The organism is Pelagibacterium sp., from assembly GCF_048264985.1.
Lineage (GTDB): Bacteria > Pseudomonadota > Alphaproteobacteria > Rhizobiales > Devosiaceae > Pelagibacterium.
In genome coordinates this window covers 1-109,898 of sequence record NZ_JBLXCL010000004.1, presented here as the reverse complement: position 1 = coordinate 109,898, position 109,898 = coordinate 1, and the positions used below count along the sequence as shown (strand labels likewise).

The following is a 109,898-nucleotide window of genomic DNA, read 5'->3' as shown; positions in this document are numbered from 1 at the left end:
CCGGACAAGGATGTTTCGTTTCCCGACTCCGTGATCGGGTTCTTCGCGGGCGATCTGGGCCAACCTACGGGCGGATTTCCAGCGGCATTGCAAGCCAAGGTCCTTAAGGGCAAACCGACAATGACCGAACGCCCCGGCAAAGGGCTTGCCCCGGCTGATCTTGAAGCTGAGCGCAAGAATGCCGAGGAAGCGTCGGGCATGGATATCGACGATTTCCGCTTGGCTTCATACCTTATGTATCCAAAGGTCTTCACCGAGTTTGCCAAAGCGCAGGACCTTTACGGGCCAACCGAAGTGCTGCCTACCCCTGTCTATTTCTATGGTCTGGATCCAGCCGACGAGATTCTCGTCGATCTGGAAAAGGGCAAGACGATGGTAGTTCAGTTTCTCGGCCAGTCGGAAACCAATGAAAAAGGCATGGTCAGGGTGTTCTTCGATCTAAATGGCCAGCCGCGTGCGGTTGCCGTACCCGATCGTCTCAAGGCCGGCGACATCGTCGCGCGCCCCAAGGCCGCCGCCGGCGATGCCAAACAAGTTGGCGCGCCGATGCCGGGTGTGATTTCGTCACTTGCGGTCAAGGTTGGCCAGTCGGTTGAAGCTGGCGATGTGTTGCTCTCGATCGAGGCAATGAAGATGGAAACCGCTTTGCATGCTGAAACCAGCGGCGCCGTGGCTGAAGTGCTGGTCAAGCCCGGCGATCAGATCGATGCCAAGGACCTGCTGATCCGGATCGAATGAGCCGGTCGGGGCTAACGAAGGCCCCCAAAAAAAGGCGGCGCGGAGAACCCGGGCCGCCCAGAAAGCATGGGAAGGAGATCAATCATAGAAGTTCGGGAAAGTCCCGAAAGACGCGACCCGCACCGGAAAGGATGCGCGGGCCGCCGCTAAAAATCTAGATCGTACCCATCAACATCAAGATGAGGATGACGACAAGAATGACACCGAGAATACCAGTGGGGCCGTAACCCCAGGCGCGAGAATAACCCCAGGTGGGCAGTGCGCCGATCAGAAGCAAAACCAAAATTATAATCAGGATTGTCGAAAGGCCCATTTTTCAAATTCCCTCACAGTGACCATTATGGCCTATAGAACTTTCGTGAGGGGCAAATGGTTCCCGCAGTCGGGTCGTTTCAGATTCGGCGCGCTGTTCCGTCAATTGTCGGCCCGTCGCGGCGAGCCCGGGCTGGAACAGGCACGGGCAGTCGCGAAACTATCCAGCTCACAAGCAACGGCACCAAGATGATATCGTCGACCCAGCCCAGGATCGGGATAAAATCGGTAATCAGATCGACTGGCCAAACAAGGTAGGCCGCGGCCGCAACGGTCGCGAACTTGAGATAAAGCGGCGTGCCCGGCGACCAGAAGGCCTTCCAGAGCAACAGGGCTTCCTTGCGAAACCGCAGGAAGCGAGGCAGCATGAGGGAAGCGAGGTTCTTTATCATCAATTTTAGATAGGGAGGGTTGCTGGCCATTCAAGGCCGCTTCGTCGCACTGACGTAACATTGCGCTGATCTGTGCGAAGGCTTATGTGTGCGACGACAACAAAGAGTACGGGTCATGTCAGGTCCAGCACAGCGCAAAAACACAGTCGGTGTCGATGTCGGCGGCGTCACGGTCGGCGGGGGAAACCCCATCGTCGTCCAGTCGATGACCAATACCGATACCGCCGATATCGATTCCACGGTCCGCCAGGTTGCGGCGCTGGCCCGCGCCGGCTCTGAGATTGTACGTATTACTGTCGACCGTGACGAAGCAGCTGCCGCTGTCCCCCATATTCGCGATCGGTTGATGGTGCGCGGCATTGACGTGCCGCTGGTGGGTGATTTCCACTATATCGGGCACACGCTTCTGGCCGATCATCCTGCCTGCGCCGAGGCCCTGGCCAAATACCGCATCAATCCGGGCAATGTGGGCTTTAAGGATAAGCGCGACAGGCAGTTTTCCCAGATGATCGAGATTGCCAACCGCTATGAGAAGCCTGTGCGGATCGGAGTCAATTGGGGCTCGCTGGACCAGGACTTGCTGACGGTGCTCATGGATGAGAACGCTGCCCGCGTCGAACCCTGGAGCGCCGCACATGTCCAGCGTGAAGCCATTATCCGCTCAGCGATCCTTTCCGCCGAACGGGCTGAAGAGCTTGGCATGGGGCGCGACAAGATCATCCTGTCGACCAAGGTGTCTGACGTCCAGCAGTTGATTTCAGTATATCAGGAGCTCGCAACACGCTGCGACTACGCGCTTCATCTGGGCCTGACCGAGGCGGGAATGGGCTCAAAGGGTATCGTCGCGTCGTCGGCAGCTCTGGGTATACTGCTCCAGCAGGGTATCGGTGACACGATCCGCATATCGCTAACACCCGAACCGGGGGGCGATAGGACGCTAGAGGTCAAGGTCGCGCAGGAATTGCTGCAAACCATGGGGTTTAGACAGTTTGTTCCTGTTGTCGCGGCATGCCCAGGTTGCGGGCGGACCACGTCGACGACCTTCCAAACGCTGGCCAAGGACATCCAGGACCATTTGTCGACTTCGATGCCCGAGTGGCGCGAAAAATATCCAGGCGTTGAGGCTATGAGCGTGGCGGTGATGGGCTGCATCGTCAACGGGCCAGGGGAATCCAAACACGCCGACATCGGCATTTCGCTGCCCGGCACCGGGGAAACGCCTTCGGCGCCGGTCTTCATTGAGGGCCAGAAGGTGACGACCCTTAAAGGGGCCGACGTTGCCGATCAGTTCAAGCGCATGGTTGCCGACTACATCGAGAGCCGATTCGGGACGGGACGGGCCAAACCGGCCGCGGAGTGAACAAGGGCGAGACGGGCGTCATACCTAAAGCCGGGTAGGGCAATCTGCTGGCCGGGCCAAGCGCCCGCCCTAGGCCATTTCCATGGCAACCAGCCTCTAGCGCTTTTCCCGGCCGGCCTGTCGCACGTAGACCGGTGTGTCGCCGCCCATATACTGAGCGGTATGGCTGAATGTGAAGCCTAGCTTTTCGCCGACACGGATTGATCCCAAATTGTCGGGATGGAATATGCAAAACGTCCCTGTAGACCCGAAATGTTTGTCGCCCCAGCCAAGAACCGCACGGGCAGCTTCGGTAGCATAGCCCTTGCCGTGGTGGCGTGTGGCAAGCACCCAGCCGATTTCAGGCTCGCCCGAAACTGGGGGTGTCATATCGCGTTTGAGCGCGCCAAACCCCACATCGCCTACGCTATCGCCTGTGTGTTTTTCCTCCACATGCCAATACCCGAAACCATAGGCGGCCCAGTGGCCGATATAGCGCAGCAGGCGCACCTGGCTTTCCAACTGGGTAGATGGCTTTCCGGTGATGAATTCAACAACCTGCGGATCGCTCCACAAGGCGTGGACGTCAGCGAAATCGGAGGCGGTATGACCACGCAACACCAGGCGTTCGGTGTGCAGGACGGGAACGGGGGGTAGATTTGTGGGCAGATTAGGTATCAATTCTTGCGCTCCGCAAAATGACGAATGAGGGCGCGCATAGGGTCCGCTTTCGGTCCGAAAATAGCGAGCGCATTGACGCCGTCCTCGACAGTTTCTGAAAGCATTGTGCGGGCCGCATCCAGACCGCGCCGGGCGATGATTGTGGACTTGTTCTGAGCGATGTCCTTGCCTGCGGTTTTGCCCAGGGCATCCGAAGTCGCCGTGACATCGAGAATGTCATCTGCCAATTGAAAGGCCAGCCCCGCCTGCGCACCGTAATGCGCCAATCCAGCGCGTTGCTCATCGCTGGCGCTGCCCAGGATCGCACCAAATTCGACACTCGCTCGGATCAATGCGCCTGTCTTCATCGACTGCATCGTTAAAATCCCAGCCTCATCGAGCGGCGTGGTTTCGCCTTCGATGTCGACCACCTGACCGCCGACCATCCCAATCGGACCTGCAGCACGCGCTAGGGCTAACACAAGTTCGGCCCTTACCGCAGGGTCATGATGTGTTTGGGGCGATGCCAGAAGTGCAAGGGCCTCTGTCAGAAGTGCATCGCCAGCGAGGATGGCCATTGCGGGATCAAACGCCTTCCAAACCGTGGGTTTGCCGCGGCGAAGCTCGTCATTGTCCATATCGGGCAGATCGTCATGGACAAGGGAGTAGCAGTGGACCATTTCGAGAGCTGCGCCGGCCGCCATGCTCCTATCGTGCGGAACGTCAAAAAGCGCCGCCGAAAGGCGAACAAGGAAGGGCCGTAAGCGCTTGCCTCCGTTGAGGGCACCATGGTTCATCGCCGCGACAAGGCGTTGGGGCGCCGCGAGCGCCCCAAGGTGGGCGGCCAGGAACGCTTCGGTATCCCGGGCGCTGTCGGCAAGCTGAGAATCGAATTGGTCATCGCTCATGGCAAGATTTGCTAAAGCCTCCATGTCCATTCTACAAGCGCGCTCGTTGCCGATTGAACCAAGGGATTGAAGTTGGCCGGACGACGGAAAAAGCGGGGCTGGAAATTCTGGATAGTTCTGCCGCTGTTGCTGGTGGCTGCGCTTGTGGCCATTCCTTTGGTGCTTGTGCCGATCTACTGGGTGGTGCCGCCGGTTTCAACGCTGATGATCGGGCGTTTCGTCGCGGGGCAGCCGGTCACACGCATCTGGCGCGATCTCGATGAGATTTCCGACAGGCTCAAGACAAGCGTTGTTTTGTCCGAGGACGGGCAATTCTGCACGCATCATGGCATAGATGCCAGTGCGCTAAGGGCGGAGATCGACAATTTTCTGGCCGGCCGCGAGGCTCGAGGTGCGTCCACGATCACCATGCAGGTGGCGCGGAACCTGTTCCTCAACAACTCGCGATCTGTTGTGCGCAAGGGCCTGGAAGTGCCTCTGGCCATCTATATCGATCTGGTCTTGCCCAAGCGCAGGATCATGGAAATTTACCTCAACATCGCCGAATGGGGACCAAATGGAGAGTTTGGCATTGAGGCCGGAGCGCAGGCGGCGTTCGGCACGAGCGCTGAAAGTTTCTCATGGCAGCGGGCGGCGCTCATGACAGTAACGCTTCCCAATCCCCATGTTCGCCGCCCGGGAAATCCCACAACCGGACTGATACGTGTCGCCGGAATCGTAGAGGGGCGAGCGCAGCGATTTTCATCCCATGCCAATTGCCTTTTCGATGGCGCGCCCGCACTCTAGAATGAGCTCATTGATCGGTTGGGCTTTCAAGGGCCGGCTGGCGAATGCGTTTTACGCTCAAAGCCCAGTTTCCCCTGGGCTTGCGCTGCAAAAGTCTTCAACTTTTCATTGCCGCACTCTAGCCAAGCCCCTAGCGATCCTGTATAGAGCGCCACGATCCCGATAGGGTATGACGGTTTTAGCGTGACCGGCGCGGCAGGATTATATTGTCTCCGCAGGTTGCGCAGCATGAAAATGGAGTAGTCAAATGGCAGTCCCCAAAAGGAAGACGACGCCGATGAAGCGCGGGTTCCGCCGTTCGGCAGATGCGCTCAAAGGCGCAGCGTATGTTGAAGACAAAGACAGCGGCGAGCTTCGTCGCCCGCATCATGTGGACCTCAAGTCCGGCATGTATCGCGGTCGTCAGATCATGGAGCCCAAGGGCAACTGATCCTAGGTTCTGGTCGTGCTTCCGGCGGAAACCGGTCATGGTTTTCTTGTAAGCATGCCAAGCTACGGCGCTTTAGACCAAAGCGCCATTGACGGGCACTCCCGTCCAGATTACGGCCAGTCCTTGAAAAAGGGCTGGTCTTTTTATTGGCCAACTTCACTATGTGTCGCGTTTCCGGACGGCAAAGGTGGTAAGCGCTTTTGCTGGAAACGCTCCAGCCAGACCGGAGGATATTGATGAGCACGCGGACCGAAACCGACTCGATGGGCCCGATCGAGGTCGACAGTGAGAAGTACTACGGAGCACAAACCGCGCGTTCGTTGATGAATTTCGATATCGGGGGCGAAAAGATGCCGCTCGAAATCGTCCATGCTTTCGGTATCCTCAAGAAAGCCGCAGCGGTTACAAACACCCAGCTCGGTCTTATGGACAGCGCGACGTGCGAGCTTGTCGTTGCTGCTGCAGATGAGGTGATCGCGGGCAAGCTCGATAATCATTTCCCGCTCGTTGTCTGGCAGACCGGGTCGGGCACCCAGTCGAACATGAATGTCAACGAGGTCATATCCAACCGCGCCATTGAAATGGCCGGAGGTGATATGGGGAGCAAGAAGCCCGTCCATCCCAATGACCACGTCAATATGAGCCAGTCCTCCAACGACACCTATCCAACCGCCATGCATATCGCGGCGGTTACGATCGTCGAGGACAGTCTGTTTGCCAAGGTCAAGCTGCTGCGCGATACACTGGCGAAAAAGTCCCAAGCGTTCATGGATGTGGTCAAGATCGGCCGCACACATCTCCAGGACGCGACACCACTGACGTTGGGTCAGGAAATCTCCGGATGGGTGGCCCAGATCGATCTGGCACTGCAGGCCGTCGAGGCGACGCTGCCGCAATTGCGTGAACTGGCGCTTGGCGGAACGGCAGTGGGAACCGGACTCAATACGCACCCCGACTATGCGCGTATGGTGGCCGAAGAAATTTCGTCGCTTTCAGGTCATGAGTTCGTCACCGCGCCAAACAAGTTTGCGGTGCTTGCTGGTCACGATGCCTTCGTTGGGGCGTCTGGCGCGCTCAAGCAACTTGCCGCAGCACTGATGAAGATCGCCAACGACGTTCGCTGGCTGTCTTCGGGACCGCGCTCGGGGCTGGGCGAGATCACAATACCCGAGAATGAACCGGGGTCCTCGATCATGCCGGGCAAGGTCAATCCCACACAGTCCGAAGCGATGACCATGGTCGTAGCGCAGGTTATGGGCAATGATGCGACAATCGGATTTGCAGCCAGCCAAGGCAATTTTGAGCTCAACGTCTACAAGCCCGTGATCGCGTATAATTTCATCCAGTCGGTGCGGTTGCTTGCCGATGCAGCCAAGTCGTTTAACGACAATTGTGCAGTCGGCATCGAGCCGGACCGCAAGAAGATCAACGAGCATCTCAACAACTCGCTGATGCTGGTCACTGCTCTGAACCGCAAGATTGGCTATGACAATGCGGCCAAGATTGCCAAGACTGCGCACAAGAACGGCACGACATTGCGTGAGGAAGCCATTGCTCTGGGGCTTCTGACAGGTGAGGAATTCGATGCCGAGGTGCGACCCGAACAAATGGTCGGACCGCTTCCGGTCAAGGCGTAGGCAGAAGGCCGGTCAATGACCGGCCTTTTTTCTGGCCATATGGGGGGAATTGGGGCAGTGTCGCTGCCATGAGACCACCTGTTCGACGGAACCCAACGATGTTCGTGCCGCCGCTCCTGGCCCTGCCTTTGATCGTTTACAATGTCATGGCGCTGTTCGGATTTGGTGACAGCGTTGCATGGATGGCGCCGTTGGCGACCATTTCGATGGTGTCTGGCGGAGTTTGGACATTGAGCGTTGGCGACGTGTTTGTGCTCGTCTCGCTCGTGCTACTGTTTGGTGAAATTCTCAAGTCGACGCGGTTTGGCAATGCTTCGGTTGTCGATCATATGCTTTCGACAGCTGTTTTTGTTATCTGCCTCGTTGAATTCCTGCTGGTCGGCTATGCAGCCACATCGGTATTCTTCATTCTAATGGTCATGGCGCTGATTGATGTCATCGCCGGGTTTACTGTTTCGATCCGCGCGGCAGCGCGTGATGTGCAATTTGGCGGGACTGAGTAGGGTCAGGCCGATACAGATTTGCGATAGCCGGTCGGGACGCGCTTGAGATCGCTTGTTTCGGTCGTGCGATAATACTGACTTGCACGGTTTTCGCGTGATGCTGATGCCGAAGTGCCGGCGCGGGCCGATTCGATAAGTTGAGCAAGGAATGCAGCAGGCGGGGCGCCGCGGCTCTGCGATGCGCGCGGCACGGCGAGGTTCATGGGCAAACGCTGTCCCGAAATCGTCCGCTTTTCCTGCCTGTTCGTGTCCACTTGCGCGGTTCCGTTTCAAAATGGGATAGATGTCCCGTTTTGGCACATATCTCGTGCCCATCTTATCGTCAGGTCGCAATCGCCGTGCCAGTTGGCAACGATTTGTTAACGATTGCCATACGCAATGACGTATATGGTTAATGCTGTACAGGGGCTTTGGTTCGCTCAGATGGCCTCAGTTAACGAATCGGTAAGAGATACGCCGCAATTTTGCGGCTTTGTTGCGTGCATAAAGCGGGCCCCGGTCCGACAAAACCGAACCGGGGGACGGTCCTTGATGTGCAGCGCGATCCAAGCCGATCGCCAACCTGGGGCTCATAGACATTTTGTGGACGAGATCTAAGAGGCCGAACCGATGATTGTTGCGCTATCCCCCGCCCGGCTGAGCGCCGCTGCGCTTGCTCTTCTTTGCTTGGGTGGGCTTGCAGCCTGCTCTGGCGCGCCCTCGAGCGGCGGCGGCGGGCTTGCACCGGGGCTGGTCGCGCAGATCAATGCACCGGGTGCACAGATGGACCGGCAGGCGGCTTTGGGGATCATCAACCAGTACCGTGCGACCCGTGGCGCCGCGCCTCTTGCTGCAGATCCTACGCTTGATGCTCAAGCGCAAACTGTCGCTGCGCAATATGCTGGATCTGGAAACCCGCCGTCGCGTCCTGCTGGTGTGACCAATATGCGGCTTTCGGCAGGCTACACAAATTTCGCCGAGACGTTTTCAGGCTGGCGCAACAGTCCCGCTGATGCCGATGTGTTGGCGCAGGCTAATGCCCGACGCGCAGGGTTTGCTGCAGTTTATGATCCAAATTCGGCCTATGGCACTCATTGGGTCATGCTTTTGGGGCAATAGGAACTAGACGTCTTCGAGCAACCGCTTGCGCAGGTCCAGTCGTGGACAAATAAGCTTGTGCTCAAGGGCGTCGAAATCAACGCGGGTCAGAAACTCGATAGCAAAGCCAGGGTCGAGTACGCGAACGACGCGACCGACCACCGTGCCCAGGGCCATGGCCATGCCGATTTTCACTTCGATATCGGCGGACACGGCGGCGCCCGTCATGCTGATGTCGATCACAAAGCAATCGAGCATGGTGCCGTCGCCAAGAATGATCGTGGACTGAGGGTCTTTAGGCGTGACGCGTCGATAGCGACGGTGTTCCGAAACTTCGAAATTCTTGTGCTGCTCGAGCCATTGCACGTGAGAGGCCAGACGTTCGCGTTCCTCGTCAGGCATCGCCAGAGACATGGTGAAGCCAAATCCCATCGGCCGCGTGATTTGCCCGCGCAAAACGCCGAACTCGTCGAAATGGGCGCTGACCCAATCGCCGACATCGCCACCTATCGGGGCTGCCAATGACATGGTGACGGGAGAAATCCGTTGCACGCGGCACGCAAAATAGGATGTCTTGTCTTTGGTGGTGGGCCATTTTTCAAGGTGATAACGCCCCGGCATATTGGTCATCAATCGCAACCGGTCGTCTAATCGGGCCGGTTCAGCACGGCCCTTAGATCGATTTGCCTTTGTCATGGTGTTCTCCCCCAAGAGGAGAACACCTTACAGTATTAGTTCTTAATAAAATTTGATCCAATAAATTGACCTTGTGATGATCATGGCGCCTGTGTTCCAAATCCAAGCCGATGCGTGAGTAAACTGATGAGTGATACTGTTATCGATGCTCGCGGCCTTAAATGTCCGCTTCCGGTTCTAAAGCTGGAGAAAGTACTTGCCGGCACCTCGGCTGGTGAATCGATTGCCGTGCTGGCCAATGATCCTGTCGCACGCATCGACATTCCCCTCTACTGTCAGCTGCAGGGGCATGGTTTGGAAATGCACGACGAAAAGACGTTTATCCGCTTTGTTGTGACCAAGGTGCCAGATCCAGAATCTGCCGGGTAAGGCGAGATTGGCAGGCGCCAAGTCTCAAAGAGCAGGCGCGGGCTGAACCCCATTGGGGGTGAGCGAAATAATCGAGGCATCGCCAAACCCACTCGAAAAGGTCTGATCGACCATGCCTGTGCCAACAATCGGTGTAGCACTGGGCCGTGGACGAGGCAGGGGCACATTTGCCAGCCGTCCAAGAGTCGCAATTGTGTGTGTTGGCGGCACGATTGTATCGTTCAGATAAGAAATCTGGCCGTCGAGCCCGGCGGAAAAGACGGCGGCCCGCTGTTCGGAATAATCGGGAGCGCCTGCGCCGCAGATATTGGGTCGCATATCTGTGGGCTGCAAACCGGCTTGATTGGCAATGGCGTTTACGGTGCGCCCGGTGCCGCGATATCCGCCTGCGAAGCCCGAAAACAGCATTTGGGCAGTCATTTCACCGCGTTCGCGCGATGAATTGGCACCGAAGGTTACGGCCATCAATTGTCTTCCGCCGCGCGTAACTGTCGCAACGATGTTCAAGCCAGAGGCGCAGATATAGCCTGTTTTCATGCCATCGGTGCCGGCAAAAGCAGTCAAGAGCTCATTGTTGGCGTGGGAGCGCGTATCGCCGAAAGCGAGCGTGCGCGTCGAAAACAGTGCGTCATACTGTGGAAAGCGCGCTTTGATCGTCAGTGCGATCATGGCGATGTCTCGGGCCGTGGTCACCTGGGCGGGATCGTGCAAGCCGTGAGGGTTAACGAAATGTGTGCCCGTCAGGCCCATGATCGCCGCGCGCGCATTCATCATTTCGACAAACGCCGGTTCACTCCCAGCAATAGTTTCACCTACCGCCACGGCAATGTCGTTGGCCGATTTGACAATGAGGACATAGAGCGCGTCTTCAAGCGTAATGGCCGTTCCTTGCGGCAGTCCAAGCTTTGACGGGGCAGCCGAAAGCGCATTGGCCGAAGTGATGACCGGGGTCGAGAGCGAGGCTTGGCCCGTTTCGATTGCCTCAAATGCGATGAGTGCAGTCATGAGCTTGGTCAGCGACGCTGGATGCCACGGGATCCCGGCCTCGTTCTCATAAAGCACCTCGTTGGTGCGCATATCGATCAGCAGTTGAGGTAGCGCAAACGCCTGGGCAAGGGAGACAGCAAGTGAGCCGAGAACCAGCACGCAAATGGATAGCAATCGCCGGATAGACAGCACCGTGCTCACTCCGTTTTCGTTCATTAAAAGATCTTATGCATGCATAACAGGGCAATTTTGGCAGAACAATGCCCGGACATCTTTCCCAGTTCGAGCGGCAATGGCCGTGGTGTATTGGCTCAAGGGTTCCCTTTGGTAACCAGGGGTATTATATATACTCAGTCTAACATGAAGGGTTTCGGCCATGACCAGTATCGCGCCGGATAAGACGTCAGTATGTACGGCGATGGGGGATATCCTTAACCGCATTGGCGACAAATGGAGCGTGATGGTGGTGGAGCGGCTTAAAGGCGGCACCATGCGGTTCTCCGAACTGCGCCGTGCCATCGATGGTGTTTCCCAGCGCATGTTGACCCTGACGCTGCGCAATCTCGAGCGCGATGGTCTTGTGACACGAACCGTGTATGCGGAAATTCCGCCGCGTGTTGAATACACGCTGACGGAGATGGGGTGCACACTGACCGGGCCCATCGGGGCGCTCTGGGATTGGGCGGCCGAGCACCAGCACGACGTTGCGCGTGCGCGTGCCAATTTTGATCGCGCCCTGGCCGATGCAGACCAGCCCGAAAGCAAGCGCGCCCGATCGCCTAACGTATAATGCACCCCCCGGCAGGCTACAGTATGTCGTTATCGGCCCTGCAACATTTCCCCTGAGGGCTTGACGTTTCGACTTTTTCTGGCGCAGTCGCGTCCCGAATTGCCAGCAAAAGCGTTCAATGATCGGGACTGACCGTCCACAAACTTCGGACTTTGCGATGGGCAAGGAAATCGAACTCAAATTACAACTCGATCCACGGGCGGCGGGACAGGCGATCCAGTGGGGAGAGGCGCAGGGCGATATGACCCAGCGCGTTTTGCGCTCGGTCTATTTCGATACGCCCGCGCGCTCATTGGCCATGGCGGGGCTATCCTTGCGCACTCGGTACGATGGCGCCGGCTACATCCAGACAGTCAAGGCCACACCGGCAGCGGCCGCAGGACTGTTCTCACGCAGGGAATGGGAAAAGGATATCGGCTCAGAACAGCCCGAGCTGGGGTTGGACACACCGCTGGCCGGCTTGCCTCCCCAAACGCTGGATGCCCTGACGCCACTTTTTTCGCTGTCTGTCGAACGCCAGAGCGTTGCAATAACGATCGATGGAAGTCTAATCGAGATGGCGATCGATACTGGAACGGTCGCTGCGGACGATCGGCGGGCGGATTTCTGCGAGATCGAGTTTGAGCTTAAATCCGGTAATGCCGGTGTTCTTTTTGCTCTGGCTCGCGAGCTTGATACTCTTGTCAGCCTGCGGTTGGGGGTTGTGACCAAATCGGAACGCGGCTATCGCCTGCGCGATGCACTCGCACAAAGTGCCAAGGCCGATCGTATTCGGCTGTCGCCCGACTTGAGCACTGCAGATAGCTTTGCGGCAATCGCAAGCGCCTGTATGCGGCAATATCGGCTCAATGAGGATATCGTGCGTCGTCGGCGTTCGCCCGAAGCCCTGCACCAGGCCAGAGTGGGGCTGCGGCGCCTGCGATCTGCGATGACGCTGTTTAAGCCGGTATTTGCCGACGACAGCTGTTCCCATTTCAATGATGAACTCAAGTGGTTGGCTGGGACGTTGGGCGCGGTGCGCGATCTCGATGTGCTCTACGATAGGGCGCGATCCGATGAATTGCGGTTGGCTATTTCACGGTTGCGCGATGACGCCTATGGCGCGCTGGCAGACACGCTTGATTCGGCACGTGCGCGTGCCCTGATGATCGATCTTGCCGAGTGGGTTGCGATTGGCGCGTGGCGCGGCCATGAGGGCGATAACCCAGTGGGCGCGTTTGCAGTGGAAAGGCTCGACAAGCTGTTTCGGAAATTCAAGAAACATAGTCATGGGCTCGCCGCGCTAAACGATGAAAGTCGTCATTACGTTCGCAAGCTGGCCAAGAAATTGCGGTATGGCAGTGAATTTTTTGTGGCGCTCTATACCGACAAGAAGCCCGCAAAGCGCCATCGGCGTTTCATCGAGAGACTCCAAATTGTGCAGGATCAGCTTGGCACACTCAACGACCTTGCTGCAGCACCGCATCTTTTGGCCAAGAACGGACTGAACGACACTGAAGGTGCCCAGAGCGTGATCTCTGGCTCAGGCGCAACCGATATGCTGGAAAAGGCAGAACTCGCGCGAGACACCCTAGTCGAACTCAGACCGTACTGGGTCTGAGCACCAGGGTCATTTCGCATTTCGAGAAATGGTGCGGGTGGCCGGAATCGAACCGGCACTCCTTTCGGAACTGGATTTTGAATCCAGCGCGTCTACCAATTCCACCACACCCGCAGCAGATTTGTCGCGGCGGACTATAGGCAAACATTGCGCCGCGTCAATCGGTCAATTGTACGGCTTTGCGCTTTGTATACGTTTGCCGGATAGAGCATTGTTTCTCCGCGCTTGCGCGTCTGCGATCTGACGGCCATTTTTTCGGCGCTCTTTTTTGTGGGCATGCAAAGCGAAATGCGCCCTCAACCCGGCGTGATCGCGATTGAAAATTGTTTGCGGATGGCGCAAGGCTTGCCCGCCCGCCAGTTGGGGACGACCTATATATGCTTCGCCGCCTTTATGATTGGGCCATGAAAATGGCCGCCAGCCGTCAGGCTCCCTATGCCTTGGCCGGGGTGAGTTTTGCCGAAAGCTCGTTCTTTCCGCTCCCACCGGACGTAATGTTGATTCCCATGGTTGTGGCTGAGCGCAGAACGGCCTGGTGGAATGCCACGATCTGCACATTAGCTTCGGTCCTGGGCGGCATCTTCGGATATCTGATCGGCGCATTCCTGTTCGAACCATTGGCGCGGCCAATCATCGACTTCTATCACTATGGGCCAGCTTTCGAGCAGCTTCAGCAATGGTTTGCAGATTATGGCCTGCTGATCGTTTTCGTTGCCGGGTTCACACCCGTTCCCTACAAAGTTTTCACGATCGCCTCGGGTTTCGCAGGGCTGTCTCTTCCGATTTTTGTACTTGGATCAGTCATCTCGAGGGGCGCGAGATTTTTTCTGGTGGCCACGCTGCTTTATTTCTTCGGGCCACCGATCCGCGATTTCATCGAAAAGCGGCTTGGTCTTGTCACTATCGTTTTTACCGTGCTCCTGATCGGCGGCTTCGTCGCTATTGGCTACTTGCGCTAGGAATTCAAACTCATGTTGCAGACCTCACGTTCTTCGTCCTCAACCGACAAACGCCTGGCCAGCGGCGCGTTTGCTCTCGGGCTCGCCGCCATTCTCGGCGCGCTCGCATTCCAGTTCATCGGCGGGCTCTATCCATGTGAGCTCTGCCTGACCCAGCGCTGGCCCTACTATATTGGCCTGCCCCTACTGGCGTTGGCGTTGATCGCCTGGAGAAAGCTGACGACGGCGATTCGGGTGGGTCTGATGGGCATCGTTGCCGCATTGTTCGCTTGGGGGGGCGGGGTTGGCGTTTATCACGCAGGCGTTGAATGGGGCTGGTGGCCCGGGCCTCAAAGCTGCACCGGGGTTGGTGATGAAGCTGTCAGTCTCGACATGCTTTCGGACATGAGCGATGTGCGTATTGTGCCGTGCGATGCCATTCAGTGGGAATTCTTTGGAATCTCGCTGGCGGGTTTTAACGTCCTCATTTCGGCAGCCATCGTGGTGATGCTGGTCCTTGCAATCATTGGGCAGTTGCGCGGCAAAGCCTGATTTGATCAGGGCTCGAGTTCGATATCCCAATAGAGATAGTCGAGCCAGCTATCGTGAAGATAGTTGGGCGGAAAGGCCCGACCGTTATTGTGCAGGTCATGCACAGTCGGCTGGAACGGCTTTTGTCGCGGGATCATGCCGATTTCGCGCGGCGTTCGATTGGCCTTGCGCAGATTGCAGGGCGAGCAGGCAGCCACGATATTCTCCCAAGTGGTACGGCCGCCCTTCGAGCGGGGCAAAACGTGGTCGAACGTCAAATCATGGCGCGAACCGCAATACTGGCATTGGAACCGGTCACGTAAAAAAACATTGAAGCGGGTAAAGGCAGGATACTTGGCGGGCTGGACGTAGTCTTTGAGCGAAATAACGCTCGGCAGTCGCATCTCGAAACTCGGACTTCGCACGACTTTGTCGTATTCGGAGACAATGTGGACACGATCCAGGCACACCGCCTTGATGGCGTCCTGCCAGTTCCAAAGAGACAATGGATAGTAACTGAGCGGCCTGAAGTCGGCGTTCAGAACAAGGGCGGGACAGGCCTGAGGTGACACGTGAATTGTCACAAAATCCTCCGGGGCATGGACTTAACCTCCCCGTCACGCTTCCAAACCTGAATGCGCTCTGACCGCTGCCGGAAGCGCTCCGGCGATTCCATCGCTATACTCTACGCCTCTTGTGACAGGGCTGTGAAGAACTTTGTTGCAAACATCGGTCCTGCCAAACGCTAGATGGCCTTGCGCAGAAATGCGGTTGCAGCGTCGAGGCCATCCTGGGCGATCGTATGGCCCGAGCCTTGCGAAATGTGCAGTCCGGCATCAACGCCGAGGTCGATCAGTTTTGGCAGCGCAGCTTCGCTGCCCATCACCGGCACGACATCGTCCATGTCCCCATGGATCAGCAGTACCGGCGGCTTTGAGGCAATTTCGGCCCCGAGTTTTTCGGGCGCAACGATAAGGCCGGAAAATGCAACGATGCCCTTGAGGGGTTCTGCTAGGCGCAAGCCGGTATAGAGCGCCATCATGGCGCCTTGGGAAAAACCGACGAGGATGGTGTCAGCAGGGCCCAGGCCCGTTTGTGCCCAGAGGTCGGCGAGGAACCCATCAATGATCGGGTGAGCGGTCTCAGCGCCGGTGAGGCGCGAAAGTGTCCTGTCGCGTTCGAGATCGAGCGGGAACCACTCGTAGCCAAAAGGGTTGCCGCCGCAGACATGGGGAGCATTGGGGGCAACGAACATGGTGTCGGGGAAGCTGTCGCGCCAGAACTGCCCGAGCGCTATCAAATCGCGGCCGTCAGAGCCGTATCCGTGCAAGAGAACGACAAGGGATTTTTCTGGCCCCGATGTCGGGGTGAGCATGGGGCCGGAAAGCTTGACGAGGTCGGTCATAGATAGTCCTTGAGAATCAAAAAGATCAGAGCGCATCCCAGGCGTTCGAGCCCTTCATAGCCGAGAAATAGCGCCAGAACATCAGGGCCGCGGCGCCCCGATGGGGCGACCATTGGGCGGCCAGCGGTATCAACTCCTTGGGGAGGGGGCGAGCGGGAAGATCAAAGGCGTGTTCGACGGCCTTTTGAAGTGCAAGATCTCCGGCCGGGAAGATGTCGGGGTGGCCAGCGCAGAAGAGGAGATAAATTTCTGCGGTCCAGGGTCCTATACCCTTGAGTTTGGTGAGGGTCTCGATGGCGACGTCGGGCGCGAGTTGATCGATGCTGGAAAAGTCCAGACCCTGCTCTGTAATGGCAATGGCCAGGCCGCGAATTGTCTCGAACTTTCCGCGCGAAAGCCCGGTTTTCCTCAGTGTTTCTTCGTTGTACCCGAGATAGGCGTCGGGCGTGATGGCGCCGAGGGACTGGACACGCCCCCAGATGGCGCGAGCCGAAGCAACCGAGAGCTGCTGGCCGCAGACGATGCGCGCCATACCCTCAAACCCAGATGGTGAGGTGCGTAGGGTGATGTCGCCGGCGCGCTCGATTGCCGCTGCAAGTCGTTGATCGCGCTGGCCTAATCCCTTGAGGTGAACGGCCAGGGAGGCGGCACTGTCGAGCCGGGCTGGAGTGGCACGGGCGCGCGTGGTAGGGGCATTCAAAGAGGATTTGCTGTTGGTCATGTCAGTTCCATCTCAACGTATTTTCCGCTTCGCGCCAAGCCCGAACGGGCTTTTGCATCTGGGGCATGCCTATTCGGCGCTTTACACACAGCGTTGGGCAAAAGCCTTGGAGGGCGCGTTCGTGCTCAGGATCGAAGACATCGATACCGCGCGGTGTCGACCCGAATTTGTCGCTGCGGTCTTTGAGGATTTACAATGGCTTGGGCTTGATTGGCCGGAGCCTGTGCGTATCCAGTCGCACCATTTCGATGACTACCGCGCCGCTGCAGATCGCTTGAAAAGCAAGGGTTTGCTCTATCCGTGCTTTTGTTCACGGGCGGAAGTCCGGGCGGCCGGCGATGGGCGGACCGACCCGGACGGAGCGCCGGTCTATCCGGGCACTTGCAGGCATTTATCTGCTGCCGGAAGACAAGAGAAACTGCGGGCAGGCGTGCCGGTTCAGTGGCGGCTGGATATGGCGCAAGTTCTTGAAGAAGAAAAGGAATTTTTGATTCAGGAAGCAATGCCGGACCCGTCGAATACTGCGGTGGCGCGCCGTGCAGAGCCGGAGCGTTGGGGGGATGTGGTGATCATGCGCAAGGACACCCCGACCAGCTACCACCTTTCGGTGGTTGTCGATGACGCTATTCAGGGGATTACACATGTAACGCGGGGCATGGATCTCTACGATGCGACAGATATTCATGTTGTTTTACAGCATCTTATGGGCCTGCCAGCGCCGATTTACAGTCACCATCATTTGCTTGTCGGGTCCGATGCCGAGAAATTGTCGAAGTCCAAGGGCTCGGAAAGTCTGGCAAGCCTGCGGGCGCTGGGGATCACGCCAGCGGACATAAGGTCACAGCTCGAGATATGAAAATTGCGGCCAACATTGGCTCTAAAAAGTGTGGACTTGTGCGTTCGGGGTTACGACATTCAGCCAAGATTGCGCAATCGTGGAAACGGGCTGTCTGCGGCCTCTGGTGCAGGGCGACAAAATGGGGCATGACCCAATGGTGATGCCGTATCGTAAATATCGGCATCAAGACATTTATTGGAAAGCGATCCCATGGAAACCTCCCTCAATATCCTGATCGTCGTTGCCGTGGCCGCAGTGGCGATCATTCTCGCCATGGGGCTGTACAACATGTTCAAGGGCGGGTCGGGCAATACCAGCCAAAAGCTGATGCGAGCACGGGTCATCATGCAGGCGATTGCCGTCGCGTTGCTGATGGCGGCGCTCTTCTTTTTCGGCCCTCAACGCTGAGCGGATGGGGAAGACGCAAACAGCAGGCCGGTCAGCGCGCAGCGCGCAGAGATCACCACGAGCGGTCGTGCCGACAGTGCGCTCCATTCCGGTCTTGCTCAACTACCGCAGGTAATCATGGTCAAGCTCAACAAGATTTATACAAAGACCGGCGATGACGGGACGACGGGGCTGGTCGATGGGCCGCGGCGGCAGAAGGACGACCTGCGGGTCGAGGCCTATGGCACTGTCGACGAGGCCAATGCGGCCATCGGGCTGGCGCGCATATCCACCAAGGACATGGCACGGGTCGACCACGCGCTTGGGCGCGTCCAGAACGATCTTTTCGATGTAGGGTCCGACCTTGCGACCCCCGGACCCGATGATGGCCGGCCCTACAAGGCACTGCGGGTAACTGCGCGGCAGGTCGATTGGCTCGAGGGCCAGATCGACGCGTTCAATGCGGCGCTGACCCCGCTTACATCGTTTGTCCTGCCTGGCGGCACGCAGCTTTCGGCGGCGCTGCACCTGGCGCGCACCATCACGCGGCGGGCCGAGCGGGTTTGCGTTTCCGCCAAACGCGACGAGGCTGACCTCAATCCCGAAGTCATCCGGTATCTCAACCGCCTCTCGGACCTGTTGTTCGTTCTTGGCCGGGTTGCCAACGGCAACGGCACCAAGGATGTGTTGTGGGAACCGGGGCGCAACACGGGTAGTGAAAAGTCCTGAAGGCCGCCGCAGCGTCGAGTGGGCTGGATGCAGCCATGTTCTTGCCCTATAGAGTTCGGAAAAATCGAGTGAGCGAACCAGCAGCGGACTCCCGACATTGAAATTTTATTCCCTTATGGCGTCGCTGAAATGGCCTGGAAGCTTCCAGGGAAAGATCTTCCTTGTCTGTTTTGTCGCCACCCACATTCCACTGCTTGGCTTGATGGGCTTTCTTGCTGCGCGATCGGAACTGGCCGATAGCGTCGGTGTGCTCGTGGTTGCGACCCTGGCGACACTTTTGGGCACGGGCCTGGCCTTCGCCGCCATGGCAGCGATGATGGAACCGATCCGCCGCTCATCGGTGGCGCTTTCCGACTATCTGGCGCAGGGCGATTTCCCCGACCTGCCCATGGGGCACCCCGACGAGGCCGGTCAGTTGATGTCCAATGTACAGCGCGCCATCGCCACCATCGACAGGCAGGTCGGCCGGCTTGCCGATGTGGCCTTGTCCGACGACATGACCGGAGCGCGCAATCGGCGCTGGCTCAACGAGTATGGCATCCCCATGTTCGAGGACTATAAAAAGGCAGGCAAGAGCTTTGGCCTGCTGGTCATCGATCTCGACGAGTTCAAGACTGTAAACGACACCTATGGGCATGCGGTCGGCGATCAGGTGATCCTGACTACCGCCGACATCATCAGCGAGAACGTCCGCGCCACCGACCATCTCGTGCGCACGGGCGGCGATGAATTCTGCGTGCTTATGCCCTCGGCCAGCCGCGGCGAAGTCGCTCTGGTGGCTGAACGGCTGCGGCTGGTAACAGCGGAAAATGGGAGTGGGTTCGGCCTGGATCAACCGGTCACGGTGAGTATCGGCGCTGCCAACCTGCGGCGTCAGGACAAGGGTTTTCTCGATACCTACAGACGTGCCGATGCCTATCTCTACAAAGCCAAGCAAGGCGGCCGCAACGCTGCAGCCATCGCCTGACAGCGATACAGCGCCCATTGCCCGGCTTCATATCGCTTCCTGGCGGCGGCGATTTTTTGGCATTTCAGGCTCGCCCCCAAGGGGTGAAAAATGCCCAAGATCTTAGGCATTTTTCCAGTTTGGCATTGTCTTTCCGGTCATTGACATTGGTCTGCGGACGCCCGGCGTCCATAACCTAATCGGTGCGGACGCCATCGCCCAGCCGCCCGATATGCGCGCAACAAAGCGATGCCGGGGCGCTGACCGAACTGGGAGGACGACAATGGTTCAAGCGTCGACCCGAGTTGAGCGAGCTGACACCTTCCCCTATTTATTGCCGCGCGCGCCGAGGGCAGAAATGGTATCGGACTGCTCTACGCCGAGAATTTTGCGAGCGCCATGACAGGGGACCGGGCCGATGTTTCTGCCACTCTATGACAGCAACAAGATCGCCCATATCGAGCGACCCTTCGTCAATTATGGATTGATCGTGGTCAATCTCGCCGTGTTTGCGCTGCAATGGGCAGGCGGGCAGGAGGGATTGTTTTATGGCCACATCACCTATGGGATGATTCCTGCCGTGGTGAATGGGGCGGTCGAGGGGCCGGCGCCGTGGCTCCCAGACCAGGTGAGCATCTTTACCTACATGTTTCTGCATGCCGACTGGCTGCATCTCTTGTCAAACATGGTGTTCCTGTGGGTGTTCGGCGACAATGTAGAAGACGCCATGGGGCACGTAAAATATCTTGTCTTTTATGTTGCGTGCGGGATCCTGAGCGGGCTTGCCCATCTTGTGCTATTTCCCGATTCTCTGGGTCCGCTGGTCGGCGCTTCGGGAGCGGTGGCAGGGATTATCGGCGCTTATCTCATTCTCTACCCCAAAGTGCGGGTCTTCGTTCTCAACAGGCTGATCGTCACCTTTCCTCTTGCCCTGCCGGCATGGATGGTCTTGGGACTCTGGGTAGCCACCCAATTGTTCTACGTGTTCATCTGGGGTGACGACGGGGTTGCATGGTGGGTGCATCTGGGCGGGGTTGCTGCAGGAGCACTGCTGGTGGTGGTGTTCAAGCGGCGAGAGGTCGGCCTGTGGGGCCGGTAGGGTCCTGGGCAATGGTTAATCGGGGGTAAGGGTTTCTTAGGCGTGGGGCGCTAGACTTGGCACTCAACGCAGAAGCGACGAGGACGGGCCAGAATGAGCGATATTGCTGCCACGGCGGTGGCCATGAAGCAGGCACAGACAGTTCAGACCGCCCAAATGCTGATGGTCAAACAGCAGCACGAAATGGAAATGAGCCTTGTGTCCATGCTGACCGAAGCTGTCGAGAGCGCGCCTGCGCCCGCGCCCGCAGGCATGGGCGCGATGGTCGACAAACGCGCTTAAGGCATGGGGTGAGTGGAGCTGGCCGCATGCTGATCCAACATTCCGCCGACATTTTATTGCACCGAATGGCCCGGATCGAGGCGGGGAGCCTTGAGGCGACAACGGCACTGATCGCCAGGGAACGTGGCGCCGTGGCGATTGAAAAGGCCATAGCGCGGCGCGATGCGCCAAAATCGGACGTACAGGCGACATCGCACATCGACAAATCCGCTTAGTGCGGTGATCAGCTAAAGCCAACGGCGCGGCGCAGCGCGCGGACCAGCGCGGGCTCGATTTTGCCGGCAGCACCCATGTCATCGAGAATTGTCAGGGCCTGCGAGGGCGACATTGCCGGCTTGTAGGACCGGCTTTCGCTCAGCGCGCCATAGATGTCGCAGATGGTGACGATCCGTGTCAGATCGTTAATCCGGGTTGCCTCGAGGCCATCGGGATAGCCGCTGCCGTCGAGATATTCGTGATGGCCCCGCACTGCGGAAAGGATATCGTCGCCAAAATCGCCATGAGCCTTGAGATAGTCATAGCCGTCGGCGGGATGTCGGGAGATCCGGGAAAATTCTTCGGGAGTCAGTTTTCCCGGCTTTTCGAGGATGGCGATCGGAATTGTGGCCTTGCCGATGTCATGGAGCAGCCCAGCGGTGGTGAGCTTTGCAATGTCGGCGCGGCTCATGCCCACAGTTTGGGCAAAATTGGTGAGCACGCCAGTGACGAGCAGGCAATGCTGGTAGGTACCCCGGTGGTGAGTGCGTACGGTGTCGAGCCATTGGCCGAGCCCGACATCGCTTATGTTGTCAACGATAGCATCGCTGGCTTTTGCCATGCCCGATGAATCGAAAGTGGCCCCGTCCCGCAGTGTCTCAAAGGCGCTGCCGAGCGCTTTCGAGGCCGCTTCAGCCGTGGCGGCAGTCGATGCTTTTTCGGCCCGGTTGGCGATTGAAAGCCTGAGGGTGGGCGCATCTGGCTGGCCGGCAAGCAGGCGCTTGAGGCCCTCGGCGTTCAGCGGCCGGGGTTCGGTGGCATGGGCGCCAAGGACATTGGCCTGGACCAGTTCGACGCGACGGCCTTCGGTGACCATGAAGAAACGCGGGAAGGCGCGCTCCAGAGCCTGCAGGCCGCGTTTGAGCCTGTCGACTGTCGTTGCGCGCGACAGGTCTGCATCGACCAGAATTGCCGAATAGTTAGAAAAATCGATGTTGTCGAGTTCTCCGAGCGGCGCGACGCGGACGATCTGGGGCAAGCGCGCAGCAAGTTCTGGCGCTGCCTGCGGCGCGTCGGTGATCATCAAAACGGCGACGCTCGAACCTGTCAAGCTGGTGATCCGCTGTTTTGTCGCCGCGGTTGGCGACTCCTCGGACCATATTTTGCCCGCGATCCCTCAATATTTAGTAAGCGTAATTACTTATCATATTTCGAGAAGCGCTTCGATGACCTTGTGTCCGTCGGGGCTGTCCCAATGGGCCGGGCCCTGGAGTACGCCAAGCTCGCACCCGTCCTCATCGACGAGAATTGTGGCCGGCAGGCCCAAGGTCACGGCTTCATTGCGCAGGCGCTCGAACAGCTTGTAGCTTGGGTCGGCAAACAGTTTCAGGTTTTCAGCGCCGATCTCTTCGAGAAACAGCCCGGCGGCGGCGGGGCCGTCAGAGCCCATGTCGAGGCTGATGGCGACCACCTCGAATTCCTCACCGCCATAGCGATCCTCAAGGGCATCGAGGAATGGCATCTCCTCGCGACAGGGTGCACACCAGGTTGCCCAGAAATTGATGAGCAGCTTTTTGCCCGCGAAATCGGCGAGCGTCATCGGATTGCCCTGGCCGTCCTGGAATTCCATATCGGCGTAATTGCGCCATTGCGAAGACGGCATGAGGGCGGCGAGCTCGCCTGTTGCTGCATCGTCGATGGCCTTGGCGGCTTCGGCGCGCACGGGGCAGGTTGCCGCTGTCGCGGTGCCATTGCTAACCCAGACGGCCACAGCTATACCTACCGCCGCTGCGAAAAGGCCCGTGCCAACAATGATGGGGCGGGATGATTTTCGCTTTTCGTCCTGATCCATAAAACCTTCACTCGCAAATTTTCAAAATAAAGAGGCGCCGATGAGCAATCGCATGTGGGGAGGCCGATTTTCGTCAGGCCCCGACGCCATCATGGAAGAGATCAACGCTTCTATCGGCTTCGACAAGCGCCTTTACAAGCATGACATCGCCGGATCGATAGCGCATGCGAGCATGCTGGAAGTAGCCGGCATTCTGACGCGCGACGATAAGGACGCGATCATCTCGGGTCTAAACACCGTTCAGGCGGAAATCGAGGCGGGATCGTTCACCTTCTCGCGAGCGCTTGAGGACATCCACATGAACGTGGAAAGCCGATTGAAGGATCTGATCGGCGAGCCTGCGGGACGGCTGCATACTGCGCGTTCGCGGAACGATCAGGTGGCGACCGATTTCAAGCTCTATGTCCGCGACGGGCTGGATATGCTGGCGGCGCAGGTGGGCAGTCTGCAAAAAGTTCTCATCGACAAGGCCGAGACTGAAGCCGGCACCGTGATGCCAGGGTTCACCCATCTGCAAAGCGCCCAACCCGTGACTTTCGGGCACCATATGCTGGCCTATGTGGAAATGCTTGAGCGCGACAAGGGCCGGCTGCTCGACGCGCGAAAGCGGCTCAATGAAAGCCCGTTGGGCGCAGCGGCGCTGGCAGGGACATCGTTTCCCATCGATCGGGAGATGACGGCGGAAGCGCTGGGGTTCGACCGGCCGATGGCCAATTCGCTCGACGCGGTATCTGACCGCGATTTCATTCTCGAAGCGCTGTCAGCGGCCTCGATCTGTGCGATGCATCTGTCCCGGCTTTCCGAAGAGCTGGTGATCTGGTCATCGGCGCAATTTGCGTTCGTCAGGCTCTCGGACAAGTTTTCGACGGGCTCTTCGATCATGCCGCAAAAGCGCAATCCTGACGCTGCGGAACTGATCCGGGCCAAGGTTGGGCGGATCTTTGCGGCGTTCACTTCGCTGTTGATGGTGATGAAGGGGCTGCCGCTGGCTTATTCGAAAGACATGCAGGAAGACAAGGAAATCGCTTTCGACGCGCTGGACAATTTCTCGCTGGCGCTGGCGGCGATGACCGGCATGATGAGCGATCTCAGCGTCAATCGCGAAAGAATGGCAGCAGCTGCAGGGGCCGGGTTTTCAACCGCAACCGATCTTGCAGACTGGCTCGTGCGCGCGGCCAATGTGCCGTTTCGTGACGCACACCACATCACCGGGCGGGCCGTGGCTGCAGCCGAGGACAAGGGCTGCGGGCTGGAAGGCTTGACCATCGAGGACTTCAAGGCAATCGACGAACGCATCACCTCTCAGGTGTTCAAGGTGCTGGGCGTTGAAAACTCAGTCAAGTCACGCACGAGTTTCGGCGGGACATCGCCCGCCAATGTGAAGGCGCAGGTCGAGGGCTGGCGCGCGCGGCTGGAGGCCTGATCGGTGCATCACTTTGCTTATCGCGGCGGCTGGATGTTTGCCGAGGACGTTGATCTGACGGCGGTTGCCGAAGAGATCGGCACGCCGTTCTATTGCTATTCGCAGGCGACGTTCACGCGCCATATCGCCGTGATGATGGATGCCTTTGCGGGCACCGATACGCTTGTCGCCTACGCAATGAAGGCCAATTCCAACCAGGCCATGCTGAGCCTCGCCGCCCAGCAGGGAATCGGGGCCGACGTTGTGTCGCTGGGGGAGTTGGAACGGGCGCTGCGGGCCGGGATACCGGCCGACAAGATCATCTTTTCAGGGGTCGCCAAGAGCCGGGCCGAAATGCGGCGCGGGCTCGAAGTCGGGATCTTGTGTTTCAACGTCGAATCCGAGCCCGAACTCGAACGACTCAACGCGGTCGCCGCGGAGATGGATACGATCGCGTCGGTGTCGGTGCGGGTCAATCCGGACGTCGACGCGAAGACCCACGCCAAGATTTCGACGGGGAAGTCCGAGAACAAGTTCGGTATTCCGTTCGCCCGGGCCGAAGCGGTTTATGCCCGCATCGCCGCGTGCAAGAATTTGAAGGCCGTGGGTGTCGATATGCATATCGGCAGCCAGATCACCGATCTTGAACCGTTCGACAATGCATTTGCGCTGCTGGCCGGGCTCGTCGAGCAATTGCGGGCAGCAGGGCACCCCATTGAGCATATCGATGTGGGCGGCGGGTTGGGCATTCCCTATCAAAAGGACAACACCCCGCCACCCGATCCGGTGGAATATGCCAAGCTGGTGCGGCGCCATACCGACCCGCTGGGCTGCAAGGTCATTTTAGAACCCGGACGGCTGATCGCCGGCAATGCGGGGGTGCTGGTGACGCGGGTCGAATATGTAAAGCGGACCGAGAAAAAGAGTTTTGTCATCGTCGATGCCGGCATGAACGATCTGATTCGCCCTACGCTTTACGAAGCCCATCACGACATCTTTCCGGTTCAGGAGGCTGGGGAGACGTCCAAGACCATCCGCGCCGACATTGTGGGGCCGGTGTGCGAGACCGGCGATTATCTCGGCCTCGACCGGGATATGGCCGACGTGACCGAGGGCGATCTGCTGGTGGTGATGAGCGCAGGCGCTTATGGCGCTGTGATGAGTTCGACCTACAACACCCGCCCGCTGATCGCTGAAGTGCTCGTCGATGGCGGCAAATGGCACACAATCAGGCCCCGGCAGACGCTTGACGATCTGATCGGGCAGGATTCCGTTCCCGAATGGGTGACGGACGCGGCCGGAGCGGCCTAGATCGGGGCGTTGCAGGGAACCGGGCCGCTGTCGGGTTTTGCCTTGTAGTGGTTGGTGCTCCGCCCGTGAGAATGTGGCCGAGATAATGCGTCTGCGTTCAAGAAAACACGTTGTCGGCGGTCAGGGGCAAGACCGCAGCAGCGCCATATCTAAACGTTAAGCTAGTGTGCTTACCATGCCGGCTCCTGCCAGAAACTCGGAGCCTCTGATGAAACATATCCTCGCCGCCGCAACCGCTGCACTTCTTGTCTCATCACCAGCATTGGCCAATGATCCGCTGCTCGATGAGATGGTAGGGTTCACCGGCCAGATATTTCATCTCGACACCGGCGTGCCCGGCATGGTGATTGCCGCCGTTCGGAACGGCGAGAGCACTGTCTTCGGATTCGGCGAGGTGAGAACCGGCAGCGGCATCGAGCCCGATGGTGAAACCCAGATCGGCATCGGATCAATCACGAAAAGCTTTACGGGCCTAGCGCTCGCTCGCCTTGCCGTCCGCGGCGATGTCGCGTTGACCGAACCCGCAGGGCCATTTCTTAGCGTTGTCGACACGCTCCCCGGATATGACGGCAAGGAAATCCGGTTGATCGACATGGCCACGCACCGCAGCGGGCTGGCGCGCGAACTTGAACCGCGCGACGGCATTGAGAGGTATAGCGACGCCTCCTTCGCCGCCAATCTCGCCGATAGTCCGCTGCTCTTTGCGCCGGGCGAAGGCATGTTGTATTCGAATGTCGCCTACGACCTTCTTGCGATGGCGCTCGCAGGGGCCTCCGGGATGGACTACGCCGATCTGGTCCAGGAAAAACTCCTCGACCCGATGGGAATGACGTCCACCGGCTATCTTCGACCCCAGGGCGACAACGTCATGACCGGGTATGACTGGAATGGCGTTGAGATGGATCCGGGCGAACCGGTCCCTAACCGGTTTGGCGCCTCTTCGCTCTATGCGACGGCCAATGACATGGTGAAATATCTTCACTGGAACCTCGATCGTTTCGATCAGATCGATGCGGAGACCCGCGCCATAAGCCACGCCGCCTGGGCCATACGCGACGGTCTGAACCCGGTGGCGGGAATGGATGAGTCCGGACACATGGATGCCATGGGGCTCGGCTGGGTGATCATGATGCCCGAAGGCGACCGACCGCTCATTATCCAAAAGGCCGGCGGCACTGACGGTGTTTTCAGCTACCTCGCGTTTGCGCCGTCGCGCGGCGTTGGTGTCTTCATCTCCATCAACCAGTTCGACTTTTCCGCCGCGACGGCAATGGCCAATGTCGCCAACCAGTTGATTGCCAGACTCGCGCCGCGTTGAGCCGTCCAAAGCAGTATTTGCCGCCTTCCCGTTGACCAGGAAGGCGGTAAGAGCAGATGCCGAAATCAGCGGGCAAGTCCTTTGCGTGACGCGCGGACCAGTTCGGGAAACCGTTGGGCGATGTCCGGCGCAATGGCGTGTGGGCCATGGTGGCGGACCAGGTGTGTGGCCAATCCCTTAATGACGTTGCGTTGGTGGGTGCGCCTTTGGAAGGGGCGGGCCGATATCCCGAACAGATAGACCGCCAGTTGGTCGACGGCGTCGCGCCTGTCGGATCTGGATATAGATCGTGCGGCGATCCCCTCGGCCATGCTGGACGAAAAAATCGCCGACCTTTGGGTGGACCCGACTTTTCTGACCTTACTTCAGTCGGTCGTTGGCGAGGAGCAGGTGAATCTGTTGTTCGATGCACTGAACAATGATCAGGGACGTCTCATTTCGGACATGCTCGATACCATCCAGATGCCTACGGGCACCGGTTCCTGAACAGCAAATCTGCCGTTATTGGATTGCTTACAGCGCCGAGCGAGCGAGCGGGATGATCTCGGCGGGTTTGCCCGAGAGGGCATCGTCAACTTTTTCGATCAGCTGGGCGAGCGAGAAGGGTTTGCCCAAAACGTCGTAGATCAGGGCGTCGAGGCCGTGGGCGCGTTCGCGCTGGTCGGCAAAGCCGGTCATGAGCAAAATTGTCATGTCGGGGAACTCGGCGCCAACGGCGAGGGCCAACCCGATGCCATCCATGACCGGCATTTTGATGTCGGACACCAGAAGGTCGAAATTTCCCTTCTCTTCGATGGCGATTTCGAGGGCCAGGCCGCCATCGGAGGCGTCGATGACCTCATGACCGCTCATCTGGAGCGCGCGCGTGACAAAGGCGCGGACATTTTCATCGTCTTCGGCCACCAGTATGCGTGCCATGGGGTTCTGCCCTTATCTCTTGCTCTTTCAGCGGCTGACCGATGACCCGTTCTGGCCATCGACAAAGCTCAGTCTAATATTTGTTACGCCGTCGGGCGGCCCGATAAGCTGCGCATCGATCGCCAGTGTGTCACCGGGTAGAATGTTGCGCGTTGCAGGCGTCACCGACCATTCATAGACAATACTGCCATCGTGATCGAGCAGGCTCACCAACACCGACGGCACGTAAGTTATGCGATTCGTGATGTTGGAAATCTTAGCGCTGACGATAATGGCGGGGTTTCCATCCTGCGTGGTTCGCAAAGTCTTAATTTCAGTAAAATCAAGTCCGACCACATTGGTTCCAAGTCCGACGAGGCGGTAGAGCCCGTCGAGCTGGGGAATGGCCGCCACGATCTCGGTGCGTAGCGTGAAGGCGGCGACCACGCTGGCAATCATCAGCGCGACAATGGTGATGCGGAACATGCGCCGGAAGCGGGCGATGGGATGGGCGGCAAGCATGCCGTTGCGTCGACGTGCCAGCGCCTCGATGCGCGCGCGGTTGACAGCGCTGTCGGCGGGCGGGCGCGGCGTTTGGGTCTGGCGCACGGGCGAATTGGGCTCATCGTTCTGGGGTTGAGGCTCCTGGCTGGGCTCCAGCTGTTGGACACGCAGGAAGGCAGCGTCGAGCATTTCTTCGTCGGCGGTGGAAAACAAAGTGTCGTCGTCGGCGCGGAAAATCAGTTCGTCGTCGGAGGGTTCGGGGTCCGGTCGCGGGGTGGCGGGCTTGGGAAAGCTTGGCGTCGCGTACCACAATTCCGAGCACGCAGCGCATTGAACCTGCCTGCCGACGGCGCTGAGCGTGTCGGAAGCGAGCTTGTAGCGCGTCTGGCAATTTGGACAGGTGATTATCACGCGCGAGATTGACCGCTGGCGGTTGACCGAAAATGTTGGGCCAACCCTATGCGGGACGGGTTAAAACTCTTGAAACGCTGCCTTGATGCGGCCATTGGGGGGTGATGGCTGATAGTATTCTCGCCAGACAGGTGATTCGCGGAGTACAGCGGTTTGATCGCGTTCGAAAATGTTGGCCTTCGATACGGACATGGGCCGGAAATTCTCAAAGACCTGACCTTTGCGATCTCGCCGGGCTCGTTCCACTTTCTCACAGGTCCCTCGGGGTCGGGAAAGACCTCGCTATTGCGGCTCTTGCTGCTGTCGCTCAAGCCGACGCGCGGGTCGGTCTCTATGTTCGGCGAGGACGTTTCGGCGCTCGAGCGCGACAGGCTGTTGCAGATGCGGCGCCATATCGGGATCGTATTTCAGGAATTCAGGCTTCTCGATCATCTCACCACATTTGAGAATGTGGCGCTGCCGCTGCGCGTGCGCGGGCAGGCCGAGGCGAGCTATCGCGGCAATGTCGAAGAACTGCTCGACTGGGTGGGGCTGGGCGACAGGATGGACGCGCACCCGGCCGTGCTTTCGGGCGGTGAAAAGCAGCGCGCGGCAATCGCGCGGGCGGTGATCGGCAACCCCGATATCCTGCTTGCCGATGAGCCGACAGGCAATGTGGACCCGGAACTGTCCGAGCGGCTCTTGCACCTGTTTGAACAGCTCAACCGCATGGGCACGACGATCATTCTGGCCACCCATGAAGTGGCGCTGCTCGACAAGTTCGATTATCCGCGCATGTTGCTCAATGACGGGGAGCTCACCATCCATGAGTGAGGGGCTAAAGCTCAATTTTTCCCGCCCGAACCCGATCGTTCCGGCGCAGTCGGTGGCCGGGCGTACGCTGATGCTGTTGATCGGCATCATGACGTTTCTCTCATGTGTGACGTTCGGCGGCGTGCTGCTTGTGCAAAAATCGGCGATGGGGTGGTCGTCCGAAGTCGGGCGTGAGCTGACAATCCAGATTCGTCCGCTCGACGGCGAAGTCATCGAATCCAATCTGCGGCTTGCCGTTTCGCTGTCCGAGGCAGTGGACGGGGTGGCAAGCGCGCGGGTCGTATCGATCGATGAAAGCGAAGATCTGCTGCAGCCCTGGCTTGGCGAAGGGCTGGATCTTTCGGACCTCGCCATTCCCAGGCTGGTGATCGTACAGCTTGCCGATTCCAATGCCGCCGACATATCGCGGCTTGAGAGCGAGATTTCAGCGATTCCAGGCGCGACGCTTGAAACCCATGCCGCCTGGCGGGTGCAGCTCAATACCATGGCCGGAACGATAGTCGTTTCCGGGATATTGGTGCTGGCGCTGATCCTTGTGGCCACGGCGCTTGCCATTGTCTTTGCGACACGCGGCACCATGTCCACCAACCGCGAGATCGTCGACGTGCTTCATTTCATCGGCGCGTCGAACAAGTTTATCGCCGGCGAGTTTCAGGGGCGGTTCCTGCTGCTCGGGCTCAAGGGCGGACTTGTTGGCGGATTGGCTGCAATCGTCTTTTTCATTGTGGCCGGTACGGCAATGAGCACTGTCGTGCCCGAACAATCGAGCGCGCAGTTGGGGGTCTTGTTCGGTCAGTTTGCTCTTGGGATCAGTGGCATACTGGGCATTGTCGGGGTCGTGCTGGTCATTGCCGGGCTGACGGCGATCACGTCGCGCTTGACTGTGCGGCGCTTTCTCTCCCAGATTTCCTGAGCGCGCGGCCCTGATACCGGCTTGAAACACTTTTGCGGAGAAAAGAGATGATCGTTCAGGCCATCCGCTCGGCGGTGTTCTATGTGTTCTTTTTCGTTCACACGTTCATTCTGGCGATCATCATCGGACTGATGTCGCGCCTGACGCCGAACCAGAAGTCTGCAGGCTGGCGGCTGGCGCAGTACTGGAATGGGTCGAATCTGTTTTTTCTGCGCTGGATCGTCGGGATACGGACACAGGTGAGCGGGACCGAGAACATCCCCGATGGCGGCTGTATCATCGGCTCCAAGCATCAGTCCGATTGGGACATTTTCGCCATGTTGCCCCATGTCGGGCATCCGGCATTCATCGCCAAGAAGGAGCTGCTCGACATTCCGCTGTTTGGCTGGGCGGCGCGGTGGATGGATACGATCTCGGTGGACCGCAAAAAGGGCAAGGATGCGCTGCCGGCAATGACCCGGGAGGCGCGTGGCGCGCTGGAGCGTGGGCGTCGGGTGATCATCTTTCCCGAGGGGACCCGTCGTGCGCCGCTCGATACGCCCGCCTACCGCTCAGGGATCGTGCGGATGTATCTGGCTATGAATGTGCCCGTCGTGCCCGTGGCGCTGACATCGGGCCTCTACTGGGGGCGCAACAGCCTTGTGCTTTGGCCCGGCACTGCGCGGGCCAAGTTTCTCGAACCGATCATGCCCGGACTTTCGGGCGAGGTGTTCTCGAAAACGCTGATCGCGCGGATCGAAGCCGAGACCAACGCCATGGTGCTCGAAGATGCCCGCCAAGGCCTTGCCCGCCCGATTTCGCCCGGCCTGCGCGCCCGGATCGACGCGCTTGAAGCGCAGGCAGGCAACCAAGCCTGACCGGCTCCAATATCGACCCTTCAATCACCAAAATGCGATAGATTGTGTTTTGCCCCAATCGGAACACAATATCTTGACATCGGTTGATGACGATGGGACGATCTGGGCAAGCATGGGATTGACGGCGCCTTCTGTTTGTTCTAACTTTGTTCTCATCGGGCCGGCCAGTTAATTTGACAGCCGACTGGCAGGAGAGTTTCCGCTTTTCGGGGCGGGTCAGCGCGGGGCCGTTTTCGAGGGTGGCCATGATCAGGTTTGACAGCATTGCGGAAGCGGGCGTCGGTGAGGCGGCCAATGTCTTATGGACCGGCCGCTCGGGCCGACGCTATCTGATGGAACGCGAGCGGGAGGCGAGTGTTTCGATGGCGCCCAGCCGCCTGTACGCGCTTGAGGATAATGGTGTGATCGGCTGGGCCGGGACTGCCGAAGATCTCATCGGGGATCATCGGGCGCGTGAAAAATTTCGCCGGCTGAGCGCCAATGGCGCGCGGATGCTTTCGCTATCGGCGCCGAACGACCCACTCGCGGTGATGACCCTTGTCTGGGATCTTGAAGGCAGTCGCCGCGTTTTGGGACGGGCAGCTTAAGCTTAGCCGCCGATATTTTCTGTCATTCGCGCTAATAGTGTTCAATGCATTTGCGGAGCAATGGAGTCGTTCGTCCCGCGGTTGGTCAGGTCGAAAGTCGCCAAGGCCCTGACGGTTGTCGTTCTGTGCCTTTAAAAGAGCGACCGTGCTCTTGTGGCAGTTTGCCCGGTTTCGCCCTGGCGTTTGCGAATTTATTCCGCGCCGGCCCCGTTTGGCGTGTTCGGCGCATTCCCAATTCCTGTCGCGGGCAGCAGGCATCGTGAAGCCTGGGCCAAAGCTCGTTCGACCTGCAGGGCAGGCCAGCGTCTACCGATTTGGAGCTGCGCCAGTGTCCAAGACCGCAGCGACCAAGACTGGATTGTCCGGGTTCGCCGGCTTCCCAGCGCATAGATCACGGCGTCGAATGTGTCGCTGCCCGCCCTTAGGCGGGCGTGATGATCGCAGGTCATGGTGAGCCGGCCCATAATGGCGATCGAGGGGGTGTTGGGCACATCGGCAATCGAGATCAAACGGCTTGGGCCAAGATGTCCGAATGTGTGGTCGCACGAGGCGCGTCTGGCTTCGGTGGCGCAACCCTGTCCCCAATGAGCGTTGCCCAGGCGCCGGCCCATCTCGAGATCGTTTGGAGATCAATCCTAGAGCGACAGTCGGCACATGGCAGGAAACGCGCCATCGGACCGGTCTTCGGTGCCAATCTTGCCGACCCGGTTCTCCTTGCAAGAATTGGTGGCAAAGCGCGTCTGTGCAAGCGTCTGCGCTTTCGTTACGGGACCACCAAGATAGCGAATGGCAAGTCAATCGGTATTGATTGCCGTATAGATATCGAGGTCGGCCATGATGAAAGACCGCAGCACAAGCCGCTCGGTGCCAAACAGTGCATCGGCTCCTTACGCCAGATTTTTCGGCTTTGCCTTTTTCAAATGCCCGAGACCATTTTTGTCGGGGACATCTCGATGCGCAAACCATGTTTCCTTTGCGGCTTCAATTTGCTAAGCGACAAGCCGTGGTCCCGTAGCTCAGCAGGATAGAGCATCAGATTCCTAATCTGAGGGTCAGTGGTTCGAATCCACTCGGGATCACCAATGCTGCGCTCCAGAAAACGCGCTGAACCAGCCTTCCAACATCATGACGATTCGTGCCGGGTGTTTATGAAATTGTGCGGCAGCGCGGGCCTATCGCAGCCAATCGCGCCCCGACGTTCAAGGGAGATCGCCATGCCAATTAAAAATTTCTATCTGCTGATGGCAGTAATTGGCACCATCGTGCCGTGGCTATTTTTCGGCACGTTTTTCGCAGCGAACGGGCCGGACCTTATTGCCTTTGGTCAAAGCCTCTTCGCCAATGGCGCTGCCGGGGGCTTTTCTGCTGATGTGTTGATCACCATCGGCGTATTCTGGGTCTGGTCGTTTCTCGATGCGCGCCAGCACGGGATACAGCAATGGTGGTATGTGTTGCCCGCCAGTTTTTTCGTCGGGTTGTCGCTCGCCCTGCCGCTCTATCTTTATATGCGGGCCGGCAAAGACGGCGCATAGGCTGGCGCGATTGGGCGTTTCTCCGAATCGCTGCAACCGCTATCGTGCGGCTCTTGCAAATCGGACAGATGGTTTGTCGTCCTGGATACAGGTGTCCGGGTGGCTTTCGTGCTTGGATGCCCTATCTGTTCTGTCGTTGGAGACGTACAATGTCCGCCCCGGCCCTGGCCAAACTCACCCGCGCCATCGAGGAACTCGAGCGGACGGTGGCGGTCAATCGCTACACCGATGCGCAGCGCATTGCGCTCAAATCCGAGCTTGAGACCCATATCCAGCGCATCGACGAGTTGCGGCAGAACCTGTAGGGATGCGCTCAGCTGTTTGGGCAGCTTCGACCTAGAACGGGTTGAGCGCCTCGGGCCAGCGGCGCGGATGCTCTGTCACCACAAGCAGGACGTCGGCGTCGGGCAGGGGGCCGCGCGCCTGTTCGATCATCCGCAGATTGAGTGCGTCGATCTCAGCCGCCGAAATCAGACGGTTGGGATTGTAATAAACTGTGATCAGCACCTCGCGGCCCAGCTTTGTGACCGACATGTCCTCAAGCGTGCCACCGTTTTCAGCAATCGTTGTGCGCAGAGCGCGTCTGGCCAGTGCCACATGTTCGGGGCTGGCGCTGGCGCCGGCCAATTCACCCAACCCGCCGCGAAACTCGCGCACATAGGTGCCGATGGCCAGCAGGCACAGGATCAAAACGATCAGGGAGTCGCCGACAGGGGCAATCGGAGCGAGCGGGCCGTCGCGGAAGACATAGATCGCGCCAAGGCCAATGCCAGCAGCTGCGGTGATCAGCCCGTCAAACATTGCAGCCTTGGCCTCGAGCCGTAGAATCGCGCTGCGCCTTCCAGTGCGACGCCAGGTGAAATAGTGAAACCCCCACAACAGGATGCAGGTTACCCCGATCACGGCGAAATAGACGAACATGGGGCCGAAAGTGAGTGGTTCGGGGGCGGTGCCGCCGATGTAATTGTAAATCGTCTTGACCGCACTGGTGATGGCGAACAGGACAAGTCCGAGCAGCGACAACGACCTGAAGGTCGAAAAGATCGCCTCGTCGGCAGCATAACCAAACGGGCGGGCATTGTCGGGACCGGCATCGATGCGCAGGCTGATCCTCCGCCCGAGCAGCGCAGCGCCAAACCCGATCAGTGAAAACAGCCCATCCATCAGGATGGCGTTGGAATTGGACAGAACACCGGCAAGCAGGCCCGCCGCTGCCATGAACAGGTTTCCCCACATGGCGATGCTGAATGCCCGGCTTTCAAGCCGTTTCCGTATCTCGGTTTCTTGCTCTGTCAATTTTTCACCGTCCGGGCGTCCTCAGACACCAGATTCAATAGACCCTGCCCGATCTGGTGCCAAGCGCTGCAGAAAACGGCGCGCTGGGATCAGGCGGCCGGGATCGCAGGAAACGACGTAAGATCGGCAGTCAGGGTGCCACGACTTCGAAGGCGAATGTCGTGTCCAGCCAATCTTCCGACGAAATGTCGATCGTGTGGGGGCCGAGAGGATCGCCATCGGCCAGGCACCAGCGTACACCGATTTGGCCATCGATGGGCGTCACCACTCTGTCGCTCTTTGCCGCAGTGCCGTCCGCGGCAATCGTCGAGCCCGGCGCGCGCCAGCTTCCCGCGGGCGCGGGAAGCTGCAAGGTCTCGCGCAGCGCTACGAAATCGGGAGCGTTTTCGATCAGGACGGACCAGCCGAAGCAGGCCCGGCCCGGCAGATAGGGCACAATTGTGGTGACGTGTTCGGTTTCGCTCCCGTCCTTTTGCGCCAGCCAGACAACGAACTTCGTATCGATGACGCGAGGGCGGTCGGCGGCGAGACCCGCCGTTGGCGCCGCAAGCACGAACAGGACGGCGAGGGCTTTTACAGAGCTCATAGTTGTTGTTCTTGTCAGTGCGCGGCGCCGGACCGCTATTGTGGGCATCGCCGATCAGAAATTGTCTTTTGCCTTGCGGATGGCGCCGAAGACCTGCCAGGCCGGAGCATCTTCAAGGCCCATGGATTTGGCGAGTTCGGGCGTGTCGGCGCGCAGGAACGGATTGATCGCGAAATCCTCGCCAAGATTGAACGGGATCGTGGGTTCGCCGGAATCGATCTGGCTCTGGGCCTGCTGGGCGCGGGCTTTGAGCGCTTCGTTTTCAGGATCGACCGAGAGGGCGAATTTGGCGTTCGCGAGGGTGTATTCGTGGCCGCAATAGACGGTGGTGTCGGCAGGCAACGCCTTGAGCCGCTCGAGACCGGCCCACATCGATTGCGCGTCGCCTTCGAACATGCGTCCAACGCCCATCGAGAACAGCGCATCGGCCGAAAACAGAACCTTGTCCTGGGGGGCAAAAAACGCGATGTGACCGAGGGTGTGCCCGGGAACGTCGATGACCTCGAACACGGTTTCGCCCAGCGTTACGCTATCGCCGCCGGAAACCAGGGCATCAAGGCCGGCAATTTTCGAGGCTTCGTCCTTGGGGCCGACCACGTTGCAGTCAAAGCGGCGCTTGAGCGGGGCGATGGCGTCGGTGTGGTCGGGGTGGTGATGGGTGATGAAGATGTCGGTGAGTGTCCAGCCGCGCTTTTCGAGTTCGGCCAGGATCGGAGCTTCGTCCGGGGCATCGATGGCGGCGACACGACCCGATGCGCTGTCGCGGACCAGATAGCCGAAATTGTCGCTCAGGGCTGGGAAAATGGCGATTTCGAGGGACACGAGCAGCACTCCTTTTTAATTTTGACGGCAAGGTAGGTCGGGTGTGTGCCACTTGCAAGGTTTGACCTTAAAGCCCAAAGCGACCACATAGGTATCTTGTTTGACTCTGGCGCGAGTGAACCCCGATCCATGACACCTGACGTCGACGGTCTTATCCGCTTTTACAAATCGCCCCTTGGCCGGTTAACCCGGCAGTCCATTCGCCAGCAGGTCAGTGAGCTTGCCGGTGATGTCAGCGGGTTGCGGCTGTTGGGGCTGGGGTTCGCCACGCCCTATCTGCGCGGGGCGCTGAAAGGGGCAGAGCGGGTTCTGGCCTTTATGCCAGCACGGCAGGGCGCTTCGAGCTGGCCGCGCGAAGGGCCTTCGCACACAGTGCTGTGCGATCCTTTGGAAATGCCGCTGACCGATTCGTCGATGGACATGGTGATCGTGATTCACGGGTTCGAGCACGTGGTGGACCCTGAGGACATGATGCGCGAGCTGTGGCGGATCTGCGCGCCCAACGCGCAAGTGATCATCGTGGTCCCCCGGCGGCGCGGGCTGTGGGCCGGGCTCGATACCAACCCCTTCGGCTATGGCCAGCCCTATTCGCGCGGGCAGATGGACAAGCTGTTGCGCGACCATTCTTTTACGCCCGAGGTCTGGCGCGACGGGTTGTTCTTCCCGCCGATCCACTCAGGACCAATCCTGCGTTCGGCGCGGATGATCGAAAAGGCTTCAAAGATGTTCGGGCCGACATTTGCCGGGGCGATGTGCGTCAGAGCGAAAAAGGAACAGTTTCCAGCAGTCGCGCGCCGCAAACGCGCGGAAAAGGCACTGGGCGCGCCAGAGCTGAGCCCGCAGACGGCACGGGTGGGATTCTAGGGCCTTCGCACCGCTCCGGGCTGGGCGGTCGCCGCCGGACGAGAGCAGGTCGGGCGTTCTGGGTGGAAAAGCAGCGCTTTTCTGCCTGTCGGCGCGACCTAGATGTCCTCTTTCTCGCGGAACCAGCCGCCCACGATATCGCGATAGGTGCCTGTGCGGGTCAGACGGATTGTCAGGGCATCAAGCTCCTGCTCGGTCCAGCCATCCGGTTCTGTGACTTCGATCCAGGCTCGCAAATAGTGCTGGGGTGCATAGACATGGCCGTAACCGACCGGCGAAGCCTGGGAAATCAGCAGATCGAAAGTAACCTGGAGGAAGGTCACCACCGGGTACCATGAGAGATCGGGGGACACGTCGGGCGCGCGCTCGCCTTCGAGCCATTCGGGGCTGCGATAGACCATGCCGGGGTCAAAGAACACGATCGGATCGCTGCCATACTGGAGATAGAACAGGCGCAAGGGCCCCCAGTGGCGCCCTTCGGCATCAAGGCCCTCATACTGATTTGCGTACCGCACGATCGAGCCGTCACCCACTTGGGGGAGCCATGCCGGGCTGTCGGGATTGCGAGCGCCCGTCACTTCTCGCCAGACCTGGCTGGCAAAGGGCGGCCCCGCCCATAGCGCGCCGGCAATGGGGTTCGATAGCAGATCGAACAGGTTCATCGACGCCTGGGAGGAATAGGCACCGAGGCTGAGGCCGTGCAGATAAAGCTCGGGCCGGTCCTCTGGCGGCAGATCGCTCCAATAGGCATAAACGATATCGAACAGGGCGCGGGCCGCTTCCACACCCACATTGGGTTCGGAAACCAGAGAAAGAGAGCTGGTGAGATAGGAATATTGCAGTGCAACGCTGGCAACATCCCCTGCGTGCAGGAACTCGAGCGTATCGATGGCGGGGGGCTGCACCCAGCCGGTGCCCACTGGCATGATGAGAACAAGGACGGAGCGATCGAAAGCGCCGACACGCAACATCTCGGCCAGTGCCAGGCGGGCGCGTTCCTCGACGGTATCGGCTGAGCGTAGCCCGACATAAACCCTGATCGGGTCGATTGCCGGTTTGCTGGTGATCGCTTCGATTTCGGCGGCTGACGGTCCTGACTGGACATAGATGCGGGCATCGAGCCCGATGGTGTTCCAGGGCACCAGCGAATCCGCGCTGCCCGAGCGCAGGGGATCGGACGGCTGTTCCTCGTAGGCGCCGGCCAGCGTATCGAGATTGGCGTAAAACCTGTCGGCGGCATTGAACGCCCAGCGGGCAAGCACACCATTGACGGTGATGTTGGTGATGATGGTGACGATGATGATTCCGCCCACCAGCGCAACGCGCGGCGGAATGATGTGCTGGAGCCAGCCTGAGACCATGCGGACGCCCGAAACGATCAACGTGCCGAGCAGGATCAGCAACAGGGCAGGCACTATGGCGATGGCGACGACGTAAACAGGCTGGTTGGTTTCAACGGCCGGCATGTCCATGACGGTGCGGATGGAATTCTGCCAGCCGGTGGATAGCCACAGGCACAGGAAGGCGAAGGCCAGACCGATCCCGATCATCGCCCATTGGGCGTAACGCACCCAGCGCCGGCGAGAGGGCTTGAGGCCCATGAAATTCCACAGCCACTCGAAAAAAATTCCGATGCCGTAGCCAGCGGCAAAAACGAAGCCCGACAAGACGCCCTGAATGACGAAATGGCGGGGAATGAGCGAGGGCGTGAGCGAGAGCGCGAAGAACACGAGTCCGAGAAAAACGCCACCGGCGGGCAGGCGCAGAATGAACCGGCGCATAGGGCGCATCGTTGCGATCATTGGACAGCTCCGACGGCGGCATTGGCCAGGTGCCAAACGCCCCAGATGGCTGCCGCGGCGACGGACAGCCCGAGCAACGCCACGATTATGCCAGCGATGATGACAAAGGCATCGCGGTTGATCCAGCCAAGGCACAGGATGCAGATGCCGGTGTTGGGAATGGCGTTGATGAGCGGGATTGGCAACATCATGGGCAGGCTGACGGCAATGATGAAGAGAGCCAGCACGGGCTGGAGGGCCCGAGCGGAAACGAAAGTGAAGCGGGGGCGCGAAAACCGGCCCATGGCCGCTGCCATGCGCGCAAACAGCTCTGCAACCCGCATGAGGGCCCTGGCGGGGAGCTTGCGGCGTCTGACCCAGCCGGGCAGGGTCAGCGGCGCGTTGAGCATCATGGCTATGGAAAAGCCGATAATGGCTATGGCGATGGTGCCGCCATAGCCCGGCGGGCCGGGCACCATGTTGAGAACCGAGAAAACCAGGATCACAACGATGTGGGAATGCACGCCAAGGGCAGCGATGAGGCTGGCGACCGTAAAGCGCGGATCTGGCCGTTCCTGGGACGCCTTGAGGGCTTCGAGCAGGCCACCGATCTGAACCTCCACGGGTGTGAGGTCGCGTTCGGTGGATGTCATGGGCTTGCCTTGCAAAACGAAAATACCTCTGGCACGCGCAATCATGGCGTCATGATGTGTTCGGATCAACAGGCAATAAGGGCGCAAGTGGGGCGCTTCCATTTGGCGGTGAACGGCACTATGGTCCGCGCGGCCCCGTAACAGGGGGTACACCAGAGCCAATTGTGTGAAGTGAAATGAGCGACAAACCCGTTCCGCAACCGGGAATATTGAGCATTGCGCCTTATGTGCCGGGGCGCTCGAGCGCGCCGGGCAAAAAGGCCGGTGAGGGCATAAAGCTCTCGGCCAATGAATCCCCGCTTGGCGCCAGCCCCAGGGCGATCGAGGCCGTGCAGGCCGCAGCCGAAACACTCGAAATCTATCCCGAGGGGTCTTCGCGCGCGTTGCGGTCGGCGTTGGGCGAGGTGCACGGCATAGACCCCGAGCGGATCGTCGTGGGCGCAGGCTCGGACGAAGTGCTCCATCTTCTCGCCCAGACCTATATCGGTGAGGGGGACGAAGCGGTGATGAGCCAGTACGGGTTCATGGTCTATCCCATCATCACACAAGCTGCGGGCGGCGTGCCGGTTGTTGCGCCGGAAACCGAATACTGTGCCGATGTGGACGCCATACTCGCTGCTGTGACCGCCAAGACCAAAATTGTTTTTCTGGCCAACCCCAACAATCCCACAGGCACCTATCTGAGCGCCGAATCGCTTGACCGGCTGCATGCGGGCCTGCCAGCCAACGTGTTGCTGGTCATCGATTCCGCCTATGCCGAATATGTGACGGCACCCGATTACGGCGTTGGCATTTCGCTTGTCGAGCGGAGTGAGAACGTGGTGATGGTTCGGACTTTCTCCAAGATGGGACTGGCGGCAGCGCGGGTTGGCTGGCTCTATGGCCCGGCCCATCTGGTCGATGCCGTCAACAGGATACGCGGCCCGTTCAATGTCTCTATGCTGGGGCAGGTTGCTGCCGAAGCGGCAACGCGGGACGTGACATTCACCCGCACACTGCGCGAGCACAACGCGACCTGGCGCCACTGGTTGAGCGAGGCCGTCGGCTCGAACAGGCTTCGGGTTCTGCCCAGCCAGGGCAATTTCATCCTCGTTTTGTTCGACGACGCTCAAACGGCAAGCAATGCCAATGCGGCGCTGCTCGACAAGGGACTGATCGTGCGTGAAATGGGCGGCTACGGCATCGCCAACGGATTGCGCATCTCGATCGGCAGCGAAACGGCGATGAAGGCTGTCGCCGTCACGCTTAAAGACTTCATGGATATGAAATGATCGAAAAACTCGCCCTAATCGGTATCGGGCTCATAGGCTCTTCGATCGCGCTGGGTGCGCGGCGGGCCGGTTTGGCCAAGACCATAGCCATTTCGACGCGGCGTCAGGAAACGCTCGATGAAGCCCAGGCGCTCGGGCTGGGCGATGTCTATTCGACAGACGCTGCCGCGGCGGTCGAGGACGCAGATCTTGTGATCCTGTGTTCACCGGTGGGCACCTATGAAGCAATTGCCAGGCAGATCGCGCCGCATCTCAAGCCCGGCGCGATCCTGTCAGATGTCGGGTCGGTGAAGGGTCATGTGGTTGATGTGGTCGGCCCGCACGTGCCCCAGGGTGTCCATTTCGTGCCCGGTCACCCGCTGGCGGGGACCGAGCATTCAGGGCCGTCAGCCGGTTTTGCCGATCTGTTTGCAAGCCGCTGGTGCGTTCTCACCCCGCCCGAGGGCACTGACCCCGCGGCCGTGGAAACGCTCGGGGCGTTCTGGAAGGGGTTAGGCTCGGATGTGGAATCGATGAGCCCGGCTCATCACGACATGGTTCTGGCGATCACCAGCCATGTGCCGCACCTTGTCGCCTACAATATCGTGGGCACTGTTGATGACCTCGAACAGGATACCAAATCGGAAGTCATCAAGTTCTCGGCATCGGGCTTCCGTGATTTCACCCGTATCGCGGCGTCCGATCCGGTGATGTGGCGCGACGTGTTCTTGACCAATCGCGACGCTGTTCTGGAAATGCTGGGACGATTTTTGGAAGATCTTTCTGTGCTGCAGCGCGCAGTGCGGGTTGGCGATGGCGAAGCGCTTGAAACCCTGTTTACGCGCACGCGGACCGTGCGGCGCTCGATCATTGCTGCCGGTCAGGAAACCGCGGCACCCGATTTCGGGCGTCCGCATGGCGATAAAAAACCCTCAGAATAGCGGGGGAATCGCGGCGACCGGGATGATGCCGACGACAATCGTACCGTTGTTGATGGTCAGGGTCTGGCGCGAAATACCATCGTCTCCAGGGCTTCCCAGAACGATCTGAGCAACCGAGGGGTCGCCCACAAGTGCCGCGACACGCTCGGCGACGCCCTGAGAGGCGATCTCGAGATTGCCGGCAATGGTACCCGTGTCGGTCAGGCTCGCAGCGCCCTGGGCGTTCAGGGAAAGCCCTGCGGCGCTGAGGTCGAAATTGCGCAAGGTCAGCTCGCCATCGAGTGCCTGCCAGAAGGCGAGCAATTGTGGGTCGCCCCAAAGTGCCGGGTCGGGCAGGCCGGACAGCCGCGCATCGAATACCATTTTGCCGTTGACGATTTCATTGTCCGGGCTGGTGACCTCGTCGAGCGTGACATAGGCATCGAAAATGCCGCCCGTGCCAGGCTGGGCGTCTTCGGGCGTTGCGTCGAGCAGGTGAAACTCGCCATAGCGCGCCGTGCCGATCACGGTTTCACCGATCAGCATGTCCGCGTAGACAAGATCATCGGCGATGGCTGAAAAACGTTCGACCATGCCGTCGGCGAGGCGCAGGCTGGCGCGCAGGCCCGACCAGCGTACCTCCTGGGTGGCACCGGAAAAGGCATCGGTGACGCGCGCCGGTCCGGTGGCAAAAATCTGGATATGGGTAGGGGTGTAAAACAGCGCTGTGCCGCTCAACTCCGCAAGGTCGACAGTGATATCGCCCGAGGTGATCTGAGCATTGGTGCAATGGGGCGAGAATGAAAACGGCGCGCCGGCCACATCGAGGCTGTCGCAGACCAGCCTTGGCTGGGTGACGCCATCGGCAAGCGCGAGATGCGCGATCTCGGCGCGGATCTGGCCGGCAATATAGAACCAGCCACCCATCCACAAAACTGAGACGGCGATGACGGCGACGATCATTATGACAAAGCGCTTCATGGATGCTTCTTAGCGTGTTCGCGCGTGGCCGTCATGGGGCAAACTTACGCAAGCGATGTTGATGGCGTGCGGGCGCGGGCGGGCGGTAATCGCGACCGGCCACTCAGGGCTGGGCCGTGGCAGCGATCAAAGCTTGATTTGTCCTGTGTGCAGATTGAATAAGGGGAGCTGAGACTTTCTGAATGGGCGGCCCGTGGGACGCCGGAGGATGCATGGAAGACATCTTGCTCATCGCTGTTTTGGTTCTGGCCGTTATGGCGTTTATCGCGCATCGGGACATCAAGGACCTGAAAAAGCGGCTTGCCGTGTTCGAGGGTGATGAGGGGGCGGCTGACACTCCCCGTGCAGCACCAGCGTCAGCGTCCACGCCCAAAGTTCAGCCAGAATCGGCCGCCACGCGCGCGCCGGTTGCGCAGACGGAAACCGAAAACGATGGGGCCGCCTGGGCGTCTAACGTGGCGCAGGGGCCCTGGATGCGCGCTCAGGCCAGCGCCGCCGCCAATGAGCCGGTGACGCGCGCCAAAGTCAATTGGGAGCACATGCTGGGTGTGCGCCTGCCCGTGTGGGGCGGGGCTGCGCTGCTGCTGTTCGCTGCGTTTCTGTTTGCCAATTATGCCATGGAGCAAGGCGTCTTTACGCCAGCGGTGCGGGTCTGGGCGTGCGGGCTTGGGGCTGGGGCCTTTCTGGCTGTGGCGCTACTGGTGCGCCAGCGCCGGATTGCCAATTTCGAACGGATATCGGGCGCTCTGGCTTCGGTCGCCATCGGTTTGGGCTATGCCACCTGCTATCTGGCGACTGCTGTATTCCAGTTCTGGCCGCCTGTCTTTGGTGCCATGGGGAGTTGGCTGGTCGGACTTACGGCCATCGCCATTGCCGTGATTTTTGGGCGGCTCGTTCTGGTTCTGGGCCTGCTTGGGGGCTACCTGGCGCCGTTCTTTTTGGGCGACATGCCTGATGGCTGGACGCTGGTTGGCTATCTCTGCATGGTGCTTGTGGCTTCTCATGCCGTTGCCGCATCGCGAGGGTGGTGGACGAGCGCGTTGTTTTCGAGCGGGTTGGCCCTGCTATGGGGACTGGGCTGGGCCTATCTCTCATTTGAGGGCGCACAGGGGGGCGATGGCCTGCCGCTGACATTTTGGGTGTTGGCGATTGCCATCGTGCCCGTGGCGGCCGAGCGCATTGCGCCTCAGGATGAGGGCACGCTCATCATGCGCCGCGATGGACCGGTCGCCGCGGCTGTCGGCTCGGCACTGGCATTGGTCCTGATGGGGATCGAAATGCAGAGCGGGAACCCGTTCTGGCCCGGCTTTGTGGCCTGGATCGCCTTTCTCGCTGCGGCGTCGGTGTTTTGGCCCCAGCGAATGAACCTTGGCTGGCTGGCCCTGGGGGGACTGGCTGGTGCGTTGCTTGTCTGGCGCGATCCCGAGCCGGGGGTGCGTGTCGGCGTTTTGATCGCTGCGCTGCCTATTGTGCTGGGTGTGGCCTGGGTGCATATCGCGGCTGGCAGGCGGCAACGGATCTGGGCCAGTGCCGCCATGGCAATAGCAATGCTGGCCGTGCTTACCTCGCTGGTGGACCTCGATGGATGGGCCGGAGCGCGCGATGTGCCCCAGATGTGGGCAGCGATAGCGGTGGGGCTGGCGATTGGGCTGGCGGGGCTTCTTTTTGCCCTACGTGGGACAAAAACATCAACGCAGATCGCGCCGCCGCTGGCTGCCGCGGCAAGCGGATTGATATCGGTGGCGATCGGGCTAATCGTCGAGCCGGGGTATTTTGCACTTTCGGCAAGTCTGCAAGTGGCGGGACTGGGGCTGGTTTTCTGGCGCTACAGGGCAGTAACCCTTCTCTATCTTGCCCTGATCTATGTCGTTGCCTATCTCGCGCTTGTCGCGTTTGGACATGGCGCTGCGATAGGGCTTATGCCCGCGCTGTCGCAATGGCCCTATGGTCAGTTCATTCCCGTCGTTGCGCTTGAAGACGCACCATGGCTGGCGCTGATCGTGCCGGGGCTGGCGTTGTTGGTGGGCGCGAGCCTTTTCGCGCTGGCCGTACGGGACCGATTGATCGCGGTTATCGATCTCGTCGGTGTGCTGGTCGTGGCACTTGGCGTGCATGTGCTGATTGCGCCCGCCTTTGACGCGGATCCCATACGGATGGTCTTTGTGTTCGGCCCTGCGTGGTTCGGGCTGGAGTTTGCCATTGGCGCGGCCGCAGTGTGGGGCGCCGCCCGGTTCGAGCGGGCCGGGTTGTTGTGGAGCGGCGTGGTTGTTGCGGGTCTTGCGGGGATGGCGTTGATCCGGCTGGCGCTGGTCCCGGTCGCAGAGTTCTGGCCCGCGATGGACGTGCCGGGCATTGCCGTTTTTAATCTCGCGACCCTTACTCTGGGGCTGTCGAGTGCCTTGCTGGTCGTTATCGGCAGGCTTTTGGCCATGCGCAATGACCAGGGGTGGCATTGGGCCGGACTTGGATTTTATGCGCTGGGCGGGGTATCAGTCTTTGTGGCGATGCTGCTCGCCATCCGGCACGGTTTTCACCCCGATCTGTTGCAGGGCGAGACGTTGCGGATCGAACGATACGCCTATACCGGAGGCATGCTGGCTTTTGCGTTTGCTCTGTTGTGGCTGGGCACTGCGCGCAATGCCCAAGCAATCCGATTTGCTTCGCTGGGCGTGGCGCTTGCTACAGTGGGCAAGCTGTTTATCTTCGATATGGGCGGGCTTGAGGGGCTGTGGCGGATCGGCTCGTTCCTCGGGTTAGGGCTGGCATTGCTCGGGGTGAGCTGGTTCTACGCCCGCTTCGTGTTCGGGCTGGGGTCGGGCGTCAACAAGGACGGTGGCATGCAGCAGGAAGCGACGCCGGCCGGGGCGTAAGGGTCACCTTGCGTGCCAGTTCCCGGCATGCCAAACCTTTGGATATGTCCATGCCTTATGAACCATCTTCGCCCTGGGTCTTCGGTTACGGATCGCTCATCTGGCGGCCCGGGTTTGTGTTCGAGCGCGCCGAGCGGGCGTTGTTGCACGGGGTGCATCGGCGATTGTGCATCTATTCGCACCGGCACCGGGGCACAGAGGCGCGGCCGGGACTCGTTTTTGGGCTGGAACGGGGCGGTTCATGCGCCGGGATGGCGTTCAAGGTGGCCGCCAAGGACTGGCCAGAGGTGCGCGAATATCTGCGTGAGCGCGAACAGGTAACTGGGGTTTACCTCGAAACCCACCGGCCGGCCAAACTCGCCAATGGCGAAATCGTCGACACGCTAACCTTCGTTGCCGATCCCAAACATGCCCAATATGCGGGCCGGCTGTCGCTGGACGCGCAGTTTGCGCTGGTCGACGGCGCCGTTGGGGAAGCGGGGCCCAATGTCGAATACGTGGTCAACACGGCCCGGCATCTCAAAGAGATGGGGATTGCCGATCGGCAGGTTCAGGCGCTGGCGGCGATGATTGGCAAGAGCCGGAAACACGCCGAAGCGGGGTGACAGCGACCCGCAAAAGCCCAATGCGGACAATAGTGATGATTTTTGCCGCAATTGAGTGCACAGTGGGGCCACAATCGAATCCGAGGCATGATGGGGGATGCCAAGGATCAGTCCAACAAGATTGCCGCCGGCTGGCGGCGCGGTTCAGAGGCCGACTTTGCTCAGACGTTTGCTCGTGTCGACACTTCTTATGGCTGTTCCGGGCGCTGCGCCTGCCCTTTCCCAAACCTGCGATGCGCTGCAAGCCGGGCCCTCCGGTCGGGTGGTGGCTATTTCGGATGGCGATACCGTCGATCTCGATACCGGCCTGACCGTGCGGCTGGTGGGCATTCAGGCGCCCAAACTGCCCCTGGGGCGCGATGGGTTCGAGGCCTGGCCGTTGGGCGATGAGGCCAAAGCAGCCATCGAAGACCTTGTTATGGGCCGGGACGTCACCCTTTATTATGGCGGGGAGAACCGCGACCGGCACGGGCGGGCGCTGGCCCATGTTGTCGTTGAGCGGAACGGGACGGAAATCTGGGTGCAGGCGGAAATGCTGCGTCTGGGGCTGGCGCGTGTCTATTCCTTTCCCGACAACCGATCATGTCTGGATGTGCTTTACGCCGCCGAAGCTCAGGGCCGTGCCGATCGGCTGGGAATCTGGCGCGACCCCTATTACGCGATCCGCGATGGCGGCGATCATCAGGCGCTGCTCGAACGCGAGGGTGGCTATGAGCTGGTCGAAGGGCGCGTGCTGAACGCCGAGCGGGTGGGCAGCAGGGTCTATCTCAATTTCGGGCGCGTGTGGCGCGAAGATTTTACCGCTGTGATTGAGAGCGCGGGATTGCGGGTCTTCGAGCAAGCGGGTATCGATCCGCTTGGATTCGACAATGCAGTGATCCGGGTTCGCGGCTGGATTGAAAGCGCTGACGGGCCGCGTATCGATATTACCCATCCCGAACAGATCGAGGTTCTGGCAAGGCCATGAGCGAGAGGACACTGACACGTCGCGCCTTTCTGTCGGGCACGAGCCTTGTGCTTGTGGGTTCGGTCGCAGGGTGTTCGGGGCTGATCGGCGGATCGGATATCGCCACGCGCCAGACCGGTGGCTCGGCCCCGGCCGTGCCCGCAGGCACCGACCCTGAAGATGCAGTGATCGGGCTGCGCGAGCATCCACGCATCATTGCCTCATATGGCGGGGTGTATGAGCACCGGGCCACTGAGCTGATGCTGGCGCGCATGGTCTCAAAGCTGCTTGCCGCGGCCGGCCAGCCGGCCACCCAGTTCACGATCACAATCCTCGATTCATCCGAGGTCAATGCTTTCGCCCTGCCCGGCGGTTTCATCTATGTGACGCGCGGCATTCTGGCGCTGGCCAACGACATGAGCGAACTGGCGGCGGTCATCGCCCACGAAATTGCCCACGTGACGCTGCGCCATGCGCGCGCCCGCTCGGCGCGGGTGCGGACGACGGAAATCGTCGATCGTGTGATAACCGGTGTTTTGGGCGGAGTGCTCGATCCCAATGCGACGGCTGAACGCTCGGCGCAGAACCTTGCCGCCTTTTCCCAGAACCAGGAGCTCGAGGCCGATCGCGAAGGCATCAAAATTTCCGCTCGGGCCGGATACGATCCGCATGCGGCAGCCCGGTTCCTCACGGCCATGGGCCGGTTTGCACAGTTCGTCAGCGCTTCGAACGGCGGTGAGGATTTCCTGTCCTCGCACCCCTCGACCCCCGACCGGATCCAGCGTGCGATCAATGAAGCGCGCAATTATGGCGAGCCGGGCGTCGGAATTACCGACCGGCAGGGCTATCTTTCGGCAGTGGACGGGATCACGTTTGGCGATTCCAGCAAGCAGGGCGCCATTGTCGGCCAGCGCTATATCTCGCCGCAATACCGACTGACCTTCACCGTGCCGTCCGACTATGCGCTGCAGATGTCGAACCAGGCCGTTGTGGCGGTGGCCGGCGATGGCGCTGCGCTGCGTTTTGACAGCGCGCAGGTGCCCTCCTCGACATCGCTTGCCGACTATCTGCGTTCGGGCTGGATCGCCGGCTTGCAGCCTGAAACCGTGACCACGCGCTCTATCAACGGCATCGAGACGGCGACGGGGCGGGCAAGGACCGATGAATGGTTCTTCGATGTGACTGTGGCGCGTGTCGACAATGCAGTGTTCCGGTTCATTTTTGCCGGACGCGAGGACAGCGCAGGGTTCCGCAACGCCGCGCAGCAGACAATCGAAAGCCTGCGCCGGACCCAGCAGAGCGATCTCGCAGCCATCCGCAGCATCAAGCTCGGCCTGGTGCGGGCGGCCGGTAGCGATAATGCCGATACGCTGGCCCAGCGCATGCCCCAACTCAATCGCGGACGCGAGCTGTTCTTGGTGCTCAACAATCTGCTGCCTGGCGATCCGGTCGAATCGGGTGGATCGTACAAGATCGTGCGGGTCGACTAAGGGTTTTGAGATTTCAAGCAAGCGTCCGAAGGGTCTTGCCTGGCGCAAAGGGTCAGCTTGATGGATACGCACAAAAAAGGCCGGTCGATGGGACCGGCCTTTTTTTTGACTAGAGGCGCTGCCAATTAGGCTGCGGCTTCCTCGGCGTCGGCTGCGTCGGACTTGCCGCGACGCGGGCTTTTAGCCAGATTCTTGGTGATGAGCTTGACCGCTTCGGTGAGAGTGATCTTGTTCACCGATGCAATTTCGCGGCTCATGCGGTCCATGGCCTGCTCGAAGAGCTGGCGTTCGGAATAGGACTGCTCGGGCTGTTCTTCCGAACGGTACAGGTCGCGGACCACTTCGGAGATCGCAATGAGATCGCCGGAGTTGATCTTTGCCTCATATTCCTGAGCGCGGCGGCTCCACATGGTGCGCTTGACGCGGGCGCGACCGGTGACGGTATCGAGCGCCTTGGTAACTTCTTCGGGTTCGGCCAATTTGCGCATGCCCACAGAATTGATTTTGGCAACGGGTACGCGCAGCGTCAGCTTGTCCTGTTCAAAGCCGATGACAAACAGCTCCAGCGTAAGTCCTGCGACTTCCTGTTCCTCGATGGAATGGATGAGGCCAACACCGTGAGCGGGATAAACGACATACTCGCCGGTCTTGAAGCCCGCGCGCTGCGTGGTCTTTTTAGTTGCCATATTGGCTACTCCTGTTGACGCCGTGATGGACGCGCTCATTGCGGCAGACGCGTCTCAATCTCTACTTTGCGTGATCCCTTGAGGATCATTTTTCAGTCGCACAACTCTCCCGGCCGGTTCCGCTGATTTCCGGTCAGTTCGTTTGGAGATCGTGGCTTGTTTCATAAAAAAGTGCCCTAGTGGGCACGGGTTAGCGTGAGGGCTGTTGCAACTGGTTGTGGACACAATACCACAGTTGAGTGACAAAATCAAAAGTTACGAATCAACCACTTGGCGGCGCCTATTCCGATGGCGCTCCGCTTGCAACGTCATATGGTAAGTGAGGCTGTCTTTTTCAAGCCAGCCGGCTGTTGACGGCCCGAAACGGGCCACAGCTGATTTGTTGCGGGCGGTCTATGGCCAAGGATAATCGGCTGTCTCGATCCCCAGCGCCTCGAGCAGAGCAGCAACTTCGCGGCGGTTTTCGACGACGTCGGGAATGTCGATGGCGCGGCGTTCGCCAACCTCGGATGCGGTAAAGGGCACGTAAGGGTCGGGCAGGGACGAGCCGGCCCAGGTTTCCATGACGTAATTCATCACAGCGGCGATTTCGCTGTCCGAAAGGCCCGAGCCAACGACGCCGGGCACGTGCATGAGATAGGTCCGACCTTCGTCGATACCGGTGAACGCGCCCACCATGCCATTGAAATCGGCAATGCCGGCGGCGGGGGCACCCGATCCGTTCATGCCGTGGCAGCCAGCGCAGCGCAGGACATAGTTGGTGTGCGGTGTGTGCTCCTGTGCCCGTGCGAAATCGTTCAGGCCGAGAACGCAAACAAGGGAAAAGACCAGAGCGCGCTTCACTCGCTGCCCTCACGCATGGCCCGCAAATTGGCATGGGACGGCGGCGCCTCGCGCACCGATGCGACAGTGGCTGCGTCCAGCGCCAAATCGGTGTCGTTGACAGTTGTCAGCAAGTAGGTGCCAAGCGCTGCGATTTCAGCGTCACCGAGATGAGCGTGGGGTGGCATGACCAGTCCCGCATAGGTTTGGCCCCTGACGTTGATGGTGCCGGCGAGGCCGGAAACAATGACCCCGGCAAGATAGGTGGGCGCGGCGTCGCCGAGCGTTTCATATAATGCGGGGTCGTTGATTGGCGGGGCTAGGCCGGGGACGCCGGAGCCGTCGGGCATATGACAGGCGCCACAGATGGCACCGAACCGGCCAGCGGTGTCGTCCTGGGCAAATCCCGGCACTGCAAGAAGCAGCGCCGGGACCAGGGTCAGGATGGCCAGCCGCATCACTCGGCAAGCCCCACGACGATGGCGACAGTGCAGTGGTAGCCCTTGGAAGCGTTGGCCATGCACCAATTGATGTCGTTGTACAGGCCCATGCGATAACCGGGCCGTTCGCCTTCGGAGGTGAAGCAGAACGAGCCTGAACACGATGCCTTGCCGCAGCAATCATTGTAGGAAACCAGGTAATCCCTGCCGTCATTGGGGTTGGCGCAGGTGCCGACCCAGGCGACAGAAGAGGCTTCCGAACCCGGCGGGCACTGGTCGATGGCGCCGCCGCAATCGTTGCAAAGATTGCCGTCAAGCGCACAATAGCGCCAGTATTCGCAATCTGTCTGGTCCCCGTCGGGCGAGGCGCCTTCCTGACCGAAGGCCATGCCAAAATTGCGGTCATAGGGCAGCATCGGCAGCATCGTGCCGCCGACGACACCGCCTACGACGGCAGCGCCCGCCTTGGAGAGAAAATTACGCCTGCCAGTCTGCTGTGCGACCTGGCGAGCTGAGTTTTCGGCCCGTTTGTCCATCCAGGCCAGAAGAGAGTCGATCAAACCATTCATATCTATTGCTCCCTGAAGCGCTTTCAGTTGGTGGCCGGAATTGGGGCGTCGAGGTAGTTCTGGATCGAGCCGACGCCCATTTCGGAGGCGTTGAACAGGCTCTCGAGCTGCTCGCGATTGTTGATCAGGCCCTTGGATTTGATCGTCCCGTTCTCATCGAACAGCACTGCGAAGGGCAGACGCGAAACGCGGTAGGCCAAGCCCAGCTCTGTGGAGACGACATAGGGGAAGTCGTTGAGCTTGGCGGTGTCGATAAACCGCTTTTGCTTGTCCAGATCGCCATCGCTGGCCAGGACAACATCGAGCCAGCCGCTTTCGTCGGTTTTCACCGAACGCAGGATGGGCAGCAGCTTCTTGCAAACCGGGCATGTTGGCGAGAGGAAAAAGACAAGTGTCGAACGGCTTGGCTTGGGGCCGATGGTGACGGCCCCACCATTGAGATTGGGCAGTGTGTAGACCGGGGTGGTGTCGCCGATCTTGGGTCCGGAATCATTGACCAGAGCGCCCATCGGGGACACGCGCTCGAACAGCACGCCAATCTGGCGGGCCAGGGCAAAGACGACGACGATCAGGGCGAGGACGATCACCCAGAGGACGCCTACGGCAAATATCAGTGCATTCATGTCATCCATCCAAAAATGTTGGCGCAATCAGCGCTTGAGCGAAAAGCGCGCGGCATTGGCCAGAAGCTGTTCGACGGCGATAAACCCAATCCAGAGCGTGAACCCGGCTCCGATCGCGGCAATTGCCCCTTCGAGATTGAGCGTGATGGGTGCAAAAAGCGCGCTGGCCACAAGTGCGGCAATCGCGATGTTGCGTCCGATCAGCGACCAGGACAGCGGTTGGGCTGCGCCACCGCAGCCACATTCGATCCGGTCGCGGCCTCTTTGGAGATTGATGGCCATGCCGCCCGCGTAACCAAGCAGCAGTGCCATGGCGATAACGGCCCCGAAAGGCGCTCCGCCGGGCAGTAGAAAGGCCAGTACGACTGCGGTTTCCGCAGCGACGATTGCCGCGGATACCGGCCGAACCAGAGGCTCGGGCACCAATTGGTAATCGGCGACAAAGCCGGTGAACTCGGTGAAATCGGCCAATTTGTGCCAGGCGGCGCGGGCAAAAAGCAACGCTGTAAACGCGCCAGCCGTGCCCGCGAGCAGGGTCATGAAATCAGCGCCGTTCATTGAGCCACCGAGACCACTGTTGCCCAGCCGCGCGAATCTGTGGAGGTCTCGTGCTTGAGAACGAATTTGGCGTCGGGGTCGGACGAGAAGATTTCAAGAGTGCCTTCGTGCTCATTGACTGCGTAGAGCTTGGGGGCCTCTTCATCGGTGGCCGAGAGGGATATCACGCCTTCGACATGAGTGCGGTAGAGCACGGTGTCTTCAGACACATCGTAAGCCCAGATTTCCTCAGACGCGTTCTTGTGCGAGCCGTCATAGGGGTCTGCATGCATCGCCACGAACAGGATGTCTGCCGTCGGGCTGTAGGCAAAAAGATCATAACCGCCCGGTGCCCAGTCTTCATCGACACCATCGGTAATCGAAACCATGTCGAGCAGGGCAATGGCTTCCCCGCTGTCATCGAGGGTGATGAGATCGCCATTGTATGTGATGAAGGCCAGAGCCTCACCAATACGCTTGCCGGCAATGAAGATCGGGTTTTCATCGGGATCGAAGACCGGCTCGGAGCTCGAGCGGGACATTTCGCTTCCATCTTCCCCCAGATCGAAACTGGCAAAACTGCCATCGCCACAAGCAGTCGAAAAGCCGTTGCCTTCAAGCGTCGGGTAGACGCCGAAGCAGCCCGGCGTGGGCACTTCCTGGACAACTTCACCGGCCGCGACGTCGACAACTGTAACCGAGGTCGCGGGGGTGGCGTTCTGGACGTAAACCAGCGTGCCCGCGGCGTTCATTGCCAGGTAGGGCGTGTAAGCTGCAACCATGGCCGCCTTGGTCGGCAGGGCGATTTCAGAAGTGATCGAAAGCGTTGCCACATCATAGATTTCGAGCACGTGCTCGATATCGCCATGGGTGATGCGCTTCATGTAGGTGGACTGGCCGTAGGCCGTGGCGCCGTCGGGCGAGATCAGCATCTGCGACATTGAGCCGGTCGTAAGGTTGCCCTTGTAGGTCAAATCCTCGGCGGACCAGACCTGAAAGGCGCCTGCACCATCCCATGACTGAGCGTTCGAAATAACATTTGGCCCAGGATCGATCGTTTCCTTGACCGTAAGGGTCTCCGGAGCAATCGGCTCGGGCGCATCTGCGCTGTCCTGAGCGAAAGCTGGAATCGTCAGGGCAGTGCCTAGCGCAAGCGCCAGTAGATAGGGTTGCCTCACCATGCGGGTCTCCATCGCGTTCAATGGAGCAAGCTTAGGCAGGACGGAAGCGGGCGCGCTATCCAGTTTGAATCTGATAAATGACTAAATTTTGGGCAATTAAAATTGTTGACCAAAATGAGGGCGAGTGACTAGCATCGGGTCGGATCAATTCTGCGGTCGTCTTTTATGCTTGCCTACCATCATGCCGATTATGAGGATGCCTTCGAGCAGGAAACCGGGCTTGTGGGCTGGTCCCAGCATTATGACCAGATCGGCAGTGGCCGGTATTGGGGCAGCATTGATACGCTCGCCCTGCCGGGCATGACGGTTTACCGCGAGCGGATTGGGGTGCCCATTCTTCAGGAAACTGCAGGTCCGTGCGGGCGGTTGCTGTTTGCCATACCGCTGGGGGCCGATGGGAGCTGGCGAGTGGAAGCGAGCGCGCTGGCCAGCCGATCATTGATGATCGCGCCGGGCGGGCAGGAGGTTGTCATCGCCGGCAGCGCGCCGTCCGACCTTTTGATCGTCAGCGCGGAGGCCGAGCTGTTTGCTGCGCATTTGCCCAATGTCGATTTTTTCGATCCGGCGACCGTCGAGCGGTGTGAACAGGTGCAAGGGTTCACCGACTGGCTGTTGTCACTGTTCGACGCGCATCGGTGTGGACGGGCGCCGCAAGGGCCGCAATATGATCGGGTGCTGACCGGTATGCTGCACGATTGCCTTGTTGGGCTGACGGTCCACGCCAAAAGTTGCGAACCGCCAGACTATCCGGAAGCGGCCAGTCAATATCGGCTATTGCGCGACTTTATCGCTAGCCAGGCCGGTGAGCCGCTATCGGTGGGGGAGATGGCGCAGGCCATCGGAATGGAGCCGGCCCGACTGCGGGTGCTGTTCCGGCAGGTGACCGGGCTTTCGCCAAGCGAATGGTCGCGGCTCAAGCGCCTTGAGGCTGTGCGGCGCGACCTCTGCGATTGCCCGGAGGCAGGGCGAACGGTTTCGGACGTCGCCATGAATTGGGGTTTTTGGCATCTGGGCCGGTTTGCCCAGTATTATGCAGCCATGTTCGGGGAGACGCCCTCAGAAACACTGGCGCGGCGCCGGTATGGTTGAGGTTGCCCCAGCCGGGCCGAGCCTCAATCGCCTTCGCCGGGCTCCTCGGAGAAGAATTTTTCAAACTTGCCTTCGACGCCATCCATATCTTTGGCTTCGGGCAACTCGTCGCGCTTTTCGGTCAGGTTGGGCCAGACCGATGCGAACTTGGTGTTGATTTCGAGCCATTTGTCGAGCCCGGGCTCGGTATCGGGCTTGATAGCGTCGGCCGGACATTCGGGCTCGCACACGCCGCAGTCAATGCACTCGTCTGGGTGAATGACCAGCATGTTTTCACCTTCGTAAAAACAGTCGACCGGGCAGACTTCCACGCAGTCGGTGTATTTGCACTTGATGCAATTGTCGGTGACGACATAGGTCATAAAGCAATCCTGATAGCTGGCGAGTGTGAGGAAATGGCCAAGCGCATGCTTGCTAAACCGTTTTGACGTGGCTTTCAAGGCGTTGGCTTGCCAAGAAAGCCCAGCAAAAGCGATCAGGTTTCCGGTTTTGCCGGCGCGGGCAGATTGTCGTTTCCTTCAACGCACGGCGAGGGCTCATTTGCTAGCCAAATGGCTTGCGCGGGGGAAAATCGGGGGCTGGCGGGTGCTGCGGCACCTGGGGTGAAATGTCTTCGTAAAGGGTCATGGCCAGGCTTGCCGGGCCGCGGCGATCGGCAAGGCCAATGATGCGCAGAACCCGCAGGCGGGTATGGATCTGCAAAGTGAGTCCATCTCCGGGACCAACCCTGCGGTCGCTGGCCAGAACGCGCTGCCCATTGACCCTGACCGCGCCGGATTCGATCAACTTCTGGGCAAGCGTGCGGGTTTTTGCGATGCGGGCATGCCAAAGCCATTTGTCGAGACGCTGACGGTTCGGCGCCTCGACAATCATTGTGCCTATTTGCGGGTCTTGAGCGCCGCAAGCGCTGCGAAGGGCGAATCGGGATCGATCGGCTTTTCGCGGCGTTCGGGACGGGGGCGATCATTGCCCCGATTGTCCTGATGGGGTGTTTTGCCCGGATGACCGGGTTTGCCACCCTTGCCCTTGAAGCGCTGCTGTCCGTCTGGCCGGGGGGCGCGGTTGTTCTCGCGCTTGCCGCGCTCGGGGCGGGTGCGTTCGGGACGGCGGCCCGCAGGGAACCACACCTCGTCGAATTCGGGCTCAGCGGGTGCTTCGGGTTGAGCTTCCGTCGCAACAGGGACCGGGTCAGCGTCGGCCGTCGCCTCGGGAGCAGGGGCCGGCTCGGCCACCACGGCCTCGGTGACAGCATCTGCCGGCGCGCCTTCGAGCGCGGCTTCTGCGACGGCGGTTTCGGCGATTGGCGCGTCAGTCTGTGCCTGTAGCTGCGGTATGTCTGTTGATGCAGCCGTTTCCATCGGCTGGGCATCGGGCGCCGGCGTTTGTTCCGGTGCCTTGGGCGTGCGGCGCAGACGATAGCCAAGCGACTTCAGAATCGAAGCGAAATCTTCGCCAGCGCAACCGAGAAGCGATGTCATCTCGACTGTGACGCGGAACCCATTGGCTTCGGCAGCGCCTTCGGGCGGAGGGGTGTCGACGGGGCGGTTGGCATCATAGGCCACGAGCGGGCGGATGATGTCGGCAAGCCGCTCAAGAATATCGACGCGGACTATGCGCTCGCCAGCGACTTTGAACCCGGCAACTTCGTACAGGCGCCGGTCGAAATTTGTGTCGATGGGAAACGAGGTGCGGCCCGACAGGATGATGTGGGGCAGTTCCGAGACGCCAGGCTGGCGCACACCACCATGCTTGAGGGCCCACAGGATCAGCGCCAGCTCGCGCGGTGCGGGCTTGAGCGTGAGGGGCAGGTAGATGTGGTGGGCACCGAATTTGACGCCGAGCTTGCGCAGCTTGGCGCGGGTGTCCTGGTCGAGACCTTTGACCTCATCGGCGATTTCTGGCCGCGCGATGATCCCCAGGTTTTCCGCCAGCCGGAAGGCGATGCCGCGCGCGGCGCCGTCGAGATCGACCGGTTCAAGCAGGGCAACAACCTGTTCGAGCTGGGTGTTGATGTGGTGACGCAGCCAGAGCGATAGCCTGTCTTCGACCTTTTCCAGATCGGGGCCTGAAAGGCTTTCGTCGGCCAAAATGATGATGCGCGGTGCAAAAAGTGTCGCGCCTTCGGCCAATTCTGCAACCACTTCGCCGCGCCAACGGACAACGCCATCGGTGGCGAGGACGAACTCCTCATTGGGCGCGCCGGCCAGGCGGTCTGCGCGCTTGGCGATTTCCGGGGCGACGACCGAGGCGGCCGCAGTACGCAGGTTTTTCGAATCGGCTTCGCCGTCGATGCGTGAGAGCGTGAATCGGAACCCTTCGATCGTGCCGATGACATGGCCCTCGATCGCAAGTTCGCCTTTTTCGGTGATTTCTGGTGATACCATCTGCTTGTCTCTAAGATGACGCATCAGCACACTGGTCCGCCGGTCGACGAAACGCTGAATCAGCTTTTCGTGCAGGGCGTCGGACAAAGCGTCCTCGATCGCTCGGGTCGTTTTCTGCCAGTGAGTGGGGTCTTCCAGCCAGTTCCTGCGGTTAGAAATGAAAGTCCAGGTCCGAATCTGGCGGATCCGGTTGGACAGCGTATCGATGTCGCCAACCGTATTGTCGCAGAACCGGACCTGCTCGGCAATCCAATCAGCGTCTATCCTTCCAGCTAATGCGAGCCCTGAAAAGATGCGCGTGACGATTTCGCCATGCGCGGCTGGAGATATGTCACGGAAATCGGGAATTTGACAGCATGACCAGGCCATTTCGACTCTTTCGCGCGATGTGGCCAATTGGCCCTCTTCGCGTCGAAGGAGAAATTCGAGGGCTCTTTGGTCGGTGGCGATGGGCACGCGGGTGAGCGCCGGATGCTGGGGAACGGCTTCGAGACTGGCCAGAAGCGCCGGCAGCGAAGAAAAATCGAGATCGCGGCTGCGCCATTGAAGCTGTTTGATCGGCGCGAAATCGTGGGCTTCGAGTGCGGCGATAACTTCGTCGTCGAACGGGTCGGTACCGCCGGTGACACCGAAGGTGCCATCGCGCATGTGGCGCCCGGCGCGCCCGGCTATCTGGCCGATTTCGGCCGGAATCAAAGGCCGGAACTGGCGGCCGTCATACTTGGAATCCGAGGCGAAGGCGACGTGGGACACATCGAGATTGAGCCCCATGCCGATCGCGTCGGTGGCAACGAGAAACTCAACATCGCCGTTTTGGAACAGATCGACCTGGGCGTTGCGGGTGCGCGGGGAGAGCGACCCCATGACAACGGCGGCGCCCCCTCTTTCCCGGCGCAGCAATTCGGCGATGGCGTAAACCTCGCTGGCTGAAAAGGCGACGATCGCCGAGCGGCGGGGCAGACGGGAAATTTTGCGCGATCCGGCCCAGGTCAGCTGCGAAAAGCGGGGGCGGAAGGTGATATCTGCATGGGGCAGGAGCCGGCGGATCACCGGTTCCATTGTTTGCGCACCCAGAATCAGGGTCTCGGCGCGCCCTCTTGCGTGCAACAGGCGGTCGGTGAAAACGTGGCCCCTGTCAAAATCTGTAGCTGTCTGGATTTCGTCGATGGCGAGGAAGTCGACCATCATGTCGGTGGGCATGGCCTCGACGGTAGCGACCCAGTAGCGGGCGGCCTTGGGCACTATGCGCTCTTCGCCGGTGACCAGCGCCACTACCGATTCGCCGACCCGTTCAACAACCCGATTATAAACCTCACGGGCCAGAAGACGCAGCGGCAGGCCGATGACGCCTGAGCGATAAGCCAGCATGCGCTCGATGGCATAATGGGTCTTGCCGGTATTGGTGGGGCCGAGCACGGCCTTGACGGCCTGAGATGGAATTGAGGTCATCGGCTCTGGGGTTAAGGGCAAAGGAGATAGAGGTTTTGATGCGCAAGGTGGTGTATCAAAGCGGGAAAGGCAATGGCCGACGGCCCGGCAAATTTAACATTTCGAACGAAAGCGGAACAAATGCGAACCGAATCGGGGAGCGTGCGTGAGTCCTGATTTGTTCTCTACAGGATGTTGTGGCGGTGTTGGGCGATGTGCCACTAGGGCTCACCGGACCCGGTCTGGGGGGATGAAAAACGCGCCAAATCCGTTCACCTTGGTTGCCAAAGCGTTAACGCAGGCGGAATCGGCGTGTTTGCTTACGATACGTTAAGATGAAATTTTCTGCCGGTCGGACGCCATTAAGGCGGGGATGCTGGCTTGCCGGCCCCAAATTTCTTCAATCTTGACGAAAAAGATTTTGACCGTCCCGAAATGGGACGACGATGTGATCGACCGGGAGCGGCCATGAGCGCAAATTTTGTCGTGATTTCAGGATGTTCTGGCGGTGGGAAGTCGACATTGCTCGCCGAACTGGAAGCGCGCGGTTTTGCAGTTGTGCCTGAACCGGGGCGCAGGATCGTTGCCGACGAACTGGCGGGAGGCGGGCATGCATTGCCCTGGGTCGATATGGCTGGTTTTGCGCGACGCGCGATGGCACTGGCGCTCGAAGATCGTGCGCGCATGGCCGGCGAAACCGGGCTCGTGTTTTTCGACAGGGGTTTGGTTGATGCCGCAGTGGCTTTGGGAACCGACGAGGCGATGGCGCAAGCCGGGCTTCACCGCTATCACGACCAGGTCTTCATGACGCCGCCCTGGCCGGAAATATTTGTCACCGATGGTGAGCGTCGCCACGGGTTCGAGGATAGCGTTGCCGAGTATGATCGTTTGTGCGGCGTTTATCCTCAGCTGGGATATCAAATCCGCGAAATCGGACGGATGGGCGTTGGTGCGCGGGCCGACTTCGTGCTCGACGCGCTTGGACACTATTGAACCGGCGCGGTGCTGCGGTGCGCGCATCTCAATTATGCGCAATCTTTGACTGACAGAGGTGGCGATTGCCGATAGGCGATGTTGCGGCTTGTTAAAGCCGGGCCAGACAATCGTATGCCCGTAATCCGGAGATGGCGCATGGCAACGACACCTCTCTACGCCTCGCCGTCCGCAAGAATCGGACAAGGCATTGCCTTGGCGTTTGCCGCCTTTGCCGTTTACGCCTGGAGCGATGGTTTCGTCAAAATTATCGAAGGCGGCATAAACCCCATCGAGATCGCGTTTTTCGGTGCTGCGTTCGGGCTTGCAGCATTCCCGTTTCTCAAGAAAGACGGTGACACATGGAGCGATGCCGTGCGCACAACCAATCGTCCGTTGTGGATGGTGCGTTTCATCGCTTCGGGGTTCGGGGCGATCGGCAGCGTTACGGCATTCAGCTATCTGCCAATGGCCGAGGCCTTTGCGCTGATCTTCTTGCTGCCCTCGTTCGTGACCATCATGTCCGTTGTGTTTTTGAAAGAACAGGTGGGCATCAAGCGCTGGAGCGCTGTCATTATCGGTTTTATCGGCGTGCTCATCATTTTGCGCCCCGGGTTTCGCGAACTTTCAATCGGGCATTTCGGGGCCATTGTCGGCGGGCTTAGCGGAGCAATTTCCATTGTGGTTTTCCGGGCAATGGGCGCGCGCGAAAAGAACATTTCACTCTACGGGGCCGGGGTTCTGGGGTGGCTGACCATATGCGGGGTTGGCATGATCCCGGTGTTTGTAATGCCGGCCGCCGAACAATGGATCTATCTGGCTGGATACGGGTTGCTGGCGGCGCTGGGCAATGTGCTCTTGATGCTGGCATCGGCGCGTGCGCCCGCGGCGATTGTAGGGCCGACCCAATACAGCCAGATGATATGGGCTTTGGTCATCGGCTATTTCTTTTTCAGCGAACGTGTCGATCTGCCGATGGTCGTGGGAATTATATTTATCGTTGGATCGGGGCTTTTGACCCTGATGCGCGAGCGCGAACGGGGTACGCCATTGCCGCCGTCGCTGGCCGCTGATCCGCAGTCCGGGGTGGCGATCAAGCCCGATAGCGCGTCTGACTGCTGACTGCAAAGAAATATTTGCAAAACTTATTTTGCAATATTAGGTTCGTTGGCAACTCAGCCAGCGAGGCCAGACAATGCGTGAACTGTCCAACATCGTTCCCGACCCCAAGGCGCTTAAAGCGCTCGCCCATCCCGACCGGCTGAAAATGCTCGGTATTCTGCGCATGGAAGGGCCGCAAACGGCGACGACGCTTGCTGCCAGGCTCGGTCTCAATTCGGGGGCGACTAGCTATCATTTGCGGCAATTGGCGCATCATGGGTTTATCGAGGCCGATCAGGAGCGAGGCAACAGGCGCGACAGGTGGTGGACGTCCAAGCACGACGCGACTGTGTTCGAACCCGCCGAAGCTGAACCCGGCGAAGCGCTCGATGCCACCATGGCGATGTTGCAATCGGTCGTCAGCCATCATGCGGCAGCCACGCAACGTGCCCATGACGATTTTCCCAATCTGCCCAAGGCGTGGCAAAAGGCACAGACCTTTTCAGATTACACAATTGCCATGTCCCCTGAGGCTGCGCTGGCGTTGATGACGGACATGCACACGCTGCTGGCGCGCGCCAAGGCCGAGGCGCCAGCGCCGGGCGAACAACTGCCCGAGGACTGGCGGCCCTACACTGTGCATCTGCATGGTTTTCCCTACAGCCCATTGGGCAGGGATGATGAGAAATGAAGGGCCGGCGGGATTTTTTCGCGCTTGTCATCGCGCAGATTTTTTCAATTTCCGGCACACGGCTTTCGGTGATTGCCATTCCCTGGCTGGTGTTGACGGTAACCGGCGATCCCATCATGACAGGGCTCGTCGTTTTTGCTGAAATGGCGCCCTATGTTTTGGCCAAGGCGCTGGCGGGACCGTTGATCGACAGGGTCGGACCACGACGGATTTCGATCCTGGGCGATGTTTTTGGCACTGTTGCCGTGGGAGCGATCCCCTTGCTTGCGATGCTTGATCTGCTCAGCATCGCAGTGCTGTTTCCCCTGGTTGTATTGGTCGGGGTGGTGCAAGGGCCGGCCGATGGCGCAAAACATGCGCTGGTGCCTCTTGTAGCGCGCCGGGCTGGCCTGCCCCTTGAGCGGGTGACCGGCGTGATCGGCACTATCGAGCGATTGGCCTCAATGGCCGGCGCCGGGGCAGCGGGGGCGCTGGTCGCGCTTGTCGGGCCAGCCATGGCGTTGAGTTTTAACGCGTTCACGCTCGGGTTTGCTGCGCTGATCCTGCTGGTCGGCGTGCGAAAGGCTACGCTGGTACAGAAAAAAACGTCAGCATCGGCGGCCAAGACAAGTTATGGCGCAGAACTCAAGGAGGGCTTTGACTTCCTGCGCGGCGACGCCGTTCTGGTCGGAATTGCGCTGATGGTCGCTGCAACCAATCTGCTCGATCAGGCCTATGCCGCGGTTCTTGTACCGGTCTGGGCGCAGCAGAGCGGGCGCGGGGCCGAGACGCTGGGGCTGGTTTTCGCGGTGATGTCGGGATTTTCGGTGCTGGGGGCCATGGTGGCAACGGCCCTGGGCGAAAAAATGCCACGGCTTCCGGTCTATGTCATAGCCTTCATGATCATCGGGTTTCCGCGGTTTGCGATGTTCGCATTCGACGCCCCACTGATGGGTATACTGATCACCCTGGCCGTCGGCGGGTTCGCATCGGGTTTTCTCAACCCGATCATCTCGGCGGTGATTCTCGAGCGCATCCCCGAACAGCTTGTGGGGCGCGTTTCATCGCTGGTCACGGCATCGGCCTGGGCCCTGATGCCGTTCGGCGGCATCTTCGGGGGCGCGCTGATTGCCGGGCTGGGGCTTTCGGCTGCGTTCTGGGTGGCGGGGCTGTGCTATCTTGTAATGACGCTGATGCCGCTAGTCTTCAAGAGCTTTCGCGGGTTTTCAGATCGGGAAGGGGAGCCGCGGCGAGTGTAGCCTATTGCAGTCCGACCAGCACCATTGAGATGTCGCCAAAGCTCGAGCCCATCAGCACGCGGTAGGGGATAAAAAAGCCCGAATCGTTCAAGGGCATGTACCAGACCAGCATGCGGTTGGAATCGCGCAGATAGGCGGTGATTTCCGAGGTTTCGAAATGGCCGGAAATCGGCACGTAACGCATGGCGCACAGGACAACGGGGCCCTGATAGGCAGTGCGGGTCGACGTGGCGGTTGTGGTTTCCACATAGGTGAGCGGCATGTCGAAGCGCTCTATGCCTGTGTAAATGCGCAAGGTGCGGTTGCAGAGCGTTCCGTCCAAAGCCTGGCCACGCAGGATAAAGGCGGCCAGCGGATCGTTGACGCCGGAGCGGTGCGATGCGTTGACGGGCACCCTGTCTACGCTTTCCGTCAGCGCCGGGCTGACATCGCCAACCGAGGCGTTGCCGCCCGAATAGACGGTCTGGAGCGCAAAGCGTTCATCGGCGGCGCGGGTTTCGAGATAGAACCGGCTCGACTGCAGACCGGTCGCTGTTATTGCACCACCCGAATTGACGGCCCCCGAGCCTTGCGCAACGACCTGGGCCAACCCCGCGACATCTGCAACCACATCGAGCTGGTAGCTCGCGCCTTCAAGCCCGAGCCGGATGTCGATGGTGGAGACGTTGATGCCGCCGATCGAAACGATATAGGAGGCAATTGAGCCTTGCTGCTGAGCGACTGCCGGGGCTGTAAACCCAAGGGCAAGTGTGATTCCGACAGCAAAAGACGATAGGGAAAAGCGTTTCACGCGAATCTCTTTTTCTCTACAAGGGGCGCAACCGGATTCGCCGCGTCACGAATCAGCGTAGCGATTACGTTGCCTGTTGCGATTCGGCCTGTCCAGCGCCCAGAAGTGGTGCCTTGCGATTTCTGCGGGCACCAAAGAGTCACAATCGGTGGGCCAGATGTCCGCTAGCGCTTGACGGACGGGGGCACTTTCTCTATATCCCCGGCCAAAGTTTCTTCCAGCTGGAGCGCTGCCAGACGAAAGTGGTTCGCACTTTTTTGGCTCGGCAGGGCGACGATAAACAAACAGAACCCAATCGGTTGACCGAGCACCGCCCGGTCCCGATACGATTGACAGGAATTAAAACAATGGCACGGCGCTGTGAACTCACCGGCAAGGGCGTGATGACCGGCAACAATGTGAGCCATGCGCTCAACCGGACCCGCCGCCGCTTTCTGCCCAATCTTTGCGATGTGACGCTGCTCTCTGAGTCGCTCGAACGCTCGGTCAAGCTGCGTATTTCCGCTGCTGCGCTGCGGACTGTCGAGCACCGCGGTGGTCTCGATGCCTTCCTTTTGAAGGCCAAGGACGAAGAACTTTCGGTTCGCGCCCTGGGCATCAAGAAAGAAGTTCGGGCCGCTGTCGCCAACTAAGGCGCATTCAGCTCGCATACACGTTTCGCGCCGCGTGAGGGCAACCTGACGCGGCGTTTGTTGTTTCTTGTCAGTGGTATTTCATGCGTTAAACGCGATCGCCATTATTATTGGGAAACACGCTAGAGACGCGCCGGTCATCTGCCGGACAGCGTCATTTTCATCGAAGCCCAAGGCTTTGTGGGATCAATCCGGCGGCCATTTTGCCGCTCTTGGACAAAAGGATAGCGACGCTATGGGCGTACGTTTTTTCTGGGCCGTTCTGGCTATGGCGGTCGTGGTCACCGCATCGAACTATCTCGTTCAATTTCCCGTGCAGGCGCAGATCGGCGCTCTCGATCTTGCCGAAATCCTCACTTGGGGTGCATTCACCTATCCGCTGGCCTTCATGGTCAATGACCTGACAAACCGCCATTTCGGCCCCACCGCTGCACGCAAGGTGGTGTTCGTAGGGTTCGCAATTGCGGTGGCGATGAGCATTGCCCTGGCCTCGCCCCGTATTGCAATTGCCTCGGGGGCTGCATTTCTGGTGGCCCAGCTTCTCGATACCCAGATCTTCCATCGCCTGCGTACCGCGCTTTGGTGGAAGGGGCCACTGACCTCTTCGATTACCGGCTCTATCGTCGACACGCTCTTGTTTTTCGGGGTCGCCTTTGCCGGCGCCTTTGCGTTTCTCGATACGGGATTTGGCTATGAGGATTCTTCGCTCGGCTTTGCTGTGCCGTTCTTGTCGATCTTTGCCTTCGAGACCCCGCTCTGGGTGTCCCTGGCCGTTGGGGACTTCCTGATCAAAATCATCATGGCCCTGGTGCTGCTCGCGCCCTACAAGATCTTGCGATCGATGATCCCCGACCGGGTGATTGCAGCCTGAGTGTTGCCCTCCCCGCAAGGGGAGGGCAGCTGACGCTTACTTGCCCTTGAGGTAGGCGACCAGAATGTCGAGCGCTGCCTGAAGGTCAGACTTCTCGATCATTTCAGCTATCGTGTGGATGTAGCGGGTGCCCACCATGATGCCGACGGCACGCGCACCGGCGGCTGCCTGTTGGGCAGCGGCCGCATCCTGCCCTCCCGAAGCGAGAATTGAGCGCTGGAAGGGGATCTTTTCCTTGACCGCGAGCGCTTCGATTTCCTCGATCAGATCAAAATCGGCGATGAACGAACCATCCTTGATGTTCAGCCCGACGCCTTTGCCCTGAGCGGTGACCATCTCGTTTTCGGGTACACCCGGCGTGTCGCAGGACAGCGTGGTATCGATGCCCAGCCCAATGTCGGGCATGACAGCGAAGGCGGCAGTCTTTGCGCCGCGCAGGCCAACTTCTTCCTGGGTTGTGAAAGCGACGTGGATTTCGCAATCATGGTCGACGCCGCTCTTGTCGAGCGCGCGGATCGCTTCGATGCCGAGCCAGCAGGCTACGCGGTTATCGAGCGCTTTCGATACGATCTTGTCGCCCATTTCAACCAGCGGTTCTTCCATGACGATGAAATCGCCGACCTGAACCTTCGAGCGGGTTTCCGCCCCCATGCCGATATCAACGAAGAACTCTTTGACGGCGGGTATCTTTTTTCGGTCCTCGGGCGAGGAAATGTGCAGCGGACGCCCGCTAGCGTTCATCACGCCGGGATAATCGCCGTCGCGGGTACACACGCGAACGCGGCGCGCAAACAGCGTGCGCGGATCGAAGCCGCCGACATTGTCGATATGGATCCAGCCCTTCTCGGACACATGGGTGACCAGGAACCCAATTTCGTCCATGTGGCAGAGCAGCATGATCTTGAGCGGCTTTTCAGCCTTGGTGCGCGAACGGCGGACGGCAATCAGCGACCCCATGGAATCGGTGCGAACGTCGTCGAACAGACCCTCGATCTCGGTTTCGATGAGTTTTCGGACGCGGTGCTCGCGACCCGGCACGCCAGGGGTTTCGCAAAGCGCGCGGAGGAGGTCGATGTTCATGAAGAACTCCCAAAAGAGGATAGACAAGAATCCAGCAGCAGAACGCGCCGGAAGACATGAAAACAGGTGTCTGGGGTGATGGTGATGCGCGTTTGCCGATCGGGCAAGAGCCAAGTCCCAATAGCTGAATAAATATTTTCCGAGCGCTGTCCGATGACGCGGTGGAGCCGGCAGGAGCGATCAGCATGGCACAGGGGTGCGTTCAGTGCCGGGTGGCCGTCCATGACGGCTCATCGCCGCCGGCGGGCTTCTCCGGGCAGTTCTTCATCGAACAGGTCGGCAAGGTTGTCGGTCATCGCACCGGCCAACTCGTCCGCGTCGAGAATGGTGACGGCGCGACGATAATAGCGGGTGACATCGTGGCCGATGCCGATGGCAACGAGCTGCACTGGCGAGCGGGTTTCGATCTCCTCGATCACAGCCCGCAGGTGGGCTTCGAGGTAATTGCCAGGATTGACGCTCTGGGTGGAATCGTCGACCGGCGCACCGTCGGAAATCACCATCAGGATACGGCGGTTTTCAGGGCGGTTGACGATGCGCTTATGCGCCCATTGCAGGGCCTCGCCGTCGATATTTTCCTTGAGCAAACCCTCGCGCATCATCAGGCCCAGATTGCGCTTGGCGTGACGCCAGGGTTCGTCTGCCCCCTTGTAGATGATGTGGCGGATGTCGTTGACGCGGCCCGGATTGGAGGGGCGTCCGGCATCGAGCCAGGCTTCACGGGACTTCCCGCCCTTCCAGGCGCGCGTTGTAAAGCCGAGGATTTCGACCTTGACGCCGCAGCGCTCGAGGGTGCGGGCAAGGATATCGCCGCAGATCGCGGCAATGGTGATGGGGCGACCACGCATGGAGCCGGAATTGTCGATCAGCAGCGTGACGCAGGTATCGCGAAATTCTGTGTCGCGCTCGGCCTTGAACGAAAGGGCCTGGAGCGGGTCGGTCACCACACGGGTGAGCCGCGAGGTGTCGAGCACGCCTTCTTCGAGATCGAAATCCCAGCCGCGATTCTGTTGCGCCATCAGGCGGCGCTGGAGCTTGTTGGCAAGCCGTGCGACGGCGCCGGCAAGATGTTCGAGCTGCTTGTCGAGCAATTGACGGAGTTGATCGAGCTCTTCGGGCGGGCACAGTTCTGCCGCCGAAATGATTTCGTCGAACTTGTCGGTAAACACCTTGTATGTGGGCTGATTGGACAGGCGCTGGTCGCCTTCGCCCTGCGGGGGCGGGGCGGGCGCATCTTCGCCGGTTTCGGCCTGGGCGTCCTCGTCGGAATCGGCGCTGTCGGCCTCCATGCCTTCGACGTCGCCAGTTTCCTCGTGCTCGCCCGGCGCCTCGTCGGTGCCGTCCATGTCCTGATTGTCGGCGTCCCCGCTCTGCTCTTCCTCATCGCCATTCATGGCCTGATTGTTCTGAGCGTCCTGATCGGAGCCATCGGAATCGTCCTGATCGAACTGATCGAGATCGGCTTCGGCCAGAAGGTCGAGGTCGCGCAGGATGGAGCGGGTCTTGCGTGAAAATTCGGTCTGGTTGTCGAGGTCGTTGGCCAACTCGTCCAGCGAGGCGCCGATTTTGCCTTCGAGCTTTTCGCGCCAGAGATCGACAAGGGGGGTGCCCGAGGGGGGGATGGGAATGCCGGCGAGCTTTTCGCGCATCATCAACCCGAGCGCCTCGGCCAGCGGCGCATCGGCGATGTCGGTGACATTGGCGTAATTGGCGCGGAACAGCCGGTCTTCGATCATTTCGGCAATGTTGCCGCTCATGCCCGCCATGCGCGAACACCCAAGCGATTCCACGCGCGCCTGTTCGAGCGCATCAAAAGCAGCCTTGGCGTCGGGATCCTTGGGAGCGAGGCGGCGATGGGTGTCGGCGTCATGGCTGGCCATGCGCATGGCCATCGCATCGCCCTGACCGCGGGCGATGGCAATGTCTCGTGAGGTCGGCAGGCGAGGCAGGGCGGCAAGACGCGCCTTGTCGGCGGTCAGGATGGGACGATCGGCGGTAAAGGAGACTTCGAGATCGTGCTTGCCTGCCACAGTGCGCAGAGCCGCGCCGACAGCCGCCTTGAACGGGCCGGTGGGATCGGGCTTGTTGGCTTTAATGCGCGGGGGCTGGGCCATTTGTCACTTCGTTCTGTATCGTGCCGGGGAGGAGGGCCTCTCACCTGGCTCTTCGAGCCGACCTCTCCCCAATCAGGGAGAGGTAACGAACCTGGCGGTCCCCTCGTTTTACTTCTTTTGGGCGGAGAGGTCGCCGCGTCGACGAGCGATGAGAGACTGTTGCGGCTTTATGCCGAGATCGCCAGATTTGCTGCAGACTCCGGCAGATCGACCCCGAACACACGCTGGTAGAATTCGGCGACCACGGGGCGCTCGAGTTCATCGCATTTGTTCAAAAAGGTCAGCCGGAAGGCAAAGCCGATGTCGCCGAAGATTTCGGCGTTTTCGGCCCAGGTGATCACGGCGCGCGGGCTCATCACTGTCGAAAGATCGCCATTGATGAAAGCGGAACGGGTCAGGTCGGCGACGCGCACCATGTTGGACACCAGCTTTCTGCCCTCGTCGTCCTTGTTGTAGGACTTGGCCTTGGCCAGAACGATGCCGACTTCCTTTTCATGGGGCAGATAGTTCAGCGTTACAACGATCGACCAACGGTCCATCTGGCCCTGGTTGATCTGCTGGGTGCCGTGATAGAGCCCCGAAGTGTCGCCAAGACCAATTGTATTGGTCGTCGCAAACAGCCGGAAGGCAGGGTGTGGGCGGATGACGCGATTCTGGTCGAGCAGGGTCAGGCGACCGGCCACTTCGAGCACGCGCTGAATAACAAACATCACGTCGGGACGGCCGGCGTCGTATTCGTCGAACACAAGGGCGATGTTGTTCTGCACGGCCCAGGGCAAGATGCCGTCGCGGAACTCGGTAACCTGCTTGCCGTCGCGCAGGACTATGGCATCCTTGCCGACAAGGTCGATACGGCTGACATGGCTGTCGAGATTGACGCGAACCAATGGCCAGTTGAGGCGCGCCGCGACCTGTTCGATATGGGTGGACTTGCCCGTGCCGTGATAGCCCTGAACCATGACGCGGCGGTTGAAGGCAAAGCCAGCGAGAATGGCAAGTGTCGTGTTGCGATCGAACAGATAATCCGGATCGATCTCGGGCACGTGGTCGGTGTGCTCTTTATAGCCCTTGACCACCATGTCGCTGTCGATCCCGAACAGATCGCGTACTGAATACTCGGTGTCGGGCTGATTTGAAAACTCAGTCATAATTTGCCTCGTCTCGGGCGCACCGGTCCATGTCGTTGTCGATGCGAAGGCGCGTTCTGGTCGCGTCTTTTAAGGAAAAATCGGAGCGCTTATAGCAACACAACTGCCATAAACCTAGAGCGGCGGATGCCGCAAGCTTTAGGCGCAAATTTGAGTGCCATTTTCGCTCTGCTGAAAATGTTGGGGCGCGGGTCAGACAAAGCCGCGCTGCTTGAGGTGGTTATAGGCCGAAATGATGTTGCGCAGCCTGTCCTCGGACCCTTTGTCGCCGCCATTGGCGTCGGGATGGTGGAGTTTGACCAGAGCCTTGTATGTCGACTTGATCTCGCTCGAGGGTTTGCGGCCCTCTAGCCCAAGCACTTCAAAGGCCGCACGATCCTGGCCAGTGAGCGTGATGGCACGCTCGACTGTCTCACCCTTGGCGCCGGCATCCTGCCGGGCGCGCGAGCGCAAACGGGCGAACACGCCATTAACGTCACGGAACTGGCTGCCCGTGTAGTCGCGCGCCTTGAATTTCTTCGGCTGCGGGTCCGATTTGCCCATGCGGTTGGACCCGTAGGCCCAGGTCTCGCGGCTGCCTGGCGCATTCATCTTGGTGGCGTGATCGGCGATTTCCTCGTCGTCCATGCCGGAGAAGTAATTGTAGGCCTTGTTGTAGTGGCGCACATGCTCAAGGCAGAAATTGTGAAACTGGCCTTCCGAGCGGGCGCCTTTGGGCGCCTTGTGCATCGCGGGCTTGTCGCAGCCCTCCCAATCGCAGCCCGGATGCGTCGCCACCTGCTCCTCGACCTGGGAGCGGCGGGGCTTGATGCGGACGGAATCGAAGATCTTGGACTTGGAGTTGGTCGACATGGGATCGGGTAGGGACCTTTCACGAGCGTTTCATGCTGATCTGCCGGACGAAACGCTCTCAGTTGATGTCTATGGCGCTTCCTGACCGCAAGAAGATGGCATCTTGGTGGATGCGCCAGGGGCCTTGCGAATTGAAAGCCCGTAATCATATACCGTTTGTGTTCCGGTTTCCCGGATCAATTTGACTTTTTTCAATAACAGGCGTGTTGACACATGAGCGTTCGCGATGAAATCGAAGCCAAACTCACTCAAACGTTTGCGCCAAGTGCCATCGAGGTGATCGACGATTCCGAACGCCATCATGGTCACGCAGGATGGCGGGAAGGGGGCAATACTCATTTCCGCATCGTTATCGCCAGCGAAAAACTCGACGGCTTGAGCCGCGTGGACCAGCACCGCGCAATCAACGCGGCGCTGTCCGATCAGTTCGATGCAGGGCTGCATGCCCTGGCCATCAAGGTCAAGCCTTCGCGCTGATCGCGGCCTCGACAGGGGACACCCTGAGTTGGGTGACCCTGTTGTGCTGCCGGCGCAAAACCTTGAAGCGCAGATTATGGAAGGTGAATTGCTGACCCGGATCGGGGATCAGTTTGGCTTCGTGAATGACGAGCCCTGCAACCGTCGTTGCTTCCTCGTCGGGCAGGTTCCAGTCGAGCGCCCTGTTGAGGTCGCGGATCGGCAATTGGCCGTCGATGATGTAGGAGCCGTCGGCCTGCTTGCGCACGCCATCGATCACAGCGTCGTGCTCGTCGGCGATCTCGCCAACGATCTCTTCGAGGATGTCCTCGAGCGTAATCAGTCCCTGCACCTCGCCATACTCGTCAACGACAAGCGCGAAATGCAGCTTGCGCTTCAGAAAGGCGTTGAGCTGGGCCTGAGCGGAGGTGGTGTCGGGCACGAACCAGGGCTTGAAGGCGATCTTGGCCGGATTGACGCGGGTGAAATCGCCGTCAGCCTTCTGGATGGCGCGCAACAGATCCTTTGCGTGGACGACGCCAACGATATTGTCCTGCTTGTCCTTGTAAAGCGGTACGCGCGTGAACGGACTGTCGAGGATGGCGCCGATCAGCTCGTCGGCGGGCATATCGGCGTCGAGCGCCAGCATGCGGGTTCGGTGGACCATGACGTCGGAGACTTCGAGTTCGCGCAGGTCGAGAATGCCGCCCAGCATGTCGCGGTCGCCCTTGACCACCTCGCCCTCGTGGTGAAGAAAGTCCACGGTGCCGCGGAGCTCTTCATGGCCCGAGATTTCGCTGGCCTTGTCGGGGTCGAGACCGAATAGGCGCAAGATGAGATTGACCAGGGCCTGAACGGCAAGGGTCACCGGCGAGAAAACCAGAACGATGACCCTGATGACCGGGGCAACGAACAGGGCAAACCCATCGGGCCGGATCAGCGCTATGGTTTTTGGCAGCACTTCGGAAAACACCACGACAGCCGCTGTCATGGCCAGGGTCGCGTAGGCAATCCCCGCCTCCCCGAATATCTGGATCAGCACTGAAGCGGCCAGCGTGGACGCGAGAATGTTGACCACGTTGTTGCCCAGCAAAATGGCGCCGATCAGGCGCTCTTTCTCGGCAGTGAGCTTTTCAACCAGAGAGGCTCGTTTGTTGCCGGCTTTGGCCATTTGATACATTCGGGCGCGCGAGGAGGCCGTCAGCGCGGTTTCCGAACCTGAAAAAAAGAAACTCATGGCCAGCAGCGCGACAATGGCGAGAAACGACAGCCACAACGACATTAGCGTATGTCCTCAAGGAAATTTGCGACCGTATCAGGGTCGATGTTTTTTTCGATGAAGGCCTTACCGATACCGCGCGTCAGAATGAACGTAAGTTGCCCACGCGAGACTTTCTTGTCTTGTGCGATGGCGTCCATGAGCATTTCGGTTGGCGGCAGATCTCCGGGGATGTCAGCCAATGTAGTGGGTAGGCCCGCATTTTTCAAATGCGCTTCAACGCGTCCGGCATCTTGAGACGGGGCAAGTCCGAGCTTTGCCGAGAAGCGATGGGCCAGCACCATGCCGATGGCAACGCCTTCGCCATGGATTAAGCGATCTGAATACCCCGTCGCTTTTTCCAACGCATGGCCAAATGTGTGGCCAAGATTGAGCAGGGCGCGATTGCCTGCCTCTTTTTCGTCAGCCACCACCACGCGGGCCTTTGCAGCGCAGGCGCGGGCGATGGCTTCGCCGCGGGCCGGGCCGCCGGCTTCGATCTGGGGGTAGTTGGCTTCGAGCCAGAAAAACAGGTCCTCATCGTCGATCAGGCCATATTTTGCCAGCTCGGCATAGCCTGCGGCAAATTGCCGGGGCGGAAGGGTTTCAAGCGCGCTCAAATCGGCAAGTACGAGGCGGGGCTGGTGAAAAGCGCCAACGAGATTTTTGCCATGCACCGAATTGATGCCGGTCTTTCCGCCCACCGAAGAATCCACCTGCGCCAGCAGCGATGTGGGGATCTGGACGAAATCCATACCGCGCCGGGCAATCGAGGCGGCAAAGCCGGCAAGATCGCCGATTACCCCGCCTCCCAGGGCGATCAGGATGTCGTTGCGTTCAAGTTTGGCGCCGATGATCTGATCGACGACGCTTTGCAGATGCGCCCAGGACTTAGTGGCTTCGCCGGCCGGCAGGACAATCTTTGCGTGGCCCAAACCGGCGGCGTCGAGCGATGCGGTCAGGCGGGCGAGTTGCGCTTGGGCGACATTTTCGTCGGTCACGATTCCGTAGCGCGCGCCGGGGAACAGGGCGGACAGTCTGGCGCCGGCGCTGTCGATGGCGTCGGGAGCGATGACAATGTCATAGGCGCGCCCGTCCAACGGGACGTGGACTGTGTGAAGTGGCGTGTGATTTGCGCTCATTGGGCCTTCGGGGTCGCGAAATGATCTGAAATGGCGGCAAGGATGTCGTTGACGACGACGTCATGGGGCACATCGCGCGACAGCACTGTGATGTCGGCGAGGCCGTAGACCGGATAGCGGCTGTCGATGAGGCCTTGCAGTGTGCCGCGCGGATCGGCGGTCTGGAGCAGGGGGCGGCCCGGACGCTTTGAGACGCGCGCGAACAGGAGATCGAAATCGGCTTTGATCCAGATCGAAAGCGCATTTGACTTGATGGCTTCGCGCGTTTCGGGGTTGATAAAGGCGCCGCCGCCAGTCGCAATCACGCCCTGATGCTCACGCAAGAGCCGCGAAATGACGCGGGCCTCGCCAGCGCGGAATTCGGGTTCGCCATGGGCCGCAAAAATATCTGGAATCGACATGCCGGCAGCGGTCTCGATTTCCGCATCGGAATCGGTAAAGGGCAGGCCGAGCCGGTTGGCCATGCGACGCCCCACGGTGGTCTTGCCGGCGCCCATCATCCCCACAAGGACAACAGGACGTCCCGCCAGGGCGTCTAGCACCTGGCTTTCGGCCTTCGGCCTGGCAATGCCTGTCGCGTTCTGCCCCATCGTGACGCCCTTAATTCTCGCTGTGGTTCAACCCTCTGGCGGTCGCACTGTCAAGGTCGCTCGCTTGCCGCGCGGGCTCAAATCTGGGAAAATCACTTTCGAATACAGAGGATGCCATGCCCACATTGTTTCGCCTGCTCGTTGCCATCGCCTTTGTCGTTGGGCTTGCCTATGCCGGCATGTTCGCGCTTGCGGTGCTTGTCGAACCCAATGAACGCGATGTCACCGTTCGCGTGCCGACCCGCGACCTGCTGGCGGATGCGCCCTGATGCGCGACGGCCATCTGATCGAAGCCTTCCTTGAAATGATGAGCGCCGAACGGGGCGCAGCCAAAAATACAATCGCTGCGTATCGGCGGGATCTACTCGATTATGCAGGCTTTCTCGCCAGGGCCGGCAGGGCGGTCTCCGAGGCGCGGCGCGAGGATGTCGCTGATTATCTCAGTTCTCTTTCGGCACAGGGACTGGCCGCAAGTTCGGCGAACAGGCGGCTCAGCGCTTTGCGCCAACTGCACAGGTTCCTTGTGTCCGAAGGCACCAAGGGGGATGATCCCACACGTATCGTCTCGGCGCCCAAGACCGGAAGAGGACTGCCTAAAGTGCTTTCGGTCGAAGAGGTCGACATCTTGCTCAGCTGTGCAGAGGCCGAGGCCAGTGGGGGCGAGGAGAGTGACGTGCGGCTCTATGTGCTGCTCGAGTTGCTTTATGCCACGGGGTTACGGGTCTCCGAACTGGTCAGCTTGGAGCGCAGGGCGGTGCGGCGGGATGCCGATCACCTTACAGTGACGGGCAAGGGTGGCAAGGATCGACTGGTCCCGCTCAACGACAGGGCCAAGGACGCATTGATCGGCTGGCTCGACAGCACTGACAAGGAAAAGTTCGTGTTTCCGGCCAAAGGGGCCGAAGGGCATCTGGCGCGGCAGGTGTTCGCGCGCGATCTCAAGGGGCTTGCCAGCCGGGCCGGGCTGCCTGTCGCCAAGGTTTCACCGCACGTTCTGCGTCACGCTTTTGCCTCTCATCTGCTGGCCAATGGGGCGGATCTGCGCGTTGTGCAGATGCTATTGGGCCATGCGGACATTTCAACGACCCAGATCTACACCCATGTTCTCGATGCACATCTGCGCAAATTGCTCGAAGATCACCATCCGTTGTCGGGCGATGCTTGACACGCGCGTGTCTAATCGACACTTTCCCGCCACTTTGGAACCCTAGATCGACCTCCGGCTTGACCATTTTCGGTCGGGTGATGATCTAAACGCTTGATTTGTCGCGCGTCCGAACCGAATAAGTGGTGTCCATCCTCGATCAAGGTGAGGACATTCCTGTTACGGACACGTCCCGAATGATCGCGCTCGCCAGCATATCTGGTGCTGGCCGCTCAAAAATGAGAAGGTTGCCCGAAACGGGCGGATTGCATGCAGTCATATCTCGATTTCGAAAAACCCGTCGCTGAACTCGAAGGCAAGATCGCCGAGCTCAAGAATCTCGCCCAGACCGATGAAGCGGTCTCGATCGGTGACGAGGTGTCTCGTCTGCAGCAACGCGCCGATGATGCGCTGCGCGACGTGTACAAAAAACTCACGCCCTGGCAGAAAACCCAGGTGGCGCGCCACCCGCAGCGCCCCCATTTTTCCAATTATATCAACGCCCTGGTGACCGAATGGACGCCGTTGGCCGGTGATCGCAAATTTGCCGAAGATCCAGCCGTTCAGGCCGGGTTTGGCCGCATCGACGGTGTGCCTGTTGCCATATTGGGCCAGGAAAAGGGCAACGACACCGAAAGCCGTCTCAAGCACAATTTCGGCATGGCCCGCCCCGAGGGCTATCGCAAGGCCGTGCGGATCATGGAAATGGCCGATCGGTTCGGGCTGCCGGTGATTTCGTTTGTCGATACTGCCGGTGCTTATCCCGGTATCGGGGCCGAAGAGCGCGGACAGGCCGAGGCCATCGCGCGTTCGACTGAAAAATGTCTCGAAATCGGTGTGCCCAACCTGTCGATCGTTATCGGCGAAGGTGGGTCGGGCGGCGCTATCGCGATTGCGGCGACCAACAAGGTGCTCATGCTTGAGCATGCTGTCTATTCGGTGATTTCGCCGGAAGCGGGCGCTTCGATCCTGTTCCGCGACGCGGGCAAGGCTCAGGACATGGCGGCCGCCCAAAAGATCACTGCACAGGATCTGCTGGCGCTCAAGGTCATCGACGGCATCATCGAAGAGCCCATGGGCGGTGCGCATCGGGACCCGGAAAAAGTCTTTGCCGACGTCAAATCGGAGATCGTCAAATTCCTTGGAGAGTATGACGAAGATCTGGGGCCGCTCGAGATTCGCGAGTTGCGGCGCGAGAAGTTTTTGGCGATCGGAACCACGCTCACCTGATTTTGACCGTCCGATCTTGCAATTTGCATAAAATTTAGGTCGATTACCCAAGAACCTTACCGAGCGTTAACCCTGCGGTGGCATAAGCGGGGACGGGGGCAAGGCGTACAGGAATCTAGGGTCAGGGCATAAATGCTCCGTAAAATCGTCCTTCTGGTCATTTCGCTCGCGTTTGCGGGTGTTATCGCTTCATGCTCGCCGCTCGAAGGCGACGGGCGTCATCTCACCCCGCTTTCAGGTGCCGCCAAGTCACGGCTTGCAGCCATGGGTTCAAGCCCGCAAGCCGCAATGATGGTGCGTCTGTTCAAGGAAGAATCGACGCTCGAGGTCTGGAAGCAGACTTCTGGCGGGTCGTTTCAGCTGTTTCAGTCTTATGAAATCTGCACATGGTCGGGCGAATTGGGTCCGAAATTTTACGAGGGCGACCGTCAGGCGCCTGAGGGATTTTATACGATCACACCGGGGCTGATGAATCCCAATTCCAATTACTACCTCGCCTTCAATCTCGGCTTCCCAAACAAGTTCGACCGCACTCATGGACGCACCGGAAGCCATCTCATGGTTCACGGCGCTTGCTCATCAGCCGGGTGCTACGCCATGGAAGATGACCAGATCGCCGAGATCTATGCCTTGGCCCGCGAGAGCTTTACGGGCGGCAACCGTTCGTTCGAAGTGCAGATCTTTCCTTTCCGCATGACACCGGACAACATGGCCAAGCACCAGTCGAGCGAGCACATCGATTTCTGGAACAACATCAAGCAGGGTTACGATTTCTTTGAGGTCGCCAACACTCCGCCGAGCTGGGATGTATGCGATGGCCGCTATGTGTTCCGTCAGCCTTCCGCGGTCAACGCGACTGCGTCGATGGCGGGAAGCTGTCAGGCGGTGGTTGCCGACGCGTCGATCGTTTCAGCTTTCCAGGCTCGCCAGTCGGCTGATGCTGCAGCGATACAGAGCGCCATTGGCCGGATTGCCGATTCCGAGGTCGCCGCTGCGGAGGCCGAACGGCGCCGCCTCAATGCTGAGGCCGAAATGGCGGCGCGTGGCGAAGCCATCAACGGTTTTTTTGGTGCCATCCTGAACCCGTTCGGTCAGCCAGAGCCCGCTCAGTCCCAGGCTGTGATCACCGAAGTGCCGCAAAGCTGATTTTTTCCTTTCCTCGGGAACGCGAAGTTGTAGTTGAGCATTTAACAGCGAGGCGCTGAAAACGGCTCGCTGATTTTTGTGCATGCAGGTCCTTCCGCCGATGGTTTCAGATGTTGCGCCGAGCCTGCGTTTTGTCTTGAGGGATAGGACTCGGGCGGCGCACGAATTTTTGGATGCCAAGGCGTCCAGGTTCAACCTATCCCGAAAAGACGATTACCTGCGTTTTCTTGTGTGGCACGGTGCTGTCGTTCCCGCCCTTGAGCGCAAACTGCGTATGAATGGCATAGCGCGGTTCGTGCCCGACTGGGATGAGCGCGAACGGGGTGCAGCGCTGATCGATGATCTTGAAGCGCTTGGTGCCAGCCGGCTGCGGCTGCGCGATGTGCAGCTTGGACGCGATCGCGGCACGCTTTTGGGCGCTGCCTATGTGCTTGAAGGCTCGCGTCTTGGTGGCGCAATGCTGGTGCGCGGCGTCGATCCGGCGCTCATCGGCATTGCGACAGCTTATCTCGATCACGGCGCCGGCCTCAAACTTTGGCCGCGTTTCGTCGACATTTTGGACGCCGCAGGATTGTCCGGGGCGGAACAGTCGGCGGCCATTATTGCCGCCAACGAGACGTTCATGCTGTTCGAGCGTGAACTTGTTGACCTTTTTGAACCCGATGGAGCCGCGCCCGGCTGATGAATCAATACGCCTCAACAGGCACACCGCTTGAAAACGGTGTCGATCTTACCAATTGCGACCGCGAGCCGATCCACCGGCTGGGCCGGATCCAGGGTTTCGGCTTTCTGGTTGCGGTGTCGTTCGACTGGATCGTGCAATATGTTTCGGCCAACAGCGCCGAGTGGCTCGGGGTGGATGCCGACGCGGCCATTGGTCGCCCGTTGGGTAATTTTGCCGATGCCGAGTTTCTCCACACCATTCGAAACCATGTTCAACATTTGACCGGTCCGGACGATGTGGAGCGGGTGTTCGGCGTCCGGCTGACAGCGGGCGGGCAGAATTGCGATACGGCTGTGCATGTGTCGGGCTCACTGATCATCATCGAGTGCGAGCCGGCACGGCCGGGCGGCGAAGACAATGATTCAATGGTCAGGCGCATCGTGCAGCGCTTACAAGCGGCCGAGACTGTCGAGCGCCTGTGCAAGACAGGGGCGAGCCTTGTGCAGGCTCTTACCGGGTTCGACCGGGTGATGATCTATAAATTCCTGCATGATGACAGCGGCGAAGTCGTCGCCGAATCGCGCCGTCAGGGTGTCGACAGCTTCATGGGTTTGCGCTATCCGGCGTCGGACATTCCCCGGCAGGCACGCGAGCTCTACAAGCGCAATCTCATTCGCATCATCGCCGATGTCGACGGGCAATCCCACGATATCACGCCTTTCGTGGCGCCGGACGGGATGCCGATCGACCTGTCCAATTCCGTGTTGCGCTCGGTCTCGCCCATTCATCTTGAGTATTTGCGCAATATGGGGGTCGGTGCTTCGATGTCGATCTCAATCCTGTTGCGCGGGAGACTCTGGGGGTTGATCGCCTGCCACCATTATTCGCCGCGGCGGGTGCCGTTCAACGTGCGGACGGCTGCCGAGCTTGTCGGACAGATGTTCTCGCTGGCGCTCGACGCCAAGGTGCGCGAAAGCGAAATCGATGCTGAAAGACGCGCGCAGGAATTCCATCACAAGGTTCTGCGCATGGTCGGTCCCGAACAGGGGCCGGTGTCTCAGCTGGCATCTGTGTTTGAAGAAATGTCGGGGCTTGTCGCCTGCGACGGAATTGGCATGATTGTCGATGAGGAGGTCGAGCTTTGGGAGGAAACGCCCAACAGAGCCCAATTTGGCGAGCTTGTGCATTTCCTCAACCGCACGGCATCCAATTCGATCTTTGTCACCCATGAACTGAGCACGCTGCATCCATCTGCAAAAGCGTATGCGCCGACCGCCTCGGGTATGCTTGTCATTCCCATTTCGCGCACGCCGCGCGACTATCTGATCTTTTTCCGGCGCGAGGTGACACAGGAAGTCAAATGGGCAGGCAATCCCGAAAAGCCCGTGACCATGGGGCCGATGGGTGCGCGCCTGACACCGCGCAAGAGCTTCGAGATCTGGCAGGAAACGTCGCGTGGACAATCGGAGCCATGGAGCTCGAGCCATATCCGGCTCGCCGAGACGTTGCGGGTGAGCCTGCTCGAAGTCATCCTCAAGCACACCGACCTGATCGAAGGTGAACGCAAGATGGCGCGCCAGCGCCAGGAACTGCTGATCGCAGAGCTCAATCACCGGGTGCGCAATATTCTTGGGCTGATGCGCGGCCTGATCCGGCAGGTCAATACGCCTCATCGCAGCACCGAAGTTTTCGTTTCAACGCTCGATCACCGGGTTCAGGCGCTGGCGCGGGCGCATGACCAATTGACAGAACGCCAATGGGGCTCGGGGTCGTTGCGCCAGCTCATCCATAATGAGACAGCAGCCTATCTTGCGGAAAAGTCCGAACGGGTCGTTGTGTCGGGGGACGATGTTGGCCTGGTTCCGCAGAGCTTTTCGGCACTGGCGCTGGTCATCCATGAGCTGACCACCAATTCGGCTAAATATGGTGCGCTGTGCGACAAGCGCGGTACCGTTGCCATTTCGCTCGAGCGGGATGATGCGGGTTGGCTGACAATCCGCTGGGTGGAGCGGGACGGGCCAGCGGTCAAGCCACCCAGCGATTCCGGCTTCGGTTCGGTGGTCATCGAGCGCTCGGTCAGTCACGATCTCGGCGGGTCGGCCGAAATGGACTTCCGTATCGACGGGTTGCGGGCAAAGCTGCGCATCGCGCCAGAACACCTTGCCGATCTCGATCACCAACAGCCAGACTTGCCGCGACAGGCCGTGCGCCGCGCGGGCGCTGTGGATTTCCCGCAAGGCAAGGCGCTGGTGGTTGAAGACAATGTGATCATTGCCATGGATTGCGAGGCCGTGCTGCGCGATCTCGGCTGCCGTGATGTTGCCCTGGCCTCCAGCGTTTCGCAGGCCCTCAAAGTCATCGAGAACAGCGAGATCGGCTTCGCCGTGCTCGATGTTAATCTTGGCAACGAAACCAGTTTTGCCGTCGCAGATGTGCTGGGCGAGAAAGCGATCCCGTTCATCTTCGCTTCGGGCTATGCAGATGGCGTGTCGTTTCCCGATGCGCATGTGGATCGCCCGAAAGTATCCAAGCCCTATGACATGGCCAGCCTGACCGAGGCGCTGGAGCAGGTGTTTTAAACATTGCTGACAGTGCCGCTCGCTGATCCTAGACTTGCCTTCCGATAGAGATCTGGAGGCAGGATGAATTCCGACGACGACATCGAAAGCAAGTTGGCACATGGGGCCAACCGGTATTTCGGCAAGGAGCTCGATGCGCTCTCCAGCGTCGAGAAAACCGTGCTCAAAAAGGCCGTGTCGCGGCGCACGCTCGCGCGCAATACCGAGGCGGTCTATCGCGAAAAGACCGGATTTGGCGACAGGATGGCCGACGGGATCGCCAGTTTCGGCGGGTCCTGGGCCTTCATCCTTTCTTTCCTTGCCTTTCTGGCCGTATGGGTCTCAGCCAACATCGCCCTGGCGATGGGGGCGTTCGATCCCTATCCCTTCATCTTCCTCAACCTCATGCTCTCCATGATCGCGGCGCTGCAGGCGCCCATCATCATGATGAGCCAGAACCGGCAGGCCGAAAAGGACAGGCTGGCCGCCGCCCACGACTATGAGATCAATCTCAAGGCGGAAGTGGAGATCATGGCGCTGCACGACAAGCTCGACCAGATGCGCGCGCAGGAATTGCGGGCACTCGTCGACAAACAGCAAGAGCAGCTCGCCCTTTTGACCCGCGCGGTTCTGGGCAAAGGCTCAGAGTAGATCGCAGAGCGGGGCGATGAGCGGGATGTCGGCAGGGGGCATGGGATAGTCGTGCAGCATCTGCGGCCGCACCCATTTAAGCGCCTCGTGCTCCTTGGCGATGGGCGTACCCTGCCACTTCCTGCACACGTAAAGCGGCATCATCAGGTGCCAGTCATCATAGCTGTGGCTGGCGAAGGTCAGCGGCGCCAGGCATGCAGTCCTGGTTTGGATGCCCAGCTCTTCTTCGAGTTCGCGAATGAGCGCGGCTTCGGGCGTTTCTCCAACCTCAAGCTTGCCGCCGGGAAACTCCCACAGACCTGCAAGCTGTTTGCCTTGAGGGCGTTGGGCGATCAGCACGCGACGGTCGGCATCAACCAGGGCACATGCGACGACGAGCGTTATTTTCATTGGACGGTGGCCTCGGGCTTGCGAGCGTAGTGGTAGGGGTAGCGGAAGGTAAAGCCCATCCCCAGGTACAGGCCGATCGCCGTGGCATTGTCGCCTTGCACCTGCAGTGCGGCGTGGCTCGCGCCGTTCTCGGCACCCCAGCTGAGAGCGCTCGCCATCATGCGGCGGCCAAACCCCTGACCACGCAGGGCGCTGGCGGTGATGACGTCATAGATCATCAAGATGCCCGCGCTTTCAACGCAGAGCAGCGCAGCGCCCGGTGTGCCGTCTTCGGCGAAGATAACAATGCCGCAGGCGGGGCGTTTGAGTGCCGCTAAAATTGCAGAAAAGCTCTCCTGCTGGTCAGCATCGAACCCCTGAAGCCTCGCCTGCACAGCGAGAAAGCCGGGATCGGTGGCGTCGTAAAAGCTTGCGGCGCCATCGAAACCATCAGTTTTGGCAAGCTGCACCGAGAGCACGAGACTTGTCTTGAAGCGCTGCCAGTCCGCGTTATCGAGTGCATTGAGAATGCCATCGCCGGTCAGCGGCGTTACCCGGAAAATCGCAGGCAAGCCGCGTTCTTGATAGCGTGCCGAAAGCGTCTGAATGCGTTGGGCGGCATCGGCATCGTCGCTGGAGTCGAGCGACCAGATGGAATTTGAGCGTCCGGAAAACCCGCCGGCCAGCCGGGCGCGCCATTGACCATCCTCGATTGTCTCGAGGGCGGGCCACGTGGCGAGGGACGCCGCTTCGATTTCAGATACGGAAAGCACTGCTATTGTCTTTTCTCTTGTCTTCCGAGCCGGAAACACGGTTCCGGGGTACTCCTACGCTATCTCGTGGCCGATGCCGGCAGTTTCTTCTTGCCGGCTGTCAGCTTCGGTAGCTGCCATTGATGTCGATGTAACCATGGGTCAGATCGCAGGTGTAGACCGTGGCGTTCCCCAGGCCGAGGCCGATATCGACGCTGATCGAGAGCTCCTCTTCCTTCATATAGGCGGTCACCGCATCCTCGGAATATTCGGCGGCGCGCTGGCCATTGCGCGCCAGAACGTGACTGCCAAAGGCAATTGTAAGCTTGTCGCGATCGGCGGGCTGGCCGGCCTTGCCCACGGCCATGACGATGCGGCCCCAATTGGCGTCCTGTCCGGCAATGGCGGTCTTGACCAGTGGACTGTCGGCTATGGCGCGCGCAATCTTGGCCGCGCTGACCTCGCTTGTGGCGCCGCTGACGTTGACGGCGACGAATTTGGTTGCGCCTTCACCATCGCGCACGACCTGCATGGCAAGATCGAACAGCACGTCGTTGAGGGCTTCGCCAAAGGCCGGTGCGCGCGGGTCATCGAGCGAAGCGATCGGCTCGATGCCGGCCTTGCCCGTGGCAAAGGCCAAAAGCGTGTCGGATGTCGAGGTGTCGCTATCGACCGTGATGGCATTAAAGCTTGTTTCGTTGTGCCGGGCGAGAAGGGCCTGGAGGACATCAGCGGCGATGGGGGCGTCGGTGAAAACAAAGCTGAGCATAGTCGCCATGTCGGGTGCGATCATGCCCGACCCCTTGGCAATGCCAGAGATTGAAACAGTTATGCCGTCGATCTCGATTGTTGCCTGGGCGAGCTTGGGGAACGTGTCGGTCGTCATTATCGCCCTGGCCGGTCCCATCCAGGGTTCGGCAGCGAGTTGGGTGCTAAGGTTCTGCAGGACACCGTCGAATTTCGTTGCATCGAGAGGCTCGCCAATAACACCGGTCGAAGCGAGAAAGACCTCGGATGGATCGCAACCGACGGCACCGGCTGCGATATCGGCAGTCAGTTTGACCGATTCGATGCCCTTAAGGCCGGTAAAGGCATTGGCATTGCCCGAATTGACAACAAGGGCGCGTGCGGTGCCGCCGCCAAGGTTTTGCCGGCACCAATCGATGGCTGCCGAGGGGCAAAGCGAGCGCGTCAGAACGCCGGCGACGATTGTGCCCGGATCGAAAACTGCCAATAGTACGTCGGTGCGGCCCTTGTAGCGAATGCCAGCCTCGGCGGTGGCAAAGCGCACGCCGTCAATCGCAGGCGGGGTGACATAGGTTTTCGGGGCGAGGGGAGAGACGGGCAGGGCCATAAAAAAGTCCTTGGGGACAAACGCGTTTACCGACCCTTTCGTGTGCCTCAACGCGCTCTCGCTGGCAAGAGCCGCTGCAGCGGAGGAAAGGCGAAGGATGAGCGTATCGGCAAAAATCCGCGATCGTTTGGCGCCGGTCGATCGGAGCGAAGCGCAAACCCGCAAGCCATTCTCGGTACTGCCGAAGCGATTTTGCGCGAGGATGGTATTCCGGGGGGGGGCCATTGAGCCGGTGGCGACGGGCCCGCGCCGGTAAACCGACGATCTATCGTTGGTGGCCGTCCAAGACCGCAAGGCAATTTCCCGATACCGGACGTTTCGGACTGATCTGAGAGCATTTCTGACCAATCAATTGATTGGCTTCGGGCATAACACCTTATGCGGAACCGTATTTCGGTATCTGGTGTCGGAGGCGCAAACGGATGCCGGTGCCGCCGCGGCGTTGTTCGCGTATGAGAAGGGCTGGCGCAAGTTTTCCGAGGAGATCGTCGATACGGCCAAGGCGCGCGGGCAAATCGATCCGCAGACCAACGGTGCCGTTATCATCGAGCTGATCGCCGGGTTTGCCTGGCAACGTCTTTTGACGGGGCGGCTTGAGGTCGCCGACACCGACGTTGAGGCTGTGATTGCAACGCTTGTCGCGGCGACAAAAAAGAACCCCGGCGGTTAAGCCGGGGTTCTGGTTTTGGCGGCAGTCGGCAGCGGTTAGATGCCGCCCTGCGCTTCGACCTGAGCGGCAAGCTCGGGGTCGTCGATTTGAATTTCGACACCGGACTTGATGTCTTCGATTGCAGCTTCGTAGCTCTCGTAGAGAACCTGCTGGGCAACCTGCTGACGCACTTCTTCAAGGGGAGGCGCTTCAGCAAGGCGACGGTCTTCGAGATAAATCAGGTGAAAGCCGAACTGGCTCTCTACAGGCTGGGACATCTCGCCGACTTCGAGAGCCATTGCGGCCTGTTCGAATTCAGGAACCATCATGCCCGAGGAGAAATAGCCAAGGTCGCCGCCATTGGCGCGCGTTCCGTCGGTGCCGTATTCGCTTGCGGCATCGGCAAATTCACGACCGCCTTCGATTTCGGCCCGGATTTCATTGGCCTCTTCTTCGGTCGGCACCAGGATATGGCGAGCGCGGACTTCGGGTTCAGGCGTGAAATCGGCAACCAGTTCCTGATAGGCGGCTTCGATGGCCTCTTCGGTCACCTGTGTTTCAACTATCGAGTTGAAAAAGGCGCGGCGGAGGGCCTGATCTTCGAGATAGGCCATGCGGCGGGTGAAATCTTCACTTCCATCAAGACCTTCTGCGCGGGCGGCACTGGCCATCAACTTCATGTCGATGATGACTGTCAAAAGGAATCCGCGACGCTGTTCGGCAGGAATCGACTGGAGTTCGGCCGTCAGTTCTTCGGCAGCGAGAACCAGATCACCTTCGGTGACCTCCACGCCGTCAACTGTTGCCAGAACCGTATCGGGCGAGACTGGCTCGGCGGGCGCTGAAGGCGCTGCCTGCTCTGTTGCTTCAGCGGGAGCCGCTTCTTCGGACTGAGCCCAAACGGGCGCTGCGGTCAGTGAGACGGCAAGAAACGCCGGCACAATTGCGGCCCGCAAGAGGCTGGCCACCGGAGCGGCGAAGTCGGATGACATGATGAGAACTCTCCTTGTTTTTCCGAATCCGGGCCCCCCATCGCCCGAACCAAAGTTCCAGATAAGCGTTTAGCCCCGGACTTTGGCGGTGGTTTGGCGGATTTTGCCAACGTTGACAACCCATGGTGGCACTCTTACATCTCCTGCCGAAGTATTCAGCGCTCCTTTCGGCAGCGCCCCGGCCTGCCGCCCTTTTCCATATGCAAGGCACAAACCGGGACGTCGCAACCGTCGTGTCGGAGCGCATCCAACAAGGTTCTAAGGACAATTCTTCATGGCTCTTGCAGCGCTTGCCCGGAAGTTTTTCGGCTCGGCCAACGATCGGCGCGTCAAACGCTATCAATCCAATGTCGATGCTATCAACGCACTTGAGCCCGAGTTCGAAAAGCTCACCGACGACCAGCTGAGGGCGAAAACCGAAGAGTTCCGACAGCAATTGCGCGATGGCGCAAAACTGGCCGATGTGCTGGTTCCGGCCTTTGCAACTGTGCGCGAAGGCTCAAAACGCGCCCTGGGCATGCGCCATTTCGACGTTCAGCTTATCGGCGGCATGGTGCTCAACGAGCGGGCCATCACCGAAATGCGGACCGGTGAAGGCAAGACCCTTGTGGCAACGCTTTCGGCGTATCTCAACGCGCTTGAAGACAAGGGCGTGCACATCGTCACCGTCAACGACTATCTTGCCCGTCGCGACAGCGAGTGGATGGGGCGTCTTTACGGTTTCCTGGGGCTGTCGACCGGTGTCATCGTCCATGGCATCAACGACATGGAGCGCAAAGCCGCTTACGATGCCGACATCACATACGGCACCAACAACGAGTTCGGCTTCGACTATCTGCGCGACAACATGAAATATTCGCGCGCCCAGATGGTGCAGCGCGGACACAATTACGCGATTGTCGATGAAGTGGATTCGATCCTAATCGACGAAGCGCGGACGCCGCTGATTATTTCGGGGCCCTCTCAGGATCGCTCCGAGCTTTACAAGACGATCGACAAGTACATTCCGTTGCTCGTCGAAGACGATTACACCATCGACGAAAAACATCGCGCAGCGAGCTTTACCGACGAGGGCATCGAAAAGCTTGAGGAAATTCTTGAGCGTGACGGACTGATCAAATCGGGTTCGCTCTACGACATCGACAACGTTTCGATTGTTCATCATCTTAATTCGGCGCTTAAGGCGCACAAGATTTTCACGCGCGACAAGGACTATATCGTCCGAGACGACGACGTTGTGATCATCGACGAATTCACAGGTCGTATGATGCCGGGCCGCCGCTTCTCGGAAGGGTTGCATCAGGCGCTGGAAGCCAAGGAAGGCGCAAAGATACAGCCTGAAAACCAGACGCTGGCATCAATCACGTTCCAGAACTATTTCCGGCTCTACACAAAGCTGGCAGGCATGACCGGTACTGCCGATACCGAAGCGTCCGAATTTGCCGATATTTACGGGCTGGACGTGGTGACCGTTCCCACCAACGTGCCGATCGCGCGTCTCGACGAGAACGACCAGATCTATCGCTCCGTTGACGAAAAATTCCAGGCCATTACTGACGAGGTGATTGCGTGTCGCAACCGCAATCAGCCTGTTCTTGTGGGTACGACATCGATCGAACGTTCGGAAATGCTGGCCGACTTCCTCAAGAAGAAGGGCATCAAGGACATCGCTGTCCTCAACGCCCGTCACCATGAGCAGGAAGCTCAGATCATTGCTGCTGCGGGCGTGCCCGGTGCGATCACCATAGCAACCAACATGGCCGGTCGTGGAACCGACATTCAGCTCGGCGGCAATCTCGAGATGCGCGTTGCCAACGAAGCCGAAGGGCTCGAAGGCGAAGCGCTCGCGAAAAAGACTGCTGAAATCAAGGCCGATATCGCCGAGAAAAAGAAAGAGGCGCTCGCTGCTGGCGGGCTGATGGTAATCGGTACCGAGCGCCATGAGTCACGCCGCATCGATAACCAGTTGCGCGGCCGTTCGGGCCGTCAGGGCGATCCGGGGCGCTCGAAATTCTTTGTCTCGCTGCAGGACGATCTTATGCGGCGCTTCTTCCCCGAGCGCATGGAAAAGGTTCTGACCTCGCTCGGTCTGAAAGATGGCGAGTCGATCTCCGATGCGATGGTCACCAAGGCCATCGAACGTGCCCAGACCCGCGTGGAAGGGCACAATTTCGATATCCGCAAGAACATCTTGAAATATGATGACGTGATGAACGATCAGCGCAAGGTGATCTTCGAGCAGCGCATCGAATTGATGGATGCCGAGAACGTCGCCGAAACGATTGCCGATATGCGCCACGACGTGGTGGATTCGCTCATTGGAAAATCGGCACCGGAGCGCTCCTATCCTGAACAGTGGAATACCGAGCAGCTCGGCGCCGCATGCAAGACCTATCTGGGGATCGAGCCACCTCTGGCCGAATGGGCCGACGAAGAAGGCATGAGCGTCGAGGTGCTACGCGAGCGCCTCGTCAAGATGGCTGACGATTACGCGGCAGCAAAGGCGGCGCGGATCGGACCGGAAACCATGCGCCAGATCGAAAAGAGCTTCATCCTGCAATCGATCGACGGGTTGTGGCGTGAGCATCTTGTGACGCTCGACCATCTCTCGAAAGTCGTCGGCTGGCGCGGACTGGCCCAGCGCGACCCGCTTAACGAATACAAGCAGGAAGCTTTCGAGCTGTTTTCTTTGCTGCTGACCAATCTGCGTGAGTTGGTCACCACTCAGATGAGCCATTTCGAAATCAAGCCGCCCGAGCCCCAGGCGCCAGCGCCCGGCCAGCTTCGTGAAAGCCATATCGACCCGGTGACCGGCGAGAACGAAGTGCGCGACGATGCCGCGCCGCAGGGGGAATTGAGCCCTGAAGTGATGGCTCGTACGCGGCGTAACGATCCGTGCCCATGCGGATCGGGCAAAAAATTCAAACATTGCCACGGCTCTTTCTAGGCAGGCAATCGAGCACAAATCGAAATCCCCGGAGCCCGCTCCGGGGATTTTTTGTTGCCGGTCGCACATGAAGCCGGAACTGTTTAGGGTGGACAGGCATTTGTGAGAGCGCTTTTGGGGGAATATTTTGACCTACGATCAAATCGTGCTTTTTGCTCTTTTGGGATTGGTGCTGGCTGGGCTTTTATGGGGCAAGTGGCGCTATGACCTCGTCGCATTTGGCGCGCTCATCATGGGCGTGGTTCTGGGGGTGGTGCCGGCGCAAACAGCATTTTCGGGCTTCGGCAACGATGCGACTATCATCATAGCGTTGGTTTTGGTGGTGACTGCGGGGCTGTCCCGATCCGGGGCCGTGGATCTGATCACCCGCCATGCTGTCAGTCGCGATCGTTCCCTGCCGCTTCATATCTCGATCATGGGCGGCATCGGGGCTGTGTTTTCAGGATTCATGAACAATGTCGCGGCGCTGGCGATTTTGATGCCTGTGGACGTACAGGCGGCGCAAAAGGCCAATCGCTCGCCGGCGTCTTCGCTGATGCCTCTGGCCTTCGCGACAATTCTCGGCGGTATGCTGACCATGATCGGGACGCCGCCCAACATCATCATCGCCGCCTATCGTGAGCGCGCCATGGGCGAAAGCTTCACGATGTTCGATTTTACCCCCGTTGGACTGGTCTGCGCCCTGGCCGGCGTTGCGTTTATCGGGTTCGTGGGCTGGCGGTTGATCCCGGTGCGCGACAAGGGCGCTGGCGCCGAATTGCGTGCCGCGGCCAGCTACACGACCGAACTTGTGGTTACCGAGAAATCGAAAGCCAAAGGCAAGCGCGTGCGTGAGCTGGACGGAGATGCCGAAGAGCACGATTGTGCCATCGTGGGTCTTGTGCGCCGCAACAAACGGCTGCCGGGCCGGGCGCGGTGGGAGCGGATCCGCAAAGGCGATCTCATCGTCGTTCATGGTAGCGCTGAGGCCATTTCGGCACTGGCCGGCGCGCTGCAGGTCGATCTGCAGGGGCGGTCGGGTGAAAGTGCCGAGCTGTCCTCGGATCTGAAAATGGTCGAAGCGGTTGTGACGACGGATAGCCGCGTCGTTGGCCGGATTGCCAATGATGTGCGCGTCATGCAGCGCAATGGCGTGGTGATGCTTGGGCTGTCGCGGCGTGGTCGGGCGATTACCGAGAGGGTGCGCCGCACACCGCTCGAGGTCGGTGATGTGCTGTTGCTGCTTGGTCATCAGGATGCCGTCGACGATGTCATTACCCGCATGGACTGTTTGCCGATTGCATCCAGCGTACCTGTGGTGCGCCATGAAAAGGCTCTTGGCGCCATCGGCTTGTTTGCCGCGGCTGTCGGGGTTGGGGCGTTTGGGCTTGTACCGCTTACGGTTGCGCTTGGTGCTGTTGCGGTGATGTACGTGCTCTTTGATATCCTGCCGGTGCGCGAGATCTACGAGGCCATCGAATGGCCTGTGGTTGTGCTCCTCGGCTCGCTGTTGCCTGTGGGGCTGGCGCTGGAAACCTCGGGGGGCACGCAGCTCATGGCTGAAGGGCTGGCGATGTTCGGCCAATACGTCCCCGCGTGGGTGGCGCTGGCGGCGGTGCTTGTGTTCACCATGACGCTTTCGGACGTGCTCAACAATGCGGCGACCGCGGTGATTTTCGGCCCCGTCGCGTTCGGGCTGGCGCAGATATTGGGGGTTAATCCCGACGCCTTCCTGATGGCCGTGGCCATCGGCGCGAGCTGTGCCTTCCTCACGCCAATCGGGCACAACAACAACGCGCTGATCATGGGGCCGGGCGGGTATCGCTTCGGCGATTATTGGCGCATGGGGCTGCCGCTCGAAGTGATTATCGTACTTGTCGGTGTCCCGGCCATCATGGTGTTCTGGCCGCTTTGAGCCTAACCCTCGGATTTGTCGCGCAGCGCGTCGCGCAGGCTGGTCTGGGCGGAGCCGGGCTTTAAAGGTTTTTGCTGGCTGTCATGGGGTGACCACCCGGATAGCCAGAGGATTTCGAGACTGGCGCGGACCTTGCTGTCGGGATCTGAATAGCGCTCGGTGTAGATTTCCGCAGCGCGCATCAAATGGCGTGGTGTCATCAATCGCGTGTCGCGCCCGGCGAGAGGATTGGTGACCCCCAACGCCCGCAACTCGTCGAACAGGGCAAGCGGGGTGCGATAGCGCACCATGTGGGTTTCGAGGTCCGTGACCGGCAGGGCAAAGCCTGCCCGTTGGAGCAGGCTGCCCGCATCGCGCACGTCGATCATCGGCGCCACGCGAGGGGACACGCCGCCAAGAATTTCTACATCGGCGGCCAGAAACGCGTCTCGCAGTTCACTTAGCGTGCGCCCACCGATGGCCGCGGCGATCAAGAGGCCGTCAGGGGCGATGTGGCGGCGCAGGTTTTCGAGGAAACCGGGGACGTCGTTGACGGTCTGGAGGTCGAGAAGCGAGACGATCAGATCGTAATCGCTGGCGGGAAGTCGTAGATGTTCCGGATCGACATGCGCAAATCCATCGACATCGAGCAGGGTGGATGCCTTTTCGAATTTGATTGGGCCATTGGCCGAATGCGCGCCGTCGGGCAGCAGGCGCGGATCGGGCCCAATGACGAGCGCTTTAGGGAATTCCCGCGTCACGGGCGCGAGCCGGTCGCCAAGATCGGCGAGGACAAGATCGGTCACGAAATCGGATTGCCCTTCGCGTTTGGCGAAGTTCGCTGCAAGGCGGGCACGGTCGAATACAAGCGGGGACTGGGTCATGGTGTCGACCATATGGCGCAGGAATGGATGCCATGCAATGATCGTATCATGGTTGGGGGGATGGACGATCGGGGGCGCCCGTTTGGCGCGTGGTTACGCGAGCTTGCGGCGACGGTCGCAGGGCGTGCGCTCGACGCCGCTTTCCCACCGGTCTGCCTGGCATGCGGGGAGGCTGTCCTGACGCCCGATGGCTTATGTTCCGGGTGCTGGAGCCAATTGGTCCCAATATCGCGCCCGTTCTGCCCGGTTCTGGGCTTGCCATTTGCCTCGGACATGGGGGAGGGCGCGCTGTCTGTGCAGGCGATTGCCGATCCGCCGCCGTTCTCGCGGGCGCGCTCCGCAGTTGCCTATACCGATCTGGCGCGCAAGCTGGTGTCGAAGCTGAAATATTCCGATCGGCCCGAGATTGCATTGTTCTGCGCCCGTATGATGGTCTGTGCCGGCCACGAGCTTTTGGGTTCCGATGGGGTGCTGGTGCCAGTCCCATTACACAGGGCACGGCAGCGTCAAAGGCGATACAATCAGTCGGCGGAACTGGCGCGTGCCATTGGACGCCTTGCAAATTGCACGCTGGATACCGACCTTGTCGTCAGGCATCGGCACACGATCCAGCAGGTCGGGTTGAACGCTTCCCAGCGGACTCGCAATGTCGATGGAGCGTTTCGCGTCAATGTGGCGAAGCTGGATCGGTTGGGCGCGCGGCGCGTTGTCCTGATCGATGACGTGCTGACAACCGGAGCCACGGTGTCTGCGGCGGCCAAGGCGCTCAAGCGCGCAGGCGTATCGCAGGTCGACGTGCTCAGCTTTGCCCGCGTTGTGTTCGATGCGGATATGACAGTATAACCGCCAAGATTGACTGGAGTTTACGTTCAAATGGCCAAGGTCGAAATCTATACGACCCCGACTTGCCCCTATTGTCATGCCGCCAAGGCGCTGCTGGGCGACAAGGGTATAGCATTCGAAGAGATCACAGTGCTCGATCCCGATCTGCGGGAAAAAATGACACAGCGCGCCAATGGACGGCGCACGGTGCCTCAGATCTTTGTCGGGCAGACCCATGTTGGCGGCTTTGACGATCTGGCCGCGCTTGAGCGGCAGGGCAAGCTTGATCCGCTGATCGAGAATGCAGCGTGAGCCAGGCCACGACCGTTGCCCTTGTTCAGATGAACGCAGGCCTCGGGGCCGAGGTTAATCTTGCTGAAATCGAAGCGCGCGTGGCCGAGGCCAAACAGGCCGGTGCCTGTTACGTGCTGACCCCGGAAATGAGTGTAGTCTTTGCAAAAGACCGTGCAGGGCTTAGGGCAACAACTGGGCCTTGGGGCGGTAATGGTGCGATCGAGCGGCTTGCCGGTATCGCCCAAGCTCATTCGGTGTTTCTCCATGTCGGCTCGCTTGCGATTGCGCTGAGCGATGAGCGGTTCGCCAATCGCTCGGTGGTTTTCGATCCGCAGGGCGCTATCGTATCGACCTACGACAAGATCCATCTGTTCGACGCCGATATACCTGGATCGAACGCTTATCGCGAAAGTGCGACCTATGCGGGTGGTACGCAGGCGGTGGTTGTCGATATTGCGCCTTTCTCGCTTGGAGCGACTATCTGTTATGATCTGCGCTTTGCCGGGCTTTATCGCGCGCTGGCCGAGGCTGGGGCGCAGGTCATTGCCGTACCCTCGGCCTTCACGGTACCCACAGGGGCGGCGCATTGGCACGTTCTGTTGCGGGCTCGAGCCATAGAAACCGGGTGTTTTATTCTTGCAGCGGCACAGGGTGGGCACCATGAAAACGGGCGGTCGACGTTTGGTCATTCGCTTGTCGTGTCGCCCTGGGGCGAGGTGATCGCAGAAGTTGAGGGCGACGCGCCGGGCCTGCTCATTGCCGAGCTGGACCTTGACGCGGTGAGCGCGGCGCGGCAAAGGGTGCCCGCGCTTGCCAATGCGCGCAGCTTTACGCTCGCCGCGCCGGACGCCGGCGTCGCGGTTTCGAGCAGTCTTAAAACCCAAGCGGGAAATTGAAAGTGATCCAGTTCACGCTCGCCTGCGCTGCAGGCCACAAATTCGATGCCTGGTTCAGAAATGCCGAGGCGTATGACGAGCAATCGACGCGCGGGGTTTTGTCCTGCCCGATCTGCAATTCCTCACAGGTGGAAAAGGCGCTGATGGCGCCGGCCGTTTCACGATCGAGCGAAAAGGTCTCTCTGTCGGCCGGGCATCCTGAGCATGGCGAGTTCATGAAAGCCATGCGCGCCTTGCGCCAGAAGATGACCTCGGAAGCCGATTATGTCGGTGACAAATTTGCCGAGGAAGCCCGCAAGATCCACTACGACGAAGCGGAAGCGCGGGGCATCTATGGCGAGGCAACCAAGGATGAGGTGGTCAGCCTGATCGACGAGGGCATTGAATTCATGCCGCTGCCGAACGTGCCCGACGAGCACAATTGACGGTCAGGTTCTGCCACCGATTCAGCGCGCGTGGGGTGCATTGGCCGCACATCGATTTCGAACCGCGCCTTGAAGCGTTCTATAGCAAATGGGGCTTTTAGGCCGATCGTCGCCGGGCTCGTGGACCTGACATTTTTGTCAGGTTGATCTTAAGCCGCCGGCTTTTCAAGCAACATCATGTAATTGACCGCCATGTCGCGGCTCTTGTTCCATTCGTTTTTTAACGGATTGAAGGTCACGCCGGTCTTGTCGACTACGCTCATGGCGTTGCGTCCGGTAATCGATGTGATCTCTTCAGGGGTGACCAATTTTTCATATTGGTGCGTGCCCTTGGGGAGCCAGCGCAGGACGCGCTCAGCGCCCACTATGGCCAGTGCATAGGCGCGGGCCGTGCGATTGATGGTGGCCACGAACATCAGACCACCAGGCTTGACCAGATCGCAGCAGCTTTGGAGATAGAGGGGTACATCGGCGACGTGCTCGACAACTTCCATGTTGAGCACGACATCGAACTGCTCGCCGGCTGCAGCGAGATCTTCGGAAGTGGTGGCGCGATAATCGATCTCCAGGCCGGACTGATCGGCGTGGAGAGCGGCAATCTTGACATTCTTTTCACCCGCATCGGCGCCAACGACTTCCGCGCCGAGCCGCGCCATGGGTTCGCAGAGCAGACCTCCGCCGCAGCCGATATCGAGAATGCGCAGGCTGGTGAACGGGCGCATGGTCTTATCGTCCAGCCCGAAATGGGCAATGATCTTTTCGCGGATATAGGCGAGACGCACTGGATTGAACTTGTGCAGCGGCCGGAACTTGCCGTTGGGATCCCACCATTCCTCGGCCATCTTGTGGAACCTGTCGATCTCATCGGGGCTGATGGTGGTGCTCATGGCGTTACCTCGTCTTTGCTTGTTTCACAGGTGAGGCCGGCAAGCCCTCAAGTCAAGCGATCCGTCGCCGCATTCACGCAAGCCATATTGCTAAATTCGCCGCTTTGTGGCACTCACCGCGCCACAACCGTACTTTGCGTTACGGCTGACACTTCTGGTTTTATGCAGGGCGGCGTCATGGCGCGTATAGTTATGAAGTTTGGCGGCACCTCGGTCGCCAATGTCGAGCGCATTCGAAAGGCGGCCCTGCACGTCAAACGCGAGGTCGATGCCGGCCACGAAGTTGCCGTTGTGGTTTCTGCCATGTCGGGCAAGACCAATGAGCTTGTCGGCTGGTGCGCCGAGGCCGCGCCCATGCACGATGCGCGCGAATACGATGCCGTTGTGGCCTCGGGTGAACAAGTGACCGCCGGGCTGATGGCTATCGTGCTTTCGGAAATGGGTATCCAGTCCCGCTCCTATGCCGGCTGGCAGGTGCCCATTCACACTGATGATGCCCATGGTTCGGCCCGCATTACCGGCATCGATCCTGCCAATCTCAATGAGCGGATGAGTTCGGGCTGGGTGCCGGTCGTCACCGGTTTTCAGGGCGTCTCCGACAAGAAGCGGATCACCACGCTTGGACGCGGTGGATCTGACACCTCGGCGGTTGCCGTGGCGGCAGCAGTCAAGGCGGATCGGTGCGACATCTATACCGACGTCGATGGCGTCTATACGACGGATCCGCGCATTGCGCCCAAAGCAAGGCGCCTTGAACGGGTCAGTTTTGAGGAAATGCTCGAAATGGCTTCGCTGGGTGCCAAGGTGCTCCAGACGCGGTCGGTGGAACTGGCTATGGCCCAGGGCGTGCGGCTCGTCGTACGCTCAAGCTTTGACGATCCCGATGCGGGCAACGCACCGGGCAGCGAATGGGGCATGACGGGCACGCTTGTGTGCGATGAGGATGAGATCATGGAAAAGCAGATCGTTTCAGGTGTGACCCTTGCACGGGCCGAAGCCAAGATCACCCTGCGCAAGGTCAAGGACAAGCCGGGCGTTGCCGCGGCTGTGTTCGGGCCGCTGGCCGATGCACGTATCGTCGTCGACATGATCGTGCAGAATATTTCCGATGACGGACAGATCACCGACATCACCTTTACGGTGCCCGACAGCGAATTCGACAAGGCCATGAAGGTTCTTCGCAATGCGCCCGATCTCGAATACGAGTCGATTTCCGGCTCGAAAGGTGGCGCAAAGATCTCAGTCGTCGGCGTCGGAATGCGCAGCCATGCCGGGGTTGCAGCCTCGATGTTCCGGGCTCTTTCGGACAAGGGAATCAACATTCAGCTCATCACCACTTCCGAAATCAAGACCTCGGTATTGATCGATGAAGAATATGCGGAGCTTGCAGTTCGGGCGCTGCATACCTATTACGGTCTGGACAAGGTCGAGGGGTAACCACCTCTCGGGGGCGATAATCCTATGAGGCGGGGCATCCGTCGGGCGAGCAAACATGGTGACAGCGATTGGTGGACCGCGGGTGCTCTTGCGCCAACTGCGCGAAACCATGGCCGAACCATTGGCCAGCCAGGAACGGTTGGACAAGATTGTCGACCTGATCGCTGACAATATGCGGGCCGATGTGTGCTCGTTCTATGTACTGCGCGACGATGGCGCGCTTGAGCTCTTTGCCACGCACGGCTTGCGCCGCGACGCTGTCCACATCACCACACTGCGTCTGGGCGAGGGGCTGGTCGGGCTTATCGCCAACGAGGCCGAACCGCTGAGCCTTCAGAACGCGCCCGAACATCCCTCTTTTGCCTACCGCCCTGAAACCGGCGAAGATCCGTTCTTTTCGTTCCTGGGCGTGCCGGTCCTGCGGGCCGGCCAGACGCTGGGCGTGTTGGTTGTTCAAAATTCCGAACGCCGGGTTTACGGCGAGGATGAAACCGAGGCGCTGCTGACTACGGCCACCATTCTGGCCGAAATGATCTCGACAGCCGATTTCGATGCGCTGATCAAACCGGGCTCGGATATCGATTTGCGCCGTCCGCGCATGTTCCAGGGCATCGGGTTTTCCGAGGGCATCGCGCTCGGTCAAGTCGTGCTCCACGATCCGCGTGTGGTTGTCACCAATTTCGTTGCGGACGATACCGATGCTGAAAAGGCTCGGCTTGAGGCTGCGCTTCAGACGATGCGGGTCTCGATCGACGAACTGCTCAATTCGGGCGACATGCAGATACCGTCCGATCACCGCGACATTCTGGAAAGCTACAGAATGTTTGCCCATGACCGGGGATGGGTAAGGCGGCTCGAAGAGGCAATCGACTCAGGGTTAACTGCCGAGGCTGCCGTGGAGCGTGTTCAGAACGACACGCGCGCCCGCATGCTGCGCCAGACAGATCCCTATATCCGCGAACGGTTGCACGATCTCGACGATCTTGCCAATCGCTTGCTGCGCATCCTGACGGCGGATGGCTCGGTCCCCGGCAAGGAACTGCCCGACAATGCTGTTCTTGTGGCGCGCAATATGGGACCCGCCGAACTGCTTGAATATGACCGCACCCGGCTGCGGGCGGTGGTGCTCGAAGACGGCGCTGCCACTGCCCATGTTGCCATTGTTGCTCGTTCGGTTGGGCTGGTGGCGGTGGGCCAGGCGGAAAATATCGTTTCGATGGGTGAGGCTGGCGACGATATCATCGTTGACGGCTTTACCGGCGCCGTCCATTTACGGCCCACGCCTGATATCGAAGCGACCTATATCGACAAGGTTCGGCTCTCGGCCAAGCGGCGCGCCCACTACGCAGCGCTCAAGGATACCCCGCCAGTCTCGCGCGACGGGCAGCACATCACGCTGTTGCACAATTCGGGCTTGCTCGCCGATATGGCCATGCTCGAAGAGACCGGCGCTGAAGGCGTTGGGCTGTTCCGCACAGAGCTGCAATTCATGATCGCCTCGAAAATGCCCCGGGTCAAAGACCAGGTGGAGCTGTATTCGGAGGCCATGCGATTGATGGGCGACAAGCCCATCGTTTTCCGCCTGCTCGATATCGGGGGCGACAAGGTTGTGCCCTATATGCGCTCGACCGCCGAGGAGAACCCGGCAATGGGCTGGCGCAGTCTCCGGTTGGCGCTCGACCGTCCGGCATTGTTGCGCACCCAGGTCCGCGCCCTGCTGCAGGCCGCCGGCGGCAAGCCGTTGCGTATACTGGTGCCCATGGTCACCGAGGCGCGCGAGTACATGAAGGTCAAGCGCTTCATTCTGCGAGAGAACGAGCGTCTGCCCCGGCTTGGCTTTGCTCAGCCCGAGGTGCTCGAGATCGGATCGATGATCGAGGTGCCCTCGCTGTTGTTCGAACTCGACAGATTGTTGCCGGAGACCGATTTCGTCTCGATCGGTTCGAACGATCTCATTCAGTTTCTGACAGCTGCGGACCGCGCCAATCCGCGTGTGGCCAACAATTACGACCCGATTGCCCGGCCGCGGTTGCGGGCGCTAAAACTCGTTGTCGATGCCGCTGCCAAATATGGCAAGCCTGTTACCATGTGCGGGGAATTGGCAGGGCGTCCGATCGAGGCGATGGCGCTTTTGTCGATCGGCATGACCCGGCTTTCGATGGGCGCATCGTCTATCGGGCCGATCAAGGAAATGGTGCTTGGACTTGACGTCGAGGCGCTCAAGGCCGAAATGAACGATTATCTTGAAAACGGCGAAACCGAGGGCTCGGCCCGCGAGTTTCTGGCCGAGTTTGCCGACCGGCATTCTCTGACCGTTTAGCGTACTTCTTCCGACCCGGATTGTTTTTCATGGCTTTTCTGCCCACCGATAAGCTCGACGCTCTTGAACGCCGTTTCGATTCCATCGAAGCGGCGATGTCGGGTAGCCCGGACCCTGACGCCTATGTACGGCTTTCAAAAGAATATGCCGAGCTTTCGCCCATGGTCGCCAAGGTGCGTGAATACCGCGCCGCGTTGGCCGAGCTTGCGGGCGCCGAGGAACTGGTGAAATCGGCCGACAAGGAAATGGCCGAACTTGCCTATGAAGAAATGGGCGAACTCAAGGAAAGCATCGAAGCGCTGAGCCAGCAGATACGCATCCTGCTTCTGCCAAAGGATGCCGCTGACGAGAAAAGCGCGATCCTGGAAGTGCGCGCCGGAACTGGGGGCGATGAGGCAGCCCTTTTTGCTGGCGATCTGTTTCGCATGTATCAACGCTATGCCGAAGCACAAGGCTGGAAAGTTTCGGTGATGGAAATGTCTGAAGGCGACGCCGGCGGATATAAGGAAATCATCGCCAATGTTTCGGGTGCCGGCGTTTTCGCCAAGCTCAAATATGAATCTGGCGTCCATCGCGTACAACGGGTGCCCGATACCGAAGGGTCCGGGCGCATTCATACGTCTGCAGCGACGGTCGCGGTGTTGCCCGAGGTCGAAGACATCGATATCGAGATCCGCAACGAGGATATCCGTATCGACACGATGCGGGCTTCGGGAGCCGGTGGCCAGCACGTCAATACCACCGACTCGGCTGTCCGCATTACTCATATTCCTTCTGGCATCGTGGTCACATCGGCCGAAAAATCCCAACATCAGAACCGCGCCAACGCCATGAAGGTGCTGCGCGCCAGGTTGTTTGACGAACAACAATTCAAGGCGTCGTCCGAACGGGCTGAAAGCCGTAAATCGCAGGTGGGCTCGGGCGATCGGTCCGAGCGCATCCGGACCTACAACTTCCCCCAGGGGCGGGTGACCGATCACAGGATCAATCTTACGCTCTACAAGTTGCCCCAGATCATCACCGGGGAGGCGCTGGGCGAAGTTATCGACGCGCTGATTACGGAAAATCAGGCTGCGCAATTGGCAGCAATGGAGCAGGGGGGCTGAGTGCTCGTCCGCTTTGGGCACCTCCAGCAGGGATTATGACACAGACGATTGGCCAGACCTGGCGGAGCCTGCGCGAGCGGTTTACAGCCGCAGGATTTGCAACCGCCGCGCTCGATGCGCGGCTTTTGGTGCGGCATAGTCTTGGATTTGACGACACAAAGCTGATTGCCGGGGAAACAGACCCCTATCCCGAACGCCAGATGGCTGCTCTTAGCGCGTATGTGGATCGCAGGCTCGGCGGAGAGCCAATTGCGCGTATTGTCGGCGTGCAGGAGTTTTATGGGCTGCGTTTCGGCTTAAATGCAGCGACGCTGATTCCACGGCCGGAAACCGAAATGCTTGTTGATTTTGCGATTGCCGAACTGGGCGGCCGGGCCGCGCCAAAAATTGCAGATCTGGGAACGGGCACCGGCTGCATAATGCTTTCAGTCCTGGCGAATCTGCAGGAAGCGCGTGGGGTCGGGGTGGATCTATCTGCCGATGCTCTCGATCAGGCGCGAATCAATGCACGAACGCTGGGCGTTGCCGAGCGGTTCGAGGGGCGGGAAGGCAGTTGGTTCGAACCGCTGGGCGGGGAGCAGTTCGACCTTGTCGTTTCCAATCCGCCCTACATCGCCAGCCAGGTCATCGAAACGCTCGCGGTTGGAGTCAAATCCTTCGATCCCATGCTTGCGCTCGATGGAGGAAGGGACGGGCTGGCGCCTTATCGGGTCATCGCAGCCCAGGGACGTGCACACCTTGCGGCGGGCGGAGCGCTTGCCCTTGAAATCGGTTTCGATCAGGGCCAAATCGTTAATGAGCTTTTAGACCAAGCCGGCTTTTGCGATATCTCAATCGCCAGGGACCTTGCTGGCCACGACCGGATGGTTACCGCCCGCGCGCCGCAATGATCCAGTGCCCCGGCGTTTTTCGTGTAAAGCCAATATTTTTCTTGGAATGAAAAGGATAAGCGGTTAGGTTGGCCATGCTGACGCGGTGCTTGTTCATCGCGGTGGAACCCACCCTGACATCGGCGGAAGAGAAAAGCCGGCCGCGGACCCCGACCTTCCAATGGTTGGCCCAGCACAGGACAGGGCAGGAGACCGCACAGCCTTTTTGGGGAAACCAGAGAGAGCGATCGGCGCAGCTCGAACCGGCAGCCCGGTTCGTGTCAGCCGAGATTTGTGTCCGCCGCCCTGTTTTGGCGGCAAAGGCCCTTGATGGGGCAGGTTCAGGAAAAGTGAAAATCGGATTTCCGGTTCGGACCTGCACCACGACAATAAGGACAATAATCATCCTTTGAGGGATGAGTGATGTCCTAAGCGCATACCTTCACGGAACGTGTTGAAGCGAGCACATGAGACCAAACCAGCAGAACAACAACAAGCAGCGTTCGCGCGGCCGGAACAACAACAATAACAACCAGCGCCGCGGCGGTGGCGGCGGCAATCCGTTGTCGCGCAGCTATGAGAGCAACGGCCCGGACGTGAAAATTCGCGGCAATGCGGCTCATATCGCAGAGAAATATACCCAGCTTTCGCGTGATGCGGCTTCGGTCGGTGACAACGTGATGGCGGAAAATTATCTCCAGCACGCCGAGCATTATCTCCGTATCATCCTTGCTGCGCAGGCCCAGTATCAGCCCCGCCAGGATACGAGCGTCGATACAACGCCCGACGATGATGACGACAACGACAATGATAACGCTTCGGGCAATTCCGGCGAGTCTGCCGAACAGAATGCCGTAGCCTCCGAGAATGGGGATTCGGGGTCGGACGAACAGCGTGAGCCGCGTCCGCGCCGTCAGCGTCGTCCCCGCCGTGAGCGGACCGAAGAAACAGTCGAGGCTTCGAGTGAGGGCGAAAGACCCGTCGAGGCGGAACCTGCCAAGTCGCAGGATGCAGCACCTGCTGCCGAGGAGGCGCCTAAAAAGCCGCGCCGTCCGCGCCGCAAAAAGTCGGATGACGATTCCAATGAGCCGGCACCGGAATTGCCAGCCTTTCTGACGGCCGGCCGCGAAGCTGCGGCCGAATAGCGCCAGGAGGCGCTGCCAGATACCAATCGAAAAATAAAAGGACCGGGCCATCGTGCCCGGTCTTTTTCTTTGCAAATGTGCGCCTACATATCCTTTGACTTGAGTCAGCGCCGGGCAGCCGGGCTGAGCTAAAATCCAGTCAACGCTTCGGGCGTTGTCTCGTGTGCCGCGAAGCGGGCAGGGGCAGCGCGCCAGCAAAGGAGAGTTGAAGCATGAATATCGAAAAATATACTGAGCGGACCCGCGGGTTCATTCAGAGCGCTCAGCAGATGGCGCTTTCTCGTGGCCACCAGCAGTTCACCCCACTCCATATCCTCAAGGTTCTCGTCGATGACCCCGAAGGCATGGCCACCGGGCTGATTGAACGCGCTGGCGGCAATGCACAGGCCGTGCGTGCCGGGGTTGAAGAGGGATTGAAAAAGATTCCATCGGTCTCCGGTGACAATGGCCAGATCTATCTTGGCCGCGAACTGGCCCGTGTTTTTGAAACCGCCGAGGCCGCAGCGCAGAAGGCAGGCGATTCGTTCGTCGCCGTCGAGCGCATGCTGTTGGCGCTGACCATCGAAAAAGAGACCGATGCGGGCAAGATCCTCGCCTCGGCTGGTGTTACGGCAAATGGGCTCAATGCTGCAATCGAGTCGATCCGCAAGGGGCGCACCGCCGATTCTGCGAGCGCTGAGAACACTTATGATGCGCTCAAGAAATACGCGCGTGATCTGACCGAGGATGCCCGCGAAGGCAAGCTCGATCCGGTGATCGGCCGTGACGAGGAAATCCGCCGCACCATTCAGGTGCTCTCGCGCCGCACCAAGAACAACCCGGTGCTGATCGGTGAGCCCGGCGTGGGCAAGACAGCGATCGCCGAAGGGCTCGCTCTGCGCATCGTCAATGGCGACGTTCCCGAATCGCTCAAGAAGAAGGCGCTGTTGGCGCTGGATATGGGCGCTTTGATCGCTGGTGCGAAATATCGCGGCGAATTCGAAGAGCGGCTGAAATCGGTTTTGAGTGAAGTTCAGTCCGCGGATGGGCAGATTATCTTGTTTATCGACGAGATGCATACCCTTGTCGGTGCAGGCAAGGCCGACGGGGCCATGGATGCATCCAATCTGTTGAAACCGGCTTTGGCGCGCGGTGAGTTGCACTGCGTTGGCGCGACAACGCTCGATGAATACAAAAAGCACGTCGAAAAAGATGCAGCTCTGGCGCGGCGTTTCCAGCCGGTCTTTGTCAATGAACCCAGCGTGGAGGATACGATCTCAATTCTGCGCGGGCTCAAGGAAAAATACGAACTTCATCACGGGGTGCGGATTTCCGATTCGGCGCTGGTATCGAGTGCGACCCTTTCGAACCGCTACATCACCGACCGTTTTCTGCCCGATAAGGCCATCGACCTGATGGACGAAGCTTCGGCGCGGTTGCGGATGGCTGTCGATTCAAAGCCCGAGGCTCTCGATGAGCTGGACCGTCGTATCATTCAGCTGAAAATCGAACGCGAAGCGCTGAAAAAGGAAGAGGACGATGCCTCAAAGACCCGTCTTGGTCGGCTCGAAGCCGAGCTTGCCGGTCTTGAAGAAGAATCTGACGCCATGACCCAGCGCTGGCTTTCCGAAAAGGAAAGACTGGCGGGCGGAACCAAGCTCAAGGAACAGCTCGACGCTGCGCGCACCGAGCTCGAACTTGCCCAGCGCAAGGGGGATCTCGCTCGCGCCGGTGAGCTGGCCTATGGGGTGATCCCCGATCTCGAGCGGCGATTGAAAGAGGCCGAGGCTCATGAAGCTCAGCCAGGATCGGACATGGTCGAAGAGGTGGTGACGCCCAACCATATCGCCCAGGTGGTATCGCGCTGGACGGGCGTGCCCGTCGACAAAATGCTTGAGGGTGAACGCGACAAGCTGTTGCGCATGGAAGATGAACTGGCCCGTCGCGTGATCGGCCAGTCCGAGGCGGTGGCTGCGGTTTCCAGAGCGGTTCGCCGGGCGCGCGCCGGATTGCAGGATCCCAACCGTCCAATCGGTTCGTTCATGTTCCTTGGCCCCACCGGTGTGGGCAAGACCGAGCTGACCAAGACGCTGGCCCAGTTCCTGTTCGATGATGAAACGGCAATGGTCAGGCTCGATATGAGCGAGTTCATGGAAAAGCACGCTGTTGCGCGCCTGATCGGCGCCCCTCCGGGCTATGTAGGATATGACGAGGGCGGGGTTCTGACCGAAGCCGTGCGTCGGCGACCCTATCAGGTGGTTTTGTTCGACGAAGTCGAAAAAGCGCATCCAGATGTGTTCAACGTTCTGTTGCAGGTCCTCGACGACGGCCGGTTGACCGACGGTCAGGGGCATACAGTGGACTTCCGCAACACGCTGATCATCATGACATCGAATCTGGGATCGGAATATCTGGCCGCTCAGCCCGATGGCGAATCGGTGGAGATGGTGCGGGGCAAGGTGCTCGATACTGTCAAATCGGCCTTCAGGCCCGAATTTTTGAACCGTGTGGATGAAATCTTGCTGTTCCACAGGCTCGAACGCAGCCAGATGGGTGCCATTGTCGATATTCAGCTCAAGCGCTTGCAGAAGCTGCTCGACACGCGCGAAATCACCATCGAGGTGACCGAAGCGGCCCGCGACTGGCTGGCCAATGAAGGCTATGATTCGGCCTATGGTGCCCGCCCGCTCAAGCGCGTTATCCAACGCTCGGTGCAGGACGAGCTGGCCGAAAAGCTGCTCGCTGGCGAAATTACCGATGGCGGCGCGGTCAAGGTCGATGCCGGAGATGGCGGGCTGGTGATCCTACCCGTCGTTGAAGGCGAGGCCATGGAGACGGGGACGCAATAGGGACGCTGCCGGTCGGAAAAAGAAGGGCCCGCTTAGAAGGCGGGCCCTTATGCATCAATTGTGTAGTGCGCTGCAGCAGCGACACCCGGCATTGGTCGTGGGCCGCCTCGCTGCCGTAAGGAGGAGCAGGCCCTAGAAAAAAGGCCGCAGCTTTCACCGCAGCCCGTAAGAAAATCGAATCGCAAATTACTGGCGTTGATAATCGATGCTTGAGCAGAAGATTGCCGCCTGGCAGCCGGTCAGCTTGATTGTATTGGGACCGGTCTGTTCGACAACAGCCTTGGCGTTTCCGCCATTGAGGGCAATGTTGCCTTCCCATTTGTTTGGGCCGACCAGTGTGCCTTGAACAACTTCCTTGCCGACAAATGCCAGGTTTTCTTCGGTGCGGGAATCGCCCTGGATGTCGTTGAGAACGCCACAAAGCTGGGTGCCGTCACCGCAGAGTTCGAACGTGAAGCTCGTGCCCCAGCGATCGACCCATGTCCCATTCGGATCCATGTCCTGCGCAAAGGCAGGCGCGACGAAAAAGGCTGCAAGAGCGGCGGCGGTAACAATAGATTTGATCATGACTTGGCTCCATAGCGGGCACCGTCGACATGACAGCGCGCATAATTGCTTGATTTTAGCTCCCCGCACCTGAAAACGAGATGAACGGAAAAAGGTTGCCGCAGCCGCACATCGAAGCGGGGAAACGACGGTTGGGGAGAGGGGCCTTGAGCGTCAGCGGCAGTCTTCATCTCTCCATTTTAGGGGAGAGGTCGGAGCTCGCAAGGCAAGGTCCGGGTGGGAGTTTCCCCAAACTCACTTCCGAGAACTGGCAGAGCCGAAAGGTGCACTGAGCTGGTCTTCTTGCGAGACTGCAACCTCTTCAGGCAGCCCCATCGCTCTGGACACTGCCGCGCAAGCCTGTATTGATTCGCGAAGTTGCTTCACACGAGAAAAGGACGAAACCGACCATGGTCGCAAATGTTGTGATAGCCGTGATTGCGGCCATTCACGTCTATATCGTCTTTATCGAGATGACCCAGTGGAACAAGCCCATGGGCCTTAAGGCCTTCGGGCTCGACCAGGATTTTGCCGACAGCACCCGTGTGCTGGCGGCCAATCAGGGGCTTTATAACGGGTTCATCGTGGCGGGGCTGGTTTATGGGCTTTGGGCGGACAGTATTGCGTTCAAGGTGTTTTTTCTCGTCTCTGTCCTTGTCGCGGGCCTGTTCGGCGCGGCGACATCGAGCCGGAAGATCCTGTTTGTTCAGGCGCTTCCGGCCGCGTTGGGACTGATCGTGCTTTGGCTCGGGTGGTAAAAGGCTATTTTCGGCCCTTCTTGCCGAACCCTTTGGCCCCTGTCTTGGCCGGACGCGGCGCGTCGCCGGCGCGCGCATCCCGCTTGCCTTTGAATTTGGGTTTGGGCTCGAACCCCTTGGCGCCGCGCGGTGGATGGGAGGCGCCGCGCCCCGACTGGGCGATGGTGACGCCGCGCTCGAGACCGGTTCCGCCCTTGAGGTGCCGGGCGAAATCATCGGCCTTGTCGGCGGCGATTTCAAAGCGGGTTTCGGTGTCGTCGATCTTGATCGAGCCGACATCGCGTTTGGTCACCCCGCCAGCCTTGCAGATCATGGGTAGGAGCCATTTGGGATCGGCCCTGTGCTTGCGCCCAAGCGAAAGGGTAAACCATACCCCGCCCACCATGTCGGGGCCGCGTGGTTCACGCGGGGCCATCGGGTCGTAGCCGGGCCCGCCCTCATTGCGCTTGTCGCGCCGCTTGGATTTTGGGCCGTCGCCGGTCAGGGAAACTGAAGAGGTTTCTTCAGGCACAGGGCGACTTGCCAATTGCTGCCGCAAATAGGCGACAGCGAGCTGTTCGGGAGAGACCTTGCCCAGCAGCTCGGCCACAAATTCTTTTTCTTCGTCTTCGGGCATGGGTGCCGAAACTGCAGCATCGACAATCTGCCGGCGATAGCGCGCTTCGATATCGGCAATTGTGGGCGCGGAGACTGTGGTAGCCGAAAGCTTGGCCAGTGAGAGAACGCGGCTAGCGGCTTTACGCCGATGCTCAGGCACAACAAGAACGCATACGCCCTTGCGGCCTGCGCGTCCGGTGCGGCCGGAACGGTGCAGCAACGTTGCGGGATTGGAAGGAATATCGGCGTGGATCACAAGATCGAGATTGGGCAGATCGATGCCGCGCGCTGCAACGTCGGTTGCAACACAGACATGGGCGCGGCCATCGCGCATGGCCTGTAGTGCACTTGAGCGCTCCGATTGCGCAAGCTCGCCCGAAAGCGCCACTGCGGCAAAGCCCCGGTTGCTCAATCGGGCTGCGAGATGACGGACCGCTTCGCGCGTGTGGCAGAAAACCAGCGCGCTGGTGCTGTCGGAGGTGAGCAGGGTGTTGATGATGGCGTGTTCGCGTTCGTCGCGGTGGACCACCATAAGCTGATAATCGATATCGGCATGCTGCTCTGTTGCGGCGACAGTGGCGACGCGGATTGCATCGCGCTGATAGGTTTTGGCAAGATCGGCAATCGCGCGTGGCACTGTAGCCGAAAACAAGAGCGTACGCCGTTCTTGAGGCGAGGCCGCTAGAATGAACTCAAGATCATCCCGAAAGCCCAGATCGAGCATTTCATCGGCTTCATCGAGCACCACGGCCCGCATGGCGCTCAAATCCAGCGAGCGCTTGGTGATATGGTCGCGCAGGCGACCTGGCGTGCCGACAACAAGGTGCGCGCCGCGATCGAGCGCGCGCCGCTCGTCGCGCATATCCATGCCGCCAACGCAGGTGGCAATACGAATACCTGCATCTGCATAGAGCCATGCGAGTTCGCGCTGCACCTGCAACGCCAGCTCGCGCGTCGGGGCAATCACCAGCCCAAGCGGGGTTTGCGCCTGGCCGAACCGCTCTTCGCCGCCCAGCAGTGTCGGCGCAATAGCGATTCCGAACGCAACGGTCTTGCCCGACCCGGTCTGGGCGGAGACCAACAGGTCAGCCTCGGCATTGTCCCGGTCCAGCATTGCGGTTTGCACGGGCGTGAGCTGCGTATAGCCGTGGCTAGAAAGGGCGCTCGCCAGCGCAACGTGGATTGATGCCGGCAGGTCTGCCGGCGCTTGGTCAGTATCAGATGACATGATTGGGAGCCTTATGTTGAGGAGGCTATAGCAGAAGAGTGGCCGTTTGGGCCAGCGCTGATCTTTAGGGCTCTCCAGAAGCGGGATTGAGGGCGCCGCCGCTTGACACCGTCTTTAGATAGTAGGAACATAATGGGAACAAAAGGATGTATCATGTCAGCGACAGCAATAGACTATATCGAACTCGACAGCGAAGACATGGCGGCCAGCCGGTCGTTCTTTGCGGCGGCCTTTGGCTGGCGATTTACTGATTACGGCCCGGATTACGTCGGCATCGAAGATGCAAAGCTCGATGGCGGCATATCAAGGGCGCAGGGTGAGCGGTTGCCGCCGCTGGTCATACTCTATACGCGCGAGCTTGATGCAGCAGAAGCTGCAGTGCGCGCCGCGGGCGGCGAGATTACCCGAGAGCAATATGATTTCCCCGGTGGACGGCGGTTTCATTTCCGAGAGCCTGGCGGCAACGAACTGGCCGTTTGGAGCGAGCAAAGTCCGGCGGCCTAGTTCGCCGCCTTGAAAGCCGGCCGCCAGAGGCGGCGGCGGTGCTAGTTCGAAGCCGTCGTTGCCGGGGTGTCTTCTGTCGCCGCGACGGTAACTGACGGGGTTACAGGCGTGCCATGCTGTTCGATGAGCGCGCGGACTTGAGCGACTGTGGACGCAAATTCGGTCTGGTACTGTTGGGGCAGGGAGTTGGCGCGCGGTAGCTTGACGGCAAGAGGATCGACGGTGTTGCCGTTGATCTTGATTTCATAGTGCAGGTGCGGGCCGGTCGATTGGCCCGTCGAGCCAACATAGCCGATCACTTGGCCCTGGGTGACAGGCGTGCCTGGCGTGATCCCATCTGCAATCGCGCTCATATGCCCGTAGGCTGTATTGTAGCCATTGGCATGACGCAGTTCGACATATCGGCCGTAGCCTGAATACCATTGGGCCATTTCCACAATGCCATCGCCGCCGGCATAGATGGGGGTGCCCGTACGGGCAGCAAGGTCACTGCCTGTATGAAGGCGGTAGTCGCCAAAAATCGGGTGGCGACGATAGCCATAGCGCGAGCGCAGAGTGCCGCCGCCTTCAAGCGGACGGCGCAGCAAAAACTGCTTCCCGGTTTCACCCTCGGGGTTATAGAAGTCGATAACGCCGTCTTCGGTCTGAAAGCGGAACAGCTCGCGTGTCGTGTTGGACAATGTCAGCGCCACATAAAGAAGATCCTGATTGTCCTCTTCGGTGTTGCCCGAGAGCAGAATTTCAATCGAGTCGCCTGGCGAGACGCGGCGGGTCAGGTCGAGATCATAGGCATACATGGCAGCGATGCGGTCGATGGTTGCGTCATCGAGACCGTGTTTGCGGCCCGTCTCCCAGATCGAACGGTATATAGTGGGGAGATTGCCGACGTTGACCTCTTCTGTGTCCTCTTCTGTGAATTCTATGCGTGGCGGCTCGAGTGCGGTGACGTAGCGGCCTTGGTCGGTAAGGGCCACGGTCACGCGGTGAACGGTGTCGTCATATATACTGACGCGGTAGGGAATAAGCGTTTGGGAACCCCGCGAAGCGCCGAACAGGATTCGCAGGCGCGTGCCTTCGGGCAGGTCGGTCTGGGGATAGACGTTCTGCATAGCGCGCGTTACTGCAGTGACCATCTGCGTTGTGAAACCGTTGCGCATGAACGCTTCGGCAATCGGGGTCTGCTCGCGGATTGTCAGCACGCGTTCGGTCCGTAAATGGCTCATGTCGTCGGCAACGCGGGTCTTTGCCATTACAGTGACGTTTTCGGCGACGCCTTCGATCGTGCCGGGTGCAATTTCAATGCCCAGATCGCGCAGGCTGGCAGACGGGGATGCATAGGCCATAAGCGGCCCTTCGACATCGGTATAGGCGCCCTCAACCGAAAGCCGGACAAACTGGGCGGCGCTCATATCACTTACGGCGCGGTGCGGCGCATCGGAAAGCTCAAGCGCAGCGGTGCGCACTGTGACCTCGCCTTCCACGTCCGCTCCATATATATCGGTGCTGACCAGCTCTGAGGCGGGGTTGGCGCGCAACGGCTCGTTTCGCGCCAGAAGCGCGGCGGGATCATATGATGGAATGTCTTCGGACAATGACGTCGCTGCAGTCGCCAGCGTCGCGTCGATGGTTGTAAAGGGCTGATTGCGGATGCGCGCAACACCATCGACCACTTCACGGATCGAAGCTTCGATGATTTCAAGATCTGAATGCGTCTGGGTCACCGGTTTGGCGCGGCGAGTCTTGCCGACAAGTGAAGCCGGGGCCGGGGTCGGATCTTGTGATGTCGAGATGGCCAACGCCTCGAAGGGCGTAGAGAAGGTGTCTTGTCCTTTAAAGGAGACCTGTAATGCTCCGGCCATAAGCATGAAGGACGTAACGCCGGTCAATATGGTGCCAGCGAGCCAGGCAAAACTGATCTCGCGACCCTGGGGCAGAGCACCCTCGGGGGATTGGACGGTCAATGCCGGCGAATCCTCGTATCCTGTCGCTTTAAGGAGAGCGGCGTGGCGATTGCGTTGCGCTGCGTTCAACTTTTCTTCCCCGGACCCTTGCGGCCAGCCAGATTATAGAGTGCGCGTCAAAGGGATGAACGCGCCGGACTCAGATGTCAAGCAATGAGCCCATGCGCCCGCGTACCCGTATGCGGCACATCTATAAGAGTGATCGATGCTGCGAAAATGTGGCTACACTGGGAATCTTCTGGCGCAGAAGGCCAGCTACCGGCGGTTTTTTCGGTGACTGTCAAAAAAGTGTCGTTCTAGGTGATTTGGCGTGTTGACACCGAAAGAGCCTGCCCATATAACGCCCCCACTGCAGACGCGGTGACGCCCTGAGCGCCCCGCCCTGCGGCTTCAAGACAAAGAGATCGGCGCCGCCGGAATTTTCCGGAAGCTGGTCATTGTTCTCTGAAGTTAGTCTTTTGAACGTCAGTGAGGCGTTCGTTATTTGACATTGTAGTTTTGTTGGAAAGGGAAACGTGGCCGGCGGGCTTTGTTTTTGCGGTTGGGTTTTATGGCCTGACGAAAAAGACTTAGTTTGATGGGTGCACGTTTTTCTTGAGGTACACTCTTTAT

The 109,898-nt window shown here is 59.7% G+C and carries 115 protein-coding genes and 2 tRNA genes (1 of these 117 running past the window's edge); 67 read left to right on the top strand and 50 right to left on the bottom strand.

What is annotated here, in order from left to right:
* Positions 1-738, top strand: partial view of a pyruvate carboxylase gene (gene pyc, locus ACN0TA_RS13415; protein ID WP_417583744.1) — the final stretch only. Its footprint begins 2,703 nt before the window's first position; 738 of the gene's 3,441 nt are visible here — the last part of the coding sequence; its start codon lies beyond the left edge, outside the window; it ends in the stop codon at positions 736-738.
* Between the two features lie 154 nt (positions 739-892).
* On the opposite strand, the gene ACN0TA_RS13410 is transcribed toward pyc, so the two are convergent.
* On the bottom strand, positions 893-1,051 hold the full coding sequence (locus ACN0TA_RS13410) for a DUF3309 family protein (protein WP_417583742.1): 159 nt from the start codon (positions 1,049-1,051) through the stop codon (positions 893-895).
* 79 nt (positions 1,052-1,130) lie between these two features.
* Entirely contained in the window at positions 1,131-1,472 is a 342-nt protein-coding gene (locus ACN0TA_RS13405; protein WP_417583740.1) for a YkvA family protein, read from the bottom strand.
* 85 nt (positions 1,473-1,557) lie between these two features.
* Between ACN0TA_RS13405 and ispG the strand changes: the two genes are divergently transcribed.
* On the top strand, positions 1,558-2,802 hold the full coding sequence (ispG, locus tag ACN0TA_RS13400; RefSeq protein ID WP_417583738.1) for a flavodoxin-dependent (E)-4-hydroxy-3-methylbut-2-enyl-diphosphate synthase: 1,245 nt from the start codon (positions 1,558-1,560) through the stop codon (positions 2,800-2,802).
* Positions 2,803-2,898: 96 nt separating this feature from the next.
* Here the strand turns inward: ispG and ACN0TA_RS13395 are convergent, their stop codons facing one another.
* Together ACN0TA_RS13395 and ACN0TA_RS13390 are read right to left on the bottom strand one after the other, a co-directional pair.
* Entirely contained in the window at positions 2,899-3,462 is a 564-nt protein-coding gene (locus ACN0TA_RS13395) for a GNAT family N-acetyltransferase (RefSeq protein WP_417583736.1), read from the bottom strand.
* The gene (locus tag ACN0TA_RS13390) at positions 3,459-4,349 is read right to left on the bottom strand and encodes a polyprenyl synthetase family protein (protein WP_417583734.1); all 891 of its coding nucleotides are present in this window, start codon (positions 4,347-4,349) and stop codon (positions 3,459-3,461) included. Before ACN0TA_RS13390 ends, ACN0TA_RS13395 begins: the two co-directional genes overlap by 4 nt.
* A gap of 72 nt (positions 4,350-4,421) precedes the next feature.
* On the opposite strand from ACN0TA_RS13390, the gene ACN0TA_RS13385 reads away from it, so the two are divergent.
* The 4 genes from ACN0TA_RS13385 to ACN0TA_RS13370 all read left to right on the top strand — a co-directional run bounded on the left by ACN0TA_RS13385 (position 4,422) and on the right by ACN0TA_RS13370 (position 7,705).
* On the top strand, positions 4,422-5,135 hold the full coding sequence (locus tag ACN0TA_RS13385) for a transglycosylase domain-containing protein (protein ID WP_417583732.1): 714 nt from the start codon (positions 4,422-4,424) through the stop codon (positions 5,133-5,135).
* A 247-nt stretch (positions 5,136-5,382) separates the two neighbouring features.
* Positions 5,383-5,565, top strand: a complete 183-nt coding sequence (gene rpmF / locus ACN0TA_RS13380) for a 50S ribosomal protein L32 (RefSeq protein WP_417583730.1) — start codon at positions 5,383-5,385, stop codon at positions 5,563-5,565.
* 236 nt (positions 5,566-5,801) lie between these two features.
* Positions 5,802-7,202, top strand: coding sequence for a class II fumarate hydratase (gene fumC / locus ACN0TA_RS13375; RefSeq protein ID WP_417583728.1), 1,401 nt, complete (start codon positions 5,802-5,804; stop codon positions 7,200-7,202).
* Positions 7,203-7,300: 98 nt separating this feature from the next.
* On the top strand, positions 7,301-7,705 hold the full coding sequence (locus tag ACN0TA_RS13370) for a hypothetical protein (RefSeq protein ID WP_417583726.1): 405 nt from the start codon (positions 7,301-7,303) through the stop codon (positions 7,703-7,705).
* Positions 7,706-7,707: 2 nt separating this feature from the next.
* Here ACN0TA_RS13370 and ACN0TA_RS13365 read toward each other — a convergent pair whose 3' ends face one another.
* Positions 7,708-7,959 (bottom strand): hypothetical protein, encoded by a 252-nt coding sequence (locus ACN0TA_RS13365; RefSeq protein WP_417583724.1) that lies wholly within the window; start codon positions 7,957-7,959, stop codon positions 7,708-7,710.
* 355 nt (positions 7,960-8,314) lie between these two features.
* Between ACN0TA_RS13365 and ACN0TA_RS13360 the strand changes: the two genes are divergently transcribed.
* A complete protein-coding gene (locus ACN0TA_RS13360; RefSeq protein WP_417583722.1) occupies positions 8,315-8,803 on the top strand; it encodes a CAP domain-containing protein in 489 nt (162 codons plus the stop codon).
* Between the two features lie 3 nt (positions 8,804-8,806).
* Here ACN0TA_RS13360 and ACN0TA_RS13355 read toward each other — a convergent pair whose 3' ends face one another.
* Positions 8,807-9,478 (bottom strand): PilZ domain-containing protein, encoded by a 672-nt coding sequence (locus tag ACN0TA_RS13355; protein ID WP_417583720.1) that lies wholly within the window; start codon positions 9,476-9,478, stop codon positions 8,807-8,809.
* Between the two features lie 126 nt (positions 9,479-9,604).
* On the opposite strand from ACN0TA_RS13355, the gene ACN0TA_RS13350 reads away from it, so the two are divergent.
* Entirely contained in the window at positions 9,605-9,847 is a 243-nt protein-coding gene (locus ACN0TA_RS13350) for a sulfurtransferase TusA family protein (RefSeq protein WP_417583718.1), read from the top strand.
* 24 nt (positions 9,848-9,871) lie between these two features.
* Here the strand turns inward: ACN0TA_RS13350 and ACN0TA_RS13345 are convergent, their stop codons facing one another.
* Positions 9,872-11,050: a D-alanyl-D-alanine carboxypeptidase family protein gene (locus ACN0TA_RS13345; RefSeq protein WP_417583716.1), complete on the bottom strand. Its 1,179-nt coding sequence runs from the start codon at positions 11,048-11,050 to the stop codon at positions 9,872-9,874.
* Between the two features lie 160 nt (positions 11,051-11,210).
* Here ACN0TA_RS13345 and ACN0TA_RS13340 point away from each other — a divergent pair, with 160 nt between their 5' ends.
* Together ACN0TA_RS13340 and ACN0TA_RS13335 are read left to right on the top strand one after the other, a co-directional pair.
* A complete protein-coding gene (locus tag ACN0TA_RS13340) occupies positions 11,211-11,624 on the top strand; it encodes a winged helix-turn-helix transcriptional regulator (protein WP_417583714.1) in 414 nt (137 codons plus the stop codon).
* 118 nt (positions 11,625-11,742) lie between these two features.
* A complete protein-coding gene (locus ACN0TA_RS13335; protein WP_417583712.1) occupies positions 11,743-13,224 on the top strand; it encodes a CHAD domain-containing protein in 1,482 nt (493 codons plus the stop codon).
* A gap of 29 nt (positions 13,225-13,253) precedes the next feature.
* Here the strand turns inward: ACN0TA_RS13335 and ACN0TA_RS13330 are convergent.
* Positions 13,254-13,338: transfer RNA gene (locus tag ACN0TA_RS13330), tRNA-Leu, on the bottom strand.
* A gap of 263 nt (positions 13,339-13,601) precedes the next feature.
* Here ACN0TA_RS13330 and ACN0TA_RS13325 point away from each other — a divergent pair.
* Both ACN0TA_RS13325 and ACN0TA_RS13320 read left to right on the top strand, forming a co-directional pair.
* A complete protein-coding gene (locus ACN0TA_RS13325) occupies positions 13,602-14,183 on the top strand; it encodes a YqaA family protein (protein ID WP_417583710.1) in 582 nt (193 codons plus the stop codon).
* Between the two features lie 12 nt (positions 14,184-14,195).
* A complete protein-coding gene (locus ACN0TA_RS13320; RefSeq protein WP_417583708.1) occupies positions 14,196-14,714 on the top strand; it encodes a disulfide bond formation protein B in 519 nt (172 codons plus the stop codon).
* Positions 14,715-14,719: 5 nt separating this feature from the next.
* Here the strand turns inward: ACN0TA_RS13320 and ACN0TA_RS13315 are convergent, their stop codons facing one another.
* The 3 genes from ACN0TA_RS13315 to ACN0TA_RS13305 all read right to left on the bottom strand — a co-directional run bounded on the left by ACN0TA_RS13315 (position 14,720) and on the right by ACN0TA_RS13305 (position 16,819).
* The gene (locus tag ACN0TA_RS13315) at positions 14,720-15,277 is read right to left on the bottom strand and encodes an HNH endonuclease (RefSeq protein ID WP_338608960.1); all 558 of its coding nucleotides are present in this window, start codon (positions 15,275-15,277) and stop codon (positions 14,720-14,722) included.
* 161 nt (positions 15,278-15,438) lie between these two features.
* Positions 15,439-16,098 carry an alpha/beta hydrolase gene (locus tag ACN0TA_RS13310; RefSeq protein ID WP_417583706.1) on the bottom strand — a complete coding sequence of 220 codons (660 nt, stop codon included), beginning with the start codon at positions 16,096-16,098 and terminating at the stop codon, positions 15,439-15,441.
* Positions 16,099-16,123: 25 nt separating this feature from the next.
* Positions 16,124-16,819 (bottom strand): DNA-3-methyladenine glycosylase family protein, encoded by a 696-nt coding sequence (locus tag ACN0TA_RS13305; protein WP_417583704.1) that lies wholly within the window; start codon positions 16,817-16,819, stop codon positions 16,124-16,126.
* On the opposite strand from ACN0TA_RS13305, the gene gluQRS reads away from it, so the two are divergent.
* The 7 genes from gluQRS to ACN0TA_RS13270 all read left to right on the top strand — a co-directional run bounded on the left by gluQRS (position 16,818) and on the right by ACN0TA_RS13270 (position 21,315).
* Entirely contained in the window at positions 16,818-17,675 is an 858-nt protein-coding gene (gluQRS, locus tag ACN0TA_RS13300) for a tRNA glutamyl-Q(34) synthetase GluQRS (RefSeq protein ID WP_417583702.1), read from the top strand. The genes ACN0TA_RS13305 and gluQRS overlap by 2 nt on opposite strands.
* A 192-nt stretch (positions 17,676-17,867) precedes the next feature.
* Positions 17,868-18,065, top strand: coding sequence for a twin transmembrane helix small protein (locus ACN0TA_RS13295; protein WP_417583700.1), 198 nt, complete (start codon positions 17,868-17,870; stop codon positions 18,063-18,065).
* Between the two features lie 117 nt (positions 18,066-18,182).
* Complete coding sequence (locus tag ACN0TA_RS13290) at positions 18,183-18,773, top strand: cob(I)yrinic acid a,c-diamide adenosyltransferase (protein WP_417583698.1); 591 nt, start codon at positions 18,183-18,185, stop codon at positions 18,771-18,773.
* Positions 18,774-18,870: 97 nt separating this feature from the next.
* Positions 18,871-19,740, top strand: coding sequence for a GGDEF domain-containing protein (locus tag ACN0TA_RS13285; protein WP_417583696.1), 870 nt, complete (start codon positions 18,871-18,873; stop codon positions 19,738-19,740).
* 397 nt (positions 19,741-20,137) lie between these two features.
* Positions 20,138-20,818, top strand: a complete 681-nt coding sequence (locus ACN0TA_RS13280; protein ID WP_417583694.1) for a rhomboid family intramembrane serine protease — start codon at positions 20,138-20,140, stop codon at positions 20,816-20,818.
* Between the two features lie 93 nt (positions 20,819-20,911).
* Positions 20,912-21,100 carry a putative motility protein gene (locus ACN0TA_RS13275; RefSeq protein ID WP_417583692.1) on the top strand — a complete coding sequence of 63 codons (189 nt, stop codon included), beginning with the start codon at positions 20,912-20,914 and terminating at the stop codon, positions 21,098-21,100.
* 26 nt (positions 21,101-21,126) lie between these two features.
* Positions 21,127-21,315 (top strand): hypothetical protein, encoded by a 189-nt coding sequence (locus tag ACN0TA_RS13270; RefSeq protein ID WP_417583690.1) that lies wholly within the window; start codon positions 21,127-21,129, stop codon positions 21,313-21,315.
* 8 nt (positions 21,316-21,323) lie between these two features.
* Here ACN0TA_RS13270 and ACN0TA_RS13265 read toward each other — a convergent pair whose 3' ends face one another.
* Together ACN0TA_RS13265 and ACN0TA_RS13260 are read right to left on the bottom strand one after the other, a co-directional pair.
* Positions 21,324-22,406: an HD-GYP domain-containing protein gene (locus tag ACN0TA_RS13265; RefSeq protein ID WP_417583688.1), complete on the bottom strand. Its 1,083-nt coding sequence runs from the start codon at positions 22,404-22,406 to the stop codon at positions 21,324-21,326.
* A gap of 93 nt (positions 22,407-22,499) precedes the next feature.
* Positions 22,500-23,147 carry a TlpA family protein disulfide reductase gene (locus ACN0TA_RS13260; RefSeq protein WP_417583686.1) on the bottom strand — a complete coding sequence of 216 codons (648 nt, stop codon included), beginning with the start codon at positions 23,145-23,147 and terminating at the stop codon, positions 22,500-22,502.
* A 40-nt stretch (positions 23,148-23,187) separates the two neighbouring features.
* Between ACN0TA_RS13260 and argH the strand changes: the two genes are divergently transcribed.
* From argH to ampH, 3 genes are all read left to right on the top strand, one after another.
* Positions 23,188-24,570, top strand: a complete 1,383-nt coding sequence (gene argH / locus ACN0TA_RS13255) for an argininosuccinate lyase (RefSeq protein WP_417583684.1) — start codon at positions 23,188-23,190, stop codon at positions 24,568-24,570.
* A gap of 3 nt (positions 24,571-24,573) precedes the next feature.
* On the top strand, positions 24,574-25,860 hold the full coding sequence (lysA, locus tag ACN0TA_RS13250; protein WP_417583682.1) for a diaminopimelate decarboxylase: 1,287 nt from the start codon (positions 24,574-24,576) through the stop codon (positions 25,858-25,860).
* A 208-nt stretch (positions 25,861-26,068) separates the two neighbouring features.
* Positions 26,069-27,178 carry a D-alanyl-D-alanine-carboxypeptidase/endopeptidase AmpH gene (gene ampH, locus ACN0TA_RS13245; RefSeq protein ID WP_417583680.1) on the top strand — a complete coding sequence of 370 codons (1,110 nt, stop codon included), beginning with the start codon at positions 26,069-26,071 and terminating at the stop codon, positions 27,176-27,178.
* A 65-nt stretch (positions 27,179-27,243) separates the two neighbouring features.
* On the opposite strand, the gene ACN0TA_RS13240 is transcribed toward ampH, so the two are convergent.
* Positions 27,244-27,489: a hypothetical protein gene (locus tag ACN0TA_RS13240; RefSeq protein ID WP_417583678.1), complete on the bottom strand. Its 246-nt coding sequence runs from the start codon at positions 27,487-27,489 to the stop codon at positions 27,244-27,246.
* Here ACN0TA_RS13240 and ACN0TA_RS13235 point away from each other — a divergent pair.
* The gene (locus tag ACN0TA_RS13235) at positions 27,488-27,664 is read left to right on the top strand and encodes a hypothetical protein (RefSeq protein WP_417583676.1); all 177 of its coding nucleotides are present in this window, start codon (positions 27,488-27,490) and stop codon (positions 27,662-27,664) included. The genes ACN0TA_RS13240 and ACN0TA_RS13235 overlap by 2 nt on opposite strands.
* Positions 27,665-27,691: 27 nt before the next feature.
* Here the strand turns inward: ACN0TA_RS13235 and ACN0TA_RS13230 are convergent, their stop codons facing one another.
* Together ACN0TA_RS13230 and ACN0TA_RS13225 are read right to left on the bottom strand one after the other, a co-directional pair.
* A complete protein-coding gene (locus ACN0TA_RS13230; protein WP_417583674.1) occupies positions 27,692-28,096 on the bottom strand; it encodes a response regulator in 405 nt (134 codons plus the stop codon).
* Positions 28,097-28,123: 27 nt separating this feature from the next.
* Positions 28,124-28,990, bottom strand: a complete 867-nt coding sequence (locus ACN0TA_RS13225) for a zinc-ribbon domain-containing protein (RefSeq protein ID WP_417583672.1) — start codon at positions 28,988-28,990, stop codon at positions 28,124-28,126.
* A gap of 153 nt (positions 28,991-29,143) precedes the next feature.
* Between ACN0TA_RS13225 and ftsE the strand changes: the two genes are divergently transcribed.
* The 4 genes from ftsE (at position 29,144) to ACN0TA_RS13205 (ending at position 32,160) form a co-directional block, all read left to right on the top strand.
* Entirely contained in the window at positions 29,144-29,803 is a 660-nt protein-coding gene (ftsE, locus tag ACN0TA_RS13220; protein WP_417583670.1) for a cell division ATP-binding protein FtsE, read from the top strand.
* Positions 29,796-30,716 (top strand): cell division protein FtsX, encoded by a 921-nt coding sequence (locus tag ACN0TA_RS13215; RefSeq protein ID WP_417583668.1) that lies wholly within the window; start codon positions 29,796-29,798, stop codon positions 30,714-30,716. Before ftsE ends, ACN0TA_RS13215 begins: the two co-directional genes overlap by 8 nt.
* Before the next feature lie 47 nt (positions 30,717-30,763).
* Positions 30,764-31,573 carry a lysophospholipid acyltransferase family protein gene (locus ACN0TA_RS13210; RefSeq protein ID WP_417583666.1) on the top strand — a complete coding sequence of 270 codons (810 nt, stop codon included), beginning with the start codon at positions 30,764-30,766 and terminating at the stop codon, positions 31,571-31,573.
* Positions 31,574-31,818: 245 nt separating this feature from the next.
* Positions 31,819-32,160: a hypothetical protein gene (locus ACN0TA_RS13205; RefSeq protein WP_417583664.1), complete on the top strand. Its 342-nt coding sequence runs from the start codon at positions 31,819-31,821 to the stop codon at positions 32,158-32,160.
* A 191-nt stretch (positions 32,161-32,351) separates the two neighbouring features.
* On the opposite strand, the gene ACN0TA_RS13200 is transcribed toward ACN0TA_RS13205, so the two are convergent.
* Positions 32,352-32,771: a GNAT family N-acetyltransferase gene (locus ACN0TA_RS13200; RefSeq protein ID WP_417583662.1), complete on the bottom strand. Its 420-nt coding sequence runs from the start codon at positions 32,769-32,771 to the stop codon at positions 32,352-32,354.
* 394 nt (positions 32,772-33,165) lie between these two features.
* On the opposite strand from ACN0TA_RS13200, the gene ACN0TA_RS13195 reads away from it, so the two are divergent.
* The 3 genes from ACN0TA_RS13195 (at position 33,166) to ACN0TA_RS13185 (ending at position 33,997) form a co-directional block, all read left to right on the top strand.
* Positions 33,166-33,242, top strand: a tRNA-Arg gene (locus ACN0TA_RS13195).
* Positions 33,243-33,692, top strand: coding sequence for a DUF2834 domain-containing protein (locus tag ACN0TA_RS13190; RefSeq protein WP_417583660.1), 450 nt, complete (start codon positions 33,243-33,245; stop codon positions 33,690-33,692).
* 149 nt (positions 33,693-33,841) lie between these two features.
* Positions 33,842-33,997: a hypothetical protein gene (locus ACN0TA_RS13185; RefSeq protein WP_417583658.1), complete on the top strand. Its 156-nt coding sequence runs from the start codon at positions 33,842-33,844 to the stop codon at positions 33,995-33,997.
* A 31-nt stretch (positions 33,998-34,028) separates the two neighbouring features.
* On the opposite strand, the gene ACN0TA_RS13180 is transcribed toward ACN0TA_RS13185, so the two are convergent.
* The 3 genes from ACN0TA_RS13180 to gloB all read right to left on the bottom strand — a co-directional run bounded on the left by ACN0TA_RS13180 (position 34,029) and on the right by gloB (position 36,396).
* Positions 34,029-34,988 carry a cation transporter gene (locus tag ACN0TA_RS13180; RefSeq protein WP_417583656.1) on the bottom strand — a complete coding sequence of 320 codons (960 nt, stop codon included), beginning with the start codon at positions 34,986-34,988 and terminating at the stop codon, positions 34,029-34,031.
* Positions 34,989-35,118: 130 nt separating this feature from the next.
* On the bottom strand, positions 35,119-35,574 hold the full coding sequence (locus tag ACN0TA_RS13175) for a hypothetical protein (protein ID WP_417583654.1): 456 nt from the start codon (positions 35,572-35,574) through the stop codon (positions 35,119-35,121).
* 54 nt (positions 35,575-35,628) lie between these two features.
* On the bottom strand, positions 35,629-36,396 hold the full coding sequence (gene gloB, locus ACN0TA_RS13170) for a hydroxyacylglutathione hydrolase (RefSeq protein ID WP_417583652.1): 768 nt from the start codon (positions 36,394-36,396) through the stop codon (positions 35,629-35,631).
* A gap of 129 nt (positions 36,397-36,525) precedes the next feature.
* Between gloB and ACN0TA_RS13165 the strand changes: the two genes are divergently transcribed.
* Positions 36,526-37,260 carry a class I SAM-dependent methyltransferase gene (locus ACN0TA_RS13165; protein ID WP_417583650.1) on the top strand — a complete coding sequence of 245 codons (735 nt, stop codon included), beginning with the start codon at positions 36,526-36,528 and terminating at the stop codon, positions 37,258-37,260.
* Between the two features lie 98 nt (positions 37,261-37,358).
* On the opposite strand, the gene ACN0TA_RS13160 is transcribed toward ACN0TA_RS13165, so the two are convergent.
* Both ACN0TA_RS13160 and ACN0TA_RS13155 read right to left on the bottom strand, forming a co-directional pair.
* The gene (locus tag ACN0TA_RS13160) at positions 37,359-39,062 is read right to left on the bottom strand and encodes an alpha/beta hydrolase (protein ID WP_417583648.1); all 1,704 of its coding nucleotides are present in this window, start codon (positions 39,060-39,062) and stop codon (positions 37,359-37,361) included.
* Positions 39,059-39,694: an exopolysaccharide biosynthesis protein gene (locus ACN0TA_RS13155; protein WP_417583646.1), complete on the bottom strand. Its 636-nt coding sequence runs from the start codon at positions 39,692-39,694 to the stop codon at positions 39,059-39,061. The genes ACN0TA_RS13160 and ACN0TA_RS13155 overlap by 4 nt, the downstream gene beginning before the upstream one ends.
* Before the next feature lie 176 nt (positions 39,695-39,870).
* Between ACN0TA_RS13155 and ACN0TA_RS13150 the strand changes: the two genes are divergently transcribed.
* On the top strand, positions 39,871-40,965 hold the full coding sequence (locus ACN0TA_RS13150) for a pyridoxal phosphate-dependent aminotransferase (protein WP_417583644.1): 1,095 nt from the start codon (positions 39,871-39,873) through the stop codon (positions 40,963-40,965).
* On the top strand, positions 40,962-41,885 hold the full coding sequence (locus tag ACN0TA_RS13145) for a prephenate/arogenate dehydrogenase family protein (RefSeq protein WP_417583642.1): 924 nt from the start codon (positions 40,962-40,964) through the stop codon (positions 41,883-41,885). Before ACN0TA_RS13150 ends, ACN0TA_RS13145 begins: the two co-directional genes overlap by 4 nt.
* On the opposite strand, the gene ACN0TA_RS13140 is transcribed toward ACN0TA_RS13145, so the two are convergent.
* Positions 41,877-42,845, bottom strand: a complete 969-nt coding sequence (locus ACN0TA_RS13140; RefSeq protein ID WP_417583640.1) for a DUF2125 domain-containing protein — start codon at positions 42,843-42,845, stop codon at positions 41,877-41,879. The genes ACN0TA_RS13145 and ACN0TA_RS13140 overlap by 9 nt on opposite strands.
* Before the next feature lie 212 nt (positions 42,846-43,057).
* Between ACN0TA_RS13140 and ACN0TA_RS13135 the strand changes: the two genes are divergently transcribed.
* From ACN0TA_RS13135 to ACN0TA_RS13120, 4 genes are all read left to right on the top strand, one after another.
* Positions 43,058-45,715, top strand: a complete 2,658-nt coding sequence (locus ACN0TA_RS13135; protein ID WP_417583638.1) for a DUF2339 domain-containing protein — start codon at positions 43,058-43,060, stop codon at positions 45,713-45,715.
* A 50-nt stretch (positions 45,716-45,765) separates the two neighbouring features.
* Positions 45,766-46,320 (top strand): gamma-glutamylcyclotransferase, encoded by a 555-nt coding sequence (locus ACN0TA_RS13130; RefSeq protein WP_417583636.1) that lies wholly within the window; start codon positions 45,766-45,768, stop codon positions 46,318-46,320.
* A 175-nt stretch (positions 46,321-46,495) separates the two neighbouring features.
* Positions 46,496-47,287 carry a thermonuclease family protein gene (locus ACN0TA_RS13125; RefSeq protein ID WP_417583634.1) on the top strand — a complete coding sequence of 264 codons (792 nt, stop codon included), beginning with the start codon at positions 46,496-46,498 and terminating at the stop codon, positions 47,285-47,287.
* Complete coding sequence (locus ACN0TA_RS13120; protein ID WP_417583632.1) at positions 47,284-48,756, top strand: M48 family metalloprotease; 1,473 nt, start codon at positions 47,284-47,286, stop codon at positions 48,754-48,756. Before ACN0TA_RS13125 ends, ACN0TA_RS13120 begins: the two co-directional genes overlap by 4 nt.
* A gap of 125 nt (positions 48,757-48,881) precedes the next feature.
* On the opposite strand, the gene ACN0TA_RS13115 is transcribed toward ACN0TA_RS13120, so the two are convergent.
* From ACN0TA_RS13115 to ACN0TA_RS13085, 7 genes are all read right to left on the bottom strand, one after another.
* Positions 48,882-49,442, bottom strand: coding sequence for a CarD family transcriptional regulator (locus ACN0TA_RS13115; RefSeq protein WP_417583630.1), 561 nt, complete (start codon positions 49,440-49,442; stop codon positions 48,882-48,884).
* 393 nt (positions 49,443-49,835) lie between these two features.
* A complete protein-coding gene (locus ACN0TA_RS13110; protein ID WP_417583628.1) occupies positions 49,836-50,285 on the bottom strand; it encodes a c-type cytochrome in 450 nt (149 codons plus the stop codon).
* Complete coding sequence (locus ACN0TA_RS13105) at positions 50,282-50,722, bottom strand: c-type cytochrome (protein ID WP_417583626.1); 441 nt, start codon at positions 50,720-50,722, stop codon at positions 50,282-50,284. The genes ACN0TA_RS13110 and ACN0TA_RS13105 overlap by 4 nt, the downstream gene beginning before the upstream one ends.
* Complete coding sequence (locus ACN0TA_RS13100; protein ID WP_417583624.1) at positions 50,722-51,273, bottom strand: methylamine dehydrogenase light chain; 552 nt, start codon at positions 51,271-51,273, stop codon at positions 50,722-50,724. The genes ACN0TA_RS13105 and ACN0TA_RS13100 overlap by 1 nt, the downstream gene beginning before the upstream one ends.
* 23 nt (positions 51,274-51,296) lie before the next feature.
* Positions 51,297-51,896, bottom strand: coding sequence for a methylamine dehydrogenase accessory protein MauD (mauD, locus tag ACN0TA_RS13095; protein ID WP_417583622.1), 600 nt, complete (start codon positions 51,894-51,896; stop codon positions 51,297-51,299).
* A gap of 27 nt (positions 51,897-51,923) precedes the next feature.
* The gene (locus tag ACN0TA_RS13090; protein WP_417583620.1) at positions 51,924-52,454 is read right to left on the bottom strand and encodes a MauE/DoxX family redox-associated membrane protein; all 531 of its coding nucleotides are present in this window, start codon (positions 52,452-52,454) and stop codon (positions 51,924-51,926) included.
* The gene (locus tag ACN0TA_RS13085; RefSeq protein ID WP_417583618.1) at positions 52,451-53,614 is read right to left on the bottom strand and encodes an amine dehydrogenase large subunit; all 1,164 of its coding nucleotides are present in this window, start codon (positions 53,612-53,614) and stop codon (positions 52,451-52,453) included. The genes ACN0TA_RS13090 and ACN0TA_RS13085 overlap by 4 nt, the downstream gene beginning before the upstream one ends.
* Positions 53,615-53,779: 165 nt before the next feature.
* On the opposite strand from ACN0TA_RS13085, the gene ACN0TA_RS13080 reads away from it, so the two are divergent.
* On the top strand, positions 53,780-54,703 hold the full coding sequence (locus ACN0TA_RS13080; protein WP_417583616.1) for a helix-turn-helix domain-containing protein: 924 nt from the start codon (positions 53,780-53,782) through the stop codon (positions 54,701-54,703).
* A 23-nt stretch (positions 54,704-54,726) separates the two neighbouring features.
* Here ACN0TA_RS13080 and fdxA read toward each other — a convergent pair whose 3' ends face one another.
* The 3 genes from fdxA to ACN0TA_RS13065 form a co-directional block, all read right to left on the bottom strand.
* Positions 54,727-55,065: a ferredoxin FdxA gene (gene fdxA / locus ACN0TA_RS13075; protein WP_417583614.1), complete on the bottom strand. Its 339-nt coding sequence runs from the start codon at positions 55,063-55,065 to the stop codon at positions 54,727-54,729.
* 181 nt (positions 55,066-55,246) lie between these two features.
* Complete coding sequence (locus ACN0TA_RS13070) at positions 55,247-55,576, bottom strand: RNA-binding S4 domain-containing protein (RefSeq protein ID WP_417583612.1); 330 nt, start codon at positions 55,574-55,576, stop codon at positions 55,247-55,249.
* A gap of 5 nt (positions 55,577-55,581) precedes the next feature.
* Positions 55,582-58,536, bottom strand: coding sequence for a helicase-related protein (locus ACN0TA_RS13065; RefSeq protein ID WP_417583610.1), 2,955 nt, complete (start codon positions 58,534-58,536; stop codon positions 55,582-55,584).
* A 447-nt stretch (positions 58,537-58,983) separates the two neighbouring features.
* Here ACN0TA_RS13065 and ACN0TA_RS13060 point away from each other — a divergent pair, with 447 nt between their 5' ends.
* The 4 genes from ACN0TA_RS13060 (at position 58,984) to ACN0TA_RS13045 (ending at position 62,517) form a co-directional block, all read left to right on the top strand.
* Positions 58,984-59,508, top strand: a complete 525-nt coding sequence (locus ACN0TA_RS13060) for an AAA family ATPase (protein ID WP_417583608.1) — start codon at positions 58,984-58,986, stop codon at positions 59,506-59,508.
* Between the two features lie 138 nt (positions 59,509-59,646).
* Positions 59,647-60,609, top strand: a complete 963-nt coding sequence (locus tag ACN0TA_RS13055) for a DMT family transporter (protein ID WP_417583606.1) — start codon at positions 59,647-59,649, stop codon at positions 60,607-60,609.
* Positions 60,610-60,682: 73 nt separating this feature from the next.
* Positions 60,683-61,279: an ArsR/SmtB family transcription factor gene (locus ACN0TA_RS13050; protein WP_417583604.1), complete on the top strand. Its 597-nt coding sequence runs from the start codon at positions 60,683-60,685 to the stop codon at positions 61,277-61,279.
* On the top strand, positions 61,276-62,517 hold the full coding sequence (locus ACN0TA_RS13045; RefSeq protein WP_417583602.1) for an MFS transporter: 1,242 nt from the start codon (positions 61,276-61,278) through the stop codon (positions 62,515-62,517). The genes ACN0TA_RS13050 and ACN0TA_RS13045 overlap by 4 nt, the downstream gene beginning before the upstream one ends.
* A gap of 1 nt (position 62,518) precedes the next feature.
* Here the strand turns inward: ACN0TA_RS13045 and ACN0TA_RS13040 are convergent, their stop codons facing one another.
* Positions 62,519-63,307: a DUF3108 domain-containing protein gene (locus tag ACN0TA_RS13040; RefSeq protein WP_417583600.1), complete on the bottom strand. Its 789-nt coding sequence runs from the start codon at positions 63,305-63,307 to the stop codon at positions 62,519-62,521.
* 347 nt (positions 63,308-63,654) lie between these two features.
* Here ACN0TA_RS13040 and rpmB point away from each other — a divergent pair, with 347 nt between their 5' ends.
* Positions 63,655-63,939 (top strand): 50S ribosomal protein L28, encoded by a 285-nt coding sequence (rpmB, locus tag ACN0TA_RS13035; RefSeq protein ID WP_417583598.1) that lies wholly within the window; start codon positions 63,655-63,657, stop codon positions 63,937-63,939.
* Between the two features lie 235 nt (positions 63,940-64,174).
* Positions 64,175-64,810 carry a VUT family protein gene (locus ACN0TA_RS13030; protein WP_417583596.1) on the top strand — a complete coding sequence of 212 codons (636 nt, stop codon included), beginning with the start codon at positions 64,175-64,177 and terminating at the stop codon, positions 64,808-64,810.
* 36 nt (positions 64,811-64,846) lie between these two features.
* On the opposite strand, the gene ACN0TA_RS13025 is transcribed toward ACN0TA_RS13030, so the two are convergent.
* The 4 genes from ACN0TA_RS13025 to ACN0TA_RS13010 form a co-directional block, all read right to left on the bottom strand.
* Positions 64,847-65,890 carry a M42 family metallopeptidase gene (locus tag ACN0TA_RS13025; RefSeq protein WP_417583594.1) on the bottom strand — a complete coding sequence of 348 codons (1,044 nt, stop codon included), beginning with the start codon at positions 65,888-65,890 and terminating at the stop codon, positions 64,847-64,849.
* Between the two features lie 230 nt (positions 65,891-66,120).
* The gene (gene cobT, locus ACN0TA_RS13020; RefSeq protein WP_417583592.1) at positions 66,121-68,004 is read right to left on the bottom strand and encodes a cobaltochelatase subunit CobT; all 1,884 of its coding nucleotides are present in this window, start codon (positions 68,002-68,004) and stop codon (positions 66,121-66,123) included.
* A 167-nt stretch (positions 68,005-68,171) separates the two neighbouring features.
* Entirely contained in the window at positions 68,172-69,152 is a 981-nt protein-coding gene (gene cobS / locus ACN0TA_RS13015) for a cobaltochelatase subunit CobS (RefSeq protein WP_417583590.1), read from the bottom strand.
* A gap of 192 nt (positions 69,153-69,344) precedes the next feature.
* Positions 69,345-70,004 carry a J domain-containing protein gene (locus tag ACN0TA_RS13010; RefSeq protein ID WP_417583588.1) on the bottom strand — a complete coding sequence of 220 codons (660 nt, stop codon included), beginning with the start codon at positions 70,002-70,004 and terminating at the stop codon, positions 69,345-69,347.
* 213 nt (positions 70,005-70,217) lie between these two features.
* Between ACN0TA_RS13010 and ACN0TA_RS13005 the strand changes: the two genes are divergently transcribed.
* Positions 70,218-70,481 (top strand): BolA family protein, encoded by a 264-nt coding sequence (locus ACN0TA_RS13005; RefSeq protein ID WP_417583586.1) that lies wholly within the window; start codon positions 70,218-70,220, stop codon positions 70,479-70,481.
* Here ACN0TA_RS13005 and ACN0TA_RS13000 read toward each other — a convergent pair.
* Genes ACN0TA_RS13000 through ACN0TA_RS12990 form a run of 3 tightly spaced genes read right to left on the bottom strand, consistent with a single transcriptional unit; the run spans position 70,465 to position 73,450 of the window.
* On the bottom strand, positions 70,465-71,742 hold the full coding sequence (locus ACN0TA_RS13000) for an HlyC/CorC family transporter (RefSeq protein ID WP_417583584.1): 1,278 nt from the start codon (positions 71,740-71,742) through the stop codon (positions 70,465-70,467). The genes ACN0TA_RS13005 and ACN0TA_RS13000 overlap by 17 nt on opposite strands.
* A complete protein-coding gene (aroB, locus tag ACN0TA_RS12995) occupies positions 71,742-72,860 on the bottom strand; it encodes a 3-dehydroquinate synthase (protein WP_417583582.1) in 1,119 nt (372 codons plus the stop codon). Before aroB ends, ACN0TA_RS13000 begins: the two co-directional genes overlap by 1 nt.
* Positions 72,857-73,450 (bottom strand): shikimate kinase, encoded by a 594-nt coding sequence (locus tag ACN0TA_RS12990; RefSeq protein WP_417583580.1) that lies wholly within the window; start codon positions 73,448-73,450, stop codon positions 72,857-72,859. The genes aroB and ACN0TA_RS12990 overlap by 4 nt, the downstream gene beginning before the upstream one ends.
* A gap of 116 nt (positions 73,451-73,566) precedes the next feature.
* Between ACN0TA_RS12990 and ACN0TA_RS12985 the strand changes: the two genes are divergently transcribed.
* From ACN0TA_RS12985 to ACN0TA_RS12955, 7 genes are all read left to right on the top strand, one after another.
* On the top strand, positions 73,567-73,719 hold the full coding sequence (locus tag ACN0TA_RS12985; protein ID WP_417583578.1) for a histidine kinase: 153 nt from the start codon (positions 73,567-73,569) through the stop codon (positions 73,717-73,719).
* Positions 73,719-74,615: a site-specific tyrosine recombinase XerD gene (locus ACN0TA_RS12980; RefSeq protein WP_417583577.1), complete on the top strand. Its 897-nt coding sequence runs from the start codon at positions 73,719-73,721 to the stop codon at positions 74,613-74,615. The genes ACN0TA_RS12985 and ACN0TA_RS12980 overlap by 1 nt, the downstream gene beginning before the upstream one ends.
* Positions 74,616-74,864: 249 nt before the next feature.
* Positions 74,865-75,824 carry an acetyl-CoA carboxylase carboxyltransferase subunit alpha gene (locus ACN0TA_RS12975; RefSeq protein ID WP_417583576.1) on the top strand — a complete coding sequence of 320 codons (960 nt, stop codon included), beginning with the start codon at positions 74,865-74,867 and terminating at the stop codon, positions 75,822-75,824.
* 132 nt (positions 75,825-75,956) lie between these two features.
* Positions 75,957-76,970, top strand: coding sequence for a L,D-transpeptidase family protein (locus ACN0TA_RS12970; RefSeq protein ID WP_417583574.1), 1,014 nt, complete (start codon positions 75,957-75,959; stop codon positions 76,968-76,970).
* Between the two features lie 82 nt (positions 76,971-77,052).
* Entirely contained in the window at positions 77,053-77,652 is a 600-nt protein-coding gene (locus ACN0TA_RS12965; RefSeq protein ID WP_417583572.1) for a biliverdin-producing heme oxygenase, read from the top strand.
* Positions 77,652-80,213: an HWE histidine kinase domain-containing protein gene (locus tag ACN0TA_RS12960; protein WP_417583570.1), complete on the top strand. Its 2,562-nt coding sequence runs from the start codon at positions 77,652-77,654 to the stop codon at positions 80,211-80,213. Before ACN0TA_RS12965 ends, ACN0TA_RS12960 begins: the two co-directional genes overlap by 1 nt.
* Positions 80,214-80,276: 63 nt before the next feature.
* On the top strand, positions 80,277-80,843 hold the full coding sequence (locus ACN0TA_RS12955) for a DUF1003 domain-containing protein (protein ID WP_417583568.1): 567 nt from the start codon (positions 80,277-80,279) through the stop codon (positions 80,841-80,843).
* On the opposite strand, the gene ACN0TA_RS12950 is transcribed toward ACN0TA_RS12955, so the two are convergent.
* The 3 genes from ACN0TA_RS12950 to argJ all read right to left on the bottom strand — a co-directional run bounded on the left by ACN0TA_RS12950 (position 80,835) and on the right by argJ (position 83,318).
* The gene (locus tag ACN0TA_RS12950) at positions 80,835-81,233 is read right to left on the bottom strand and encodes a (deoxy)nucleoside triphosphate pyrophosphohydrolase (protein WP_417583566.1); all 399 of its coding nucleotides are present in this window, start codon (positions 81,231-81,233) and stop codon (positions 80,835-80,837) included. The two genes, ACN0TA_RS12955 and ACN0TA_RS12950, sit on opposite strands and share 9 nt — an antisense overlap.
* Positions 81,230-81,985, bottom strand: a complete 756-nt coding sequence (locus ACN0TA_RS12945; RefSeq protein ID WP_417583564.1) for a GNAT family N-acetyltransferase — start codon at positions 81,983-81,985, stop codon at positions 81,230-81,232. The genes ACN0TA_RS12950 and ACN0TA_RS12945 overlap by 4 nt, the downstream gene beginning before the upstream one ends.
* Positions 81,986-82,085: 100 nt before the next feature.
* Positions 82,086-83,318 (bottom strand): bifunctional glutamate N-acetyltransferase/amino-acid acetyltransferase ArgJ, encoded by a 1,233-nt coding sequence (gene argJ / locus ACN0TA_RS12940; RefSeq protein ID WP_417583562.1) that lies wholly within the window; start codon positions 83,316-83,318, stop codon positions 82,086-82,088.
* Between the two features lie 274 nt (positions 83,319-83,592).
* Here argJ and ACN0TA_RS12935 point away from each other — a divergent pair, with 274 nt between their 5' ends.
* Positions 83,593-83,988 carry a TetR-like C-terminal domain-containing protein gene (locus ACN0TA_RS12935; RefSeq protein ID WP_417583560.1) on the top strand — a complete coding sequence of 132 codons (396 nt, stop codon included), beginning with the start codon at positions 83,593-83,595 and terminating at the stop codon, positions 83,986-83,988.
* A 35-nt stretch (positions 83,989-84,023) separates the two neighbouring features.
* Here the strand turns inward: ACN0TA_RS12935 and ACN0TA_RS12930 are convergent, their stop codons facing one another.
* Positions 84,024-84,959 carry a peptidylprolyl isomerase gene (locus ACN0TA_RS12930; protein WP_417583558.1) on the bottom strand — a complete coding sequence of 312 codons (936 nt, stop codon included), beginning with the start codon at positions 84,957-84,959 and terminating at the stop codon, positions 84,024-84,026.
* A 274-nt stretch (positions 84,960-85,233) separates the two neighbouring features.
* Here ACN0TA_RS12930 and secA point away from each other — a divergent pair, with 274 nt between their 5' ends.
* Positions 85,234-87,906, top strand: coding sequence for a preprotein translocase subunit SecA (gene secA / locus ACN0TA_RS12925; protein ID WP_417583556.1), 2,673 nt, complete (start codon positions 85,234-85,236; stop codon positions 87,904-87,906).
* A 127-nt stretch (positions 87,907-88,033) separates the two neighbouring features.
* Complete coding sequence (locus ACN0TA_RS12920) at positions 88,034-89,800, top strand: SLC13 family permease (RefSeq protein WP_417583554.1); 1,767 nt, start codon at positions 88,034-88,036, stop codon at positions 89,798-89,800.
* A 2-nt stretch (positions 89,801-89,802) separates the two neighbouring features.
* On the opposite strand, the gene ACN0TA_RS12915 is transcribed toward ACN0TA_RS12920, so the two are convergent.
* Entirely contained in the window at positions 89,803-90,663 is an 861-nt protein-coding gene (locus tag ACN0TA_RS12915) for a methyltransferase domain-containing protein (RefSeq protein WP_417583552.1), read from the bottom strand.
* Between the two features lie 60 nt (positions 90,664-90,723).
* On the opposite strand from ACN0TA_RS12915, the gene ACN0TA_RS12910 reads away from it, so the two are divergent.
* The 4 genes from ACN0TA_RS12910 to ACN0TA_RS12895 are packed head-to-tail and all read left to right on the top strand — an operon-like array spanning position 90,724 to position 93,100.
* Positions 90,724-91,506, top strand: coding sequence for a ComF family protein (locus ACN0TA_RS12910; protein ID WP_417583837.1), 783 nt, complete (start codon positions 90,724-90,726; stop codon positions 91,504-91,506).
* Positions 91,507-91,536: 30 nt separating this feature from the next.
* Entirely contained in the window at positions 91,537-91,797 is a 261-nt protein-coding gene (grxC, locus tag ACN0TA_RS12905) for a glutaredoxin 3 (protein WP_417583550.1), read from the top strand.
* Complete coding sequence (locus ACN0TA_RS12900; RefSeq protein ID WP_417583548.1) at positions 91,794-92,675, top strand: carbon-nitrogen hydrolase family protein; 882 nt, start codon at positions 91,794-91,796, stop codon at positions 92,673-92,675. Before grxC ends, ACN0TA_RS12900 begins: the two co-directional genes overlap by 4 nt.
* A gap of 2 nt (positions 92,676-92,677) precedes the next feature.
* A complete protein-coding gene (locus tag ACN0TA_RS12895) occupies positions 92,678-93,100 on the top strand; it encodes a DUF1178 family protein (RefSeq protein WP_417583546.1) in 423 nt (140 codons plus the stop codon).
* 149 nt (positions 93,101-93,249) lie between these two features.
* Here ACN0TA_RS12895 and ubiG read toward each other — a convergent pair whose 3' ends face one another.
* Positions 93,250-93,987, bottom strand: a complete 738-nt coding sequence (ubiG, locus tag ACN0TA_RS12890; RefSeq protein ID WP_417583544.1) for a bifunctional 2-polyprenyl-6-hydroxyphenol methylase/3-demethylubiquinol 3-O-methyltransferase UbiG — start codon at positions 93,985-93,987, stop codon at positions 93,250-93,252.
* A gap of 177 nt (positions 93,988-94,164) precedes the next feature.
* On the opposite strand from ubiG, the gene ACN0TA_RS12885 reads away from it, so the two are divergent.
* The 6 genes from ACN0TA_RS12885 to clpB all read left to right on the top strand — a co-directional run bounded on the left by ACN0TA_RS12885 (position 94,165) and on the right by clpB (position 103,692).
* Entirely contained in the window at positions 94,165-95,424 is a 1,260-nt protein-coding gene (locus tag ACN0TA_RS12885; protein ID WP_417583542.1) for an aspartate kinase, read from the top strand.
* A 55-nt stretch (positions 95,425-95,479) separates the two neighbouring features.
* Positions 95,480-97,744: a phosphoenolpyruvate--protein phosphotransferase gene (ptsP, locus tag ACN0TA_RS12880; RefSeq protein ID WP_417583540.1), complete on the top strand. Its 2,265-nt coding sequence runs from the start codon at positions 95,480-95,482 to the stop codon at positions 97,742-97,744.
* A 29-nt stretch (positions 97,745-97,773) separates the two neighbouring features.
* Complete coding sequence (gene prfA, locus ACN0TA_RS12875) at positions 97,774-98,850, top strand: peptide chain release factor 1 (protein WP_417583538.1); 1,077 nt, start codon at positions 97,774-97,776, stop codon at positions 98,848-98,850.
* A gap of 35 nt (positions 98,851-98,885) precedes the next feature.
* Positions 98,886-99,740, top strand: coding sequence for a peptide chain release factor N(5)-glutamine methyltransferase (prmC, locus tag ACN0TA_RS12870; RefSeq protein WP_417583536.1), 855 nt, complete (start codon positions 98,886-98,888; stop codon positions 99,738-99,740).
* A 446-nt stretch (positions 99,741-100,186) separates the two neighbouring features.
* A complete protein-coding gene (locus tag ACN0TA_RS12865) occupies positions 100,187-100,864 on the top strand; it encodes a DUF4167 domain-containing protein (protein ID WP_417583534.1) in 678 nt (225 codons plus the stop codon).
* A gap of 212 nt (positions 100,865-101,076) precedes the next feature.
* Complete coding sequence (gene clpB / locus ACN0TA_RS12860) at positions 101,077-103,692, top strand: ATP-dependent chaperone ClpB (protein WP_417583532.1); 2,616 nt, start codon at positions 101,077-101,079, stop codon at positions 103,690-103,692.
* 186 nt (positions 103,693-103,878) lie between these two features.
* Here the strand turns inward: clpB and ACN0TA_RS12855 are convergent, their stop codons facing one another.
* Positions 103,879-104,259: a hypothetical protein gene (locus ACN0TA_RS12855; RefSeq protein WP_417583530.1), complete on the bottom strand. Its 381-nt coding sequence runs from the start codon at positions 104,257-104,259 to the stop codon at positions 103,879-103,881.
* Positions 104,260-104,648: 389 nt separating this feature from the next.
* On the opposite strand from ACN0TA_RS12855, the gene ACN0TA_RS12850 reads away from it, so the two are divergent.
* Positions 104,649-104,996: a DUF1304 domain-containing protein gene (locus tag ACN0TA_RS12850; protein ID WP_417583528.1), complete on the top strand. Its 348-nt coding sequence runs from the start codon at positions 104,649-104,651 to the stop codon at positions 104,994-104,996.
* 4 nt (positions 104,997-105,000) lie between these two features.
* Here ACN0TA_RS12850 and ACN0TA_RS12845 read toward each other — a convergent pair whose 3' ends face one another.
* Positions 105,001-106,821: a DEAD/DEAH box helicase gene (locus tag ACN0TA_RS12845; protein ID WP_417583526.1), complete on the bottom strand. Its 1,821-nt coding sequence runs from the start codon at positions 106,819-106,821 to the stop codon at positions 105,001-105,003.
* Between the two features lie 153 nt (positions 106,822-106,974).
* On the opposite strand from ACN0TA_RS12845, the gene ACN0TA_RS12840 reads away from it, so the two are divergent.
* Positions 106,975-107,325, top strand: coding sequence for a VOC family protein (locus ACN0TA_RS12840; protein WP_417583524.1), 351 nt, complete (start codon positions 106,975-106,977; stop codon positions 107,323-107,325).
* A gap of 41 nt (positions 107,326-107,366) precedes the next feature.
* Here the strand turns inward: ACN0TA_RS12840 and ACN0TA_RS12835 are convergent, their stop codons facing one another.
* Positions 107,367-109,286, bottom strand: coding sequence for a M23 family metallopeptidase (locus tag ACN0TA_RS12835; protein ID WP_417583522.1), 1,920 nt, complete (start codon positions 109,284-109,286; stop codon positions 107,367-107,369).
* Between the last annotated feature and the right edge of the window lie 612 nt (positions 109,287-109,898).

What these genes read in the sequence shown, in the direction of transcription:
- ACN0TA_RS13025 (WP_417583594.1), bottom strand. Translation starts at nt 65,890, where the DNA reads ATGAACATCGACCTCCTCCGCGCGCTTTGCGAAACCCCTGGCGTGCCG.
- ubiG (WP_417583544.1), bottom strand. Translation starts at nt 93,987, where the DNA reads ATGAGCACCACCATCAGCCCCGATGAGATCGACAGGTTCCACAAGATG.
- ACN0TA_RS13275 (WP_417583692.1), top strand. Translation starts at nt 20,912, where the DNA reads ATGAGCGATATTGCTGCCACGGCGGTGGCCATGAAGCAGGCACAGACA.
- ACN0TA_RS13310 (WP_417583706.1), bottom strand. Translation starts at nt 16,098, where the DNA reads ATGACCGACCTCGTCAAGCTTTCCGGCCCCATGCTCACCCCGACATCG.
- ACN0TA_RS12970 (WP_417583574.1), top strand. Translation starts at nt 75,957, where the DNA reads ATGCTCCGTAAAATCGTCCTTCTGGTCATTTCGCTCGCGTTTGCGGGT.
- ACN0TA_RS13200 (WP_417583662.1), bottom strand. Translation starts at nt 32,771, where the DNA reads ATGGGCCGGCGCCTGGGCAACGCTCATTGGGGACAGGGTTGCGCCACC.
- ACN0TA_RS13230 (WP_417583674.1), bottom strand. Translation starts at nt 28,096, where the DNA reads ATGGCACGCATACTGGTGGCCGAAGACGATGAAAATGTCCGCGCCTTT.
- ACN0TA_RS12845 (WP_417583526.1), bottom strand. Translation starts at nt 106,821, where the DNA reads ATGTCATCTGATACTGACCAAGCGCCGGCAGACCTGCCGGCATCAATC.
- ACN0TA_RS13140 (WP_417583640.1), bottom strand. Translation starts at nt 42,845, where the DNA reads ATGAAGCGCTTTGTCATAATGATCGTCGCCGTCATCGCCGTCTCAGTT.
- ACN0TA_RS13350 (WP_417583718.1), top strand. Translation starts at nt 9,605, where the DNA reads ATGAGTGATACTGTTATCGATGCTCGCGGCCTTAAATGTCCGCTTCCG.
- ACN0TA_RS13030 (WP_417583596.1), top strand. Translation starts at nt 64,175, where the DNA reads ATGGGCGTACGTTTTTTCTGGGCCGTTCTGGCTATGGCGGTCGTGGTC.
- ACN0TA_RS12850 (WP_417583528.1), top strand. Translation starts at nt 104,649, where the DNA reads ATGGTCGCAAATGTTGTGATAGCCGTGATTGCGGCCATTCACGTCTAT.
- cobT (WP_417583592.1), bottom strand. Translation starts at nt 68,004, where the DNA reads ATGGCCCAGCCCCCGCGCATTAAAGCCAACAAGCCCGATCCCACCGGC.
- secA (WP_417583556.1), top strand. Translation starts at nt 85,234, where the DNA reads ATGGCTCTTGCAGCGCTTGCCCGGAAGTTTTTCGGCTCGGCCAACGAT.
- ACN0TA_RS12915 (WP_417583552.1), bottom strand. Translation starts at nt 90,663, where the DNA reads ATGACCCAGTCCCCGCTTGTATTCGACCGTGCCCGCCTTGCAGCGAAC.
- ACN0TA_RS13100 (WP_417583624.1), bottom strand. Translation starts at nt 51,273, where the DNA reads ATGAATGGTTTGATCGACTCTCTTCTGGCCTGGATGGACAAACGGGCC.
- ACN0TA_RS13090 (WP_417583620.1), bottom strand. Translation starts at nt 52,454, where the DNA reads ATGAACGGCGCTGATTTCATGACCCTGCTCGCGGGCACGGCTGGCGCG.
- ptsP (WP_417583540.1), top strand. Translation starts at nt 95,480, where the DNA reads ATGGTGACAGCGATTGGTGGACCGCGGGTGCTCTTGCGCCAACTGCGC.
- ACN0TA_RS13130 (WP_417583636.1), top strand. Translation starts at nt 45,766, where the DNA reads ATGCCTTATGAACCATCTTCGCCCTGGGTCTTCGGTTACGGATCGCTC.
- grxC (WP_417583550.1), top strand. Translation starts at nt 91,537, where the DNA reads ATGGCCAAGGTCGAAATCTATACGACCCCGACTTGCCCCTATTGTCAT.
- ACN0TA_RS12980 (WP_417583577.1), top strand. Translation starts at nt 73,719, where the DNA reads ATGCGCGACGGCCATCTGATCGAAGCCTTCCTTGAAATGATGAGCGCC.
- ACN0TA_RS13120 (WP_417583632.1), top strand. Translation starts at nt 47,284, where the DNA reads ATGAGCGAGAGGACACTGACACGTCGCGCCTTTCTGTCGGGCACGAGC.
- ACN0TA_RS13240 (WP_417583678.1), bottom strand. Translation starts at nt 27,489, where the DNA reads ATGGCCGAGGGGATCGCCGCACGATCTATATCCAGATCCGACAGGCGC.
- ACN0TA_RS13280 (WP_417583694.1), top strand. Translation starts at nt 20,138, where the DNA reads ATGTTTCTGCCACTCTATGACAGCAACAAGATCGCCCATATCGAGCGA.
- ACN0TA_RS13085 (WP_417583618.1), bottom strand. Translation starts at nt 53,614, where the DNA reads ATGGTGAGGCAACCCTATCTACTGGCGCTTGCGCTAGGCACTGCCCTG.
- prmC (WP_417583536.1), top strand. Translation starts at nt 98,886, where the DNA reads ATGACACAGACGATTGGCCAGACCTGGCGGAGCCTGCGCGAGCGGTTT.
- ACN0TA_RS13175 (WP_417583654.1), bottom strand. Translation starts at nt 35,574, where the DNA reads ATGAGCTCTGTAAAAGCCCTCGCCGTCCTGTTCGTGCTTGCGGCGCCA.
- ACN0TA_RS13270 (WP_417583690.1), top strand. Translation starts at nt 21,127, where the DNA reads ATGCTGATCCAACATTCCGCCGACATTTTATTGCACCGAATGGCCCGG.
- fdxA (WP_417583614.1), bottom strand. Translation starts at nt 55,065, where the DNA reads ATGACCTATGTCGTCACCGACAATTGCATCAAGTGCAAATACACCGAC.
- rpmF (WP_417583730.1), top strand. Translation starts at nt 5,383, where the DNA reads ATGGCAGTCCCCAAAAGGAAGACGACGCCGATGAAGCGCGGGTTCCGC.
- ACN0TA_RS12930 (WP_417583558.1), bottom strand. Translation starts at nt 84,959, where the DNA reads ATGTCATCCGACTTCGCCGCTCCGGTGGCCAGCCTCTTGCGGGCCGCA.
- ACN0TA_RS12855 (WP_417583530.1), bottom strand. Translation starts at nt 104,259, where the DNA reads ATGATCAAATCTATTGTTACCGCCGCCGCTCTTGCAGCCTTTTTCGTC.
- ACN0TA_RS13050 (WP_417583604.1), top strand. Translation starts at nt 60,683, where the DNA reads ATGCGTGAACTGTCCAACATCGTTCCCGACCCCAAGGCGCTTAAAGCG.
- ACN0TA_RS13290 (WP_417583698.1), top strand. Translation starts at nt 18,183, where the DNA reads ATGGTCAAGCTCAACAAGATTTATACAAAGACCGGCGATGACGGGACG.
- ACN0TA_RS13410 (WP_417583742.1), bottom strand. Translation starts at nt 1,051, where the DNA reads ATGGGCCTTTCGACAATCCTGATTATAATTTTGGTTTTGCTTCTGATC.
- ACN0TA_RS13360 (WP_417583722.1), top strand. Translation starts at nt 8,315, where the DNA reads ATGATTGTTGCGCTATCCCCCGCCCGGCTGAGCGCCGCTGCGCTTGCT.
- ACN0TA_RS13060 (WP_417583608.1), top strand. Translation starts at nt 58,984, where the DNA reads ATGAGCGCAAATTTTGTCGTGATTTCAGGATGTTCTGGCGGTGGGAAG.
- ACN0TA_RS13010 (WP_417583588.1), bottom strand. Translation starts at nt 70,004, where the DNA reads ATGTCGACCAACTCCAAGTCCAAGATCTTCGATTCCGTCCGCATCAAG.
- ACN0TA_RS12955 (WP_417583568.1), top strand. Translation starts at nt 80,277, where the DNA reads ATGAATTCCGACGACGACATCGAAAGCAAGTTGGCACATGGGGCCAAC.
- ACN0TA_RS13235 (WP_417583676.1), top strand. Translation starts at nt 27,488, where the DNA reads ATGCTGGACGAAAAAATCGCCGACCTTTGGGTGGACCCGACTTTTCTG.
- ACN0TA_RS13145 (WP_417583642.1), top strand. Translation starts at nt 40,962, where the DNA reads ATGATCGAAAAACTCGCCCTAATCGGTATCGGGCTCATAGGCTCTTCG.
- ACN0TA_RS13080 (WP_417583616.1), top strand. Translation starts at nt 53,780, where the DNA reads ATGCTTGCCTACCATCATGCCGATTATGAGGATGCCTTCGAGCAGGAA.
- ACN0TA_RS13340 (WP_417583714.1), top strand. Translation starts at nt 11,211, where the DNA reads ATGACCAGTATCGCGCCGGATAAGACGTCAGTATGTACGGCGATGGGG.
- ACN0TA_RS13150 (WP_417583644.1), top strand. Translation starts at nt 39,871, where the DNA reads ATGAGCGACAAACCCGTTCCGCAACCGGGAATATTGAGCATTGCGCCT.
- prfA (WP_417583538.1), top strand. Translation starts at nt 97,774, where the DNA reads ATGGCTTTTCTGCCCACCGATAAGCTCGACGCTCTTGAACGCCGTTTC.
- ACN0TA_RS13320 (WP_417583708.1), top strand. Translation starts at nt 14,196, where the DNA reads ATGTTGCAGACCTCACGTTCTTCGTCCTCAACCGACAAACGCCTGGCC.
- ACN0TA_RS12985 (WP_417583578.1), top strand. Translation starts at nt 73,567, where the DNA reads ATGCCCACATTGTTTCGCCTGCTCGTTGCCATCGCCTTTGTCGTTGGG.
- ACN0TA_RS13065 (WP_417583610.1), bottom strand. Translation starts at nt 58,536, where the DNA reads ATGACCTCAATTCCATCTCAGGCCGTCAAGGCCGTGCTCGGCCCCACC.
- ACN0TA_RS13355 (WP_417583720.1), bottom strand. Translation starts at nt 9,478, where the DNA reads ATGACAAAGGCAAATCGATCTAAGGGCCGTGCTGAACCGGCCCGATTA.
- aroB (WP_417583582.1), bottom strand. Translation starts at nt 72,860, where the DNA reads ATGAGCGCAAATCACACGCCACTTCACACAGTCCACGTCCCGTTGGAC.
- ACN0TA_RS13190 (WP_417583660.1), top strand. Translation starts at nt 33,243, where the DNA reads ATGCTGCGCTCCAGAAAACGCGCTGAACCAGCCTTCCAACATCATGAC.
- ACN0TA_RS12950 (WP_417583566.1), bottom strand. Translation starts at nt 81,233, where the DNA reads ATGAAAATAACGCTCGTCGTCGCATGTGCCCTGGTTGATGCCGACCGT.
- cobS (WP_417583590.1), bottom strand. Translation starts at nt 69,152, where the DNA reads ATGACTGAGTTTTCAAATCAGCCCGACACCGAGTATTCAGTACGCGAT.
- ACN0TA_RS13155 (WP_417583646.1), bottom strand. Translation starts at nt 39,694, where the DNA reads ATGACATCCACCGAACGCGACCTCACACCCGTGGAGGTTCAGATCGGT.
- ACN0TA_RS13390 (WP_417583734.1), bottom strand. Translation starts at nt 4,349, where the DNA reads ATGAGCGATGACCAATTCGATTCTCAGCTTGCCGACAGCGCCCGGGAT.
- ACN0TA_RS13295 (WP_417583700.1), top strand. Translation starts at nt 17,868, where the DNA reads ATGGAAACCTCCCTCAATATCCTGATCGTCGTTGCCGTGGCCGCAGTG.
- ACN0TA_RS13160 (WP_417583648.1), bottom strand. Translation starts at nt 39,062, where the DNA reads ATGATCGCAACGATGCGCCCTATGCGCCGGTTCATTCTGCGCCTGCCC.
- ACN0TA_RS13335 (WP_417583712.1), top strand. Translation starts at nt 11,743, where the DNA reads ATGATCGGGACTGACCGTCCACAAACTTCGGACTTTGCGATGGGCAAG.
- ACN0TA_RS13115 (WP_417583630.1), bottom strand. Translation starts at nt 49,442, where the DNA reads ATGGCAACTAAAAAGACCACGCAGCGCGCGGGCTTCAAGACCGGCGAG.
- ACN0TA_RS13325 (WP_417583710.1), top strand. Translation starts at nt 13,602, where the DNA reads ATGCTTCGCCGCCTTTATGATTGGGCCATGAAAATGGCCGCCAGCCGT.
- ispG (WP_417583738.1), top strand. Translation starts at nt 1,558, where the DNA reads ATGTCAGGTCCAGCACAGCGCAAAAACACAGTCGGTGTCGATGTCGGC.
- argJ (WP_417583562.1), bottom strand. Translation starts at nt 83,318, where the DNA reads ATGGCCCTGCCCGTCTCTCCCCTCGCCCCGAAAACCTATGTCACCCCG.
- ACN0TA_RS12965 (WP_417583572.1), top strand. Translation starts at nt 77,053, where the DNA reads ATGCAGGTCCTTCCGCCGATGGTTTCAGATGTTGCGCCGAGCCTGCGT.
- ACN0TA_RS13210 (WP_417583666.1), top strand. Translation starts at nt 30,764, where the DNA reads ATGATCGTTCAGGCCATCCGCTCGGCGGTGTTCTATGTGTTCTTTTTC.
- ACN0TA_RS13405 (WP_417583740.1), bottom strand. Translation starts at nt 1,472, where the DNA reads ATGGCCAGCAACCCTCCCTATCTAAAATTGATGATAAAGAACCTCGCT.
- ACN0TA_RS12885 (WP_417583542.1), top strand. Translation starts at nt 94,165, where the DNA reads ATGGCGCGTATAGTTATGAAGTTTGGCGGCACCTCGGTCGCCAATGTC.
- argH (WP_417583684.1), top strand. Translation starts at nt 23,188, where the DNA reads ATGAGCAATCGCATGTGGGGAGGCCGATTTTCGTCAGGCCCCGACGCC.
- ACN0TA_RS13070 (WP_417583612.1), bottom strand. Translation starts at nt 55,576, where the DNA reads ATGATTGTCGAGGCGCCGAACCGTCAGCGTCTCGACAAATGGCTTTGG.
- ACN0TA_RS12910 (WP_417583837.1), top strand. Translation starts at nt 90,724, where the DNA reads ATGGACGATCGGGGGCGCCCGTTTGGCGCGTGGTTACGCGAGCTTGCG.
- ACN0TA_RS13205 (WP_417583664.1), top strand. Translation starts at nt 31,819, where the DNA reads ATGATCAGGTTTGACAGCATTGCGGAAGCGGGCGTCGGTGAGGCGGCC.
- ACN0TA_RS13055 (WP_417583606.1), top strand. Translation starts at nt 59,647, where the DNA reads ATGGCAACGACACCTCTCTACGCCTCGCCGTCCGCAAGAATCGGACAA.
- ACN0TA_RS13215 (WP_417583668.1), top strand. Translation starts at nt 29,796, where the DNA reads ATGAGTGAGGGGCTAAAGCTCAATTTTTCCCGCCCGAACCCGATCGTT.
- ampH (WP_417583680.1), top strand. Translation starts at nt 26,069, where the DNA reads ATGAAACATATCCTCGCCGCCGCAACCGCTGCACTTCTTGTCTCATCA.
- ACN0TA_RS13165 (WP_417583650.1), top strand. Translation starts at nt 36,526, where the DNA reads ATGACACCTGACGTCGACGGTCTTATCCGCTTTTACAAATCGCCCCTT.
- ACN0TA_RS12975 (WP_417583576.1), top strand. Translation starts at nt 74,865, where the DNA reads ATGCAGTCATATCTCGATTTCGAAAAACCCGTCGCTGAACTCGAAGGC.
- ACN0TA_RS13045 (WP_417583602.1), top strand. Translation starts at nt 61,276, where the DNA reads ATGAAGGGCCGGCGGGATTTTTTCGCGCTTGTCATCGCGCAGATTTTT.
- clpB (WP_417583532.1), top strand. Translation starts at nt 101,077, where the DNA reads ATGAATATCGAAAAATATACTGAGCGGACCCGCGGGTTCATTCAGAGC.
- ACN0TA_RS12960 (WP_417583570.1), top strand. Translation starts at nt 77,652, where the DNA reads ATGAATCAATACGCCTCAACAGGCACACCGCTTGAAAACGGTGTCGAT.
- rpmB (WP_417583598.1), top strand. Translation starts at nt 63,655, where the DNA reads ATGGCACGGCGCTGTGAACTCACCGGCAAGGGCGTGATGACCGGCAAC.
- ACN0TA_RS13135 (WP_417583638.1), top strand. Translation starts at nt 43,058, where the DNA reads ATGGAAGACATCTTGCTCATCGCTGTTTTGGTTCTGGCCGTTATGGCG.
- ACN0TA_RS13260 (WP_417583686.1), bottom strand. Translation starts at nt 23,147, where the DNA reads ATGGATCAGGACGAAAAGCGAAAATCATCCCGCCCCATCATTGTTGGC.
- ACN0TA_RS13305 (WP_417583704.1), bottom strand. Translation starts at nt 16,819, where the DNA reads ATGACCAACAGCAAATCCTCTTTGAATGCCCCTACCACGCGCGCCCGT.
- gluQRS (WP_417583702.1), top strand. Translation starts at nt 16,818, where the DNA reads ATGTCAGTTCCATCTCAACGTATTTTCCGCTTCGCGCCAAGCCCGAAC.
- ACN0TA_RS13000 (WP_417583584.1), bottom strand. Translation starts at nt 71,742, where the DNA reads ATGTCGTTGTGGCTGTCGTTTCTCGCCATTGTCGCGCTGCTGGCCATG.
- fumC (WP_417583728.1), top strand. Translation starts at nt 5,802, where the DNA reads ATGAGCACGCGGACCGAAACCGACTCGATGGGCCCGATCGAGGTCGAC.
- ACN0TA_RS13105 (WP_417583626.1), bottom strand. Translation starts at nt 50,722, where the DNA reads ATGCGGCTGGCCATCCTGACCCTGGTCCCGGCGCTGCTTCTTGCAGTG.
- ACN0TA_RS13005 (WP_417583586.1), top strand. Translation starts at nt 70,218, where the DNA reads ATGAGCGTTCGCGATGAAATCGAAGCCAAACTCACTCAAACGTTTGCG.
- ACN0TA_RS12865 (WP_417583534.1), top strand. Translation starts at nt 100,187, where the DNA reads ATGAGACCAAACCAGCAGAACAACAACAAGCAGCGTTCGCGCGGCCGG.
- ACN0TA_RS13370 (WP_417583726.1), top strand. Translation starts at nt 7,301, where the DNA reads ATGTTCGTGCCGCCGCTCCTGGCCCTGCCTTTGATCGTTTACAATGTC.
- ACN0TA_RS12840 (WP_417583524.1), top strand. Translation starts at nt 106,975, where the DNA reads ATGTCAGCGACAGCAATAGACTATATCGAACTCGACAGCGAAGACATG.
- ACN0TA_RS13185 (WP_417583658.1), top strand. Translation starts at nt 33,842, where the DNA reads ATGTCCGCCCCGGCCCTGGCCAAACTCACCCGCGCCATCGAGGAACTC.
- ACN0TA_RS12990 (WP_417583580.1), bottom strand. Translation starts at nt 73,450, where the DNA reads ATGGGGCAGAACGCGACAGGCATTGCCAGGCCGAAGGCCGAAAGCCAG.
- ACN0TA_RS13345 (WP_417583716.1), bottom strand. Translation starts at nt 11,050, where the DNA reads ATGAACGAAAACGGAGTGAGCACGGTGCTGTCTATCCGGCGATTGCTA.
- mauD (WP_417583622.1), bottom strand. Translation starts at nt 51,896, where the DNA reads ATGAATGCACTGATATTTGCCGTAGGCGTCCTCTGGGTGATCGTCCTC.